The 115,343-nt window shown below is 63.6% G+C and carries 96 protein-coding genes, 5 tRNA genes, 1 pseudogene and 2 riboswitches (1 of these 104 running past the window's edge); of the genes and pseudogenes, 48 read left to right on the plus strand and 54 right to left on the minus strand.

Features of this window, described 5'->3' with window-relative positions:
• Positions 1-314 precede the first annotated feature (314 nt).
• The 3 genes from ABHM97_RS09950 to ABHM97_RS09960 are packed head-to-tail and all read right to left on the minus strand — an operon-like array spanning position 315 to position 7,859.
• Positions 315-3,977 (minus strand): 1,4-alpha-glucan branching enzyme, encoded by a 3,663-nt coding sequence (locus ABHM97_RS09950; RefSeq protein WP_349470543.1) that lies wholly within the window; start codon positions 3,975-3,977, stop codon positions 315-317.
• 1 nt (position 3,978) lies between these two features.
• Entirely contained in the window at positions 3,979-5,775 is a 1,797-nt protein-coding gene (treS, locus tag ABHM97_RS09955) for a maltose alpha-D-glucosyltransferase (protein WP_235520102.1), read from the minus strand.
• Complete coding sequence (locus ABHM97_RS09960; RefSeq protein ID WP_308194915.1) at positions 5,775-7,859, minus strand: alpha-1,4-glucan--maltose-1-phosphate maltosyltransferase; 2,085 nt, start codon at positions 7,857-7,859, stop codon at positions 5,775-5,777. Before ABHM97_RS09960 ends, treS begins: the two co-directional genes overlap by 1 nt.
• 125 nt (positions 7,860-7,984) lie before the next feature.
• On the opposite strand from ABHM97_RS09960, the gene glgP reads away from it, so the two are divergent.
• Positions 7,985-10,609: an alpha-glucan family phosphorylase gene (glgP, locus tag ABHM97_RS09965; protein ID WP_235520101.1), complete on the plus strand. Its 2,625-nt coding sequence runs from the start codon at positions 7,985-7,987 to the stop codon at positions 10,607-10,609.
• 95 nt (positions 10,610-10,704) lie between these two features.
• On the opposite strand, the gene ABHM97_RS09970 is transcribed toward glgP, so the two are convergent.
• The 7 genes from ABHM97_RS09970 to glgX all read right to left on the minus strand — a co-directional run bounded on the left by ABHM97_RS09970 (position 10,705) and on the right by glgX (position 18,608).
• Entirely contained in the window at positions 10,705-12,588 is a 1,884-nt protein-coding gene (locus ABHM97_RS09970) for an ABC transporter ATP-binding protein/permease (protein ID WP_349470544.1), read from the minus strand.
• A 131-nt stretch (positions 12,589-12,719) separates the two neighbouring features.
• The gene (locus tag ABHM97_RS09975) at positions 12,720-13,931 is read right to left on the minus strand and encodes an efflux RND transporter periplasmic adaptor subunit (protein ID WP_349470545.1); all 1,212 of its coding nucleotides are present in this window, start codon (positions 13,929-13,931) and stop codon (positions 12,720-12,722) included.
• The gene (locus ABHM97_RS09980) at positions 13,928-14,764 is read right to left on the minus strand and encodes a hypothetical protein (protein WP_349470546.1); all 837 of its coding nucleotides are present in this window, start codon (positions 14,762-14,764) and stop codon (positions 13,928-13,930) included. The genes ABHM97_RS09975 and ABHM97_RS09980 overlap by 4 nt, the downstream gene beginning before the upstream one ends.
• Before the next feature lie 207 nt (positions 14,765-14,971).
• Positions 14,972-15,298 (minus strand): hypothetical protein, encoded by a 327-nt coding sequence (locus ABHM97_RS09985; RefSeq protein WP_349470548.1) that lies wholly within the window; start codon positions 15,296-15,298, stop codon positions 14,972-14,974.
• Positions 15,299-15,623: 325 nt separating this feature from the next.
• Positions 15,624-15,983: a barstar family protein gene (locus ABHM97_RS09990; RefSeq protein WP_349470549.1), complete on the minus strand. Its 360-nt coding sequence runs from the start codon at positions 15,981-15,983 to the stop codon at positions 15,624-15,626.
• Positions 15,984-15,989: 6 nt separating this feature from the next.
• Positions 15,990-16,469, minus strand: a complete 480-nt coding sequence (locus ABHM97_RS09995; protein ID WP_349470551.1) for a guanyl-specific ribonuclease — start codon at positions 16,467-16,469, stop codon at positions 15,990-15,992.
• Between the two features lie 24 nt (positions 16,470-16,493).
• The gene (gene glgX, locus ABHM97_RS10000; protein ID WP_235520098.1) at positions 16,494-18,608 is read right to left on the minus strand and encodes a glycogen debranching protein GlgX; all 2,115 of its coding nucleotides are present in this window, start codon (positions 18,606-18,608) and stop codon (positions 16,494-16,496) included.
• A gap of 118 nt (positions 18,609-18,726) precedes the next feature.
• On the opposite strand from glgX, the gene ABHM97_RS10005 reads away from it, so the two are divergent.
• Positions 18,727-19,536, plus strand: coding sequence for a carbon-nitrogen hydrolase family protein (locus ABHM97_RS10005; protein ID WP_349470761.1), 810 nt, complete (start codon positions 18,727-18,729; stop codon positions 19,534-19,536).
• A gap of 295 nt (positions 19,537-19,831) precedes the next feature.
• On the opposite strand, the gene rlmB is transcribed toward ABHM97_RS10005, so the two are convergent.
• The 6 genes from rlmB to ABHM97_RS10035 form a co-directional block, all read right to left on the minus strand.
• The gene (rlmB, locus tag ABHM97_RS10010) at positions 19,832-20,818 is read right to left on the minus strand and encodes a 23S rRNA (guanosine(2251)-2'-O)-methyltransferase RlmB (protein WP_349470552.1); all 987 of its coding nucleotides are present in this window, start codon (positions 20,816-20,818) and stop codon (positions 19,832-19,834) included.
• 80 nt (positions 20,819-20,898) lie between these two features.
• Positions 20,899-22,353 (minus strand): cysteine--tRNA ligase, encoded by a 1,455-nt coding sequence (cysS, locus tag ABHM97_RS10015; protein WP_349470553.1) that lies wholly within the window; start codon positions 22,351-22,353, stop codon positions 20,899-20,901.
• A 35-nt stretch (positions 22,354-22,388) separates the two neighbouring features.
• On the minus strand, positions 22,389-22,745 hold the full coding sequence (locus tag ABHM97_RS10020) for a hypothetical protein (RefSeq protein WP_349470554.1): 357 nt from the start codon (positions 22,743-22,745) through the stop codon (positions 22,389-22,391).
• Entirely contained in the window at positions 22,738-23,262 is a 525-nt protein-coding gene (ispF, locus tag ABHM97_RS10025; protein WP_349470762.1) for a 2-C-methyl-D-erythritol 2,4-cyclodiphosphate synthase, read from the minus strand. Before ispF ends, ABHM97_RS10020 begins: the two co-directional genes overlap by 8 nt.
• A 14-nt stretch (positions 23,263-23,276) precedes the next feature.
• Complete coding sequence (ispD, locus tag ABHM97_RS10030) at positions 23,277-24,059, minus strand: 2-C-methyl-D-erythritol 4-phosphate cytidylyltransferase (RefSeq protein WP_349470555.1); 783 nt, start codon at positions 24,057-24,059, stop codon at positions 23,277-23,279.
• A gap of 124 nt (positions 24,060-24,183) precedes the next feature.
• Positions 24,184-24,666 (minus strand): CarD family transcriptional regulator, encoded by a 483-nt coding sequence (locus ABHM97_RS10035; RefSeq protein WP_011690592.1) that lies wholly within the window; start codon positions 24,664-24,666, stop codon positions 24,184-24,186.
• A gap of 293 nt (positions 24,667-24,959) precedes the next feature.
• On the opposite strand from ABHM97_RS10035, the gene ABHM97_RS10040 reads away from it, so the two are divergent.
• Positions 24,960-25,511, plus strand: coding sequence for a hypothetical protein (locus ABHM97_RS10040; protein WP_349470763.1), 552 nt, complete (start codon positions 24,960-24,962; stop codon positions 25,509-25,511).
• A 93-nt stretch (positions 25,512-25,604) separates the two neighbouring features.
• On the opposite strand, the gene ABHM97_RS10045 is transcribed toward ABHM97_RS10040, so the two are convergent.
• Together ABHM97_RS10045 and ABHM97_RS10050 are read right to left on the minus strand one after the other, a co-directional pair.
• A complete protein-coding gene (locus tag ABHM97_RS10045; protein WP_211711390.1) occupies positions 25,605-26,285 on the minus strand; it encodes a winged helix-turn-helix domain-containing protein in 681 nt (226 codons plus the stop codon).
• Positions 26,282-27,538: a sensor histidine kinase gene (locus tag ABHM97_RS10050; protein ID WP_235520116.1), complete on the minus strand. Its 1,257-nt coding sequence runs from the start codon at positions 27,536-27,538 to the stop codon at positions 26,282-26,284. The genes ABHM97_RS10045 and ABHM97_RS10050 overlap by 4 nt, the downstream gene beginning before the upstream one ends.
• A gap of 199 nt (positions 27,539-27,737) precedes the next feature.
• On the opposite strand from ABHM97_RS10050, the gene phoU reads away from it, so the two are divergent.
• On the plus strand, positions 27,738-28,391 hold the full coding sequence (phoU, locus tag ABHM97_RS10055; RefSeq protein ID WP_235520093.1) for a phosphate signaling complex protein PhoU: 654 nt from the start codon (positions 27,738-27,740) through the stop codon (positions 28,389-28,391).
• A gap of 94 nt (positions 28,392-28,485) precedes the next feature.
• Here phoU and ABHM97_RS10060 read toward each other — a convergent pair whose 3' ends face one another.
• Complete coding sequence (locus ABHM97_RS10060) at positions 28,486-29,232, minus strand: phosphoglyceromutase (RefSeq protein ID WP_235520092.1); 747 nt, start codon at positions 29,230-29,232, stop codon at positions 28,486-28,488.
• 102 nt (positions 29,233-29,334) lie between these two features.
• Here ABHM97_RS10060 and ABHM97_RS10065 point away from each other — a divergent pair, with 102 nt between their 5' ends.
• Positions 29,335-30,156, plus strand: coding sequence for a class I SAM-dependent methyltransferase (locus ABHM97_RS10065; RefSeq protein WP_349470557.1), 822 nt, complete (start codon positions 29,335-29,337; stop codon positions 30,154-30,156).
• 6 nt (positions 30,157-30,162) lie between these two features.
• Here ABHM97_RS10065 and ABHM97_RS10070 read toward each other — a convergent pair whose 3' ends face one another.
• Positions 30,163-30,504: a DUF2516 family protein gene (locus tag ABHM97_RS10070; RefSeq protein ID WP_235520090.1), complete on the minus strand. Its 342-nt coding sequence runs from the start codon at positions 30,502-30,504 to the stop codon at positions 30,163-30,165.
• Between the two features lie 10 nt (positions 30,505-30,514).
• On the minus strand, positions 30,515-31,699 hold the full coding sequence (locus tag ABHM97_RS10075; RefSeq protein WP_349470558.1) for a trans-sulfuration enzyme family protein: 1,185 nt from the start codon (positions 31,697-31,699) through the stop codon (positions 30,515-30,517).
• Positions 31,700-31,781: 82 nt separating this feature from the next.
• Between ABHM97_RS10075 and tmk the strand changes: the two genes are divergently transcribed.
• From tmk to ABHM97_RS10090, 3 genes are read left to right on the plus strand one after another with little or no spacing between them, the layout of a single operon-like run.
• On the plus strand, positions 31,782-32,471 hold the full coding sequence (tmk, locus tag ABHM97_RS10080; RefSeq protein ID WP_349470559.1) for a dTMP kinase: 690 nt from the start codon (positions 31,782-31,784) through the stop codon (positions 32,469-32,471).
• Positions 32,468-33,619, plus strand: a complete 1,152-nt coding sequence (locus ABHM97_RS10085; RefSeq protein WP_211711397.1) for a DNA polymerase III subunit delta' — start codon at positions 32,468-32,470, stop codon at positions 33,617-33,619. Before tmk ends, ABHM97_RS10085 begins: the two co-directional genes overlap by 4 nt.
• A gap of 8 nt (positions 33,620-33,627) precedes the next feature.
• Positions 33,628-35,169: an alpha/beta hydrolase gene (locus ABHM97_RS10090; protein WP_349470560.1), complete on the plus strand. Its 1,542-nt coding sequence runs from the start codon at positions 33,628-33,630 to the stop codon at positions 35,167-35,169.
• Here ABHM97_RS10090 and ABHM97_RS10095 read toward each other — a convergent pair.
• Entirely contained in the window at positions 35,166-35,897 is a 732-nt protein-coding gene (locus ABHM97_RS10095; RefSeq protein ID WP_349470561.1) for an HAD family hydrolase, read from the minus strand. The genes ABHM97_RS10090 and ABHM97_RS10095 overlap by 4 nt on opposite strands.
• 202 nt (positions 35,898-36,099) lie before the next feature.
• Between ABHM97_RS10095 and ABHM97_RS10100 the strand changes: the two genes are divergently transcribed.
• From ABHM97_RS10100 to ABHM97_RS10110, 3 genes are all read left to right on the plus strand, one after another.
• Positions 36,100-36,172: transfer RNA gene (locus ABHM97_RS10100), tRNA-Thr, on the plus strand.
• 191 nt (positions 36,173-36,363) lie between these two features.
• Complete coding sequence (locus ABHM97_RS10105; RefSeq protein ID WP_235520084.1) at positions 36,364-36,624, plus strand: helix-turn-helix transcriptional regulator; 261 nt, start codon at positions 36,364-36,366, stop codon at positions 36,622-36,624.
• Entirely contained in the window at positions 36,621-37,880 is a 1,260-nt protein-coding gene (locus ABHM97_RS10110; protein WP_235520083.1) for a type II toxin-antitoxin system HipA family toxin, read from the plus strand. Before ABHM97_RS10105 ends, ABHM97_RS10110 begins: the two co-directional genes overlap by 4 nt.
• Before the next feature lie 60 nt (positions 37,881-37,940).
• Here ABHM97_RS10110 and ABHM97_RS10115 read toward each other — a convergent pair whose 3' ends face one another.
• From ABHM97_RS10115 to ABHM97_RS10125, 3 genes are all read right to left on the minus strand, one after another.
• On the minus strand, positions 37,941-39,164 hold the full coding sequence (locus tag ABHM97_RS10115; protein ID WP_349470562.1) for an amidohydrolase: 1,224 nt from the start codon (positions 39,162-39,164) through the stop codon (positions 37,941-37,943).
• A 48-nt stretch (positions 39,165-39,212) separates the two neighbouring features.
• Positions 39,213-39,950: a hypothetical protein gene (locus tag ABHM97_RS10120; protein ID WP_349470564.1), complete on the minus strand. Its 738-nt coding sequence runs from the start codon at positions 39,948-39,950 to the stop codon at positions 39,213-39,215.
• 61 nt (positions 39,951-40,011) lie between these two features.
• Positions 40,012-40,761, minus strand: a complete 750-nt coding sequence (locus ABHM97_RS10125) for a DUF5058 family protein (protein WP_349470565.1) — start codon at positions 40,759-40,761, stop codon at positions 40,012-40,014.
• Positions 40,762-41,034: 273 nt separating this feature from the next.
• On the opposite strand from ABHM97_RS10125, the gene ABHM97_RS10130 reads away from it, so the two are divergent.
• Positions 41,035-42,477, plus strand: coding sequence for an amidase family protein (locus ABHM97_RS10130; RefSeq protein ID WP_349470566.1), 1,443 nt, complete (start codon positions 41,035-41,037; stop codon positions 42,475-42,477).
• Here ABHM97_RS10130 and ABHM97_RS10135 read toward each other — a convergent pair.
• Positions 42,458-43,414, minus strand: a complete 957-nt coding sequence (locus tag ABHM97_RS10135) for an Lrp/AsnC family transcriptional regulator (RefSeq protein WP_349470567.1) — start codon at positions 43,412-43,414, stop codon at positions 42,458-42,460. The two genes, ABHM97_RS10130 and ABHM97_RS10135, sit on opposite strands and share 20 nt — an antisense overlap.
• Before the next feature lie 247 nt (positions 43,415-43,661).
• On the opposite strand from ABHM97_RS10135, the gene ABHM97_RS10140 reads away from it, so the two are divergent.
• Entirely contained in the window at positions 43,662-44,231 is a 570-nt protein-coding gene (locus ABHM97_RS10140) for a hypothetical protein (protein WP_349470568.1), read from the plus strand.
• 22 nt (positions 44,232-44,253) lie between these two features.
• On the opposite strand, the gene ABHM97_RS10145 is transcribed toward ABHM97_RS10140, so the two are convergent.
• Complete coding sequence (locus ABHM97_RS10145) at positions 44,254-45,192, minus strand: LysR family transcriptional regulator (RefSeq protein WP_235520076.1); 939 nt, start codon at positions 45,190-45,192, stop codon at positions 44,254-44,256.
• A 241-nt stretch (positions 45,193-45,433) separates the two neighbouring features.
• On the opposite strand from ABHM97_RS10145, the gene ABHM97_RS10150 reads away from it, so the two are divergent.
• Both ABHM97_RS10150 and ABHM97_RS10155 read left to right on the plus strand, forming a co-directional pair.
• Positions 45,434-46,552, plus strand: a complete 1,119-nt coding sequence (locus tag ABHM97_RS10150) for a PrpF domain-containing protein (RefSeq protein ID WP_235520072.1) — start codon at positions 45,434-45,436, stop codon at positions 46,550-46,552.
• A gap of 33 nt (positions 46,553-46,585) precedes the next feature.
• Positions 46,586-48,016: an SLC13 family permease gene (locus ABHM97_RS10155; RefSeq protein WP_349470569.1), complete on the plus strand. Its 1,431-nt coding sequence runs from the start codon at positions 46,586-46,588 to the stop codon at positions 48,014-48,016.
• A gap of 155 nt (positions 48,017-48,171) precedes the next feature.
• Here the strand turns inward: ABHM97_RS10155 and ABHM97_RS10160 are convergent, their stop codons facing one another.
• From ABHM97_RS10160 to ABHM97_RS10190, 7 genes are all read right to left on the minus strand, one after another.
• Positions 48,172-49,011, minus strand: a complete 840-nt coding sequence (locus ABHM97_RS10160) for an aldo/keto reductase (RefSeq protein ID WP_349470570.1) — start codon at positions 49,009-49,011, stop codon at positions 48,172-48,174.
• A 121-nt stretch (positions 49,012-49,132) separates the two neighbouring features.
• Positions 49,133-49,579: a hypothetical protein gene (locus ABHM97_RS10165; RefSeq protein WP_349470571.1), complete on the minus strand. Its 447-nt coding sequence runs from the start codon at positions 49,577-49,579 to the stop codon at positions 49,133-49,135.
• An 8-nt stretch (positions 49,580-49,587) separates the two neighbouring features.
• A complete protein-coding gene (locus ABHM97_RS10170) occupies positions 49,588-50,229 on the minus strand; it encodes a bacterial proteasome activator family protein (protein WP_349470572.1) in 642 nt (213 codons plus the stop codon).
• 96 nt (positions 50,230-50,325) lie between these two features.
• Positions 50,326-50,517 (minus strand): YbdD/YjiX family protein, encoded by a 192-nt coding sequence (locus tag ABHM97_RS10175; RefSeq protein WP_349470573.1) that lies wholly within the window; start codon positions 50,515-50,517, stop codon positions 50,326-50,328.
• Positions 50,517-52,787 carry a carbon starvation CstA family protein gene (locus ABHM97_RS10180; protein ID WP_349470574.1) on the minus strand — a complete coding sequence of 757 codons (2,271 nt, stop codon included), beginning with the start codon at positions 52,785-52,787 and terminating at the stop codon, positions 50,517-50,519. The genes ABHM97_RS10175 and ABHM97_RS10180 overlap by 1 nt, the downstream gene beginning before the upstream one ends.
• 222 nt (positions 52,788-53,009) lie before the next feature.
• Positions 53,010-53,552 carry a PadR family transcriptional regulator gene (locus ABHM97_RS10185; RefSeq protein WP_235520052.1) on the minus strand — a complete coding sequence of 181 codons (543 nt, stop codon included), beginning with the start codon at positions 53,550-53,552 and terminating at the stop codon, positions 53,010-53,012.
• 29 nt (positions 53,553-53,581) lie between these two features.
• On the minus strand, positions 53,582-54,565 hold the full coding sequence (locus ABHM97_RS10190; RefSeq protein WP_349470575.1) for an NAD(P)H-quinone oxidoreductase: 984 nt from the start codon (positions 54,563-54,565) through the stop codon (positions 53,582-53,584).
• A 102-nt stretch (positions 54,566-54,667) separates the two neighbouring features.
• Between ABHM97_RS10190 and ABHM97_RS10195 the strand changes: the two genes are divergently transcribed.
• The 4 genes from ABHM97_RS10195 (at position 54,668) to ABHM97_RS10210 (ending at position 60,968) form a co-directional block, all read left to right on the plus strand.
• Positions 54,668-54,758 (plus strand) — tRNA-Ser (locus ABHM97_RS10195).
• A 187-nt stretch (positions 54,759-54,945) separates the two neighbouring features.
• Positions 54,946-55,731 (plus strand): VOC family protein, encoded by a 786-nt coding sequence (locus ABHM97_RS10200; RefSeq protein ID WP_257370372.1) that lies wholly within the window; start codon positions 54,946-54,948, stop codon positions 55,729-55,731.
• A gap of 323 nt (positions 55,732-56,054) precedes the next feature.
• Positions 56,055-56,255, plus strand: coding sequence for a hypothetical protein (locus ABHM97_RS10205; protein ID WP_349470576.1), 201 nt, complete (start codon positions 56,055-56,057; stop codon positions 56,253-56,255).
• Between the two features lie 180 nt (positions 56,256-56,435).
• Positions 56,436-60,968 carry an ExeM/NucH family extracellular endonuclease gene (locus ABHM97_RS10210; protein ID WP_349470577.1) on the plus strand — a complete coding sequence of 1,511 codons (4,533 nt, stop codon included), beginning with the start codon at positions 56,436-56,438 and terminating at the stop codon, positions 60,966-60,968.
• Positions 60,969-61,033: 65 nt separating this feature from the next.
• On the opposite strand, the gene cycA is transcribed toward ABHM97_RS10210, so the two are convergent.
• Both cycA and ABHM97_RS10220 read right to left on the minus strand, forming a co-directional pair.
• Entirely contained in the window at positions 61,034-62,500 is a 1,467-nt protein-coding gene (cycA, locus tag ABHM97_RS10215) for a D-serine/D-alanine/glycine transporter (RefSeq protein WP_235520042.1), read from the minus strand.
• Positions 62,501-62,643: 143 nt separating this feature from the next.
• A riboswitch (glycine riboswitch) is annotated at positions 62,644-62,742 on the minus strand.
• 74 nt (positions 62,743-62,816) lie between these two features.
• Positions 62,817-64,778 carry an FAD/NAD(P)-binding protein gene (locus ABHM97_RS10220; protein WP_349470579.1) on the minus strand — a complete coding sequence of 654 codons (1,962 nt, stop codon included), beginning with the start codon at positions 64,776-64,778 and terminating at the stop codon, positions 62,817-62,819.
• Positions 64,779-64,838: 60 nt separating this feature from the next.
• Here ABHM97_RS10220 and ABHM97_RS10225 point away from each other — a divergent pair, with 60 nt between their 5' ends.
• Both ABHM97_RS10225 and ABHM97_RS10230 read left to right on the plus strand, forming a co-directional pair.
• Positions 64,839-67,070 (plus strand): prolyl oligopeptidase family serine peptidase, encoded by a 2,232-nt coding sequence (locus tag ABHM97_RS10225; protein WP_349470580.1) that lies wholly within the window; start codon positions 64,839-64,841, stop codon positions 67,068-67,070.
• A 65-nt stretch (positions 67,071-67,135) separates the two neighbouring features.
• A tRNA-Ser gene (locus ABHM97_RS10230) sits at positions 67,136-67,223 on the plus strand.
• Positions 67,224-67,261: 38 nt separating this feature from the next.
• On the opposite strand, the gene ABHM97_RS10235 is transcribed toward ABHM97_RS10230, so the two are convergent.
• On the minus strand, positions 67,262-68,695 hold the full coding sequence (locus ABHM97_RS10235; protein ID WP_349470581.1) for an MFS transporter: 1,434 nt from the start codon (positions 68,693-68,695) through the stop codon (positions 67,262-67,264).
• A 113-nt stretch (positions 68,696-68,808) separates the two neighbouring features.
• On the minus strand, positions 68,809-70,974 hold the full coding sequence (locus ABHM97_RS10240) for a RecQ family ATP-dependent DNA helicase (protein ID WP_349470582.1): 2,166 nt from the start codon (positions 70,972-70,974) through the stop codon (positions 68,809-68,811).
• A 125-nt stretch (positions 70,975-71,099) separates the two neighbouring features.
• Between ABHM97_RS10240 and ABHM97_RS10245 the strand changes: the two genes are divergently transcribed.
• The 3 genes from ABHM97_RS10245 to ABHM97_RS10255 are packed head-to-tail and all read left to right on the plus strand — an operon-like array spanning position 71,100 to position 73,478.
• Entirely contained in the window at positions 71,100-72,518 is a 1,419-nt protein-coding gene (locus tag ABHM97_RS10245) for a phosphomannomutase/phosphoglucomutase (RefSeq protein ID WP_257370380.1), read from the plus strand.
• A gap of 9 nt (positions 72,519-72,527) precedes the next feature.
• Complete coding sequence (locus ABHM97_RS10250; RefSeq protein WP_349470583.1) at positions 72,528-72,983, plus strand: hypothetical protein; 456 nt, start codon at positions 72,528-72,530, stop codon at positions 72,981-72,983.
• A 24-nt stretch (positions 72,984-73,007) separates the two neighbouring features.
• Entirely contained in the window at positions 73,008-73,478 is a 471-nt protein-coding gene (locus ABHM97_RS10255; RefSeq protein ID WP_349470584.1) for an RrF2 family transcriptional regulator, read from the plus strand.
• Between the two features lie 123 nt (positions 73,479-73,601).
• Here the strand turns inward: ABHM97_RS10255 and ABHM97_RS10260 are convergent, their stop codons facing one another.
• Entirely contained in the window at positions 73,602-75,428 is a 1,827-nt protein-coding gene (locus ABHM97_RS10260) for a phosphoenolpyruvate carboxykinase (GTP) (protein ID WP_257370383.1), read from the minus strand.
• A gap of 284 nt (positions 75,429-75,712) precedes the next feature.
• Here ABHM97_RS10260 and ABHM97_RS10265 point away from each other — a divergent pair.
• Positions 75,713-75,786: transfer RNA gene (locus tag ABHM97_RS10265), tRNA-Arg, on the plus strand.
• Positions 75,787-75,942: 156 nt separating this feature from the next.
• Here ABHM97_RS10265 and ABHM97_RS10270 read toward each other — a convergent pair.
• On the minus strand, positions 75,943-76,671 hold the full coding sequence (locus tag ABHM97_RS10270) for a FadR/GntR family transcriptional regulator (protein WP_349470585.1): 729 nt from the start codon (positions 76,669-76,671) through the stop codon (positions 75,943-75,945).
• Positions 76,672-76,991: 320 nt separating this feature from the next.
• On the opposite strand from ABHM97_RS10270, the gene ABHM97_RS10275 reads away from it, so the two are divergent.
• The 12 genes from ABHM97_RS10275 to ABHM97_RS10330 all read left to right on the plus strand — a co-directional run bounded on the left by ABHM97_RS10275 (position 76,992) and on the right by ABHM97_RS10330 (position 91,105).
• A complete protein-coding gene (locus ABHM97_RS10275) occupies positions 76,992-78,614 on the plus strand; it encodes an ABC transporter substrate-binding protein (protein ID WP_349470586.1) in 1,623 nt (540 codons plus the stop codon).
• A gap of 93 nt (positions 78,615-78,707) precedes the next feature.
• Positions 78,708-79,664 carry an ABC transporter permease gene (locus tag ABHM97_RS10280; RefSeq protein WP_255774092.1) on the plus strand — a complete coding sequence of 319 codons (957 nt, stop codon included), beginning with the start codon at positions 78,708-78,710 and terminating at the stop codon, positions 79,662-79,664.
• Positions 79,665-79,667: 3 nt separating this feature from the next.
• Complete coding sequence (locus ABHM97_RS10285; protein ID WP_349470587.1) at positions 79,668-81,782, plus strand: dipeptide/oligopeptide/nickel ABC transporter permease/ATP-binding protein; 2,115 nt, start codon at positions 79,668-79,670, stop codon at positions 81,780-81,782.
• Positions 81,779-82,585, plus strand: a complete 807-nt coding sequence (locus ABHM97_RS10290; protein WP_349470589.1) for an ABC transporter ATP-binding protein — start codon at positions 81,779-81,781, stop codon at positions 82,583-82,585. The genes ABHM97_RS10285 and ABHM97_RS10290 overlap by 4 nt, the downstream gene beginning before the upstream one ends.
• Positions 82,586-82,621: 36 nt before the next feature.
• The gene (locus ABHM97_RS10295; RefSeq protein ID WP_349470590.1) at positions 82,622-83,539 is read left to right on the plus strand and encodes a dihydrodipicolinate synthase family protein; all 918 of its coding nucleotides are present in this window, start codon (positions 82,622-82,624) and stop codon (positions 83,537-83,539) included.
• Positions 83,540-83,544: 5 nt separating this feature from the next.
• Positions 83,545-84,510 (plus strand): ROK family protein, encoded by a 966-nt coding sequence (locus ABHM97_RS10300; protein ID WP_349470591.1) that lies wholly within the window; start codon positions 83,545-83,547, stop codon positions 84,508-84,510.
• Positions 84,511-84,521: 11 nt separating this feature from the next.
• A complete protein-coding gene (locus tag ABHM97_RS10305) occupies positions 84,522-85,208 on the plus strand; it encodes an N-acetylmannosamine-6-phosphate 2-epimerase (RefSeq protein WP_349470592.1) in 687 nt (228 codons plus the stop codon).
• A 167-nt stretch (positions 85,209-85,375) separates the two neighbouring features.
• On the plus strand, positions 85,376-86,833 hold the full coding sequence (locus tag ABHM97_RS10310; protein WP_349470593.1) for a dihydrolipoyl dehydrogenase family protein: 1,458 nt from the start codon (positions 85,376-85,378) through the stop codon (positions 86,831-86,833).
• Between the two features lie 70 nt (positions 86,834-86,903).
• The gene (locus tag ABHM97_RS10315) at positions 86,904-87,728 is read left to right on the plus strand and encodes a P-loop NTPase family protein (RefSeq protein ID WP_349470594.1); all 825 of its coding nucleotides are present in this window, start codon (positions 86,904-86,906) and stop codon (positions 87,726-87,728) included.
• A complete protein-coding gene (locus ABHM97_RS10320) occupies positions 87,725-89,761 on the plus strand; it encodes a YhgE/Pip family protein (protein ID WP_349470595.1) in 2,037 nt (678 codons plus the stop codon). Before ABHM97_RS10315 ends, ABHM97_RS10320 begins: the two co-directional genes overlap by 4 nt.
• Entirely contained in the window at positions 89,758-90,399 is a 642-nt protein-coding gene (locus ABHM97_RS10325) for a TetR/AcrR family transcriptional regulator (RefSeq protein ID WP_349470596.1), read from the plus strand. The genes ABHM97_RS10320 and ABHM97_RS10325 overlap by 4 nt, the downstream gene beginning before the upstream one ends.
• A 73-nt stretch (positions 90,400-90,472) precedes the next feature.
• Positions 90,473-91,105 carry a hypothetical protein gene (locus tag ABHM97_RS10330; protein WP_349470597.1) on the plus strand — a complete coding sequence of 211 codons (633 nt, stop codon included), beginning with the start codon at positions 90,473-90,475 and terminating at the stop codon, positions 91,103-91,105.
• Positions 91,106-91,254: 149 nt separating this feature from the next.
• Here the strand turns inward: ABHM97_RS10330 and ABHM97_RS10335 are convergent.
• A pseudogene (locus ABHM97_RS10335) lies at positions 91,255-91,608 on the minus strand (FAD-dependent oxidoreductase); the annotation flags it as partial.
• On the opposite strand from ABHM97_RS10335, the gene ABHM97_RS10340 reads away from it, so the two are divergent.
• Positions 91,565-91,690: a hypothetical protein gene (locus ABHM97_RS10340; protein ID WP_255774124.1), complete on the plus strand. Its 126-nt coding sequence runs from the start codon at positions 91,565-91,567 to the stop codon at positions 91,688-91,690. The pseudogene ABHM97_RS10335 and the gene ABHM97_RS10340 sit on opposite strands and share 44 nt — an antisense overlap.
• A 43-nt stretch (positions 91,691-91,733) precedes the next feature.
• On the opposite strand, the gene ABHM97_RS10345 is transcribed toward ABHM97_RS10340, so the two are convergent.
• Positions 91,734-92,645: an EamA family transporter gene (locus tag ABHM97_RS10345; protein ID WP_349470598.1), complete on the minus strand. Its 912-nt coding sequence runs from the start codon at positions 92,643-92,645 to the stop codon at positions 91,734-91,736.
• A 72-nt stretch (positions 92,646-92,717) separates the two neighbouring features.
• Between ABHM97_RS10345 and ABHM97_RS10350 the strand changes: the two genes are divergently transcribed.
• Positions 92,718-93,641, plus strand: coding sequence for a LysR family transcriptional regulator (locus tag ABHM97_RS10350; RefSeq protein WP_349470599.1), 924 nt, complete (start codon positions 92,718-92,720; stop codon positions 93,639-93,641).
• On the opposite strand, the gene ABHM97_RS10355 is transcribed toward ABHM97_RS10350, so the two are convergent.
• The 3 genes from ABHM97_RS10355 to ABHM97_RS10365 all read right to left on the minus strand — a co-directional run bounded on the left by ABHM97_RS10355 (position 93,622) and on the right by ABHM97_RS10365 (position 96,576).
• Entirely contained in the window at positions 93,622-94,146 is a 525-nt protein-coding gene (locus ABHM97_RS10355; RefSeq protein WP_235519994.1) for a SixA phosphatase family protein, read from the minus strand. The genes ABHM97_RS10350 and ABHM97_RS10355 overlap by 20 nt on opposite strands.
• Before the next feature lie 66 nt (positions 94,147-94,212).
• Entirely contained in the window at positions 94,213-95,079 is an 867-nt protein-coding gene (locus tag ABHM97_RS10360) for a winged helix-turn-helix domain-containing protein (protein ID WP_235519993.1), read from the minus strand.
• Positions 95,080-95,643: 564 nt separating this feature from the next.
• A complete protein-coding gene (locus tag ABHM97_RS10365) occupies positions 95,644-96,576 on the minus strand; it encodes a hypothetical protein (protein WP_349470600.1) in 933 nt (310 codons plus the stop codon).
• Between the two features lie 201 nt (positions 96,577-96,777).
• Between ABHM97_RS10365 and ABHM97_RS10370 the strand changes: the two genes are divergently transcribed.
• From ABHM97_RS10370 to ABHM97_RS10395, 6 genes are all read left to right on the plus strand, one after another.
• Positions 96,778-97,518, plus strand: coding sequence for a response regulator transcription factor (locus ABHM97_RS10370; protein WP_235519987.1), 741 nt, complete (start codon positions 96,778-96,780; stop codon positions 97,516-97,518).
• A gap of 3 nt (positions 97,519-97,521) precedes the next feature.
• Positions 97,522-99,021, plus strand: a complete 1,500-nt coding sequence (locus tag ABHM97_RS10375) for a sensor histidine kinase (RefSeq protein ID WP_349470601.1) — start codon at positions 97,522-97,524, stop codon at positions 99,019-99,021.
• 133 nt (positions 99,022-99,154) lie between these two features.
• Positions 99,155-99,314, plus strand: a riboswitch (cyclic di-AMP (ydaO/yuaA leader).
• A 5-nt stretch (positions 99,315-99,319) separates the two neighbouring features.
• Positions 99,320-100,174 carry an aggregation-promoting factor C-terminal-like domain-containing protein gene (locus tag ABHM97_RS10380; RefSeq protein WP_235519984.1) on the plus strand — a complete coding sequence of 285 codons (855 nt, stop codon included), beginning with the start codon at positions 99,320-99,322 and terminating at the stop codon, positions 100,172-100,174.
• A 131-nt stretch (positions 100,175-100,305) separates the two neighbouring features.
• Positions 100,306-101,661 carry a glycosyltransferase gene (locus ABHM97_RS10385; protein WP_349470602.1) on the plus strand — a complete coding sequence of 452 codons (1,356 nt, stop codon included), beginning with the start codon at positions 100,306-100,308 and terminating at the stop codon, positions 101,659-101,661.
• The gene (locus ABHM97_RS10390; RefSeq protein ID WP_349470603.1) at positions 101,658-103,685 is read left to right on the plus strand and encodes a glycosyltransferase family 39 protein; all 2,028 of its coding nucleotides are present in this window, start codon (positions 101,658-101,660) and stop codon (positions 103,683-103,685) included. The genes ABHM97_RS10385 and ABHM97_RS10390 overlap by 4 nt, the downstream gene beginning before the upstream one ends.
• A 2-nt stretch (positions 103,686-103,687) precedes the next feature.
• Complete coding sequence (locus tag ABHM97_RS10395; protein WP_349470604.1) at positions 103,688-105,715, plus strand: ArnT family glycosyltransferase; 2,028 nt, start codon at positions 103,688-103,690, stop codon at positions 105,713-105,715.
• 64 nt (positions 105,716-105,779) lie between these two features.
• On the opposite strand, the gene ABHM97_RS10400 is transcribed toward ABHM97_RS10395, so the two are convergent.
• The 4 genes from ABHM97_RS10400 to upp are packed head-to-tail and all read right to left on the minus strand — an operon-like array spanning position 105,780 to position 109,009.
• On the minus strand, positions 105,780-107,171 hold the full coding sequence (locus tag ABHM97_RS10400; protein ID WP_349470606.1) for a pyridoxal phosphate-dependent decarboxylase family protein: 1,392 nt from the start codon (positions 107,169-107,171) through the stop codon (positions 105,780-105,782).
• 38 nt (positions 107,172-107,209) lie between these two features.
• Positions 107,210-107,905, minus strand: coding sequence for an HAD-IA family hydrolase (locus tag ABHM97_RS10405; RefSeq protein WP_349470607.1), 696 nt, complete (start codon positions 107,903-107,905; stop codon positions 107,210-107,212).
• 30 nt (positions 107,906-107,935) lie between these two features.
• The gene (locus ABHM97_RS10410) at positions 107,936-108,313 is read right to left on the minus strand and encodes a VOC family protein (RefSeq protein ID WP_284985423.1); all 378 of its coding nucleotides are present in this window, start codon (positions 108,311-108,313) and stop codon (positions 107,936-107,938) included.
• 60 nt (positions 108,314-108,373) lie between these two features.
• On the minus strand, positions 108,374-109,009 hold the full coding sequence (gene upp / locus ABHM97_RS10415; RefSeq protein WP_144661546.1) for a uracil phosphoribosyltransferase: 636 nt from the start codon (positions 109,007-109,009) through the stop codon (positions 108,374-108,376).
• Positions 109,010-109,031: 22 nt separating this feature from the next.
• Here upp and ABHM97_RS10420 point away from each other — a divergent pair, with 22 nt between their 5' ends.
• Both ABHM97_RS10420 and ABHM97_RS10425 read left to right on the plus strand, forming a co-directional pair.
• A complete protein-coding gene (locus ABHM97_RS10420; RefSeq protein WP_349470608.1) occupies positions 109,032-109,565 on the plus strand; it encodes a nucleoside deaminase in 534 nt (177 codons plus the stop codon).
• Between the two features lie 23 nt (positions 109,566-109,588).
• Positions 109,589-109,969, plus strand: a complete 381-nt coding sequence (locus tag ABHM97_RS10425; protein ID WP_235519966.1) for a VOC family protein — start codon at positions 109,589-109,591, stop codon at positions 109,967-109,969.
• A gap of 18 nt (positions 109,970-109,987) precedes the next feature.
• Here ABHM97_RS10425 and ABHM97_RS10430 read toward each other — a convergent pair whose 3' ends face one another.
• From ABHM97_RS10430 to ABHM97_RS10445, 4 genes are read right to left on the minus strand one after another with little or no spacing between them, the layout of a single operon-like run.
• Positions 109,988-111,202, minus strand: a complete 1,215-nt coding sequence (locus ABHM97_RS10430; protein ID WP_349470609.1) for a DNA glycosylase AlkZ-like family protein — start codon at positions 111,200-111,202, stop codon at positions 109,988-109,990.
• Positions 111,203-111,228: 26 nt separating this feature from the next.
• A complete protein-coding gene (locus ABHM97_RS10435) occupies positions 111,229-112,218 on the minus strand; it encodes a glycosyltransferase family 4 protein (protein ID WP_349470610.1) in 990 nt (329 codons plus the stop codon).
• Positions 112,219-112,617, minus strand: coding sequence for a 6-pyruvoyl trahydropterin synthase family protein (locus ABHM97_RS10440; protein ID WP_211711465.1), 399 nt, complete (start codon positions 112,615-112,617; stop codon positions 112,219-112,221).
• Positions 112,618-112,620: 3 nt separating this feature from the next.
• Entirely contained in the window at positions 112,621-113,634 is a 1,014-nt protein-coding gene (locus ABHM97_RS10445; protein ID WP_349470611.1) for a zinc-dependent alcohol dehydrogenase, read from the minus strand.
• Between the two features lie 114 nt (positions 113,635-113,748).
• On the opposite strand from ABHM97_RS10445, the gene ABHM97_RS10450 reads away from it, so the two are divergent.
• Positions 113,749-113,838, plus strand: a tRNA-Ser gene (locus ABHM97_RS10450).
• A gap of 1,346 nt (positions 113,839-115,184) precedes the next feature.
• Here the strand turns inward: ABHM97_RS10450 and ABHM97_RS10455 are convergent.
• Positions 115,185-115,343, minus strand: partial view of a DUF805 domain-containing protein gene (locus tag ABHM97_RS10455; RefSeq protein WP_349470612.1) — the end only. The gene runs 402 nt beyond the window's last position; only the last 159 of its 561 coding nucleotides appear in the window; its start codon lies off the right edge, out of view; it ends in the stop codon at positions 115,185-115,187.

Raw genomic sequence — 115,343 nt, forward strand, 5'->3', positions numbered from 1 at the left:
AAGCAGTACCACCAGCCTTGACTGGATCGCTCCGGAGCAACTTTTCAAACTTACCTGCTGCCCGCCTCCGGGTCAAATCGGCGAAGTTGACTAGATTGTCCTTGAGGATTCATGTCGGTTTCGCCTTCCTCCACTGGGGAGCAGCGCGGGTATTAACTATACACACACTCTGCTGGCTTGGCAAAGCCCCCGTCTCGGGACGGACTTGCCTGACAACAACGCTCCCCCACCACAGTGGAGGAGCGTTGTCTGGAAGGGGTGATTACGTGAGAGAGCGTTGACTGGAAAGGGCGGTTACGTGAGAGAGCGTCGGGCTATTCGACCGGCGCGAACCACGAGGCCCCAAGCGGCGGAAGCGTGACCGTGAGCGCGGCCGGCTGTCCATCCGTTCCCGGCGCGCTGGCCTTCAAGGAGCCGGCGTTGACGACACCCGAGCCGCCGTACGTTTCGGCGTCGGTGTTCAGCACCTCCACCCACTCCCCTGCTCCAGGTACTCCCAGGATGTAGTCCTTGTGCGGGCCGCCGGAGAAGTTGATGGCACAGACCAGCGGCTTGCCTTCGTGGTCCCACCGGATGAAGGTGAGGACGTTGTGGTCCGCGTCCCCGCCGTTGATCCACTGGAAACCGCCGGCTTCGTTATCGCGTTGGTACAGGGCCGGCGTCGACGAATACAGCGCATTGAGGTCCTTGACCAGAAGCTGGAGTCCGCGGTGGGCCGGGATGTCGGCGAGGAACCAGTCCAAACCGTACTGTTCGGACCACTCCGCTTCCTGGCCGAACTCGGTACCCATGAAGATGAGCTGCTTGCCCGGGTGTGCCCACTGATACGCGAAGAAGGCGCGGAGGTTTGCCAGCTGCTGCCACCGGTCACCCGGCATCTTACGAAGCATGGAACCCTTGCCGTGAACTACCTCGTCATGGCTGATGGGCAGAAGGAAGTTTTCCGTGAACGCGTAGACGAGGGAGAACGTGATGGTGCCATGGTGCCATTTGCGGTTGATGGGATCCTCGGAGATGTACTTCAAAGAATCGTGCATCCAGCCCATGTTCCATTTGAGCCCGAAGCCGAGCCCGCCATGGTTGGTCGGAGCCGTCACACCGGGGAATGCCGTGGACTCTTCGGCGATGATGATGGCTCCCGGATGGGACTTGTAGACCGTGGCGTTGACCTCCTGCATGAAGGAGATGGCCTCGAGGTTTTCACGGCCACCGAACTTGTTGGGCCGCCACTGGCCTTCTTCGCGGGAGTAATCCAGGTAGATCATGGAGGCCACTGCGTCCACGCGCAGGCCGTCGATGTGGAACTCCTCCAACCAGTACAGCGCGTTGGCCACCAGGAAGTTCCGGACCTCGCTGCGCCCGAAGTCAAAGATCAGTGTTCCCCAGTCCGGGTGCTCACCGAGGGCGGGATCGGAGTGCTCATACAGGGGCTGGCCGTCAAACTTGGCCAAGGCCCAGGAGTCCTTGGGGAAGTGCGCCGGGACCCAGTCGAGGAGCACGCCGATGCCTGCCTGGTGCAGGGAGTCCACAAGGTACCGGAACTCGTCCGGGTGCCCGAACCGGGAAGTCGGCGCAAAGTAGGAAGTCACCTGGTAGCCCCACGAACCACCGAAGGGGTGCTCGGCGACGGGCATGAACTCCACGTGGGAGAAGCCAAGCCACTTCACATAGTCGACGAGTTCCTTGGCCAGCTCCTTGTAACCAAGGCCCAAACGCCAGGAGCCCAGGTGGACTTCGTAAACGCTCATCGGCGAATTGTGGGGGTCCCTTTGTGCACGGGCAGCCATCCACTCTTCGTCCTTGAAACGGTAGCTCGGATCAACCACGCGCGAGGCAGTCAGCGGCGGAACTTCGGTCCCGAACGCCAGGGGGTCCGCTTTCTCGATCCACTGCCCTTCTTTGGTCAGGATCTCGTATTTGTAGCACGCCCCTGCTACAACACCGGGAATGAAGAGTTCCCATACGCCCGAGGAGCCCAGGGAACGCATGCCGTGAGAGCGGCCGTCCCAGCCGTTGAAGTCACCCTTGACACGCACAGCCTGCGCGTTGGGAGCCCACACCGCGAAGGAGACCCCGTCCACTTCGCTCAGCGAGGACCGGTAGTGCTGGACATGGGCACCAAGGACGTCCCACAGCCGCTCGTGCCGGCCTTCGCCGATCAGGTGCAGGTCTACCTCACCCACCGTGGGCAAGTAGTGGTACGGGTCATCAACGGTGACCGTCTCGGCGTCGTACACCACTTCCAAGCGGTAGTCCGGCACGTGGCCGGCCTGCAGCGGTTCCAGGACGGCAGCCCAGACACCGTGTGCCTCGTGCGTCATGTCCGTGCGTCCGGCTTCGGTCACCACCGCAACGGACTTGGCCAAGTGCTTCACGGTCCGGATGGTGACGTGGCCGTGATCATCCAGATGGGCGCCGAGCACGGAGTGCGGTGCGTGGTAAGCCCCCGCTGCCACGCGTTCCAAGGTCTCGGAATCCACGTGCAGTGGGACTCGGGGCCGTTCGGTACGTGCAGAGCCAGTCATGTCATTACCTTCCGCTGTAGCTGCCGCATGCTTGCCGCGGCTTGTGTTGTCGAGGATTCGTCGCGATGCGTTGACCGGGATCGACAGCCAGCCGGGCCGGTTTCGCAGCTCGTAGACCACCTCGTATAAGGCCTTGTCCAGCCACAATGCCACAAAGAGCGGCGAGCGGCGGTCTATGGTTCCGGGGGTGACGTCGCTGTACCCCTCAAGGAAGGCGGCAGCGCAGTCATCCACCCAGGTTTCGGGCACCGAGGCGTCGGCATTCTCGCGCGTGGCGGCGCCTGCGGCGTAGTCGAAGGACCGCAGCATTCCCGACACGTCCCGCAGGGGAAGGTCGGGCATATTGCGTTCGTCAATGGTGCGCAGCGGTTCCCCTTCAAAGTCCAGGATGGCCCAACGGCCTGCGCGGTCTTCCGCGCCCGGGACCCAGAGGATCTGCCCAAGGTGAAGATCGCCATGCACGCGTTGCAACTGCCCGACGTCGCGCGGGTCCAAAGTGTCCAGCAGTTCCTGAACATTCGCGTCGTAAGGCCCGACGGCGGAGGCGGCCTCTGCCCAGGACTGACGGACCCGCCTGGCAACAGTGGCGATGATGTCCGGGCCCTGTGCTTGACCGTCCAGAACGCCGAACGTTTCAGCCAGCCGGGCATGGACCGTGGCTGTCGCCGCTCCCAAGCCGCGGGCTTCTGCGGTGAAGTCTTTCCCTGCCGCCGCGGCGTCGACGGCCAGGCGCCACGCATCCTGCCCACCCAGGAGGAACTCGTGGGCGACTGTCAGCTCACCGGTGGCGGTTGCGGAACCGTTCGACGCCGGTTGGTGCCACGAGCCGGTGATCCAACCAAGCGTCGCCGGAACCTCGCTGGTTCCGGCCGCCGTCAGTGCTGCGCCCAGCTCCACTTCCGGGTTCTTGCCGGCCGCCAGCACGCGGAAAACCTTGAGGATGGCGGCCGAGTCGCCGTCGTCGATGATGACCGAAGTATTCGATTGCTCACCGGAGAGGACCCGCGCAGAAACCGGATTCCTGGGGAGCGCGACCTTGCCGTGGGTGAGATGCCCCTGCGCCGGGCTGTCCTCCAAGGAGGCTTCGCTGCGCATGAAGTCCAGCCAAGCGGAAACGAACGCGGAGTCGTACACGGCGTCGTACACCAGTTGGAGCCCGCGTTCCGGATCAGTGAACTCGCCCAAGAGCGCTGTGGGCGCGTCCACAAGCGGCTGGCCGCGGAAGCTCAACGGCACCTGGACGACGTCAGTCCGGGGACCGCCGTCGGCCGTCCGGTAGGTGACTGCCAACAACACCACCTCGAACAGGGCCTCATTGCCGGCGGCCGGGAGTCTGAAACCGCCCACCTGCTCAACAGCAAAATCGGGGCTCTTCACCGGGAACCAGCGCTTGGTGGGGAGCCAGGTCCGGAGAAGACTTTCAATGGCGGGGTTGTTTGTTCCCTTGCTCATCTCATCCTTTGGTCGACACCACGGGGATCGCCTGGGTAAAAGGCGACGATGGATTGGAAGACGCCGAGCGAAGCCGCAGCCAATAGAAGCTGTGGCTGCCCAGCATCACGGTCAGGTTGCCGTTCTCGCCGACGGCCGGGAAAGGCTGGCCGCCGAAGATATCGCGCAGGCCGCGGCCCGCAAACTCGGGAAGGTCCAAGGTAGCTGCCACGGGGTGCTGCGAAAGGTTGAAGACACACAGTATGGTTTCGGCGTCCTCCCCCTCCGGATTACCGGGCGGCAACTCTCGCACGTATGCCAGCACTACCTCGTGATCGGCCTCAATGTGGCGGAAACCGCCCAAGCCGAACACCGGATGGTTCTTTCGAACGCTGAGAATCTGCCGCGTCCAGCGCAGCAGCGAACCGGAGTGCGCCGCCTCCGCCTCAACGTTGGCCATGCTGTAGTTGTAGACCAGCGACTGGATGACCGGCAGGTACAGCTTTCCCGGATCCGCCCCGGAGAAGCCCGCATTCCGATCGGGGTTCCACTGCATGGGCGTGCGGACGGCGTCGCGGTCGTCCAACCAGATGTTGTCTCCCATGCCGATCTCATCCCCGTAGTAAAGGAAGGGACTGCCAGGCAGGGACAGCAACAGCGCGTTGATCAGTTCGATCTCGGCGCGGGAATTATCCAGCAGCGGGGCCAGCCTGCGCCTGATACCGATGTTGGCCCGCATGCGCGGATCCGGGGCGTACCACCCCAGCATCGCGGCACGCTCCTCGGCCGGCACCATCTCCAGGGTGAGCTCGTCGTGGTTCCTGAGGAATGTGCCCCACTGGGCACCCTTGGGAATCTCCGGGGTCTCCCGCAACGTCTCGATGATCGGCGCGGCTTTCTGGTCCCGCAGGGCGTAATACAGCCGCGGCATGATCGGAAAGTGGAAGGCCATATGGCATTCAGGAGCTTCCTCCGTGCCGAAATACTCCACCACTTCATGCGGCGGCTGGTTGGCCTCCGCGATGATCACTCGGCCCGGGTAATTCGCGTCCACCATCCGGCGAAGGTCCTGCAGGAAGGCGTGCGTGGCCGGCAGGTTCTCGCAGTTGGTGCCCTCTTCTTCGAACAGGTAGGGGATGGCATCGGCACGGAAGCCGTCGATCCCCTGGTCCAGCCAGAACCGGACCACGTCGAAGAGGGCCTCGATGACCTTGGGGTTCTCGAAGTTCAGGTCGGGTTGGTGGCTGAAGAACCGGTGCCAGAAAAACTGGCGGCGGATAGGGTCGAAGGTCCAGTTCGACTCTTCCGTATCAACGAAAATGATGCGGGCGTCCTGGTACTTCTCGTCCGTGTCACTCCACACATAGAAATCCCCGTAGGGGCCCGTGGGGTCCTTGCGTGATTCCTGGAACCAAGGGTGCTGGTCCGAGGTGTGGTTCAGGGGAAGATCGATGATCACCCGGACGCCGCGGGCGTGCGCCTCAGCCACCAACCGCTTGAAATCGCTGATGGTCCCGAACTCGTCCAGCACCGAGGTGTAGTCCGCAATGTCGTAGCCGCCATCACGCAACGGGGAATGGAAGAACGGCGGCAGCCAGAGGCAATCCACGCCCAGCCACTGCAAGTAGTCCAACTTGTCGATCAGGCCATGGAAATCGCCCGAGCCGTCCCCGTTGGCATCCGCAAAGGCCCGCACCAGTACCTCATAGAAGACTGCCTTGCGGTACCAGTTCGGATCGTGCTGGAGACCTGGGGCGTTCAACTCGAAGGTGTTCTTCGGAGTGAAGTACTGGCTGGGGTTTTGCGGAGAGAAACTCACTAAGGCTGCCTCCTGATGCTCAGGATGTGTGCCGGTTCGACATGGGCGTCAAGGCGGACGTAGTTGTGCTCGCCCCACTCCCAGCTCTGCCCGCTGATCAGGTCATCCACTCGGAAACGGCCGTCCTCGTTGAAGTCCTCAGGGTCCAGCTGCAACGCTGCCAGGTCCAGGGAAACCGTGCTCTCCCGGGTGCTGTGGGGATCCACGTTGACCACAATGATCAACGTGTCCTTGGTGCCGTCCGGCAGGGTCTTGTGCTTGGAGTAGACAATAGTGGCGTCGTCGGTGCTGTGGTGCAACGTCAGGTTCTGCAGGTCTCCCAACGCCACGTGGTCCTTGCGGATGGCGTTGAGCCGCGTGATGTACGGGGCCAGGGTCCGCCCGGACTCGGCGGCACCCTCCCAGTCCCGGGCCTTGATCTCGAACTTTTCGTTGTCGATGTACTCCTCGGCACCAGGGCGGGCAACGTGCTCATACAGCTCGTAGCCGGCGTACACGCCCCACAACGGGCTGGCTGTGGAAGCCAGGGCCGCGCGGATCTTGAAGGCCGCCGGACCGCCGTACTGCAAGTACTCGGTCAGGATGTCAGGGGTGTTGACGAAGAAGTTGGGCCGGAAGTAGGCCGGGGTAACGTGGCTGACCTCGTAGAAGTACTCTTCCAGTTCCGTCTTGGTGTTGCGCCACGTGAAATACGTGTAGGACTGCTGGAAACCGGCGCGGCCCAAGGCATGCATCATGGGTGGCCGGGTAAAAGCTTCGGCGAGGAAAACGACGTCGGGGTGCTTCTTGTTGACCTTCCCGATCAGCCACTCCCAGAACCAGACCGGCTTGGTGTGCGGGTTGTCCACGCGGAAGACCTTCACACCGTGGCTGATCCACAAGAGCACGATCCGCAGGATTTCCTTCGACAGGCCCGCGGGATCATTGTCAAAGTTCAGCGGGTAGATGTCTTGGTACTTTTTGGGCGGATTCTCTGCATATGCAATGGACCCGTCCACGCGCGTCGTGAACCATTCGGGGTTCGACGTCACCCAGGGGTGGTCCGGGGCGGCCTGCAACGCGAGGTCCAGCGCTACCTCAAGCCCCAGCTCGTTGGCGCGGGCAACAAAAGCGTCAAAATCCTCAAACGTTCCCAGCTCCGGGTGGATGGCATCGTGGCCACCGTCCTTGGAACCAATTGCCCACGGCGAACCCGGATCGTTGGGCCCCGGAGTCAGGGTGTTGTTGCGTCCCTTACGGTGCTGGAAGCCGATCGGGTGGATGGGCGGCATGTAGATAACATCGAATCCCATCTCCGCCACGGCGTCGAGCCGCTTCGCCGCCGTACGGAAATTACCGGACGTCCACACCCCGGTGTTGTGGTCGAAAACCGCGCCCTCGGAACGGGGGAAGAACTCGTACCAGGCGGCCCGGCCGGCGAGGTCGCGCTCCACCTGCAGGGGAAAGCGTTCGGAAACGGTCACCAATTCGCGGATCGGAAGGCGCTCGACGGCGGCCAGCACCTGGGCGCTGAACCCGGCAGCAAGGCGCTCCTCGGCAGACTTGGAGGTGTCGGCCAGCACGACGGAAGCGGCACGCAAGGTGCGCTTGTCTGCCCCGCTGCGCCCGGCGTCGTCGGCTGCTTCAGCCAGGAGGGCTGCGCCCTCGGCGAGCATCAACTCGACGTCGATGCCGGCGGCGATCTTGACCTCTGCGTTGTGGTGCCAGGTTCCGTAGCGGTCGTGCCACGCCTCGATGACGAATGACCAAGCGCCAGTGCCACCGGGGGTGATGAGGCCCTCCCAGCGGTCAAGGCCCTTCCACTGTTCGCCCTGGGCGGGATTCAGGCGCACACGCTGGCGCTCCCGGCCCCTCGGGTCGAGCAGCACAGCGGACACACCAAGCTGGTCGTGGCCTTCACGGAAGACCGTGGCACCCACCACGAGGTCCTCCCCCGGCAGGGCCTTCGCCGGGAAACGGCCACCCTCCACCACCGGCTGAACAGCCGTGATGGGGAACCGGCCGAAACGAAGTCCGTCGGTGATGTCCGTTTTCGTCTTGGTTTTCAGGGCGGTGATGTTTCGCACGGTATTCGTCACAAGCACGACGTTAGCGACAAAAATCCGGAAATGCTAAGCAAACGACCTTTCTCCTCTGCGCAAGATGACTTTTACCTAAAAGAAACCCAATCCGGTTCCGACTGCCATGCCAGTCCGTTAGTGTGGCGCTCGTGAAGGCAATTCGAAGGTTTACAGTCCGCACCGTCCTCCCTGAGCCCATCAGGCCCCTGGCCCGCCTGGCGACCAACTTGCGCTGGTCCTGGCACAGGCCCACCAGGGAACTTTTTGCGAGCCTTAACCCGGCTCTCTGGGAGGCCTCGCAACACGACCCCATAGCCCTTCTGGGGTCGATCAGCCGTGAACAGCTTCAGGACCTCGCCAACAACGGCGACGTAGTGTCCCGTGTGCAGGACGCGGCAGCGGACCTGGACCGGTACCTCAGCGAACCGCGCTGGTACCAGGGCCTCGGAGAGGACGCTCCCGCCTGCATCGCCTACTTCTCCCCGGAGTTCGGCATCACCGAGGTCCTGCCGCAGTACTCCGGTGGCCTCGGCATCCTGGCAGGCGACCACCTCAAAGCCGCGTCCGACCTCGGCGTGCCGCTGATCGGCGTCGGCCTCCTCTACCAGGCCGGCTACTTCAAGCAGTCCCTGTCCCGCGACGCCTGGCAGCAGGAAACGTACCCCGTCCTGGACCCGGACGGCCTGCCGCTGACCCTGCTCCGTCACCCCGGCAAGGACGGCGTCCCGGGCAAGCCAGTCCACATTTCCCTGCCGCTGCCCAACGGCCGTGAACTCCACGCGCACGTGTGGCGTGCCGACGTCGGACGCGTTCCACTGCTGTTGCTGGACTCAAACGTTCCGTCCAACGACGAAGCTGCCCGTGGCATCACCGACCGCCTCTACGGCGGCGGCGGCGACCACCGCCTCCAGCAGGAACTGCTGCTGGGCATGGGCGGCGTCAAAGCCCTTCGCGTATACCAGGAGCTCACCGGCACGCCGGCGCCCGAGGTTTTCCACACCAACGAAGGCCACGCAGGTTTCCTGGGCATCGAACGCATCCAGGAAGCCATGTCCAACGCCACCGATCCCCTCAGCTGGGACGAAGCCCTGGCCGCGGGACGCGCCTCCACCGTTTTCACCACGCACACCCCCGTGCCCGCAGGCATCGACCGCTTCGAAACCGTGCAGATCAAGCACTTCTTCGACGCCGGACTTGCGCCTGCCGTTCCCACCGACCGGATCCTGGAACTCGGCCGGGAAAACTACGAAGGCGGCAACCCCTCTGTCTTCAACATGGCCGTCATGGGCCTGCGCCTCGCGCAGCGGGCCAACGGCGTGGCCAAACTGCACGGCGTGGTTTCGCGCGAAATGTTCGCCGGGCTGTGGCCGGGATTCGACCACTCTGAAATTCCCATCACGTCCGTCACCAACGGCGTCCACGTCCCCACCTGGGTGGACCCGCGCATCTCTTCCCTGGCCCGGCACCAGTTCGGCGCCGAAGCTGAAGCGCTGGGACGCTGGGACCTGGCCTACAACGTCAGCGACGAGGACGTGTGGGCGCTCCGCCGCGACCTGCGCGCCCAGCTCATCGACGACGTTCGACGCCGTCTCCGGGCGTCGTGGAAGAAGCGCGGCGCCGCTGACGCCGAACTCGGGTGGACCGATTCAGTGCTGGACCCCGACGTCCTCACCATCGGTTTCGCCCGGCGCGTCCCCACTTACAAGCGGCTCACCCTCATGCTGCGCGACCCCGCACGCCTGAAGGCCCTGCTCCTGGACCCCAAGCACCCCATCCAATTGGTCATCGCAGGAAAGTCCCACCCTGCGGACGACGCCGGCAAGAAAATGATCCAGGACCTGGTCCGCTTCACCGACGACCCCGCAGTCCGGCACAGGATCGTGTTCCTGCCCAACTACGACATCGCCATGGCGCGGACCCTCTTCCCTGGCTGCGACGTCTGGCTCAACAACCCGCTCCGCCCGCTCGAAGCCTGCGGTACCTCCGGCATGAAGGCCGCCATCAACGGCTCGCTCAACTTGTCCGTCCTCGACGGCTGGTGGGACGAAATGTACGACGGCGAAAACGGCTGGGCCATCCCCACGGCCAACAACAACGCCTCCGCCGACGAGCGCGACGACATCGAAGCATCCGCACTGTACGAGCTGCTGGAAACCCAGGTGGCGCCGCGCTTCTACGGCACCACCGTGGCCCAGGGTGCCGGTGCGGCAGGTCCGTCCGAGTCCAGCACCGAGACCGTGCCCACCCACTGGGTATCCATGATCAAGCACACCCTGGCCAACCTCGGCCCGGCGGTTTCGGCAGAACGCATGCTGCACGACTACGTGAACAACCTCTACTGCCCGGCCGCTGTTTCGGGGCGCCGCGCTGTAGCTGAATCGTTCAAGGAAGCGAAGGAACTCGCTGCCTGGATATCCAAGGTGCGGAGCGCGTGGCCCGAGGTCGTGGTGGAGCATGTGGACTCCGTCGGCGTGTCCGAGGAACCCCAGGTGGGCGACACCCTGCAGGTCAACGCCTACGTGGCCCTCAACAACCTGACACCTGACGATGTCTCCGTGGAGGTCGCCTTCGGTCGCGCCGAAGAGACCGATGAGCTGGAGGACGTGGTGGTGGCGGAACTGGCTTCCGTGGAAGACCTCGGGAACGGACGCCACCTCTTCAACGGCTCCCTGGTCATCAACCGCTCCGGCTCCTTCGGCTACACCGTCCGCGTGTTCCCGAAGCACTCGGCGTTGGCTTCCAAGGCTGAACTGGGGTTGATCGCGAACGCTTAGTCCTGATCCGTTGCTGGCCCGCTATTCCGTTGTTGCCCAACGACGAATTAGCGGGCCAGCGACGTCTGAGTCGGATCCCAAAGCCTTTGGGCTTGCTAGCCGCGAATGGCAATAGCGGGGTCCTTGCGGCTAGCGACCCAGGCCGGGTAGATGGCGCTCACAACACCGGTGGCCGTGCCCAGAAGGATTCCAACCAGCCATAGCCCTGAGGGCAATACAGGTGGCCAGTCCTGGATCCAAGACACACAAAGCGTTGTGATAGTTCCGATGACCCCGCCCAGGGAACCCGCTGCTATTCCAACAATGAAGCCCTCTAGGACGAAGGATCGGCAAATTAGCCATCGACTTGAGCCGATCGCTCGCCGCAGGGCTATCTCGGCTGACCGGTTTTGGACGGTCAGGTACATAGAGGAAGCGGCAGTGATAATGGCCAGGAGCATGAGGACGAGGGATAACAAAGCGATGAGTGACCCGAGATCACTTGAGACACCCTGCCTGATCGACTGTATATCGGCAGTGACGTCGGCCCTTGCCTTGCCAGGGTCGCTGGGCGAGTACGCCAGCGGTGCTACTTGCGCGATCGCACTCGAAAAGCCCTTTTCCGTTCGAACCTGAATTTTAAGGTCCGCCCTGGCGACTGCACGCATGATGCTGGCGTCTACGAATACGGAATTTGAGTACTCAGGAAAATTTGTACCGGGATCGAATACACCGACAACCGGAACAAGTCGGCCCTCGATCCATATGCTTGCACCGACCACAGGTCCAGTTTTCTGGCTGTACGGTATGTTGAGCGCCGTCGCTGCCTTCATCGAGACCACTGCGAGAGGTCCGGCTCGTACGTCGTCGAAGGCACTCCGGCTGTTCTGGGGAATCAGTTTGATGTCGAAGTCCCTGAAGTAATCCTTAGAGGAGGAATGAAGCGACAGGGGCGTTTCAGGTTCGGGGTCGGAAGGTCCAACTCTAGTAATACTTACGTCGGCCGGAACTGCTGAGAAGACAAAGGACGCGCCAACTACGTGAGGAACGCGGGTAATACGGTCTACCCCGGCACGAAGCTCATCGAAATGATCACGAAGCGCAGACGGTCCGTCTCCGACGGTGATGGCCAGCCTGTCCTGTGACGCGATCGCCAGCCGATTGTTGATTGCATTCGAAGTCGTCGAACTAATACCCAGGGCACCCGTCATGCCGCCGATAGCAACCGCAAATGCAAGGATGAGGAGCGTTGTTCGGAGGGGCCGAGCGGACAAAGCGGTAAGTGCATCACCCCAATCGTCCACGAGCGAACGGGCGAGGCGCGACACCCATGGCTGCCGCTTTCGCGCAAGTGAAGGCTCTGGGTGGGCCGAAGTCCTAGGCGGCTGCTTGGGACGACTATCGGTGCCGACGTCGCTCGTGATCAGACCATCTCGGATCTGAATCCGGCGGTCCGCTTGATTCGCTACCTCCGAATCATGGGTGATGACGATTACGGTGACACCCTCGGAGTTGAGCTTCCGAAGGTATTCAATGACCCGTCTGCTGTTGTTGGAATCAAGATTGCCTGTCGGTTCGTCAGCAAGGATGATCCGCGGTAGCGTCGCAATCGCGCGGGCTATAGCAAGCCGTTGCCTTTCGCCGCCCGACAGGAGCTTAGCTTGGATCCCGTGTTTATGGTCCAGCCCAACGAACTTCAGTGCGGCCAGGGCAGCCGCTGCGCGCGCGTCCATCGGCACGCCTTGGACACGCAACCCAATAGCAGCATTGCTGATTACGCTGTCGTCACCGAGGACGTTCGAAGACTGGAAAACGAACCCGATCAGATGTAGTCGCATCCTGTCGAGACTTTGCTCTGAAGCGGATTCGACAGCCTGACCACGAATAGTGAGACGGCCGGAGCTGGGCATATCCAACAAACCCATGATGTTCAAGAGTGTCGATTTTCCGGAGCCTGAAGGGCCAACAATGGACACAAACTCGCCCGCTTCAATGTGCAAAGAGACGTCAAGTAGTGCAGGAGACTCGGCACCCGGGTATGTGCGCGATATTCCTTCCAAGCTTATGGCCGACGCGTCATCAGAGTTCGTGACTTTCCCTCCAGGTCCGAGGGGCCCCTGTCCCGCGAACATCACGATATCTGGACCTCGTCTCCCTGGCTGAGATCACCGGAAACTGCGGCGAAACCTCCCCCTGACCGGAGAACGGTGACGGGAACACGTGTAGGGGGCGCCTTTGACGTTGCGTCCCCGCCCGCGGTTTTGAGGACATAAGTCCCTCCGGCGTCCTGTCGAATTCCAGATAATGGCACGGCGAGAGCCTGGGCCGCACTACCCTTACCCGCCACCGTGATGCTCAAATTGGGAGTTAACAAGGCAAGGTCCGCCTTGTTTGTCGGCTCTACCGTCACGGGATGGCCCGCACGTTGGCCATTCCCCGCATCCGTGAACGGACCTACTCCAGTTATCCGTCCGGCCAATTGCTTCTCCGATACCCTGACGGTGACCTCCTGCCCAGGCTCGAGTGTTTCAGCTTGCTGGATCTCAGCGACAAACTCAACATAGTTATCTTCAGCTTGGAACGTTGCGAGAGGGGTTTGGTCCGTAACCTTCTGCCCAATGCCCAGGGCGCTCGATACGGTCACGCTGGCTACGGGGAGGGTTAGTAGTTGCTTGAAAGGGATCGACGGTGCGGGGTGATCCGCATCGTCCAAAGCCGCCCTTTCCGGTGTAGCTCCTAGCTCGGGTTCCTGGCCTGTCTTAGCGGGCACTTGTCCGCTGCGCAAGGTGAATCCCTCGCTGGCAAAGAAAGAGGCTGCGGCATTCATGGTTGCGCTGTCCATGTGACCAGTTTCGTGGGTGATGTACCCCATCTGGATAAGCGCCCGCTGCAGAGCCAATACATCATCTCCTTCATCTCCTGGCGAGAGATCGCGGTACAAAGGGAGCGGACCCGGTAGTACGAAATAGGGCTTGCCAGAAACCACACCCACCAGATCGCCCCACTTCAACGTAGCTCCCGCCCTAATCGTTTGTCGCACGACAATCGGTTCTTGTCCCTCCAAATCAATGAGGATCGGAACAATGGGGGCGACCTTTACAACTCCGGCAAACGTAAGGCGGTCATCGACGATACGGTTTTCAACCGATGCATAGACTGGAACTTCAGCCATAGAGTTCTCGGGATGAATAATTTCTGATTGATCAAATATGCGGCCAGCTACCAAGCCCACCCCAGCGGAAATGATTGCGGTCACCGCCAGCAGGATGATCAGCCACCGCCGTGAGAGCCGGCTCAAGCCGGCGGTTGCGGCCGCTTTCTCCGAGGGCTGGAACTCATTCACTGCATCTCTTTCAACAGCTTCTCAGCGGCGTCTACGTACTTCTGGCTCTTCTTCTTGAGTTCCGTAAGTACCGCTTCATCCTGTTTGATGAGCGGCAATTGGTAACTTGCTTGAATATCACCGAGCGTTTGGGTCAGCCGAACTTTCTGGTTGCATTCGGCTTCAATCGTGGCGAGGCGGATACCCTCAGCAGCGTCCGACTTCGACGGGTTACGCTGGTCCATCCTCCCCTGCAGTTCAAATGACTGCTGGCTGGACCATTTCGCATTGGTGAGGTCCTTTCCCGGCGTCAAGCCGGCCGCCGAAATGCAATCGCCCCAATCGTCCTTTGCATCGTTCCACGCATCAATTTCTGATGCCATACTCAAACTTTTCAAGGCAATCGCAGCTGCAGCGCCACCGTTCATTAAATCGTCTGGCGGAGTGATTTCATCCAGCTTGCTCTTTTCGCTCGAAAGACACTTGTACCTGGCCTCACCCCAAGGGCCCGCCTCATCGTGCACCTGGCCCGATTGCGTCTCCTCGCCAACGAGCCGGAACCCGTACTGCCTCACACGATCGACATTCCATACGCCGAAGTTTCGATTCTCCGGCTCTGGGTATGCAGCATTCGGATCATCATTGAAGCCAAATCTTCTCATGCAAGTAGTCATAATGACTTCTCTTGCAAGGAGGATCCGAGAGCGATCACGGGCCGATATTCTGTAGGCATCGACTGGAAATATGATCAGGGAGCTTTCATAGTCCAGGTTCACTCTTCCGGACAGATCGGGGGTGATTGAATTATTTGGTGTCCCGGAACAGGCTGACACAACCAAAGCGACAACGCTCATGGCTATCAAACCGACCATACTTCGTGTCAAGCATAGCTTTCGTTCGGGAATTCTACTCATCGATATCCCACTTTCAATCTCACCTCTTGCGCCTAGACCGAGCAGCCGAGCCTCTCATCGGACAGCAACTTTGACCTGCCGATAATGTGCCCGACAGGTCAAAGCAGGGTGCTGCTCGCTTTAGGTCAAGCGAGCGGTGAATTAGGTTTAGCCCCGGTGAAAGCTGCTGATATTGTCATTCCACGTTCCCAGGAACGGCACATACCAACCCATGGCGCTATAGTCGTTCGCACTGCCGAAACCAGCGCCGCCGTAGTTGATGTCCTGCCACCAGGTTACGTAGTAGCCAAAGTTCTTTACCGAACTTGCCTTGTTGTCGAACGATCCCATCCACGTCGAATTGTCGGCTCCGTACGTAGCTCCGCCGTAGTTATTGTCTGCATAAAAGATACTGGCATTCGCGGACTGGCTGGCGGCAAAGAGCGCCCCTGCGGACAGCGCAGCGACAGCGGCCACCCGTGCAAGTTTTTTCATGTCTTGATCCTCATTTGGCTAGTCCGACATGAGGTCAGCAATCGACTCAGCGTGTTCCCCAATACGCAAGTTACGAGGCATACAATCGCCCCTCCGAGAGGGTATCGCTCAGCATCATTAAATTCAAGATTTTGAAATAGTCAAAAATCAATTCGAAATATTCGATTTTTCGCGTCACGAATAGCTTGCACCCACCACTAAAGCTTTTCGGGGGTCTTAACAACCCGCGGGGAACCAACGCTCGCTACGTCTCGGTTCGCTGCATGGTTATTCCAGACGGCTCCCGTGTCCGGCCGTCGGCGGGGACGAATCATAATTAGAGCTGTTAATTCTGGAAAACCGCGATGACTGCCAGGTCGCGGCCGGCGTAGCGCTCTGCATCCTGCAGGATCTCGCAGACCACGCCGAAGGAGCGGTCCGTTCGGTAGGCCGCCGGGACCTGCCAGATCATGGTGACCGGGCTGCCGTCGTCCTCTGACAAGGCGTCCGCGTAGTCGTGCAGGGAGTCGTTCAAGGCGTCCAGGTTCACGCCATAGAACTCGGGGAAGTCCAGGACCTGGCCGAAAACTTCCAGCACCGCCTGCTTGGTGTTGGCGGGAGGGACCAGAAGGGTGCGGCGACCGGCGTCGGAAACCTGTTCCTGGAGTTCTTCAAGGGTCCAGGTATCTGCTGAATAGATCTTCATGGGCTCCTACTTGCCTTCGACAATGAACTTGAACGACTCGTAATGGTCGGCGGTGTAGTACTTGGCGGTGTCCTTGCCCACGATGATCCGGCGTGCGCCGCGGTCCGATTCTCCCGGCGTGACAACGGTGTACTCCTTATAGAAGCCGCTGGTCTTCTTGGGGAGCAATCCTTCAAAGTTGCCGAAGTTCACGCCGTCACGGTCGTACGGGTATGGACCACCCTTCGCGATCAGGGCCAGTGTCTGCCGGGCTTCCTTGGGGAGCTGCGACGCGTTGATCGTGGGCAGGCTGGAAGGGTTCGCCACGCCGGCGGCCGCCGTGGAAACGGCGCCAGGTACCGGCGTCGTGGTTTGCGCGCTGGAAGGCGTCGGCGGCGCGGTGGAGGGAGCGGTCAGGGCGCCGCCGCCCACCATGGCGACGACAAGCACGACGACGGCGATCACCAGCCCCGCGAAAGCCACCAGTTTGCTGCGGCTGCGGTTCATGTGGGATTTCCTGTTCGGTTGGGGCTACGTGCGGTAGATGTTGATGGTGTTGGCTTGCAGGATATCCCGCTCGCCCGACGCCACCAACGCCCCCTTGCGACGCTCGTGCAGCACCGACGTGGTGAAGCGGAGTTCAAACATCCGCTTGCCGATGCCCGACTCGCTCAGGATCTCCGGCAAGATCATCTTCACGTCGTGGTTGCTGCCGTTTACGACGATCAGGCCCCTGATCTCGCTGTCTTCATGGCCCATCAGCAGTTGGACCGAGCGGACGTTGGGGTCGTTCCAGCGGGCCGGAGTCATCCGTTTGCCCTTGTCATCGAACCACTGCAGGCTCGTCTCATTCGCCTGGCCAGGGAAGCTGTCCGGCTGGTGCCGCAGGAACCACCTGCGAAGCCTGACCAGCTCCCGTGTGGTCCGGAACATGGCGTTGGCTTCCTGCGTGCGGCTCCAGTCCAGCCAGGCCGTGGGGTTGTCCTGGCAGTAAGCATTGTTGTTGCCCTGCTGTGTTCGGCCAAGCTCGTCACCGGCCGTGATCATGGGGACACCGAAGGACAGCAGCAACGTGGCCATCAGGTTGCGGATGGACAAGGAACGGGCGGCAACAATCGCCTCATTCTCGCTGCGGCCCTCCACGCCGTGGTTGTAGCTCCGGTTGTCGCCGTGCCCGTCGCGGTTCTGCTCACCGTTGGCCTCATTGTGCTTACGGTCGTAGCTGACCAGGTCCTTCAACGTGAAGCCATCGTGGGCCGTGATGAAGTTGACTGAGGCCAGGCGCGTCCGCCCGGACGAGGCAAAGAGATTGGCTGAACCGGCCATGAGCTCGGCTAACGACGCCACGGAACCACCCTGGCCACCGGCCTCAATGGCTGCGCGGTCGGACAGCCAGAAGCTGCGTACGCCGTCGCGGAAGTGGTCATTCCAGTCCGACCAGCCCTGCGGGAAGCGGCCTGTCTGCCAGCCGCCATAGCCTACATCCCACGGCTCGGCGATGAGCTTTACCTCAGACAACACCGGGTCCTCGGCAATGGCTTGCAGGAATGGGTGCTGCGGGTCGAATGTGTTCCCCGCGTCACGGCACAGGGTCACCGCAAGGTCGAAGCGGAAACCGTCCACGTGGAAGTCGTTCACCCAGTAACGCAAGGAATCCAAGGCAAGGTCCACTACCACCGGATCGCTGAAGTCCAACGTGTTTCCGCAGCCGGTGGTGTCCAGGTAGCGTCCGTGGGCGTCGTGCCGGTAGTAGCGCTTCTCAGCCAACCCCCGGAAGCTGATGGCGGGCCCGTCAGGTCCTGCCTCGGCTGTGTGGTTGTACACAACATCGAGGATCACCTCGATGCCGGCCGCATGCAGCAACTTGATCATGCCCTTGAGCTCATCCTGCACTGCGTGCGGGCCGGCGCTCCGGGCAGCCTCGGTGGCGTAGTCGGCATGCGGGGCAAAGAATGCCGCCGTGTTGTAGCCCCAGTAGTTGGTCATGCCAAGGTCCTGCAGGTGCGCCTCATCCAAGTGGAAGTGGATGGGCAACAACTGAACCGCGGTAATCCCCAGCTCCGTGAGGTGCTGGATCATGACAGGATGCGCCATTCCCGCGTACGTGCCGCGGAGGTGCTCCGGGATGTCCGGGTGAAGCATCGTCTGCCCGCGGACGTGGGCTTCATAAATCACGGACGTCCGCATGGGTGTCTTTGGCGGCTGGTCGTCGCCCCAATCAAAGCTGTTGTCCATGTAGACGCTCGTGAGGAACTCGCCCCGCTGGTCCACAGCGCGACCGTAGGGGTCGAGCAGCAGCCCGGTCCCGCCGTCGTCGTCCAGGTCCAAAGCAGGAACCGGCATGGGGAGGCCAGCCTCTGCGGGTGCCTCGCGGAAACCATAACGGGTGCCGGGCGGCATTCCGGCGATCAGCCCGAAATGCACGCCATCTTCCACATTGGGAAGAACCTGCGCGCGCCATGGGGCACCCGGGGACTGGAAGGCAACCTCCACCCGCTCCAAGTCAGGCGCGAAGACGGCCACATTCACTTCATGGTCCTGCGCATCCGTCGCACCGGAAAGGCCGGGCTGGGGCGTGCTCAGTCCGAGGGGCCGGGGCCGCGACGCATCGACGGCAGCTTCTGTATCAAAGATAGGCATAACCATTGATTGCAAGTTTAGTTCCACGCCCACTATGTGCCGCGTCCGGCGCTCATGTGACGACGTTCGGCCCAGTGAATTCATTACTTGGCATACTGGAACGGAGACAACTGGAGGTTCAATGGTGCGCGTTGCACTCGCCCAAGTCATCACCGGCCGGGATCTGACCGAAAATCTGCGGCTCCTGGAGGAGTACGCCCGCCGCGCCAAGGAGGGCGGAGCCGGGCTTGTGGTTTTCCCGGAGGCCATGATGCGCGCGTTCGGGAACTCGCTGTTGGACATCGCCGAACCCCTCGACGGACCGTGGGCCAGCCACGTGCGCGCCCTCGCTGAGGAGCTTGATGTGGTGATCGTCGCGGGTATGTTCACACCCGGCGCTCCCTCCGAGGCGGGTAATCCGCGGGTGCGGAACACGCTTCTGGTCACCGGGCCCGGCGTCGAGGCCAGTTACGACAAGATCCACCTCTTCGACGCGTTCGGCTTTGCGGAATCGGACACCGTTGAGGCCGGTACAGACCCGGTGACGTTCGACGCCGGCGGCGTCACCTTTGGTTTGGCCACCTGTTATGACATCCGTTTCCCTGCACTCTTCACGGCCAACGCCCAACGCGGCGCCGTGGTGAACATCGTGTCCGCGTCATGGGGATCAGGACCCGGCAAGGCCGAGCAATGGCAGCTTCTGGCCAGGGCCCGCGCCGTGGACACCACCACGTTCGTGCTCGCTTGTGGCCAGGGTGACCCCGCCACCCAAGGCACCGAAGCCAAAGGCACCGCGCCCACGGGAGTCGGGTACTCCGCCGTCGTATCCCCCTTCGGGCAGGTTCTGGAAGCTCTTGAAAGCGAACCCGGCCTCATCTTCGCCGACCTCGACCCCGCCGACGTCGAAGAAGCCCGCCAAAAACTCCCCGTCCTGGCCAACCGCCGCGACTTCTAGCCCTCCCTCACATCCCTACCCCTTGAGCCCAACGCTCCTCCACATCCCTGCCCCTTGAGCCCAACGCTCCTCCACATCGCGGCAAGAACTGGGAGAGCGTCCACCCCGAACAGGCGGGACGTGAGAGAGCGTCCACACCAAACTGGCGGGACGTGAGAGAGCGTCCACACCAAACAGGCGGAACGTGAGAGAGCGTCCACCCCAAACAGGCGGGACGTGAGAGAGCGTCGGGTCGAGGCACACGAAAGGCGCCACGAGAGCCATCACACGGATGGCGCTTGTGGCGCCTTGGGGCCTACTTGGCGGAACGCTGCCTCGATACTTCGTACAGCGAGATTCCCACGGCCATGGATGCGTTGAGCGACTCCATGGACGAGTCAATCGGGATGGACACGATCTGGTCGCAGTTTTCGCGGACCAAACGGCTCAGGCCCTTGCCTTCGGAGCCAACCACAATGCACACCGGTTCGGTGGCTACGGTGAGGTCGGGCAACGAAACATCGCCGTCGCCGTCCAGGCCCAGGACGTAGATGCCCATGTTCTTGAACTGCTTGAGCGCGTTGTTGAGGTTCGACGCGCGGGCCACGGGCACGCGGACAGCGGCACCGGCGCTGGTCTTCCAAGCGGACGCTGTGACGCCGACGGAGCGACGCTCGGGGACGATCACGCCGTGGCCGCTGAACGCGGAGACGGAGCGAATGATTGCGCCGAGGTTGCGGGGGTCGGTGATGCCGTCGAGGGCCACGAAGATGGGGGCGTTGGAGATGTGCCCCTTCTTCCATTTGGCGATGGTTTCCTCGGCGAGGTCGTACGCGTCCTGGTATTCGTAGGGCGGGATCTGCAGTACGAGGCCCTGGTGGACAGCCTCTTCAGTCATGCGGTCGAGCTCGGGCTTGCCGGTTTCGAGCAGCGGGATACCGCGCTCGGCTGCGAGCTTCAGGGATTCCTTGACGCGGTCGTCCATCTCAATGCGGATGGCTACGTGCAGCGCCTTGGCGGGGATTCCCGCGCGGAGGGCTTCGACCACGGAGTTACGTCCAGTGACCAGTTCTTCCGTCGCGCGGCCCTTGGGACCTGAGCGTGCGCCTGAGCCCGGACGTGCCGGGCCGCGCTTCGCGGCCGAGCGCTCCGCGAGCTGCTTGTTCTTGAATGCCTTGTGGTAAGTGCGATCCTCCGCCTTGGGCGTAGGACCCTTGCCCTCCAGGGCCTTGCGGCCGTGGCCACCGGTTCCGGTGGTGGGGCCCTTCTTCTGCTTGACCGACCGGCGACCATTATTGGCCATGAGATTCCATCCTTGATTTCGTGAGTAAGTCTGGAATCAAGTCTACTGACCCAATGCAATTCGGCCGTCGAGGCCCCTTGTCAGTCGCGCTTCAGGCTCCAGGTGGCACCGTCCGCACCATCTTCGACGACGACGCCGGCAGCGGCGAGCGTGTCACGGATGGCATCCGACGCAGCCCAGTCCTTGTTGGCCCTCGCTGCGGCGCGAGCCTGGAGCTGGGCTTCCACCAAAACCTCCAGCGCAGCGTGCTCCCGGCCCCGGGTAGCTTCGGGCTGGGTGACGGAATCCAGGCCAAGGACCTCTGTCATGGACATCACGGAATCAAGCGCAGCCTTGGTCGCCTCGAGGTCACCGGAGGCCAGCGCAGTGTTCCCAGCGCGGACGGTTTCGTGCAGCACACCGAGCGCCTGGGGCACGTTGAGATCGTCGTCCATGGCGGCAATGAAGGCAGCGGGCATGGCACATTGGGGTGCGATCTCGACGGCGTCCCGGCCCACCTTTGCCGTGGCCTTGGAGATGAACCCGTCAATGCGTTCCACCGCCGCGGCGGCTTCCTGGAGCGAAGTGGGCCGGTAGTCCAGGATGGAGCGGTAGTGTGCTTGGCCGAGGTAGTAGCGGACCACGCGTGGTGAGGCGAGCTCCAGCATTTCCGCGGGGCTTACTGTGTTGCCAATGGACTTAGACATCTTTTCGCCCTCGAAAGTGACCATGCCGTTGTGCATCCAGAAGTTGGCGAACTCGTCCCCTGCAGCTTGGGACTGCGCCATCTCGTTCTCGTGGTGCGGGAAGCGGAGGTCCAGTCCCCCACCGTGGATATCGAAACGCGTGCCCAGGTACTTGGTCACCATGGCGGAGCACTCGAGGTGCCAGCCAGGACGGCCCGCACCCCACGGCGAATCCCACTTCGCGGTGACAGGCTCGCCTTCCTTGTAACCCTTCCACAGCGCGAAGTCGCGGGCGTCGCGCTTGCCACGAGGATCGGCGTCGGGGGCGCCTTGCATGTCATCAATGTTTTGCCGCGTCAGGGAGCCGTACTTGCTCCAGGAGCGCACGTCGAAGTAGACGTCGCCGGAATCATCCAAGGCGGGGTATGCATGGCCGCGGTCGATGAGCCGCTGGATGAGTGCGTGCATCTCCGGGATGTGCCCGGTTGCACGGGGCTCGTAGGTGGGCCGCTGGACACCCAGGGATTCGTAGGCTTTCTCGAATTCCTGCTCGTACCGGTAGGCCAAAGCCCACCATTCCTCGGCATGCTTGGCCGTGGGTTCAGCGTCCCAGTCCGGGCCAAACGACTGCTGGGACTTGGCCAGGATCTTGTCGTCAATGTCGGTGACGTTGCGCACCACGGTGACGCGGAGGCCGCGGAATTCCAGCCAACGGGTCAGCTGGTCGAAAGCGATGGCGGACCGGACGTGACCCACGTGAGGCATTCCCTGGACGGTGGCTCCGCAGTAGTAGACGCTGGCCTTGCCGTCTTCGAGGGGAACGAAGTCGCGGACTTCGGCGGAGGCGGTGTCATAAAAGCGCAGGGTCACCGCTCCAGATTAGCCGATGACGCGGCATGACCTGCCTACTTGCAGTATTCGCCGATCTTGTTGAACTGCACCTTGAGCTTTTCCTGTTGCTCCTGCGTGGCCGCCCCCAGCGACGAGGCAGCAGCCTTGTCCATGATCGCGGCCATTTCCTTGATGGGATCGGCAATCTCCGGGGCCAGCCTGTCCCCCAGCTCGTGGTAGTGCTCAGCGAGCTGCTTTGACTGCTGTTGTTGGTTGCCGTCCGGTTTGAAGGCGTCCCCGTTCAGGAAGTCGCAACTCGCCTTTACATCCATTTTTGGTGTCCCCGCACAGCCGCCCAGCAGGAGCGCGGCGGCAAGCCCTGCGGACAGCAGCACTGCGGGGCGTACGACGCCGGTAGGTGACTTAGGCATGCGGCGAACCCTTCGCGGGTCCCGGGTGGGGGCTGGCAGCCGGGTAGACGAGGGCAGTGGCGACGGCGGAGATACCTTCGCCGCGTCCGGTGAAACCCAGACCATCGCTGGTGGTCGCAGTGACACTGACCGGAGCGTTGGCGGCCTGGCTCAGAACCCGTTGGGACTCTTCGCGCCGGGGGCCGAACTTTGGTCGGTTGGCGACGAACTGGACGGCTACGTTGCCGATTTCGAAGCCTGCCTCGCGCACGATCCGGGCGGCTTCTCCAAGAAGCTTGACCCCCGACGCGCCGGCGTACTCGGGGCGGTCCGTGCCGAAGTGCGTTCCGAGGTCGCCGATGCCACAGGCGGAGAAGAGCGCGTCGGCGGCCGCGTGGGCGACGCAATCGCCGTCGGAATGGCCTGACAGCCCTTGCTCACCTTCCCAAAGGAGCCCGCCCAACCAGAGAGGCTGGGGGTCGTCGTCGGGGGCAAAGGCGTGGACATCGATACCGATACCGGTCCGGGGCAGCAGCATGTTCTCGGCAGCCACTATCCCTCCACCCACCGGATGCCCAGGGGACCCTCGAGGAGACCTTCAGCGATGATGAGGTCCAGCGGCGTGGTGATTTTCAGTGATTGGCTGGCCCCGCGAACGGCGTGAACGGGGACGCCCAGGAGTTCGACGAGCATGGCGTCGTCGGTGACGGCCGCGGCCTGCTTCCCGTCGAAGAGCCCGGCAGCCTCGTGGGCGCGGAGCAACGTAGCCAGTTCAAAGCCCTGCGGGGTCTGTACGGCGCGGAGTTCTTCGCGGGGAGCCGTGCCGGTGACCAATTCAGGGGCGATCGAGGCATCCGCCCCGTCGGTCCCGGCGACAGTCTTGATTGTGTCGACCACGGGCATTGTGGGGATGACGGCTTTAGCGCCTGCGGCCAAGGCTTCGGACACCCGCTCGAAGACGCGCTCCGGGGCCAGGGCGCGCGCGGCGTCGTGCACGAGGACGAACTCGGTCCCGTCTTCCAAGGCAGCCAAAGCAGCGCGGACGGAGTCGGCGCGGGTCGATCCGCCGTCGACGACTGAAATTTCAGGGCCACCGTCAACGAGGTCAACGGTGAATTCGGCGATCAGCGCGCGGAGGGCAGTGTCGCCCTGGGGCACGGCGACGCAGACCTGGCGTGCGACGTCGGATGCCACCACGCCACGCAGTGCGTGCATCAGGATGGTTTCCCCGCCCAGCGGAACCTGGGCTTTGGGCATGCCGTATCCGAGGCGTTCGCCGGAACCGGCTGCCACCACGATCACGGCCGTAACGGCGCGCTTGGAAGGATGAGTCATGCGCCCAAGGTTATGCGCATTCTGCATGGAATACCCACATGGCGGGCAGGTTCCGTGGAACGGCGCCCACGTTTTTGGGCAAAAAGAAACCCGGCGGCGCTTTCGCACCACCGGGGCTCAACTCTTAGGAAGCCAAGACCTCGTCAAGAACGCTTGCAGCCTTCTCTTCATCCGTCTTCTCAGCCAGGGCCAGTTCTGAAATCAGAATCTGCCGCGCCTTGGCCAGCATGCGCTTCTCGCCTGCGGAAAGGCCGCGATCGTGATCACGACGCCAAAGATCGCGAACGACCTCTGCCACCTTGATGACATCGCCCGAAGCAAGCTTCTCCAGGTTCGCCTTGTAACGACGTGACCAGTTGGTAGGCTCTTCAGTGAACTCGGCGCGGAGAACGTCAAAAACGTGCTCCAAGCCTTCTTTGCCCACTACGTCCCGGACCCCAACAAGGTCAACGTTCTCTGCTGGAACTTCAATGGTCAGATCACCCTGAGCCACCTTGAGCTTGAGATACATCTTCTCTTCGCCCTTGATGGTGCGCATCTTGATTTCCTCAATTTTTGCTGCACCGTGGTGAGGGTAAACTACTGTCTCGCCGACCTCAAAAACCATGTGGACTTTCCCCTTTCCCGCAGATTAGTCTATCACGATTAAGGCATACGACTGGCATCGAATGGGCTCTTCAGCCGCGCCAATACTGGGAAAGAGGCCCAAAAGGGATTCGTCCAACCTCTTGACGTAATCAAGGAAAGATGCTTCGAACAGGGAAGCTGTCGGACAAATCGTTCCCGTTGACTGCGCCACATACGCTCCCCGAATCCTTATTTCGACGGGTTTGCCGATAGGCTATGGCTGAAAAGTGTTCCAATGACTCTTGAGGAGTAGGTGTCGTGCGCAATACTGCGATGAACCCTGTCCAGCGCGGCAAGCTGGCAATTGCGGCGGCTGCAATCGGCGTCGGTCTTCTGTCCGTCACCGGCTGCGGATTCGTCAACGCCCAGCAGACTACCCACCAGTACTCGGCATCGGACGGGATCAAAGCTGATCTCGGCAAGCTGCAGCTGCGCAACATGCTGATTGTTGCTTCGGGCGAGAAGGAATCCGGCCGCGTCATCGGTGCCGTATTCAACCAGTCCGACTCGGACGCAACGCTGACCATCAGCGGAGCGGACGGCGCCCAGACGGAAATCCCCGTCAAGGCAAAGTCGGAGACCTACCTGAACGAGCAAAGCGACGCTGCCGTACTCAGCACGGCCGGCGCTGCACCCGGCGGCCTGGCGAAGGTAACGGTCCGCAGCGGTTCCGATTCCGCCCAGATCAACATTCCTGTTGTCAACGGAACGCTGCCCGAATACAAGAAGTACCTTCCGTCCAGCTCGGCAACGCCTTCGCCGTCCGGATCGGCCATGCCGTCCACCACTGCTACCTCCACGGAGTCGGCAGCAGCCGGCCACTAGCAGGCGGCACACGAAAGCCATACAACAAAGGAAGGGTTCCGCCGCGGCGGAACCCTTCCTTTTGTTTTCTACCCGCCCGTGGGGAGCGAAGGCTTATGGCTCGAACTTGTAGCCCAGGCCCCGTACAGTCACCAGGTAGCGCGGCAGCGAGGGATCGGGCTCGATCTTGCTGCGGAGCCGCTTGACGTGGACGTCCAGGGTCTTGGTGTCCCCCACGTAGTCCGAACCCCAAACGCGGTCGATCAATTGGCCACGCGTCAGGACCCTGCCGGAGTTCCGGAGCAGCATTTCCAGCAGCTCAAACTCCTTCAGCGGCAGGGACACCTGCTCGCCGTTCACGCTCACCACGTGGCGCTCGATGTCCATGCGGACAGGACCGGCCTGCACGGTGGACGTGATCAGCTCCTCCGGTTCCCCTTGACGGCGAAGGACGGCGCGGACCCTGGCTACAAGCTCACGGGAGGAATAGGGCTTGGTGACGTAATCGTCGGCGCCGAGTTCCAGGCCCACTACCTTGTCGATCTCCGAGTCCTTGGCGGTCAGCATGATCACAGGAACGCTGGAGCGCTGACGCAGTTGGCGGCAGACTTCGGTGCCCGGAGTGCCCGGCAGCTGGAGGTCAAGGAGCACCAGGTCGGCGCCATTCCGATCGAACTCCACCAAAGCGTCGCTGCCGTTGTCCACGACCTCAACGTCGAAACCCTCCTTGCCCAGCAAATAGGAAAGGGGATCGCTAAAGGACTCCTCGTCCTCAACTATCAAAATCCGGCTCAAGCGCTGGCTCCTTGCTCTTGGGCACCGCTGGCGCCCGTTTTTTCACTCGCGTTTTGGCTCGCGTGATGGGGTTCGACGGCGGCCGCGGCCGCCGGAAGTTCGTGCGCCGTTGGCGGCAGGCCGGCGTCGTCGTCCTGGCCTTCCATCTCCGGCAGGCGGACAGTGAACGTGGAACCCTGGCCGGGCTGGGACCAAACGGTCACCTCGCCGCCATGGTTGGAGACCACGTGCTTGACGATGCTCAGGCCAAGGCCCGTACCGCCGGTGTGCCTGGAACGTGCGGCGTCCACGCGGTAGAAGCGCTCGAAGACGCGCTCCTGGTCCTCGGGAGTCAGGCCCTCGCCCTGGTCCGTGACGGAAATGGCCACGACGCCTTCGCGGGTCCTGACGCCGACGCCGACCCGCGTGTTCTCGGGCGAATAGCGGATCGCGTTGTCGATCAGGTTCCGCAGGGCCGTCACCAGGAGGTCGCGGTCACCGAAAACCAGGGACTCGGAATGGCCGCCCACCACGATCTGGATGTTCTTGCTTTCGGCTGGGAGCTGCGAGCGGTCCACGGCTTCGTTGATGACTGTGTTGATGTCCACGGCGTGCCCTTGCTGGGCCACATTGGCGCCCTGCAGGCGGGAAAGTTCAATGATGTCCTGGACCAGGGCCGCGAGCCTGCCGGATTCCTTGTGCATGCGCTTGGCAAAGCGCCGCACCGCTTCTTCGTCGTCGGGCGAGGCTTCAAGCGCCTCGGCAAGCAACGAAATGGCGCCCACGGGCGTCTTGAGTTCGTGGGAGACGTTGGCCACGAAGTCGTTCCGGATCTCCTCCGTGCGGGTGATCTCGGTGCGGTCGTCGGCCAGGAGCACGATGTATTCCCAGCCGAGCATGGCAGCGCGGACCTGGACCACGATGGTGCCCTTGCCCAACGGTCCACGCGGAAGCTCGTACTGTTCCTCCAGAATCACGCCATCACGGCGGACCTTCGCGGTCATGTCCAGAAGTTGCTTGTGCACCACGGTGTGACCGCGGACCAGGCCGTAGGCGTAGGCGGCGGGGCTTGCGCGGACCACGCCATCAATGGCGTCCACCACCACGAAGGCACGCCCGACGACGGCAAGGACTTCCGCTGCGCCTTCAGGAAGCAGGGGTTCAGTGACGTCGAGATCGACAATGCTCCGCTGGCGTTCGCTGAGCTTGAATGCGAGCATGCCAAAGACGCCCAATGACAGGCCAACGAGGCCTGCGACGACACCTATGAGCAATGGATCCACGGGTCCAGCTTATGCTGTTGAAACACGGCCGAGCATGGATCCGGGGCCAAACGCGGACGGTTCAACTAACGTTCATCTAAAGGTGCCGAACAGTTCACTGACCCCTGACACAGTTACTGGTTGGACTGTCAATGGTTTTGAGATCCGGCCCCCATCATGGGAACGGGATTTCCAAGGAAAGGACGCCTTAGTGCGCAAGGTTTTTCAGGCGGAACTTACCCAGGTAGGTGACGACCTCATCGAGATCTCCAAGCTGGTTCACGAAGCAATCACGAAGGCCACAACGTCCTTCGAAGGCGCTGACGTGGACCTGGCCCAGGACGTCATCGCAGCGGACGCCCGCATCGACTTCCTGCAGAACAGCCTCGACGAGCGCGCCATCGACATCCTGGCGTTGCAGGGTCCCGTGGCCAGCGACCTCCGCATGATCGTCGGTTCGCTTCGCATGAGTGCTTCACTGGAGCGCATGGGCGACCTCGCCCGCCACGTAGCCCAGCTGGCACGCCTCCGTTACCCGGCAACGGTCATCCCCGCGTCGATGACCCAGACCTTCAAGGCCATGGCGCAGCACGACATTGAGATCACCGCGAAGGTCATCGAGCTTCTCGAAACCCGCGATCTTGAGGTTGCCCGCGACATCCTGAAGATCAACATCGCCGTGGACGACCTCCACCTCAGCGTCTTCAAGGCGATCGCTTCCCCGGACTGGACTGAAAGCCCGTCCACCACCGTGGACGTTGCCTTGGCCAGCCGCTACTTCGAGCGCTTCGCTGATCACGGCGTTTCCGTCGCCCGGAAGGTCACCTACCTGGTGACGGGCGAATGGCAGCCCGAGGGCTTCTAGCCTTACAACTGAAAATACGACGGCGGCCGGTCACCTTTCTCGGAAAGGTAACCGGCCGCCGTCGTTTTGCGGCGCGGCGAAGAACCGCGAAGCCTTATTTTTTGCCCTGGTTGGCCACCGCGAGGATGGCCTGGGCTGCTGCTTCGGGGTCGAGGTAGGTTCCGCCCGGGGTGATGGGCTGGAAGTCCTCGTCCAGTTCGTACACCAGCGGGATGCCCGTGGGGATGTTCAGCCCGGCAATGGCTTCGTCGCTGATGCCGTCCAGGTGCTTGACCAGTGCGCGCAGGGAGTTGCCGTGGGCGGTGACCAGGACGGTCTTGCCGGCCTTGAGGTCTTCCTTGATGTCCGATTCCCAGTACGGGAGGAGGCGCACAAGGACGTCCTTGAGGCATTCGGTGCGCGGCAGGGCGTCGCCGAGGTCCGCGTAGCGGGGGTCGTGGGCCTGGGAGAATTCGCTGTCGTCGGACAGGGGCGGCGGCGGAGTGTCGTAGCTGCGGCGCCATTCCATGAACTGCTCTTCACCGAACTCGGCCAGCGTCTGGGCCTTGTCCTTACCCTGGAGGGCACCGTAGTGGCGTTCGTTGAGGCGCCAGTCGCGCTTGACGGGGATCCAACCGCGGTCGGCCTTGTCCAGTGCCATGTTGGCGGTGTTGATGGCGCGCTTCAGGAGCGAGGTGTAGAGGATATCCGGGAGGATGTTGTTCTCAACCAGGAGTTCCCCACCGCGTACTGCTTCTTTGCGGCCTTGGTCGTTCAGGTCAACGTCCACCCAACCGGTGAACAGGTTCTTGGCGTTCCAGTCGCTGTGGCCGTGGCGCAGCAGAATCAGCTTGTAAGTCATGGTTTTTATCCTAGCCGAGGGGTCCGGTGCCGTGCCGGGCGTTACGGCGTGCGCACCCGTTACACGCTTGGGGCGCGCATCGGACCCGATAAAGTGTTGGCCGTGGTGCAAAAAGCGGAACGGGTGGGCTCTCCCCGGAGTCGGGGCGGGAAACCCGTTGGCAACATCACCCGTGGCACCACCAACCCCAACCGGATGCGCCGCCTGGATCGTTGGCTGGCCGGGCCGCAGGCGTGGCGGCTCCGCGCCGCCGTCGAGCCCTTGGTAGTGGACCTGGGCTACGGCGCTTCGCCAACCACCGCCGTCGAGCTTTTTGAACGGCTCCAGGCCGTCCGCCCGGATGTGCGGGTCTGCGGGATCGAGATCGAACCGGAGCGGGTGCGGACCGCGAAGGCCCTCGAACGGCCAGGGCTGAGCTTCCACGTGGGCGGCTTCGAGCTCCCCGTGCCCGGCAATCCAGTGTTGGTCCGGGCCTTCAACGTGCTGCGGCAATACGAGGAGGCCGATGTCCAGGGCATCTGGGCCTTGGTGCAGTCCCGGTTGGCCCCCGGGGGCCTGTTCATTGATGGAACCTGCGATGAAATCGGCAGGCGCGTCACGTGGGTGGCGCTCGATCCGGAGCGACCGTTGAGCTTGAGCTTTTCGGTGCGGTTCGGGAGTTTCGAACTGCCCTCGGAGGTAGCCGAACGGCTGCCCAAGGCGCTCATTCACCGCAACGTTCCCGGCGAACCGGTCCATGCTTTCCTGCAGGCCATGGACAAGGCGTGGCTGGAGGCGGCTCCCCTGGCGTCGTTCGGGAACCGGCAGCGCTGGACGGCTATGTGCCGTTCACTGCACGACGCCGGGTGGCCGCTTCAGGACGGACCAGCCCGGTGGCGCCTTGGCGAACTTACCGTCGCTTGGGACGCGGTGGCGCCAAAATAACGCTGTTTACCAGGGGCCGTATGGTCCGACGTTGCGATTGCCGCCGCTGCCGGCTTCCTTGAGCGCAGGACGGACGTCGGCGAGGTAGACGCACGCTGCCGTGACAGCTGCGATGCCGAACAGGCCAAGCCCGTTGCCTCCAGTGAAGACCGTCAACGCGCCGATGGCGAAAGCGACACCTGTAAGGGCCAGCCAGAACGTCTTGGTGCGCTTGGACGCGGCCACGAACAGCGTGGGCCGGTGCCGCAGGCAGTCCGCGAAAGCCCACACTTCAAGGGCGAGGGCCACCAATCCCAAAATGAAGTAGACCGCGTTGGTGACAATGGCGATCAAGAATTTTCCGTCCACGCCCTTTAGCCTAGCTGTCCAAAGACTTCAGCGCTTGGTCCAGGTCCGACCAGAGGTCTTCGACATTTTCGATCCCGACGCTCAACCGGACCAGGTTCTCCGGAACGCTGACGGGCTCAGCCGCGTGCCGGCGTCGACGTTCTATAAGGGACTCCACCCCACCCAACGAGGTGGCGGGGAGCCAAAGCTGCAGGGCACGGACCAGTTCGTCCGCGGCCTCCGCGCCGCTTCGGTGGTGGTCGCCGGCGATCTGGATACACAGAATGGAACCGAAGCCCTTCATCTGATCCTTGGCACGCTGGTGGCCTGGATCCGTGGGCAGGCCGGGGAAACGGATGGTTTCCACGCGCGGGTGGGTGCTGAGGCGTTCGGCGAGCGTAGCCGCCGAGGCTTGCGAACGCTCGATCCGCAGCGCCAGCGTGCGCAGGCCGCGCAGGGCCAGCCATGCTTCAAAGGGCCCGGCGATGCCGCCGTGGATGATCCGGTGGTGCAGGAGCGTGGCCCGCAGATCAGGGTTGGACGTCACCAACGCACCGAGGACGACGTCGGAATGCCCGGCGAGGTACTTGGTTACCGAGTGGAGGACGACGTCGGAGCCAAGGCTCAGCGGCTGCTGCACCAAGGGCGTCGAAAAAGTATTGTCCGTGACGACGAGGGCGCCCACGGCGTGTGCAGCGTCAGTGAGGGCGCGGATGTCGGCGATGCCGAGCATGGGGTTGGTGGGGCTCTCAAGCCAGAGGAGGTTGGCCTTCTTGCCCTCCTCGGGGCTGATCAGGGCCTTGACCGCGTCCGTGTCCGTGATGTCAACGGTCCGCAGCTCCAGGAAGCCTTTCTCCGCCAACTCGGTGGCCATCACCAGTGAGCCCGAGTAGCTGTGTGAAGGCATGACAACTACGCCGCCCGCCGGAACCAGCGAAAGCGCCGAACTGACGGCTGCCAGGCCGGACGCGTAGAGCAGGCCAGGAAGGGATGCGCCCTCGAGTTTGGCCAAGGCATCCTCGAAAGGGTCCCACGTGGGGTTGGCGTAGCGTCCGTAGCCGCGGTCACCGTCGTTGAGCGGGCCGGTACCGAAGTATGTGGAGGAAAGGACGATGGGCGGATTCACGGGCTCATCATGGGCGCGCTCCGGGCGGCCGGCAGCCACCACAACGGTTTCCGGAGACAATTCGGCGGCGCGCTGATCGGAGAGGCTCATGGTTTTAGCGTAGCCGCGGCCAAGGCTGTGGATGAAAGGCGTTACGCGCCTTGATGTCGGTGAAGCTCGGTAGGCTAGACGCGTGAGTATTCCGAGAGCAGGTCTTTTTATCGCCTTCGAAGGCGGGGACGGAGCGGGCAAGTCCACGCAGGCGGCCCGGCTCTCTGACGCCCTTGAGTCACGCGGACTTTCCGTGCTTCGCACCCGCGAACCCGGCGGCACTCCCATTGGCGAGAAACTTCGCTCCCTTGTCCTGGACCACGGGCACGGCACTATCGATGCGCGCACCGAAGCCCTCATGTTTGCCGCAGCCCGCGCCGCGCACGCCAGCCAGGTCATCCGGCCGGCCCTTGCCGAGGGGACGGTGGTCATCACGGACCGCTACGTCGATTCGTCGGTTGCTTATCAGGGCGCTGGCCGCGGCTTGGGCGCCGAAGGCGTTTTGACCCTTAATGAATGGGCCACCGAAGGGCTGCATCCGGACCTGACAGTACTGCTCGACGTCGATCCCGCCGACGGCCGCCAGCGCCGTACCGCAGGGGACGCCGCCGAGGACCGGCTTGAATCGGAACCTGACCAGTTCCACTCCACTATCCGCCACGCCTTCCTGGACCGGGCAGCGGCGGACCCGTCAAGCTACCTGGTACTGCCGGCGAACGCGGACATCGAGTCGCTGGCCGCCAGGATCCTGGACCGGGTGGAGTCGCTGTTGACTGGCCACGTTCCGGACGTGCCTGTTTCGGACGTGCCTGTTTCGGACGTGCTTCCGTGAGTGTCTGGGACGACCTCCAGGGGCAGGCGCCCGTCGTGGCGCAGCTGAAGCAGGCGGCGCAGGGCGAAACCGGCCTCACCCATGCCTGGCTGTTCACCGGTCCCCCGGGGTCCGGCCGTTCCAATGCAGCCAAAGCGTTCGCTGCTGCCCTGAACTGCGAGCAGGACGACGTCACCCGTCGCGGCTGCGGCGAATGCGCAGCCTGCCACACGATCCTGGGCGAGACACACTCGGATGTGACGTTCGTGCGGACCGAAAAAGTCACCATCACCATCGACGAAGCCCGCGAACTCGTGTCCAAGGCCGGAGACCGGCCAGCCACGGGCCGTTGGCGGATCATTGTGGTGGAGGATGCGGACCGCATGGCGGAGCGCACCACCAACGTGTTGCTCAAGGCCATCGAGGAACCCACGCCACGCACCATCTGGATGCTGTGCGCTCCTTCGCCGGCCGATGTCCTGGTCACTATCCGGTCGCGATGCCGTCCGGTGAGCCTGCGGCTGCCCCCGGCCTCCGATGTCGCGGACCTCCTGGTAAGACGCGACGGTGTCGATCGCCAACTCGCCGACCGTGCCGCGCGTGCTGCGCAAAGCCACATCGGTATCGCCAGGCGTCTGGCCCGTGACGCCGACGCCAGGGAGCGTCGTTTGGAAACCGTCCGGATTCCCTTGGGGCTCCGGGGCGTCACAGCTGCCGTGATGATGGCCGAGAAGCTTGTGAAGATCGCCACCGACGAAGCGAACAGCTCCAATGACGAACGCGACGCGGCAGAGAAGATTGCCCTGCTCGCGAGCCTTGGTGCCCCGGAATCCGGAACGCTGCCGCCCTCCATGCGCAGCCAGGTGAAACAGCTTGAGGATGACCAGAAGCGGCGCGCCAAGCGCTCCATCACGGACTCGCTGGACCGCACTTTGACGGATTTGCTGTCTTTCTACCGGGACGTGCTGATCATCCAGTTGGGGAACGCCGTGGAGCTGGTCAACGTTGAGCTCAAGGGCGAGCTGGAAGAGTACGCCGGCCGTTCAACCCCGGAAACCACCCTTGCCCGAATGGACGCCATCAACAAGGCACGTGTCCGCATCACCACCACCAACGTGGCCCCGCTGTTGGCCGTCGAGTCCATGGCTACCAGCCTCATCCAGCAATAGGAGAATCCATGAAGTCCGCACCACGCCGGTTCGCAGCGCTGTGCGTCGCTCTCGCTTCCTTGCTGGTACTGAGCGCCTGCACCCTTCCGTTCATGCCCACCCCCACAGCGAAACCGTCCACCAGCACGGTTGACCCGTCCATTGCCGCTTCGGCTCCCAAGGGTTTGGAGAAGTTCTACTCCCAGTCCGTGGAGTGGAGTTCATGTGAGGACGGATTCCACTGCGGCAAAGTCCAGGTGCCCTTGGACTACGCAAACCCCGACGCCGGCGATATCTCGCTGTCCATCATCAAGCTGCCCAGCACCAGCAACAAGCAAGGCACCGTCCTGGTCAATCCAGGTGGACCGGGCGGCTCCGGTGTGGACTTCGTGAAGGACGCAGGCAAGACCCTCCTGACGGAAAAGCTCCGCGCCAACTTTGACGTGGTGGGCTTCGACCCGAGGGGCGTGGGCCGTTCAGCCCCCGTGACCTGCATGACCGATGCCGAACGGGATGCTGCCCGCGCGAAGGTCTTCAGGAAAGACACCGACCAAGGACTTGAAGCCGCTTTTGCCTTCAACAAGACGTTGGCACAGCAGTGTGCCCAGCAGACCGGCGCGGTCCTGGGCCACATAGACACCGTGAGCGCTGCCAAGGACCTGGACGTCCTGCGCGCTGTCATGAACGATGCCAAGCTGAACTACCTGGGCTTCTCCTACGGAACGTTCCTTGGGTCCACCTACGCGTCGCTCTTCCCGGACAACGTGGGTCGCCTGGTCCTGGACGGGGCCGTGGATCCCTCCATCAGCAATGAAGCCTTGACTGCGGGACAGGCAAAGGCCTTCGAACGGGCCATCCACACCTACGTGGCCAACTGCCAGCAGCAAAATTCGTGCCCGCTCAGCGGATCCGTGGACAACGGCGTCCAGGAGATCAGGGACCTCATCAACGCCGTGGACCAAAACCCACAAACGGCGAAGGACGGCCGCCTGGTGACCAGCAACGACTTCGTCAACGGCCTGATCCTGCCGTTGTACAACGACCAAAGCTGGCCGGCCCTCACCCAGGCACTTGACGCTGCGTTTTCCGGCGACGCTTCCCCCATGATGCGGCTCGCAGATCTGGGGGCGGACCGCGAAGCCAACGGCACCTACAGTTCCAACTCCGCCCTCGCGTTCCAAGCCATCAACTGCCTGGACTACCCCATGGTCAGTGATCCCGCCGCGATGCGGGCGGAGGAAGCCCAGCTCAAGCTGGACTCCCCTACGTTCGGTTCCTTCTTCGCCTATGGCGGTGTGAACTGCAGGGACTGGCCGTACCCGCACACACGGACACCGGCACCTGTGGAGTACAAGGGATCCGCACCAATCGTGGTGGTAGGCACAACCGGCGACCCCGCCACTCCCCTGGAATGGTCCGAGTCGTTGCGCAAACAGCTGGGGACCGCATCCCTGGTCACATGGGATGGTGAGGGGCACACCGCCTACGGCCGCAGCAACACCTGCGTCAGCAACGCCGTCGACGACTACTTCGTCGACGGGAAGCTGCCGCAGGATGGCCTGAAATGCTAGAGGTGCCTGGCTTCGCGCTTTTCCACCAGGAGCGGGAGCTGCTTGATGGAGTCCACCACGGCGGTAGCGCCGGCAGCGCGCAGGGTGGCCTCCGAATGCGAGCCGGTCAGAACGCCGGCGATGAGCGACGCCCCTGAACGTACTCCCGACACCATGTCAGAGCTGGTGTCGCCAACTACGGCCACCTCCCGGACATCGTCAAGATCCAACGCGAGCACGGCCGTCAGGATCATGTCCGGGTAGGGCCGGCCCCGTCCGGCGTCCGCGGGGCACAGGCTAAGGTCCGCGAGCCCCATCCAGCCGAGTGATTCGAGCACAGTATTCTGCGTGTGGCGGCCAAAGCCGGTGGCAAGGCAGATCTGCATGCCGGATTCCCGCATCCACAGGATGGCGTCCTCTGCCCCTGGAATGGCGCGGACGCCGCCGTCGTCGATCATCTCGTCGTAGGCCTTCTCGAAGACCTTGTTGGCGCTCTCTGCGGTGGCTGCATCCTCGAAAAGGTGGCTGAATACGGTCATTTTCGAGAATCCCATAGTGTCGCGGGCGTAACCAAGCATGCTCTCGTACCGGCTGCTGCCGGGTTCTATGCCATGTTCCACCAGTGCCCGGGACGTGGCCCGCTCCGTACGGCCGTCGTCGGTGATGGTGGTGCCCACCATGTCCACCACCGCGAGCCGCAGCCTGTTGGGTGTGTGGCTGGCGTCCGTGATCAATGCGTCCCCGGTCATTGGGCGGCTCCTTCGGCTTGTGTGCGTGGCACGGTTGGTTCCCCAGCTTCCGACCGCCGGGAGACCGCAGCCTGAACCCGGCCCGACATGCGGGTGAACATCCCCGCAACGGCCGCCGCCGCCCTCGTTTTGACCCGGGCGCGCTGCCTCTATTACAGTTATGTCTTGCGTGATCGCCCGGGAAACCGGTGATGAACGCGGTGCTTCCTTAGCTCAGTCGGTAGAGCGTTTCACTCGTAATGAAAAGGTCATCAGTTCGATTCTGATAGGAAGCTCTGAGCAAGCCCCGGCGGCCCTTGTCACAGGGCTGCCGGGGTTTTCGCTTTTTAAGTCCTGTGTTCCAAAGAAAAGTGGGATGGCGCGAACCCACGCAACTGCGGCATGATCGAAATATCGAACTTCTGGCAAGACATCTGAAATGTTCAAAATAAAAGACATTTTGAGGTTTTGATCGTATGATCGATATATGGAACACTCTGACGAGCTGACCCCGTTTTACCGGGCTGTCGATGCTGCTTCTCTTGGGCGGTCCATCGCCCAAGCACGCAAGGAGGCAGCACTCACCCAACACGACCTTGCCGTGAAACTGGGCGTCACCCGCGGCACCATCGTTCGCCTTGAAGCCGGCGATGCTGTCTCCATGGTCGTGGCCATGCGGGCCATCAGGGCGGTGGGCCGCGATGTGGCCCTTGTGCCGCGCTTTTCGAAACTGCACGTGCAACCATGAGCCCCCGCCGCAGCCTGGACGTGTACCTGCGTGGAGACCGCATCGGTGAACTGCGCGGTAACGGCCTCAAGCTGTCCTTCCAGTACGACCCGCAGGCGCTGGCCGCCTACGGTGCCGGTTCAATCCTGTTGTCCTTATCCCTACCGTTGGCCAGAAAGCGTTTGGACGGAGCGGAGGTCTACAACTTCTTTGACGGCCTGCTCCCCGAAGGGCAGGTCCGTTCCAATCTGGCCAAAGAGCACGGCGTCACAGTCCCGGACGCCTTCGGACTACTCCGCGTCTTGGGAGCTGACTGCGCCGGAGCTGTCCAGGTCCTGCCGCCGGGGGAAGCCCCCGCGCGGGAGGGTGCCGCAACGCCCATGACCACGGCGGAGGTCACCAGCGTGGTCGAATCGCTGCCCACGTGGGACCTGCCCGATGACTTCCTGGTCACTGCTTCCTTGGGCGGCGTCCAGTCCAAGGTGTTGCTGTCCCGCCACGACGGCGGCTGGGCATGGCCCGGACGGGGGGCGGTATCGACCCACATCATCAAACCCGAACCGCTTGAATCCACAATTCCGGAACTGCTCCCCGCTGAGGACTGGGCTTTGCGGACCGCAGCCACTGCAGGGCTTCCTGCGGCTAATGCCCATCTGGAAAACTTCGGATCCCGTCGGGCCATCGTCGTGGAGCGCTTCGACCGCACTGCGGAGGGTAGTCGGCTGCACCAGGAAGACTTCACCCAGGCGCTGGCCCTCGCCAGTGCAGCGAAGTACGAAGGCACCACCGCGCCGCCCTCGCGCCTGACCCGGCTTGTCGACGCCGCGGCCCCGCACACCCGTGATGAGGCGGAATTTCGCCGCGATCTGTTGCGCGCCGTGACCTTTAACCTGCTGATTGGAAACGGCGATGCCCATTCCAAGAATTACTCCCTCACCCTGCGCGATGGTGGAGAAGTGCTCTTGGCACCGCTTTACGACGTGGCACCGACACTGCTGTTGTACCAGCCCAGTGGCCTTGCCGGCCACACGGTCAACGGCCAAATCCGCTTGAGCTACATCACCGTGGAGCATCTCGTGGCCGAAGGGGTCGCATGGGGCATGGACGACGACGACGCCCGGCGGACCGCGGTTTCAACACTGGAGAGGGTAGCGACCGCAGCACTCCAAACAAGCCCGCCAGAATCCCTCGGCTTTTTGCCGGAGCTCATCGCTGTCCGTGCGCAGGACCTGCTGAACGGCGGCACAGCCAGGCGGGCCCTGGCGCGGGAAGACTGACACCCTCCCGGGTCGCCAGTGCCGGGCCGCCTCACACTGACAACCCGGCGCCCGCGCCCCTCAGTTCCCGAGCCGGGACAACAAAACCGCGACGGCGGCAGAGACTCCCCCGGCCAGCGAACCTTCCAGCTCAGGAGCGAAGAACGGCGAGTGGTTGACCGGAACAGGCCCTTCAAGCCCGGCAACCGGCGTCCCACCGAACATCCAAAACACCGACGGAACACCGATCGCAGTGCCGAGGTGCCCGAAGTCTTCGCTGCCCATCATCGGCGGGGTGACTTCGACTGACTCAGCCCCCAACGCCAGCCGCAGCGCCTCCAGCACGGGAGGAACGGCGTCGGGGTCGTTGAAGCACTGCGGGAAACGGTACATTTCCTCGATGTCCGGCCCGGGTGCACCTGACGCGGCGGCCTCGGCCGTAACGATGCGACGGACCGCGGCAAGGACCTGGCGACGGACGTCCTCATCGAACGTGCGAATGTTGAGCGTGAACTCGGCCGACGCCGGGATGATGTTCTCCTTAAGGCCGGCATGGAAGGTCCCAACGGTTACGACGGCGGACTTCCGTGGGTCCAGCTCGCGGGACACGATCCCCTGCAACCGGGTGACCATGTGCGCGGCCATGACGATCGGATCAATGGAATCCTGCGGCTGCGAGCCATGTGATTGCTGCCCATGTACGGTGACCCTGAGTGAATCGGCCATGGCAGCGACCGGGCCGCTGGAGATCGCGACAGTGCCCACCGGCCGGGGCATGACGTGCTGCCCGAAGACCACTTCCGGCTTAGGCGCCCTGTCCCACAGTCCGTCGTCGAGCATGGCAAGCGCGCCAGCTGCAGTCTCCTCGCCGGGTTGGAAGATCAGCACCAGCGTTCCTGACCAGGCGTCCAGGTTGCCCGAAAGCACTTCGGCGGCACCCAACAGGCTGGCTACGTGCGTGTCGTGGCCGCAACCGTGCATGACGGGAACCACCGTGCCATCCGGGAGCGTGCCCGTGTCCGTGCTTGCATAGTCCAGGCCGGTTGCTTCTTCGATGGGAAGGCCATCGGAGTCGGCGCGGAAGGCCACCACCGGTCCGTCGCCGTTCCGCAGGACGCCCACAACACCGGTTCCTCCGCAGCGGAAGTGCTCGATGCCGAGCCCGTCCAGCTGCTCCTCGATCACGGTGGCGGTGGCGAACTCCTGCATGGACAGTTCCGGGTGTGCGTGGAGGTGCCGGTACAACTCGTGGAGCTTGGCGGTCTGGCTGGCATCGAGGGCGGGGGCGATAGCTGTGGTTGTCATTTGTCCTGTCTTCCTTCGCGGGTGATGGCTCTGTTCTGTGGGCTGCTGCTACTCGATGTGGATGGGCTTCGCCTCAGCGATGGGGGCCTTGCTGCGGAAGAACCAGGCCAGGAGGATGGTCCCCAGCACGGCGATGGCGGTGGAAACCATGGCGAGTGACGGCACCAGCGGCAACACCACGAACACGACGACGGCCGAGACAAGCAGGGCGAACACAGTGGTGCGGGGCTGCTTCATGGACACGACGGCCTGGACCAGCACGGCTCCGAGGACGGTGGGCAGCACATACAAACGGGTGACTACCAGGACGGAAGGCGGGATGACGCTGATCAACCACGTGCCCAGGAGCCCAACAAAGATCGCCAGCGAGGTCAGGTGGACTACCGCGGCGCCACAGATGGCGACGACGGCGGCCAGCTCGGCCCGCTTGGTGCCCGGCTTTGCGCCAATGTTGGTTTGGGCGATCAGCGCGGCCGGCAGGAGCTTGTTGGAGATGTTGCCGATCATGAAGGCCTGGTACATCGCGGCTGGCCCCAATATCGGATAGTACGTGAGCGGCTCGACGATCCAGATGATGCCAAAGGTTGCAGCGACGGCCGCAAATGCTATCCAAAGCTGCCCCGGTCCAATATCGAGGCCGGTGGCGAAGACAAGGTACAGCGGACCGGCGACGGAAATCAGCAGGCCGGCGATCATGGTGATTTGGCCCCAGCGGGACGTGGTGCGGTTGAAGTCCGCCATGGAGGCTGTGCTGGTGGTGGTGGGATCAGAGGTGATGGAAGACATGGGGTGTTCCTTTCGTGCCCGGGTCAGGTGCCGGTGTTGAGGACGACGGCGGCGGGCCGGCTCAGGCGCCGGCGGCCAGATAAGCGGCGGCCAGGCCGATGACGATGGAAATCCCGAGCCCCCATTCCCGCAGCCAGCTCTTGCCCAGCTTCTTGGCCAGCAGGAGGCATGTCCCCATAACGGCCGCGGAGACGATGAAGGACAGCACATGGATGCCGGACTTGGGCAGCTCGGTGAGCCCCAGGCAGGAGAAAGCTCCGATCAGTGCCGCCGCCGGGACGATGGCCATGGCCGCGGGGTTGATGGAGCGGATCTTGGCGTCGCCTTTGCGCAGCACCGGCGTCAGGATCAAGCTGGCGAGCATCCACATGGCGCCGCCGATGCTCATGGCGAAGAACGCGACGGCGAACACACTTTGCGTATAAGTGGCATCCCCGAGCTTGGCGCCCATGGACCCTGCTGCGATGCCGGCGGCCGAAACGTCGTAGGCCGCGGAGCCGATCAGGCCGATACGGGACAGGACCGCCGGGGCTCCGAAAAGGCCCAGGAGAGCAATGGCTACAAGGGAGACAGCCAGGGAAGGGCCAATCGCCGATACGGCGCCCGAACGGAATGAGGTTTTGATGTCCTGCGTACTCATTTCCACCGAAGGGGCAGCGCGTCGGGCCGCTTTCATGAAGATCACGGATTGGATGATGATGACGCCGAAGACACCGGCCACGCAGATCCACAGCACGGGGTTGTTGGCGATGGCCATGATGTCGGTTGGTCCAATGGGGGCGAGCGGTTGAAGTGCCAGGGGTTGGAACAAAGGAACCTCCGGGTGTTGGCCCCGCGGCAACTCCGCGACCGGACCACGCTGTGCGGTATGCGGCGCCGTAGGGCTAATCCTTACCCTCCGACCAGATCGGCCAGCGGGTTACCAACACCTTCTGCTATGAGCCGGATCACACACAATAGCTGACGGAATCAGCCAAATGAATGGCCGAATCGGTCAAAGCTTGCCATCACTGGGGTCGCCACTTCCCCGATTCGATGTGACCCGGCACACTTTCAGGCAGTAGACATCCAGCAAAGGAGCACCATGTCCGACACCATTGGCGAGCTGTCCGCCGTCGAACTTTCCGCAGCAATCCGGGGAAAGAAGATCTCGGCGCGGGAAGCGTTGGCCGATCACCTGGACCGCATTGCCGAAGTGAACCCCGTGATCAACGCCGTGGTGACCCTGGACGCCGACGGCGCCCAGGCGCTGGCCCATCGCGCCGACCAGCTGACGGCGTCGGGGGCGGACCTGCCGCCCCTCCACGGCCTGCCCATGACGCACAAGGACACGAACAACACCGCCGGGATGCGCACCACCCAGGGCTCCCTCGCCTTGCGCGACTTCGTACCCGACGCCGACGACCTCATCATCGCGCGGCTCAAGGCAGCCGGCGTGGTCAGCACGGGAAAGACGAATGTTCCCGAGTTTGGCGCGGGCTCGCACACGTTCAACGCCCTCTTCGGCACCACTACCAATCCCTACGCACCAACCTTGAGTGCCGGTGGCAGCAGCGGCGGGGTGGCCGCCGTCGTAGCCTCCCGCATCCAAAGCATCGGCGACGGCAGCGACATGGGCGGTTCGCTCCGCATCCCGGCATCCTTCTGCAACGTGGTGGGTTTCAGGCCGTCGACGGCGGTCATCCCCATGCCGTCCGACGTCAACGCCTTCGCATGGCTGGGAAGGACCGGACCGATGGCCCGGAGCGTGGAGGACATTGCGTTGTTCATGTCCGTCACGGCAGGCAAGGATCCGCGGGTTCCGCACCCTGAGGGCCTGGATCCTGAGGTTTTCCGCTCCAGCACGGAGACGGACATGCGCGGCGTGCGGATCGGCTGGTCCCGCGACTTTGGCATCGGCGTGCCTGTGGAGCCCGAAATCGTGGAACATCTGGAACGGCAGCTTTCCGTTTTCGAGGAACTCGGGGCGATCGTGGAAGAAGCGACTCCCGATTTCAGCGAAGCGGACCTGGTGTTTGGCAACACGCGCGCCATGGACTTCGCTGCTGGCCTGGGGCCCCTCCTGGCTCGCGCGGGGGACGTGATCAAGCCTGAAGTGCACTGGAATGTGGAAAAGGGGTTCGCGTTGACGGCCCGGGACCTCATTGAAACCGCGGCAGCCCGGACCCGGTTGGAACGTGGCATCCAGGACTTCTTTGGCCGATACGATCTGTTCGCCAGCCCGTGCGCCCAGGTGCTCCCCTTCGACGCCGCCCTCCGCTACCCCTTGGACGTTGCCGGCGTACCCTCCGAGACCTATCTGGATTGGATGCGATCGGCCTGCCTCCTCTCGGCCACCGGCCTTCCTGTGCTCAGCGTGCCGGCGGGATTCAGTTCCTCCGGGCTGCCCATCGGCCTCCAGCTGGCCAGCAACCACTACACGGATATGCAACTGCTCCGCTACGGCCATGCCTTCGAGCAGCGGACCCGGTACGCCGCCGTCGCGCCTGTTGTGAAAGCCGAGCCCGTCACCACGGCGAGCGCATGACCCGTCCCCCGCGCTTTCGCGCGTCCAGCAGGATCGACACGTCCACGCCGGTGGCCTCCTGGGCCCACTCAGAGTCCGTGATGAAACGGTAAAGGGAGGACATGTCCTCCACAGTGACGTCGGCCATGATCTGGTAATTGCCGGCGATCGCGGCGGCATACCGGACCGTGGGAAGTTCAGCGAGGCTCTTTCCTACACGCTCAACGTGCTGCGGCGAAGCCCTGATCCAGAGCAGCGCCTCAACAGCCAGGCCAAAGGACGCAGGCTCAACAATCGCCCGCACATGGACCTGGTTGTTGGTCAGCAGCCATTCGCTTCGCCGCCGCGCGGTGGCCTCCGACACCCCTACCCGACGCCCCAGCGCTTCGAAGCTCATCCTGCCATCAGCGCACAGTGCGTCGATGAGTTCGTTATCCTGGCGGCTCATGTGCTGCTGCCTGACCAGGATGCCGGAGTCCTGCGCGAGGTTCGAACGCAACGCCTCGGCCTTATCTGCCGGAAGGACTTCCGGCCGCCAGCCGCGAATCGTGCGGAAGTATCGGAGCACCGGATAGCTGGTCGAATCCCTGAGCCCAATGGTGGATGGGAGTTCATCTGACAGGACGTCCCCCATCCGGCCCGTTTCGGTGAGGACTTCGGCCACGCAGTCGCCCGTGCCCGTTGTGGTGTAGACGAACGTGGTGTCACCGCGCTGGGAAAGTGCATTCGCGGCTGCGCGCACTGTCCCGGGCAGGCACCGCATCTCCACCAACACCACCGCGGGCCTCGGCCTGATCCCCACTACCGCTACGGCACCGGACTCCAGCAACTGCGATCCGCGTCGGGCGACGGTCCGCTCGGCCTCCCCCAGCACGGCGGCCATCTTGCGCCAGGGACATCTGGGATCCAGTTGCAGGGCAGCCACGATATGCCGCTCCAATGCGTCAAACACCGCCATGCAGGCTCCGTCCGGTCTGTGCTGGTGACTTTGGGCGTATGTGCCCGGGGGCTCCTCCGGGCAACCGCCGAGAGGGGTTCCTGCCACAGTTTAGGGACAACTGCGGGCAGAAACACGTCGAGACCGACGGCGGGAGACATGACAGCGCGCATGAACCCTTACGCTGTCTTGGAGGACGGGCAAGGCGCCATTGTCATCAGCCTCGACAACTACTGTCCTTGACGACGACCCAGGAGACATTCACTGCATGGAACCGTACGGACATCCGCCACCTCAACCGTTTCCCGGCCAGCATCACCAGCAGCGCCCGCAGTACGACCCGCCACAGCAGTACGGCCCACCACAGCAGTACGGCCCGCTACAGCCCAAAAAGAAGAGCAAACTCGGGTGGATTCTCGGTGGCATCGGCATTTTCGTGCTGATCCTCCTGTTCGCGGGGTGCTCCGCCCTGGTCAACTCCATCAACGGCGGTGGGAGCCACGCCGAGAAGGCCAAAGCTGTCATCGCCGCGGCCGACAATGCACCGGAGGGCGACTGGGTTCTCACGCACCGGAGCGATCCGAAGGTAGAGGCCGGCTGTCTCTCCATCGACACCGCCTGCATTAAACTCCGGGCCGAGTGGAGGGTTGATCATCCCGTCAGCCTCAACGACGTTGCCACCCGCATAGGGATGGACGTCAGCAAATCGAAGCTGTCAGAGGACGGCTGCATCAAAGAAAACGACCCCGACGGAGGCGGCACGGACGAAGTATGCATAGTGGAAGAAGAATGGCCCGCGGACGGCTATCGGGTCATCCTTAACATGTCCCGGCGGTAGGCCGACGCAGCAAGCCCCTCGGCTACAGGTAATCCCCCGCGCGCTCACGCGCTATCTCCAGCAGGGTGGAGTGGAAGGCCACTTCCGCCGGTGCGTAAACCTTGTCCTGGCGTTGGGCCAGCAGTACCCGACGCAAAGGTGCGGCGGAACCCAAGCTGATAACCCTTACGTCAGGGTGTTGGAGTGCGACGGCGGTTTTGGGCACCATGGCCACGCCCATCCCCACGCTCACCATGGCCTGGGCTTCCTGGTAGTCGTTGGCCAGGAAGCCGATGGTTGGTTCGAACCCGGCTTCGTGGGCTGAACGTTGCAGCACTTCCACCACGGGGTGGGCCTCCGCCCGAACGATCCAGGATTCCTTGCGTAGCTCCTCCATCCGGATCTCTTCGCGCCCCGCCAAGGGGTGTCCCCGGGACACCAGGATCACCGTGCTCTCCTGGAAGACTTCAGTGACCCGAATCGAGTCATCCTGGAATCTGTTCCACGGGTAGTCCCAGAGGAGGCACAGGCCAGTGACGCCGGACTGCAGGTCCGATACCAGGTCATCGAAACGCGCACTGCGCACGGACAGGCCAATTGCCGGGTAGCGCTTTTTGAACGCCCTGATGACTACCGGGAGGAAGGATCCGGCAAGGGTAGGGAAGGTTCCGACTGTCAGCGACCCGCGCTTGAGTCCAGCGATTTGGTCCAGGTCCGATTGGGCCGCACGCATCTGGCCAACGATCTTGCGGGCGTGGCCAGCCAGCACTTGGCCCGCTTCTGTAGGGACCACCCCACGTGAGCGGCGGTTGAGGAGCGGTTGCCCCACTTCCTGTTCCAGTTTCCTCAGCTGCTGGGAAACCGCCGAGGGAGAGTAAAGCATGAGATCCGCGGCCGCGGTGATGGAACCTTGCTCAACAACCTCGACCAGCAGCGCGAGCCGTCGAATATCAAAAAGATCCTGGCCCTCATCGTTAAGCAACAGTTCACCCTTCCTAGGAATTCGTTCATTCTATACAGGCTGCCGTAGATACCACAGGATAAAAGGGTTTCCAGCGGGCGTAAATGCCTCCTCCATCGTCCATTCAGGACTGATCCGCTGGTGAATGAAGTATTGCTTCATCCCACCCAAGATATCCAACATTGTCTTCAAATGTGATGTGCCTCAATCTCGAAGTATGCCCTTGAACGAGCCTGGGCGACAGAGAAGCAAGGAACTGACCATGAACATCGAAGCGGAATGGATGCGCGGAGGCACCAGCAAATGCTGGGTCTTCGAGAGCGGGCAATTCGGTGAGACTGAAACCAGTCCGGATGCGCTGCTCCCGCGGCTGTTCGGCAGCCCCGACCACCGGCAAATCGACGGTGTGGGCGGCGCGACGTCGACAACCAGCAAAGCGATGATCGTTCGCCGCCCAGCGGACGACGACGTGGATGTCGAGTTCACCTTCGCCCAGGTGGGAATTGAGGAAGCCACCGTGGACTGGGGCAGCAACTGCGGCAACTGCTCGGCCGTGGTGGGCTTGTATGCCATCGAGAAGGGCTGGGTCACACCCACCGGGGAGATCACCCGGATCGTCACGCGGAATACCAACACAGGCCAGATCATCATCCAGCGGATATCCACCCCGGCCGGGGCCCTCCCGATCGTCCCGCAGGCGGAGATGCCCGGCGTTCCGTTCCCCGGGTACCGGGTGGGCCTTGGTTTCCAGGACCCTGCCGGTAAAACCACGGGCCAGCTTCTTCCCACCGGCTCCCCGACGGAGACGATCACTGCAGGCGGCACACGCTGGACTGCTTCGCTTGTCGACGCCGGAGCGCCGGTAGTAATCGTCCGGGCCGAAGAGCTCGGCCTGGACCCTGAGCGCTACGACAGCTGGTTGGCCGGCGTCGAACTGCAATTGGAGACACTCGAGACGATTCGACGCCAAGCAGCAGTACGCATGGGGCTCGCGGCGTCCACCAGCGAAGCGGCACGGGCCATCCCGAAAGTCGCCATCGTCGCCCCGCCCGCCCAGTCCGACGCCGGCAGCGACGTCAGCGTCATGATGCTCTCCATGGGCAAGCCGCACCCCGCCCTCGCCATCACGGGAAGCATCGCACTGACGCTCGCAGCCGGCACACCAGGCACCGTTTTGTACGACATCACCGAACATGACCTTCGGCCAACCCTGAAGCTGCGGACGCCGGCCGGCGTGATCGAGACATGGAGCGAGGAAAAGGACGGTTCCCTGATCATTGGCGTGGATCGGACAGCCCGCACCATCGCAACCACCACCATCCACCTCCCCGAGACGCTCGACAACACCGTCGACGCCTCACTTGCCGGCGCTACCCGCTGAACAGCCAGCGCTACTCGATGAAGAGAGAGCACCATGACTAACACCGCAGAAAAGACTGCACCAAGCCCCACAGTTGAAGCGCGGCCCAAGCGCCGCCGTCGTATCCTGCTGGTGACGGCTGTCGCCATCACCGTCTTGGGTCTTGCCGCCCTCCTGTTCGGAGGTGTCCTTGGCAGCCCTGCGGCGGCCTCGGGATCGGAGCCGACCTTGACCGCAACGCAGATCATCCCGCTCATCATCCTGGTGGTGATGTTCGTGGTGGCAACCAAGTGGCCGCTCAACATCGGTGTGATGGGGCTGGTTGCTTCCTTCGGCGTCGGCTATTTCGTTCTTGGCATGTCCGACAAGGAAATCCTGGAAGAGTTCCCGGCCAGCATCGTGCTGACGATCATCGGCGTCACGTACTTCTTCAGCATGGCGCAGCGCAATGGCTCCATCGACATCATTGTGCAGACATGCGTCCGCCTGGTTCGCGGCAAGACCATGCTGCTGCCGTGGGTTTTCTTCCTCATGGCCGCAGCCCTGACTTCACTGGGCACGTTCTCCCCCGCAGCTGTGGCGCTGCTGGCGCCGGCCGCGCTGGGGCTGGCCTATGAGTCGCGCATCCATCCGGTCCTCATGGGGGCCTTCGTCATCAATGGCGCCCATGCCGGCGGCTTCTCGCCCCTGTCCGTGGCTGGCGTCTTGGTTCACGACATCTCCATGAAGAACGGCTTCCCCATCGACCAGGGGTCACTGTTCCTGGCAAGCTTCGCCCTGAACTTCATTCTTTCGGCACTGACGATCGTACTGTTTGGGCTCCTGGGCAAACTCCGGGACAAGCACGCCAACGAGTACTCCGCGCTGGACACCCCGCGGATCGGACGCCCCAGTGGACAGCAGTTCCTGACCCTGGCCCTGATCCTGGCAATCCTCGTGTGCACTTTGGGCTTCCACATGCCCATTGGCTTCGTTGCCCTGTCCGCCGGCCTACTCCTGGCACTGGTAAACATCAAGGAGCACCAGACGTTCATCGGCGGCATTTCCTGGTCCACCGTCCTGCTGGTGGCCGGCATGATCACCTACGTCTCCCTGCTCCAGCATGTCGGCGTCATCGACACCCTCGCCGAGCAAGCACTCGCCTTGGGCGCTCCCCTGCTGATCGCGCTGGTCCTCTGCTACGTCATTGGCGTCGGATCGGCCTTCGCCTCGTCCACAGCCCTGCTGACCGCCTTCATCCCGCTGGCCGGGCCCCTGCTGGCCACCAGCTCACTCAGCGCTTCCGGAACGGTCGCGGCCCTGGCGATTGCAGCCACGGTGGTAGACGTTTCGCCGTTCTCCACTGACGGCGCACTGGTAGTGGCCAACGCACGGGAGCACGACCGCCAGCGCGTCTACAAGCAGCTGATGATGTACGCCGGTGGAGTGGTCCTGGTGGCCCCGGCACTGGCCTGGGCCCTGCTGGTACCCACCGGCATCATGTAGGCCTGCCGGAGCAATATCCGGCAAGCGCGGGAAGGCCCTGTACTCCATCGCAACAGGAAACCCGACGGACGGGCGCAGGGACTTCATGCGCTAAGGACAAAGGCAGGACGCTCAGAGAGCGTCCTGCCTTTGGCTTACCCGGGAACGGGCGGATGTCAGGCGAAGTCGGAGACTGCCGGGTCCGGACCGATGCGGCCCTCAGCGCCGCGGTCCAGGCCGTTGATGGCCTCGACGTCGGTAGCGTCCAGCGTGACGTCCAGGGCAGCGAAGTTCTCCCGGATACGGGACTCGGTGACCGACTTGGGGATGACGACGTTGCCGATGGCCAGGTGCCATGCGATGACCACCTGTGCCGGCGTGGCGTCGTGCTTGGCAGCGATCTCAGCAATGGTGGCGCTCTCCAGCAGCTCGCCACCCTGGCCCAGCGGGGACCAGGCCTGGGTCAGAATGCCCTTGGACGCGTTGAACTCGCGCAGCTCGGACTGGTTGAAGAACGGGTGCAGCTCCACTTGGTTGATGGCCGGCACTACACCGGTCTCATCAATGATGTGCTGCAGGCCTTCCTTGGTGAAGTTGGAAACACCGATGGACTTGACCCGGCCGCGCTTCTGGAGCTCGATGAGGGCCTTCCAGGTGTCAACGTACTTTTCCTGCTTGGGCTGCTGCCAGTGGATGAGGTAGAGGTCCAGGGTCTCCAGGCCGAGGCGATCCATGGATTCCTCGAAAGCCTGCAGCGTGGACTCGTAGCCCTGGTCGGCATTCCACAGCTTGGTGGTGATGAAGATTTCTTCGGCGGAAAGGCCGGAGGAAGCAATGGCACGGCCGACGCCGGCCTCGTTGCCGTAGATCTTGGCGGTATCGATGTGGCGGAACCCGGCCTCGAATGCCTGGCGCACCACCTTTTCGGCTACATCGTCTTCAACTTGCCACACCCCGTAGCCGAGCTGGGGGATGGTGTTGCCGTCGTTGAAAGTAAGTGTTGGTGACGAAGTCATGTTTGCCATACTGCCAGCACGGAGTCTTGAAAAGCGCCAATTATTACGCAGATCAGCTATGCGCTTAACTTATTGCGTCCGAGGAATAAAGGCGCACGCCTGTAGTTGCGCACGCTGCACACTATGCGTCTTGGGAGAGTTCCCGCTCGGCGTCAGCGACCTGCTCGAAGACGGCCTCCGCGCGACGATGGACCGAAAGCGCCCCCACCGGCACCGGCCCAACCGCCAGCCTCAACATTGCCGCAGCTTCCGCCGTCGTGGCAAGGGAGTTCCCAGCCTTGGACAGCGCACGGTGCACGCCCGCCAGCGCCCCGGGAACATCCAGTCCGTCGCTCGGCGAACGTCGTTGCGCCTCAACGCAAACGGCCCTCACCCGGGGCGACAAACCGGCCAGTTCATTGGCGATCACTACCAGTTCGTTGTACAACTGCTCGTCATCCACGCCCTCCAGTACCTGGTGGTACCGGTCCAATCCCCGATGGAAGCGGTCGTGGGCGCGGCGCCACAGGCCCTTGCCGAGCTCCACATCGTCCTTCCGCCCTTGCCGGACGGCCCCAAAGAAACCCACCCCCAGGCTCAGAGGTACTGGCCCGGGCCGTGGTCGGGATCTTCGGGGCGTCCTTGCGCTGCTCCGGGCGCGGTGGCCCGCTGCGGTTGCCCATTTTCCCCGATGACAATTCCGGGAGCGATAACAGTTCCCGGTGGGAGCTGCCGAAGCTGCATCTGCGCGGCCGCGTGATCCTTGGCGGCTTGTTGGGCCGCAATGGCAGCCTGGATCCCGTGGAACAGTCCCTCAAGCCAACCCACCAGCTGGGCCTGGGCAATGCGGAGTTCGGCGTCGGAGGGCGCCTTATCCTCCGGGAACGGAAGGCTGATGCGCTCCAGTTCCTCAATGAGCTCCGGCGCGAGCCCATCTTCGAGTTCCTTGATGGAGCGTTCGTGGATTTCTGCCAGGCGACCGCGGGCAGCGTCGTCCAACGGCGCTGCCTTCACTTCTTCCAGGAGCTGACGGATCATGGTGCCGATCCGCATCACCTTGGCAGGCTCATCCACCAGTTCGTGGAGCCCACCGCTCCTGGGCTTGGCGTCGTCCGGGGATTGCCCCTGGGACTGTGGCTGGGCAGGTGCTTGGGCCCCGCCGTCGTCCAGCATGGTCCCCTCCACAGGGGTGTCGTCCGAAGCCTCATCCTTGGGCTGAATGTCGTTCAGATCGCTCATTGGTTCATACTCTCATGGGCTTCGGGCGAACCCGGGCCCGAGTCATCTTTTTTGGACTTCGTTCGTAGCGAAACAGGGAAACACCACCGCCGGGTGTCAGCAGCATCTTCCTTGGGGGTTGCTGTCCTGCCGGTCCATCCGGTCCCGCCAGAACTCGCGTTCGGTCATGGCGGGACCGGCATGACCGGTAGCGGCGAAGTGCTCAAGGTACTTCGCGTAGGCATCAGCACCCATGAGCGAACCCATGTAGGCGGCGAAGCCCCGGAAGCCCTTGGCGATGACGTTCATCAGTGGTGTCCGGCCTTCTCAGTGCGTTTCTCCACGGGTAGTGCGTTCCATTCAGCGAGCAAGGCCTTCTCCGCGGGAGTGGGGATCAGCCCTGCAGGGGCGAAGACCTTGGAAGGCACTGCTGGATCCTCGTGCCCCTGTCCCCCACCTGCGCGGATGGCCTTGAAGGTGGCCAGGAGGGCGGTGAGGATGACGATGATGCTCAGCACCACGAAGATCACGGACAGCCACCCTTGGATAGCGGTATTCCGGATCACTGCTTCCATGGCTGCGACAGACTTGGCTGTTCCGAATTCCGTCTTGCCGTCAGCCAGGGCCTTGGAGAAGGCCTGGTTGTTGGCGAAGTATCCGACGGCCGGGACGGGCGAGAAGATCTTGTGGAAGCTTGCCGTGATGGTGACGACGGCGGCAAACGCCAACGGGACGGCGACGATCCACAGCCACTTGAAGGTGCCGCGCTTGGCCACAATGGCCAGGCATACCGCCAACGCGATCGCTGCGAGGAGCTGGTTGGCGATACCGAACAGCGGGAAGAGGGTGTTGATGCCACCCAATGGATCTGTGACACCCATGATCAGCACCGCTCCCCAGGCTGCAACCATGATGGCCGTGCACAGCCAAGCACCGGGCCGCCACGAGGCTTCCTTGAACTTGGGAACAAAGTTTCCGATGGAGTCCTGCAGCATGAACCGGGCCACCCGCGTACCGGCGTCCACTGCGGTCAGGATGAAGAGGGCCTCGAACATGATGGCGAAGTGGTACCAGAAGGCCATCAGGCCGGGTCCGCCGATGAACTGCTGCATGATGTGCGCCAAGCCAACAGCAAGCGTCGGGGCACCACCGGAGCGCGAGATGATGCTTTCCTCGCCCACGTCCTTTGCTGTCTGGGCAAGGACGTCCGGGGTGATGTTCACGTTGGCCAGGCCCAGGCTGTTCACCCAGGTCGCCGCGGTCTCCACGGTCCCGCCGGTCAGGGCCAAAGGAGCGTTCATGGCGAAGTAGATGCCGCGGTCGATCGAGATCGCTGCTACGAGGGCCATGATGGCCACGAAGGACTCCATCAGCATGCCGCCGTAAGCGATGAAGCGGGTCTGCCGCTCCTTCTCGATCAGTTTGGGAGTGGTGCCCGAAGAAATGAGCGCGTGGAACCCTGAAAGCGCACCACAGGCGATGGTCACGAACAGGAACGGGAACAGTGCGCCGGAGAAGACCGGCCCATTCTCGCGGCTGGCGAACTCGCTGAATGCCGGGACCGTGATTTCCGGACGGACCACAATGATGGCAAGCGCGAGCATCACGATCACGCCGATCTTCATGAACGTCGAGAGATAGTCACGAGGCGCCAGGAGCAGCCAAACGGGCAGGATCGCGGCGATGAACCCGTAGATGATGAGGCCCCAGGCGATGGTTACCTTGTCCAGGTGGAAGAAGGCCGCACCCCACTCGGTGCCGGCCACCGCACCGCCGCCAATAATGGCGGCCATGAGGAGCACGAAGCCGATGATGGACACTTCCATGACCTTGCCGGGCCTGATAAAGCGCAGGTAAACGCCCATGAACAACGCGATGGGGATGGTCATGCCTACGGAGAACACGCCCCACGGGCTCTCGCCGAGGGCGTTGACCACCACGAGCGCGAGGATGGCCACAATGATGATCATGATCAGGAGCGTGGCGATCAGCGCAGCGGTCCCGCCCATGAGGCCAAGTTCTTCGCGGGCCATCTGGCCCAGCGAACGGCCACCGCGGCGCATCGAGAAGAACATCACCAGGTAGTCCTGCACAGCACCGGCAAGGACGACGCCGACGATGATCCAGATGGTGCCCGGCAGGTATCCCATCTGGGCCGCGATGACAGGTCCCACCAGCGGGCCGGCGCCTGCAATGGCGGCGAAGTGGTGGCCGAAGAGCACGTTACGGTCAGTCCGGACATAGTCCTTGCCATCCGCCTTGTATTCAGCGGGCGTGGCCCGGCGATCGTCCGGTTTGAGCAAGTACCGCTCGATGACCTTCGAGTAAAACCGGTAGCCGATAAGGTAGGTGCACACCGCGGCGAAAACGAACCAGATGGCGTTCACTGTTTCGCCACGAACCAGCGCAACCATGAACCATGCCACTGCTCCGAGGAGCGAAATTGCCACCCAGAGCCCGATCTTGGCCGGCGTCCAGCGTCGTTCTTCAGCCTCGCGAACGGAATCATCCACGGCCGGGGATGGCAGTGTGGGATCCAGTCCTTCCGCGAGTCCGGCCTGGTCAGGAATCTTGCCCATATCTCCTCCTTGAGAACTGCTGCGGTGATGGGAAATGCAGTGTGGCGAATCCCGCGGTGGGGACCGCTTCGCCACGTGTCTTCCAGCACAGTAACAACTGCTACCGACAAGGGAAGGCCATACACGCCTTCGGCAGCCCACCCAGCGGTGAGCGGTCACACCCGTGCGACGGACGCCTGTACATGGACACCCTGAAGAGACACCCATGCACGCCCGGAACCGCTAGATAGCTCCCCCGTTGCCCTGCGCCTGGACCATCCGTGCTTCACAAAGATCCAGCCAGCGCACCTCCGCTTCGGCCTGGAAAATCAAGGAGTCCAGGACCAACAGCCAGGCTGTGTCGGACAGTCGCTGGTTGGCGGAGACTGCCTTGCGGGCCTGCGTGTGTTCCTGCAGGGCACGGAGTGAGACTTCGCGCTGTGACTGGATCACTTCAGAGGCGTCAACGCCGGGCAGGGTTACGGCGAGCGCCAGTTTGATGGCGATCTCGTTCCGCGGCGGACTGCCCCGGTCAACCGCCCCCGCGAACCAGGCCGCGACTTCCCCGACCCCGGCGGCAGTGATGCTGTAGACGACGTGGCCACCGCCGTCGTCGCCGTCTTTGCTGACCAGGCCATCACGTTCCAGCCGGTCCAGGGTGGTGTAGACCTGCCCGATATTAAGGGGCCAGGCGGCACCGGTCCGGTCCTCGAATTCGACCCGCAGCTCATAGCCGTACCGCGGCCGGTCCTGGAGCAGGGCCAGCAGACTGTGCCGGATGGACATTGGACTCCTCGCTGCGGTGGATTGACTGGTCAGAGCAGAAGCAGGACCTTGCCCACGTGGTCGCCAGAGTCAAAGTACCGATGTGCCTCCTGCACCTGGTCCAGCGGGAAGGACTTGGCCACCAGGGGACGGATCCTGCCGTCGGTGATCATGGGCCATACGGACTCGCGCACGGCTGACATGATGATGCCTTTTTCGGCCACGGACCGGGGCCGGAGGGCTGTTCCGATGACGGCCGCCCGTTTGCTGAGGAGCTGGCCAAGGTTGATGTCCGCCGTGGTGCCGCCCTGCAGCCCGATGACGATGAGCCTGCCGTAGTCGGCGAGGGCGTCAATGTTTTGCTGCAGGTATTTGGCGCCGACGACGTCGAGGATCACGTCAGCGCCTTTGCCACCGTTTTGTGCCCGCAGGCTTTCAGCGAAGTCCTCTTCGGTGTAGTTGATGGCGATGTCGGCACCCAGGAAGGCCTTGGCGGTGCCAACCTTCTCGTCCGTGCCGGCTGTGGCCGCAACTTTTGCGCCGTAGGCCTTGGCCAACTGGATGGCCATGGTGCCGATGCCGCCCGTTGCCCCGTGGATGAGGACCGTTTCGCCGGGTTGCAGTTGGGCGGTCATGATCAGGTTGGAGTACACGGTGGCAGCAACCTCGGGCAAGGCGGCTGCGGTGATGAGGTCCACGCCGTCGGGAACCCGGAGCACCTGCTCGGCGGACACCGCGACCTGCTGGGCGTAGCCGCCGCCTGAAAGAAGGGCAACAACTTTGTCTCCCACGGAGAATGCCTTGGTGACGCCCGGGCCGAAGGCTGCGATGCGGCCGGACACTTCAAGCCCGGGGATCTCTGAAGCCCCCGGGGGTGGCGGATAGAAACCGCGTCGCTGCTGCACATCTGCCCTGTTCAGGCCCGCGGCCACGACGTCGATCAGGACTTCGCCCTCGCCCGGCACCGGAGCAGGGACCTCCCGGACCTCGAGGACTTCGGGCCCGCCTGGCTCTGAGATGTAGACGGCTTTCATGACGAACTCCCGGTTTCTTGCTTGTCCGCCGGCCCCGGGGCGGGGACCGGACAGACGTGATGTTTTGGAACAGCCAACTCCCTATGAAACACTACTAGGCGAGGAAGGTTGTCCGAGCGGCCTAAGGAGCTGGTCTTGAAAACCAGTGTGCGGTAACCCCGTACCAAGGGTTCAAATCCCTTACCTTCCGCCAATGAATGCCCCGGGTTCCAAACCCGGGGCATTTTTGTGCCCGTGATCCCAGTGCGTCCGGGCTAACTGAGAACCTGCAACCGGAACATCATTGAAACTGTCAGACCCCCCGCATAGTGTTCTACCTGTCTCCACACCTCTGACCTAAACCGCAGCTTTACCGCGGAACTACAACAGGAGCCTGACCTATGCCTACGCCTGACATCACCCCCGGCGCACCGTGCTGGATCGATCTGATGACGTCCGATACAGAGAAAGCCAAGGAGTTTTATAACGCCCTCTTCGGCTGGACGTACGAAGCCGGCGATGAGGAGACGTACGGCGGCTACATCACCGCATCCAAGGACGGAAAGCTGGTTGCCGGCATCATGCAGAAGCGAGCTGACATGGGTGCCATGCCGGACCTCTGGTCCACCTACCTGCGCACGGATGACATCAAGGCCACCACGGAATCCGCAGCGGCCAACGGCGGCCAGGTCTACATGGAGCCAATGGATGTTCCGGAGCAAGGCAGCATGGCCATGTACGGCGATTCCTCGGGCGCATCCATCGGTGCCTGGCAATTCGGTCAGATGAAGGGTTTCGAAGTAGCTGCAGAACCGGGCTCACCGGCGTGGCACGAACTCCTTGCCAAGGACTACGACTCAGCCGTGTCTTTCTACCAGAAAGTCTTCGGCTGGGACACGAATGTCATGAGTGATACCCCGGAGTTCCGCTACACCACCCTGGGCGCAGGAGACAACGCGAAGGCGGGCATCATGGATGCCGCCGGCGTACTCTCTGACGAAGTACCGTCCATGTGGAGCGTCTACTTCGCGGTTGAGAACACCGACGCCACAGTAGAGCAAGCCCTCGCCCTGGGAGCAACGGTCATGCATGCCGCGGAAGAAACACCGTTCGGCCGCCTGGCGACGCTCATTGATCCCACCGGCGCAGTATTCAAGGTCATCCAGGACCTGGGCCAGTCCGCTTAGACTTTTGATTTCCGGGTGGTGCCCGGCGCCTCCTACCCAGGGGCGCCCGGCTCCACCCGCCCACCGCCGATCCTGGGGGATCGTTCGGCGTTGGTGCCCTGACCGGTCCCTCATTGTTTGGCCGCAGAGTGGGCATCCACGATCTCCTCCTGCGGTCCTTGGGGAACGAGGACCTGAGTTGCAGCACCTTTCGCAAACCATCAAAGCCACCGCCGTGTTGGGCCTGGCGACCCTGGCCCTGACGGGTTGTTCGCTGATCAGCAGCGGGGACGCCAAGCGGGACGAGTCCGGAAAACCCACCGAAACATCTGTTGCAGTCCGAGGTGGAGAAGCAATCCGAAGACTTTTGCGGTTCCGAGTTCGCAGGCTTCGTGGGCGTGCCCTATGATTCATCAACCCTGGAACTGACCTACTTCTACCCCACTACCGATACGTGGAAGGCCGATGACCGCGAGATCGTCTGCCTGATCGGCGGCGCGTCCGGCGCAGCTACGTCCGGGACCCTTAAGGGCGCCGCCAAGTAAAGAAGGCCAGTGGGGGCACTCTCCGGCCACCACTGGTCCACTTCCCATTCATCCGTTCGTGTTCTGCTACGTCTGAGGCAGCTTTACCCCGGAGTAACTTCCGGGAACAGCGCCCACTTCACAAGAAGGTGGGCGTCGTCCACAGGGCCATACAGGGCTCCCTAATGAAAGTTAGAGCGGATGCACCAACACCATTGGAAATTACTGGCAGGAACGGCCTTGTCGGCAGGGTTGCTTGCAGCCCCGTTGACGGCTGTCCCGGCCATGGCGGCGGACGATCCCGCCACGCCGGCGGGCACATCGCCGGTGGTCATCAACGAGGCCTATCTCAGCGGCGGAAGCAGCGGCGCGGCCTTCAAGAACAAATTCGTGGAGCTCTACAACTCCTCCGACGCGCCCGTCAGCTTGGCTGGCTGGTCCTTGCAATACCGGTCGGGCACCGCCACCGCAGCACCGACGGGAATCACTCCGTTGACAGGGAGCATCCCGGCCAAGGGCTACTTCCTGGTCCAAGGGGCCAGCAACAGCGCCTCCTCTACGGCGCCGGCCCTCCCCACGCCGGATGTTCAGGCTTCCGGAACCCTGAACCCGAGCGGAACCACCGGGACACTGGTCCTGGCGAAGCAGAGCACCGCCGTGTCCCCAATTCCCGCGGGTTCAGTGACGGCCAACGCCGCCATCGCCGATCTCTTGGGTTACGGAACGTCCAACACTTTTGAGACTGCGCCTGCAACGGCTCCCGCCAGCAATTCAGACGTCAAGAGCCTCAACCGGACCAACGGCGTTGACACCGATTCCAATGCCGCTGATTTCACCCTCAGCGCCACCATCACCCCCACGCCTTCGGCTGGCACCACGCCGCCCACCGATCCTGGGCCGCAACCGGGTATCAAGACCATCGCGGAAATACAAGGCACCGGCACGGCCAGCCCGTTAGTCGGCAGCACGGTAACCACCCGCGGCAAGGTCACCGCCGTTTACGCCACCGGCGGGTTCAACGGCTACTACGTCCAGACCCCCGGCACCGGCGGCGACGCCGCAGGGGCGGCCAGGACGGCGTCGGACGCTTTGTTCGTCTATTCACCCACGACGGCGGCCACGGTCCAGCCGGGCGACTACCTGGAACTCACCGGCGCGGTCAGCGAATTTGCCAACCAAACACAGATCACAGTGGAAGCCGCGGGGCTGAAGAAGCTCGCCGAAGCGGCACCCGAGGTCAAGGCCACGCCGTTCGCGTTGCCGGCGAACGAGGCCGCCCGCGAAAGCCTCGAAGGCATGCTTGTCTCACCCCAGGGTGACTTCACGGTGACTGACAACTACTCCCTGAACCAGTACGGCGAGATCGGCCTCGCGGCCGGCAAGTCCCCGTTGGTCCAGCCGACGGCGGTGGCTGCTTATGGCTCCCCCGAGTATGCCGCCGTGGTGGCAGATAACGCCCTGCGCGGCATCAAGCTCGACGACGGCGCGTCCACCAACTTCCTCAAGGACGCCGCCACTAAGGCCCAGCAATTGCCCTACCTGACCCCTTCGGACCCCGTACGTGTCGGTTCGCCCGCCACGTTCAAGACCGATGTCATCCTGGGGTACGGGAACAATTCGTGGAAGTTCCAGCCGCTGACGGCGCTGAGCCCCGCAAACGCCGCGTCCGTCCAGCCTGCAACCTTCACCTCCACCCGCCCCGAAGGTCCTGCAGACGTGGGTGGCAGTCTAAAGCTGGCCTCCTTCAATGTGCTGAACTACTTCCCCACCACGGGTGACCAACTCACTGGCTGTGTTTTCTACACCGACCGCGACGGCAACCCGATCACCGTCAAGGAGGGCTGCAACGCCCGCGGCGCTGCCAACGCAGAGAACTTCGAGCGCCAGCAGGCCAAGATCGTTGCCGCGATCACCAAATCGGGCGCCGACGTCGTGTCCCTCGAGGAGATCGAGAACTCGGCCCAGTTCGGCAAGAACCGCGACGACGCCCTGTCCAAGCTCGTGGAGTCCCTTAACGTCAAGACTCCCGGCGTGTGGGATTACGTGCGCACACCAGCGAACGCTCCCCCGCTCAGCGATGAAGACATGATCCGCACCGCTTTCATCTACAAAAAAGCCACGGCCGAACCTGTCGGCGAGTCAATCATCCACAACGACACCGTGGCTTTTGCCAGCGCCCGTAAGCCGCTGGCGCAGGTGTTCAAGCCGGTTGGCGGCAGCGATGACAAGAAATTCATCGCGATCGTGAACCACTTCAAGTCCAAGGGCTCCGCAGCGACCCCGGACGACACCGACAAGGGCCAGGGCGCCTCCAACGTTGCCCGCACCAAGCAAGCCGAATCCCTGCTCGCTTTTTCCAAGGACCTCCAGGCTTCCAAGGGCACTGACAGGGTTTTCCTGATCGGCGACTTCAACGCCTACTCCAAGGAGGACCCCATCAACGTCCTCACCGACGCAGGGTACACCGACCTTGAGGTCGGCACCGGCAAGCACTCCTACCTGTTCGGCGGCATGGTGGGCTCCCTCGACCACATCCTGGCGTCCCCGGCAGCCCACAAGGTGGTCACGGGAACCGACATCTGGAACATCAACTCCGTGGAGTCAGTGGCGCTGGAATACAGCCGGTATAACAACAATCTGACCAACTATTATGCCCCGGACGAGTTCCGGGCCAGCGACCACGATCCCGTGGTGGTGGGCCTGAACCTGACTCCGGACGCACCGGCCACCGTTGACCTGCAATTCCTGGGCATCAACGACTTCCACGGCCGGATCGACGCCAACACGGTGCTCTTTGCCGGAACGGTTGAGAAGCTCCGTGCAGCAGCAGCGCCCGGCGCGACTGCCTTCATTTCCGCAGGCGACAACATCGGCGCTTCCCTCTTCGCATCCTCGGTTGCGAAGGACCAGCCCACCATCGACGTCCTGAACGCACTTGAGCTGCAGGCCTCCGCTGTGGGCAACCACGAGTTCGACGGCGGCTGGTCAGACCTGCGCGACCGCGTCATCGCCGGAGGCAACAACGCAAAGTTCGCCTACCTGGGCGCCAACGTTTACCAGAAGGGCACCACCACCCCGGTCCTGCCGGAGTACAAGGTCCTGGACATGAACGGCATGAAGGTAGCGGTCATCGGTACGGTCACCCAGGAAGTTCCTTCCCTGGTAACCCCCGCGGGGATCACCGATCTTGAGTTCGGCGACCCCGTGGACGCCATCAACCGGGTGGCTGCGAAGATCAAGGCCGAAAAGCTGGCGGACCTTATCATCGTCGAAAACCATGACGGCGCCGCTTCCGGTACCCCCGAGGGCGCCACGTTGGAACAGGAAGTTGCCGCGGGCGGCCCGTTCGCCAAGCTCGTCAACGAAACCACCCCTGACGTAGCTGCCATCTACACCGGGCACACCCACAAGGAGTACGCCTGGGACGCGCCCGTACTTGACGCCAACCGCCAACCCACCGGCAAGACCCGCCCGATCGTGCAGACCGGCAACTACGGCGAGAACGTGGGCAGCGTAACGCTCACCGTCGACACGGCAACCAAGTCCGTCACCGCCTACAAGGCAGCAGTCGTGGACAGGACCACCGAAACCGCTGAAAGCCTCGTCGCGGCCTACCCGCGGGCGGCCGCAGTGAAAACCATCGTGGATAAGGCCCTGGCCCAGGCTGCTGAAATCGGCAACCAGGCCGTGGGTGCCGTGACCGCCGATATCACCACAGCATTCACCCCGGACCCTGCCGGAGGCGCCCCCAAGCGGGACGACCGCGCCAGCGAATCCACGCTGGGCAACCTGGTAGCGGACTCCCTGGTGGACACGCTCAAGGCGCCCGAACTCGGCGCGGCGGAAATCGGCGTCGTCAACCCCGGCGGCCTGCGCAACGAGCTGTACTACGCGCCGGATGGCACCATCACCTACGCCGAGGCCAACGCGGTCCTGCCGTTCGTGAACAACCTGTGGACCACGTCCCTGACGGGTGCACAGTTCAAAACGCTCCTGGAGCAGCAGTGGCAGACCAACCCGGACGGTACCGTACCAAGCCGCCCGTACCAGCAGCTGGGGGTGTCCAAGAACGTCAACTACACCTACGATGCTGCCCGTCCTGCGGGTGACCGGATTACCGGCATCTGGGTCAATGGCGCTGTGATCGGCCCCGCAAAGCAGTACAGGATCGGTACCTTCAGCTTCCTGGCAACAGGCGGTGACAACTTCCGGGTCTTCAAGGAGGGCAGCAACACGAAGGACACGGGCCTGGTGGACCGTGACGCCTGGATCAAGTACCTCCAGACGCACAACCCGGTCTCGCCGGACTTCGCACGCCGCTCAGTTGCTGTGGCAAACTCCACCGCTGCCGAGGTCAAGGGCGGCGAGTCCGTGACGTTGACGGTTTCCAAGCTGAACCTGACCTCCATTGGCAGCCCGGCGAACACCTCATTGAAGGCTGTCTTCGTTGATGCCAAGGGCGCCTCCGTGGCTCTTGGAGATGTTCCGGTGACCGCCGGTGCGGCGTCCGTCAACGTGAAGGTTCCCGCCACGGCGGCCGCAGGTACCGGTACCTTGGTGCTCACCGCCGTCGAGTCCGGAACGGTAGTGAAGGCCCTGGTTAAGGTGGCCGCGAGCGGCCCCAACCCGCCGCAGTGCACCCCGCCCACCAAGCCGTCCAAGTGGTACGACATTGTTGGCTGGCTGCGGTACGGCATCGAATGGTTGCAGTACCAAAAGTGCCTGAGGGGCTAAGCACCTCATAGCATGACCCAAAGACAGGCCCCCCACGAGTTAATCGTTGGGGGCCTGTCGTGTGGTTACTTGTTTGCCGGCTCCGGATCCTGGACCTTGGCAGCATCGCTGCGCAGCTCAGCCTGGAAAGCCGCGTACCGCGCCAGGTGCGTTGGGCGGCGCCGGAGTACCGCCCACGCAATCCCAAGGATCACGAACCACAGCGGCGTTGCGAGCAGGGCTGCGAGCGTGTCCGGCTGGGTGGTCAGCGTCCACAGCACGAAGGCAAAGAATGCGAACACCACCCACACCATGGCCACTCCGCCGGGCATTTTGAACGCCGAAGACTCGTGAAGGTGTGGGCGGCGCTTCCGGAAAGCCAAGTAGCTGGCCAGGATGATCGACCAAACGAAGACGAAGCAGACAGCTGACACGGTGGTCACCATGTCGAACGCCTTGCCGACATCCTGGCCGGCGTACATGAGCACGACGCCGGACAGCAACAGGACGCAGGACAGGAACAGTGCGTTGCGGGGTACTTTGCGTCCGGAGAGCGCGCCAAAGACCTTGGGGGCATCGCCTTCCTGGGCCAGGCCGAACACCATGCGGGACGTGGAGTAGATCCCGGAGTTGGCTGAGGACATGGCTGACGTGAGGACCACCAGGTTGACGATGGTGGCTGCTGCACCCAGGCCGGCCAGCGAAAACATGGCAATGAAGGGGCTGTGACCGGCAGCGAACTGGGTCCATGGCGTGACGGACATGAGGATGATCAGCGCGCCCACGTAGAAGAGGAGCACGCGGATGGGAATCGAGTTGATGGCCTTGGGCAGGTTCTTTTCCGGGTCCTTGGCCTCGGCCGCAGTAGTGCCCACCAGTTCGATGCCTACGAAAGCGAAGACCGCGATCTGGAATCCGGCGACGAAGCCCATGAATTCGTTCGGGAAGAAACCTCCATGGCTCCAGAGGTTGGTGAAGCTGGCGGGTCCGGCGTCGGACTGGAAGCCGCTGAAAATCATGAACAGGCCAACAATGATCAAGGCCGCGATGGCGACGATCTTGATGAGGGCGAACCAGAACTCGGTTTCGCCGAATGCCTTCACCGTTGCCAGGTTCAGTAGCAGGAGGATGCCGATGGTAATGAGACCCGGCACCCAGAGCGGAAGGGAAGGCCACAGCTCCTGCGAGTAACCCGCGATCGCGATGACGTCCGCGATTCCCGTGATGACCCAGCAGAACCAGTACGTCCAACCGGTGAAGAAGCCGGCCCAAGGACCCAGGAGGTCAGCTGCGAAGTCGCTGAAGGATTTGTAGTTCAGGTTGCTGAGCAGCAATTCGCCCATGGCACGCATGACGAAGAACAGCATGAAGCCGATGATCATGTACACGAAGATGACGGACGGGCCGGCGGCTGAGATGGTTTTGCCGGAGCCCATGAAAAGGCCTGTTCCAATGGCTCCGCCGATGGCGATGAGCTGGATGTGGCGGTTGCTGAGTTGCCGCTCAAGATGCGGGGAATCGGTACCGGTTGAAGGTGGGCGCTGAATCGTCAAAGGAACTCCATCGTTCAGGCGGCACTGGGTGCCACAAGATTCGGTTCCTCCCCGCTCTGTAGATGGACCTGAGAGTTTCCGCAGGCGTGGGCCTGCTTGCACCTTCGGTGAGCCCGGCGTTCCGGACTGCTTTCCAGAGTTGCCTCGCCGCGGCGGTACATGGGCCTGAGAGATTCCTGGGGAGGGTTTGCTCCTACGGCGCCTGTGGTGATGTACCGGCAGGGCTCTCCCGCCGCGGATCAAAAGCGCGCACCACCAGTTCGGTGATGCAGCTCACACACTAACGAAGGCCGGGCGGCACTGCAAACCTGAGTCCTCAGCGGGCCAGAATGCTACGCGCAATCTCGTCGGCGTCCCGCAGGGTCCGCTGTCCGCTGGCATAGGCCTGCCCGGTTCGGGGCCGGGCCTCCGCCGCGATGGCCGTGCCCCACTGTGAGGCGGACAACTGCAGGCCCAGCACGTAAAGGTTCTCGGTGACCGCCCCGTTCGCCGCCAAGGGCCGGTACGGATGTGGCACGACGTCCAAACCCGTGGTCTGCATCGGGGTACCTTCGACGCTCATCATGATCTTGGTTCGGACCAACCCGTCAGCCATGAGCTGCTCCAGCAGCGGAGAGAGGTTGATGCCAACCCTGTTGGCAGGCGACATCGCCTCGATCAGGGTCCGGGCTTCCACCGGCGCGTCGCGCACCCACGGCGAAACCGCACGGAACAGTTTCGCACTCCGGTCCACACTGAACTTCGGGTCCGGGCCAACAAAACTTACGACGCCGGCCCGCGCCAGGGCGGCCAGCTGCTCCGAACGCAGCGCGGGCGCCCCACTGGCCAGCCCCTCTACGAAGGACTCAAACCAGCCGCGAAGCCCTGCCAACCAGGATTCGTCGGTGATGCCGCCATCGGCCACCACCGATTTCAGGATTGCCCGACCGGTGTGGAGTGCACCGATGGCCATCTTCACAGGGTCCGATTCGCCCAGAGCCGATCGGCGCGCATCATCATCGAGGTATGCCGTGATGGCCGCGTCCAGCTCCCGCCTGGACGCAAAAGTACGCCCTGCCAGCGGCGCGGCAAGCCCGCGAAGATTCAGCCGACGGGACGCGACGACGTGCTTTTCCACGAGATCGCCCACATCGTTCTCCCACTTCGCCGTGGTGTGCGCGTGCGGTTGGAGTGCGTCCTCGAGGTCCGCCAGGAACTGCGCGGGGTCCTTGATCGCAGTGGGTTGTGAGCGGGCCAGCGTTGAGTAATACGCCCACAGCGCATCACGGTGCAGCAGCGGCCAAAGATCGTGGTCGAAACCGGGCTGGATTCCGGCCGCATGAAACCGGTCCACGGCGTCTTCGGTCAGGTAGCGCATCGTGATGCTGCTGGGGTAGTAACCCGCCAGCCCCGCCTTGGCCCGGTAAGGGGTGCCCCGCCGGGAGGCAGCAATAATCCTGGGTTCCCGGCCAGATGCCCGATACTCCAACACGCCTGCCCCCGGAGAACCGGCCTCGACGAACTTCCCGCCGCGGCCCTCCGTCAGCTGTCCCATGACGTCGAAGAAGTTCAATCCCATTCCGCGGATCAGCACCGGCTCGTTATCCGGCACCGCCTCCCAGTCAACGTCGGCGGGTGGCGCCGGCGGAAAATAGAGCAGTCCTTGCTCCTCCGCCGCGCTCTTGAAAGACCTCTGCTCGGGATTCAGCCGGGACTCGACATGACCCAGCGCGAGGACCACGGAACCGACGGTGAGGATCGCACCGTTGGCGAGTTCGACGTCGAACGCGTCTTTGGTTCCGTCCTTCACCGGTCGCGCCGCGACGGCGGAGGTCTCATGGAACGTGACCTCGACGCCGTCGGGCAGCCGTTCGAGCAAGCCATCCAGGGTCTGGCGCAAGTACCGCCCATACAGGGCACGGCTGGGGAAGTCGTGTGATTCGAGCGTGGCAAGCTCCGCCTTTTCGGCGTCGTCCAGTCCCAAGCCATCATGACGCCGGGCCTCGCGCCATTTGTCGAACGAACCACCGGCCAGCGGAGGAGCGAGCTCAGGGTCCTCCGGGATGAGCGTCGGATAAAACGACTGGGTGTTCATCAGGTAGAGCCGGGACTGCCCCGGCTGCCACACGTGGCCCGAACCCGCGGGGAAAGGATCCACCACGTCGATGTGCAGGGTGGCCCCCGACGCGCGCACAGCATGACCCCCGGCAGCCCAATTCGCGAGCAACCGCTCAAGGACGCTGGTGCCCCGGGGGCCAGCCCCCAGCAGGGCAACACGGTTGGTTTCGGATTTAGCCACGCTCAAGCCTAACTTCTGCGTGACTTGCTTACTGTTGAAAAGTGTTGCTTGGATGGGGCAATGACCACCACAGAAGCTGATCAGACGCCACTTCCCGGGAATATGGCCGCGCCCGGCCGTCCCCGCCACGCCGCTGAGGTTGCGCCTGAACCCACGGATGAAAACATCTGGCTCGAAGACATCCATGGCGAAGAGCAGCTTGCATGGGTCCGGGAACAGAACGCGCGAACCGAAGAATTGCTTGAGGACGCTGAATACTCCGCCGTCGAAGCCGGAATCCTTGAGGTCCTGGACTCAACGGACCGCATTGCCATGGTCTCCAAGCGCGGCGGGTTCTACTACAACTTCTGGAAAGACCAGGAACACCCCAAGGGACTCTGGCGCCGCACCACATGGGAAAGCTACCTCACCGACGATCCTGAATGGGACGTCCTCCTGGACGTTGATGCGCTGGCTGCAGCGGAGGGCGTCGAATGGGTCTTCCATGGGGCCGGTTTTCTCCGCCCTGCGGACGGAAACGAGTACCGGCTGGCCATGGTGTCGCTGTCCCCCGACGGCGGTGACGCGGACCGCCACCGCGAGTTCGACGTCGAATCGCGCACCTTCGTTGAGGGTGGCTTCGACCTCCCCACTGCCAAGGGCAACGTCAGCTGGCTCGATGCCGACACCCTGCTGGTCTCCAGCACCGCGGACGGGCTCCCGGCCACGACCTCCTCGTACGCCCGGACCGGCGTCAAACTCCGCCGCGGGGAGGCCTTGGCCGATGCTGAACGGCTTTTCGAAATCCCGGAAGACCACATGCTGGCCATGGTGGCCCACGATTCCACGCCCGGCTTTGAGCGGACTTTTGCAGTTGACTACATCGACTTCTACAACCGCAGCACGTGGGTGCTGCGGGACGGATCCTGGGTGGCCATCGATGTACCAACCGACGTCAACATCAGCGCCCACCGCGACTGGCTGCTTTTCCGCCCCCAGAAGGACTGGGACGTTGATGGCACTGTTTACCCGGCAGGGTCCTTGCTCGGGGCTGCCTTCCAGGACTACCTGGCGGGTACACGTTCCTTGACGGTGCTGTTTTCGCCGGACGAGCACACATCCCTGCAATCCTGGAGCTGGACGCAGGACTACCTCCTGCTGAACCTCCTCCGCGATGTCTCCTCGGAGATCCGGGTGTTGAATCCGTCAGTCCTCGACTCCCATGGAGCGTGGGCTTCAACGCCGCTGGACGCCTGCCCTCCGCTGCACGACGTGAACGCCTACGCCGTGGACGACGAAGACCCAGGCTCCGCCGGCAACGACTTCTGGCTCGTGGCCACCGGTTTCACCACGCCCACCACCCTGACCCGTGGAACGCTCTCCCCTGCCTCGTCCCAAGGCGAGGACGGCGGCGTGGTGAGCGAGCACTCGGTAGTGAAGCGGTCGCCGTCGTTCTTCAACGAAGCGGACTATGAAGTCCAGCAACACTTCGCCGTCTCGGCGGACGGAACCAAGGTCCCCTACTTCCAGGTCGCCTCCAAGGACCTGGTCCTGGACGGCCAGAACCCCACCCAGCTCTCCGGCTACGGCGGGTTCGAGATTTCCCGTACACCCGCATACAGCGGCACGATTGGGCGCGCCTGGCTGGAACGGCGGACATTTGGAGCCCCCTCCGACGACGGCACGGAATCCCACTCCCGTGGCGGCGTCTACGTAGTGGCCAACATCCGTGGTGGCGGCGAATACGGACCCTCCTGGCACCGCGCCGCGCTCCAGGAGAACCGGCACCGCGCCTATGAGGACTTCGCCGCGGTCGCGAAAGACCTCATCTCCCGCGGCGTCACCAGTCGACGCCGGTTGGGCTGCGTAGGCGGTTCCAACGGCGGGCTGCTGGTGGGAAACATGCTCACCCAGTATCCGGAATTGTTCGGCGCTGTCTCCTGCGGGGTGCCGCTCCTGGACATGCGCCGCTACACCAAGCTGTCCGCCGGCTACTCCTGGATTGCCGAGTATGGCGACCCCGACGTGCCTGGACAGTGGGAGTTCATCCGCACGTTCTCGCCGTACCACCTCCTGCACGACGGCGTGGAATATCCCGAAACCTTCATCTGGACTGCCACGTCCGACGATCGGGTGGGACCCGTCCAAGCCCGCAAGATGGCCGCCCGCATGCAGGCCATGGGTATCCCGAACGTCTGGTTCCACGAGGCCTTGGAGGGCGGCCACGCGGGAGCATCGGACAACCGGCAGGCTGCCGCGCTGCAGGCACGGAGCAACCATTTCCTGTGGCGTTCGCTGGCCGGGAGCAACTGACCAACAACTGGTTTTGCGCTGGAGTGCAGGTTCTGCGTATCCTTGGTGGGCTAGCAATAGCAAAGGGAGACGTGCCAGAGCGGCCGAATGGGCTTCACTGCTAATGAAGTGTGGGGCACAACTCCACCGGGGGTTCAAATCCCCCCGTCTCCGCGAACAGGTCCCGGTTTTCGAACCGGGACCTTTTGCGTTTAACCGCGCTTCGCTCCGCCGCTCACTTCGGCTCCCGCGTGCCGGTGCAAGGCCAGGCTGTCCACCGTGCTGATCAGCATCAGGACGGCCATCGCAATGAACGCCCCCTTATATGCCGCTACCTGGTCACCGCCCAGGAGATGCGTCGCTTCGAACAGCCGCAGGAACAAAGCTCCCACCGCGATCCCGGCCGCGGCAGCCAACTGAACCAGCGTCGCGGAGATCGCGTTGGCCGAGGGCAGCTGTTCCGGGACGATGTCCGCGTACTGCACCGAGGCGTACGCGGAGAAGCCGATGGAACGGAAAGCTCCGCTGAAAAGCAGCAAAGCGAGAATCACGGGCTCAGGAGTTTGGGCATCCAGGAACGCGCACAGGGCAAACGTCACGGCGGAGGCGAACGACGCGAAAACGAGCACCGGCTTGAAACCGAAGCGCCGGATCAGAGGCGTCGTGGCCGGCTTGATCCCAATATTGCCGACGAATACTGCGGCGACCATGACACCGGCTTTGAGGGGATCCCAGCCAAAGCCGTCCTGGAACATCAGCGGCAACAGGAAAGGCACCGAACTGATGGTCAGCCGGTAAATGAAACCGCCCGTGGAGGTCGCCCTGAACGTCCTGGTCCGGAACACTCCGAGGTTGAACAGGGGAACGTCGGCTTTCCGCATCCACCAGACAGCGCCCGCGAGCGAGAGCACCCCTGCAGCGACCACCACAACGGCAATCGCGTTGGACGCGTGGCCGCCCAACGTTTCCAAACCCACCACCAAGGCACCCACGCCCAGGGTGGTCAGCAGGAGCCCAAACCAGTCAAGGCGGCGCTTGGAGTCGAACTGGGTCCGGGGCACCAGCCTGAGCGCGGCAATGAACGCCGCCAAGCCAAGGGGCACATTGATGATGAAGATCCAGTGCCAGGACAGGAAGGTAGTGAGCGCGCCACCGACCATCGGAGCCAGGACCGGGGCGAGCAGTCCGGGCCACACCAAATAGGCGGTGGCCCGGAGGAGCTCGGATTTGGGAGTCCCGCGCAACACCACCAGGGTGCCAACGGGCACCATCATGGCCCCGCCCATGCCCTGGGCCACCCTGCTGAGGGTAAGCATGGACAGGTCTGTGCTCACGGCGCAGAGCAGGGAGGCGACGGTGAACACCGAGATGGCGAGGCAGAAGATCCGGCGGGCACCGAACCGTTCAGCCAGCCAACTGCTGAGCGGAATTCCCATTGCAACCGTCACCAGGTATGCGGTCATGGTGATGTTGATATCTGCCGGCGCTACGCGGAAATCCGCGGCAATGCTGGGAATCGCGGTGGTGAGGATGGTGCCGTCGAGGAACTCCATGAAGAACGTTGCAGCCACCAACAGGGCCAGGCGCGGCCGCCAGCTGGTTCCGTTGGGGGTGTCGACTTCTGTGTTGCTGGGGTTTGTGCTCATGGCTCCGGTCCAGGATCTGGCTGTGGGCCCGTGACAGGCCGCTGGCGTGTTGGCTCGATCCTATAGAGGCACAGTGGGAGCGATCACAACATGACGTTCTTTACCCCGCCTTCCTATCCCGCTTGCGCCAAGGCCAGGGGTAGAACGGCTCCCACACCGGCTTGGCGCAACGCCAAGGCCGAAACCGTCATGGTCCAGCGGCTGTCGATAAGGTCGTCCACCAGCAGCACTGGCTGGCCTCCGGTACCAGCCAGGGCCTGGGCAAGGTCCGGGCCCACAACAAGCCGGTCCCAGACGCCGGCAAGCCGGTAGGCGCTGTTGCCCCCTCGGGCTCCGGTGGGCCCACCGTGCTGGGGCTGCAGCTGGCCCAGGTAGGGCATCCGCCCGATGCCGGCTATTCCCTGTGCCAGGGACTCCACCAGCTGCGGCTTACTCCTGGACGGGATGCTGACCACGGCTGCGGGTCGACCCACTCCGCTCCAAGGAGTTCCGCCTTCAGCTCCTGACCACTCACGAAGCACCTGGACACAGGCTTGCAGCATGGCCGGATCCACGGCGCGGTCCGGGGAACCAGCAGCGAACAATTCTCGCAGCGCCCCACCCCAGCCCAGGTCCGTCAGCCTGGCCAGGACCCGGCCTTCTGAGACGCATTGGTCAGGTTTGATCTTGCCCTTGACGGCCACCCCCAGCCGATCCATGCCGCTGGGCCATTGGAGTCGCGGCTCCACGGCGATACCGGCGCGTCGTAGGGTCTGGCCAGCGGCATCGGCTGCCGAGGCTGCCACGTCCACGGGGAACCATCGGCCGGCACAGTTGTCGCAGCGACCACACGCTGCTGCGGTCTCGTCGTCGAGGACGGACGTGATGTACTCCATGCGGCATCCAGCCGTGTCCTGGTAGATCACCATGGAGTCCTGCTCGTCCACCCGCGCCTCTGCGATGCGTGCGTACCGCTCGGCGTCGTAATGCCAGGGGCTCCCGGTTGCTCTCCAGCCGCCGCCTACGCGTTCTACCGCCCCGTCCACGGCCAGGACCTTCAACAGGAGCTCCAAGGGCGTGCGGCGGAGGTCCACGCGGGCCTCCAGAGCGACGGTGGACAAAGCCGAACCCGCGTCCCCGAGGGCACGCAGCACGGCGTCGGCCTTTTCAGCGGACGGCATGGAAGCCGTTGCGAAATACTGCCAGATCTCGCGGTCCTCTGAGCCTGGAAGCAGCAGCACGTCTGCATTGGCCGCTCCACGGCCTGCGCGGCCAACCTGTTGGTAGTAGGCAACGGGCGATGATGGCGCACCAAGGTGGAGGACAAAACCCAGGTCCGGCTTGTCGAATCCCATGCCCAGCGCTGATGTGGCCACGAGCGCCTTTACCTGGTTGTCCTTGAGCAGTTGTTCTGCGCGCTCCCGGTCTGCAGGGTCCGTCCGGCCTGTATAGGACAAGACGTTGTGCCCGGCCTCAGCGAGGAGCCTGGCTGTGTCCTCAGCAGCTGAAACGGTGAGCGTGTAAATGATGCCGCTGCCGGGCATGTCCTTTAGATGGGTCAGCAGCCATCCCAGGCGGTCCCTGGAATCAGGCAAGGACAGGACGCCCAGGCGCAGGGACTCCCGCCCCAGGGCCCCACGGATGGTCAGTACTCCGGCGCCGAGCTGTTCCTCGATGTCGTGGACCACCCGGGAGTTGGCCGTAGCCGTGGTGGCCAGCACCGGAACCGACTCCGGCAATTGGGCAATGAGGTCGGCGATGCGCCGGTAGTCGGGCCGGAAGTCGTGACCCCAGTCCGAAATACAGTGGGCCTCGTCAATAACCAGGAGGCCGGTACGGCGAATGAGCTCCGGAAGCTGGTTTTCCCGGAAAGATGGGTTGGTAAGGCGCTCCGGTGAAACCAGAAGGACATCAACTTCGTCGGCGGCCAGCTGCGCCAGGACGGTATCCCATTCGAGGGCGTTTGCAGAGTTGATGGCCACGGCACGCACTCCTGCCCTGGCGGCTGCAGCCACCTGGTCCCGCATGAGTGCCAGCAGCGGGGAAACAATCAGCGTTGGTCCCGCGCCCCGGCGCCGTAGAAGCAGGGATGCCACGAAGTAGACGGCGGACTTCCCCCAACCTGTCCTCTGGACCACCAGTGCCCTGCGGCCGGCATCGACCAGCGCTTCAATAGCTTCGTACTGGCCGTCGTGGAACCGGGCTTCCGGGTGTCCCACCAACTCCCGCAGGCACGCCAGGGCCTGCTGTTCGGTAGGTGATTGCACGGAAACGGCAGCATTCGGGGAGTTGTTGGCCATGAACCCAGTATTCCAGCCACCCCCGACGCCCATCACCCGCGGACCTGGCTATGTGGATAGTGATTATCCACATAGCCCCCCGCCCGGTTCATGCCCCATTGCGTAGCCACAGTAGGATTGAGCGCGTGACTAGCGAGCAGAACAAGACATTCGACCTCTCGGCATCCTTCAAGGCGTACGACGTCCGGGGAATCGTGGGTGAATCCATCACGGCTGAAATTGTCGAGGCCGTAGGCGCTGCGTTCATCGACGTCCTGGGCCTTGAAGGCGGCACCGTTCTGGTGGGCGGCGACATGCGCCCTTCGTCCCCTGAGTTCAGCCAGGCTTTTGCCAACGGGGCAGCCACCCGGGGCGCCAACGTCCGGTTGCTGGACCTGATCTCCACCGACGAGCTCTACTACGCCTGCGGGGCCCTGAACGCAGCCGGAGCCACGTTCACAGCCAGTCACAACCCAGCCGAATACAACGGCATCAAGATGGCCAAGGCCGGCGCGCAGCCCATCTCATCGGAATCGGGCCTGAAGGAAATCCAGGCCCTGGCCGAGGAATACCTCAACACCGGCATCATTCCCGCAGCCGAAACCCGCGGAGAGATCAGTGTCCATGACGTCCTGAAGGACTACTCCGAGTACCTGCGCCAGCTCGTGGACCTCTCCGGCTCGCGTCCCCTGAAGATCGTGGTGGACGCAGGCAACGGCATGGCCGGACTGACGACCCCCGCAGTTCTCGGCGATAAATTGCTCCCTGCCCTGCCTTTCGAGATCGTGCCGCTCTATTTCGAACTCGACGGCTCGTTCCCGAACCACCCCGCCAATCCCCTCGAACCGGAAAACCTCCGCGACCTGCAGGCCGCCGTGGTCAAGCACGGTGCCGACATCGGCCTGGCATTCGATGGTGACGCTGACCGCTGCTTCGTGATCGACGAGAAGGGCGAGCCCGTCTCCCCGTCCGCCATCACCGGCATGGTGGCCAGGCGTGAAATCGCCCGTGCCCGGGCAGCAGGCGAGGAAACCCCCGTGATCATCCACAACCTCCTCACCTCCAAGGCCGTACCGGAACTGGTGGCCAAGGACGGCGGCCGTGCCGTACGCACCCGTGTGGGCCACTCCTTCATCAAGGCTGTCATGGCGGAGGAAGGCGCTGTCTTCGGCGGCGAGCACTCCGCGCACTTCTACTTCCGGGACTTCTGGAACGCTGACACAGGCATGCTCGCAGCCATGCACGTCCTCGCTGCCCTCGGCGAGCAGGACGGCCCGCTCTCCGAGCTCGGCCGCCAATACGAGCCCTACGTTTCATCCGGAGAAATCAACTCCGAGATCGAAGACAAGGCCGGGGCCGTGGAGCGGGTCCGCGTGGACTTCGAAAGCGAAGACATCGACATCGACCACATGGACGGCTCCACGTTCACTGCAAAGGACGGCAGCTGGTGGTTCAACCTGCGGCCTTCCAACACTGAACCGTTCTTGCGCCTCAATGCCGAGGCCAAGGACCAGCCCACCATGGAGAAGATCCGCGACCGCGTCCTGGCTCTGGTTCGGGCCTAAGGCCAAGCCATGACCGACCAGTCCACCGGCGAGACGTTGCCGGAAGAATCCGACCAGGACCGCGAGCTCCGGGAGACACTGGGCACTGCGCTGGGGACCGCGCAGGAGCACATCCAGCAGAACGGTGGTTTCTTTCCGTTCGGCGTGACGCTCTCGAACGATGGTGAGTTCCGAATCGTCATGATCGCGCCCGGCGAACCGGACGCAAATGGTGACGTCGATGCCGGGCAGATGCTGACCGATATCCACCACCTCCTGCGCCAAGGCCGCGACGATTTCAAAGCGGTGGCCCTTGTCAGTGACGTCACGTTGCCGGACCATGGTTCGGACGGCATCCATGGTGCCGCCGAACACAGGAATGGCGAAGTCCGGGCAGCAATCATCCCGTACTCCCCCACCGCGGAGGGTTTTGCCTTCCGTCCTATGGAGCCCGATACCCACGAGCCATCCATCTGGGTGGACTAGACCCTACTCACATGAGCTGATCCCATGAAAATCAACGCGTTCGCAGACGTTAGCCTCCGCGCCATCATGGTGTTGGCCTCGGCCCCCGAAGGCATGTTGTTGACCACGCAGGCGGTGGCCGACGCCGTGGGGACGCCGTACAACCACGTCAGCAAAGCCATGGTCCGGCTCCGTGCTTTAGGTTTCATTGACGTCGAGCGTGGCCGGCTTGGTGGTTCACGGCTCAGCGAACACGGCCGGCGAGCCACAGTCGGCGAGGTCCTGCGCCACTTGGACAGCCGGCAGGATCCAGCCGAGTGCCAATCCCCCACCAAGAATTGCCCCCTCATCAACGAGTGCGAACTGCGCCGGGCCATGACCCGGGCCAGGGAGGCCTTTTACCGCGAACTCGACTCCGTGGTCATTTCCACCCTTCCGCATGCGCGCCAAATGAACCCGGTGTTCCAATCCATCGGGCTCCGTCCGGAGTTCCGAACACCCGCCCCACTTACATAACCGCCGCGCGGAACGATACCGTTCCTAACCTGCGCGCGAAGAACGACGGCGGCCCGCCACCTTTCCAACGAAAGGTGACGGGCCGTCGTCGTTCACTTAAGAACGCCGTTGTTCCTAAGAGGTCTAGCCCAGACGGGACTTGAGCCCATCCAGCTCGGACTGGAGTGCCGCCGGGAGCGATTCGCCGAAGTTGGCGAACCATTCCTCGATGGACGCCAGCTCGGTTGCCCATTCTTCAGGATCGACGCGCACGGCTGCCTCGACCTCTGCCGGGGTCATGTCCAGCCCTTCGAGGTCGATGGATTCGCCGGTCGGTACGAAACCGATCGGAGTCTCCACAGCGTCAGCCTTGCCTTCGAGGCGCTCGATGGCCCACTTCAGCACGCGGGCGTTGTCACCAAAGCCCGGCCAGGCGAAGCCACCCTCAGCCGTGCGACGGAACCAGTTGACCAGGAAGATCTTGGGCAGTCGCTCCGGGTTGGCCTTCGCGGACAGGTTGACCCAGTGGTTCAGGTAGTCGCCCGCGTCGTATCCGATGAACGGCAGCATGGCCATGGGGTCGCGGCGGACAACGCCAACGGCACCGGCTGCAGCAGCCGTGGTTTCCGAGGACAGCGTGGATCCCATGAAGATACCGTTGGACCAGTTGCGGGCCTCGGTAACCAGCGGAATGGTGGTCTTGCGGCGGCCACCGAACAGGATGGCGGAGAGCTCAACGCCTTCGGGGCTGAAGTACTCTTCGGCCAGCATGTCGATCTGGTCGATCGGCGTGCAGAAGCGGGAGTTCGGATGCGCGGCGGGGGCGTCGGAGTCCGGTGTCCAGGACTCGCCGCGCCAGTCGGTCAGGTGCGCCGGAGTCTCCTCCGTCATGCCCTCCCACCAGACGCCACCGTCATCAGTCAGTGCGACGTTGGTGAAGATGCTGTTGCCCTTGGCGATGGCACGCATGGCGTTGGGGTTGGTGCCCCAGCCGGTGCCGGGAGCGACGCCGAACAGGCCGGCTTCGGGGTTGACGGCGCGGAGCTCGCCTTCCTTGCCGAAGCGCATCCAGGTGATGTCGTCGCCCAGGGTCTCCACCTTCCAGCCCTTGATGGTGGGGTCGAGCAACGCGAGGTTGGTCTTGCCGCACGCGGACGGGAAGGCAGCAGAGATGTAGTAGGTCTTCTGCTCGGGAGAGGTCAGCTTGAGGATGAGCATGTGCTCAGCCAGCCACCCCTCGTCGCGTGCCATCACGGAGGCGATGCGCAGGGCGTAGCACTTCTTGCCGAGAAGTGCGTTGCCGCCGTAGCCGGAGCCGAAGGACCAGATGGAGCGCTCTTCGGGGAAGTGGACAATCCACTTGTCCGGGTTGCAGGGCCAGGCGACGTCGGCCTGGCCGGCTTCCAGCGGGGCACCAAGCGAGTGCAGGGCCGGGACGAAGAAGGCATCGGTTTCGGTGATGCGGTCAAGGACGTCAGTGCCGATGCGGGCCATGATGCGCATGGAGGCAACAACGTAGGCGGAGTCGGTGATCTCGACGCCAAACTTGGGGTCTTCAGCATCCAGGTGGCCCATGACGAACGGAATGACGTACATGGTGCGGCCGCGCATGGAGCCGGCGAACAGACCGCGCAGCTTCTGCTTCATCTCGGCCGGGGCCATCCAGTTGTTGGTGAAGCCTGCGTCGCGCTCGTTTTCGGAGCAGATGAAGGTCTGCTCTTCCACACGTGCAACGTCAGCCGGGTCAGAGAATGCCGCGAAGGAATTCGGGAACGTCTCCGGGTTCAGCCGCTTGAGCGTGCCGGCCTCGACAAGCTCGTCGGTGAGTTTCTTGTTTTCTGCTTCGCTGCCATCGACCCAGTGGATGCGGTCCGGCTGGGTCAGCTCGGCAACTTCCTCAACCCAAGCCAGCAGGCGTGCATGCGTAGTAGGTGCCTTCTCAAGCAGCGGCAGTCGCGCCAGATCGCCCATTGTGGTTCCCTTCCTCGGGTTCAGTGGTGTGTCCTAAACGATAGGGGCCGCGGACCAGACCAATGGGCTGTCAGACATCGGACAACCGTGGGACCGAAAAGTAAAAACGCCTAGAAATCAGGGGCAATGGCTCGCCAGAGGCAGATTTAAGTGACTAAGGTCACGTAGACCGGTCTAGTTGCGCAGATTACAGCTTTTCGATTTGGAACTTCACATGAACTTCTGTAAAGTTTATTGAGGTTCGAGGGGGTCAGAGAAACAGACCGCCGAGAATCACACGAAATGCGCCCATAGCTCAGCTGGATAGAGCGTCTGTCTACGGAACAGAAGGTCAGGGGTTCGAATCCCTTTGGGCGCACAAATAAAGACCCGCACCGGTTCGCCGGTGCGGGTCTTTTGTTTTGCCCAGCATTAGTTCGCACAGCGCGCGGTGACCCGCGCGCAGAACGGAAAGAGCCGCCGTCGTACTTCAGGTGAAAGTACGACGGCGGCCCGTCACGTTGGGAGTGGAGGGTCAGTCGCCCACGGCCTCGCCGATACGGCGGCGGATTCCGTCGAAGTGCCGATTGAGCAGCTCGGAGGCTGATCCCTTGTCCCCGGCGGCAACAGCGGCGTAGATGTTGCGGTGCATGGCGGCGGTCTTCATGAGGTCCTCGTTGCCGGGTCCGATTTCGACGTGGATCTTCCGGTAGACCTTCCAAAAAACACCCATCAGGTTGATCAGGAGCTCGTTGTTGAGCGGCTCGAAGAGCCTGCGGTGGAATTCGGCATCGGCGGCCACGAAGTTTTCGCCGGCAGCGGCGAGTTCCTCCATCTGCTTCACGGCTTCCTCAATGGAGGCAAGCTGTTCGGGCGTCATGACGTCCATCGAAGAGCCAATCAGGCCCGACTCCAACGCCTGGCGCACATCGACGAGCTGCAACGCCTCAAGTCCCTGATGACGCAGCGACAACCGGCCCCTGAAGGTGAGCCCGTCGGCGAGGGCGTCAAAATTGCTGGGAGCCACGAACATGCCGAAGCCGTGACGGATCTCGATGACGCCCAGGGCCTGCAGGACCTTGAGGGATTCGCGCAGCGTATTGCGCCCGACTCCGAGAGCCACCGACAGCTCGCTCTCTGTCGGCAGTGGATCGCCCGCCTCCAGCTCACGCTCGAGGATCAATTCCATAATGTCCGACTGCAAGGCACGCAGCCGGGCCTGTGCACTGAACCGCGCTTGCGGAACTACACCGGAAGTTGTCATGGCTTTCTCCTTGCCGCTGCATCACCCGGGAAGCCGAGGTGGTGCGGTGTTAATATTGAGGCGAGCTTAGTGCCCACCGCAGATTGAGTGACTCGCAACATACAATATCGGATGTCCCACCTCCTTGATAAGTATGTTCAGGGATTTCGCTGGGATTTCCCCTTCGGACCGGCCGCAGCCGGAAAACCGCCGGGCGCGCGGACGAGGCCAGGCCGCCCACTCTCACTTGACGTTCTCTTGTGACCGCCCTTACAGTTTCCATACGAGCATCGGACGTCCTACATCCGATAACCCACGAAACGCGATTGGTGAGGCACCCTATGAGCAAGACGATCAACAGCCTGCCGCTGGTCAATGACGCCAGCCGCCGGAACTTCCTGAAGCTAAGCGGCGCAGTTGGTGCAGCAGCCGCCTTCACGGCAACACTCTCTGCGTGCGGCGGCGCTGCCAGCACGAGCACCGGCACCAGCACCAACACGGCAGCCGTCAACAAGGACCTCACTATCGAGGCAGGCATTTCCTACGCGCTCTCCACGGGTTTCGACCCCCTGAGCTCTTCGGGTGCGACGCCGATGGCCGCCAACCTGCATATCTTCGAAGGCCTCATCGAACTGCACCCGGCCACCCGCGAGCCCTACAACGCCCTGGCCGCAGCGGATCCCAAGAAGATCAACGACACCACCTACCAGGTGACCATCCGCGATGGCGCGAAGTTCCACGACGGCTCCCCCGTCACCACCGAGGACGTCGCTTTCTCCTTCACCCGCGTGATGGACCCGGCCAATAAGTCGCTGTTCTCCCAGTTCATCCCCTTCATCCAGGACGTCAAGCCCGTCGATGCCAAGACGGTGGAATTCACCCTTAAGTACGCCTTCCCTGGCTTCGGACCCCGCATCTCCGTGGTCAAGATCGTCCCCAAGGCACTCGCTACCGACCTGAAGGCATTCGACGCCAAGCCCATCGGCTCCGGTCCGTACAAACTCGTTTCCGCAGTCAAGGACGACAAGATCGTCTTCGAGGCATTCGCCGACTACAACGGCCCCAAGCCGGCACTGGCCAAGGGCATGACCTGGCTGCTGCTCTCGGATGCCGCGGCCCGCGTCACCGCCGTCCAGTCCGGCCGCGTCCAGGCCATCGAAGACGTTCCCTACCTGGACGTCGATGGGCTGAAGTCCAAGGTGAAGGTCGAATCCGTCCAGTCCTTCGGCCTGCTGTTCCTCATGTTCAACTGTGCCAAGGCACCGTTCGACAACAAGCTGGTCCGCCAGGCACTGCACTACGGCCTGGACAAGGAAGCCATCATCAAGAAGGCCCTGTTCGGCAACGCCAAAGCCGCTACCTCCTACTTCCAGGAAGGCCACCCGGACTACGTCAAGGCCAAGAACGTTTATGGCTTCGACACGTCCAAGGCCGAGGAACTCCTGAAGCAGGCCGGCGTCACCACCCTCGAATTCGAACTCCTCACCACGGACACCGCCTGGGTGAAGGATGTTGCGCCACTGATCCTCGAGTCCTGGAACAAGATTCCCGGTGTGAAGGTCACGGTCAAGAGCCTCCAGTCCGGCGCCTTGTACAGCGACCGCGTTGGCAAGGGCGACTACAGCGTGGTCGCTGCCCCCGGCGATCCCTCCGTCTTCGGCAACGATGCAGACCTCCTCCTGAGCTGGTTCTACTCGGGTGCCACCTGGATGGACAAGCGCGCTTTCTGGACCACCCCGGAGCGCACCAAACTGCAGGGCCTCATGGACAAGGGCTCGCAGGCCTCGGGCGATGACGCCAAGAAGATCGTCGGCGAAATCGTGGACATGGTCTCCGAAGAGGTCCCCCTGTACCCGGTCTTCCACCGCCAGCTTCCCAGCGCCTGGGACGAAAAGAAGCTCAACGGCTTCCAGCCCCTGCCCACCACCGGCCTGTCGTTCGTCGGCGTCGGACGCACAGCCTAAGCAATCCTTCGCGTTGTGAGGCCTGCTCTGCAGGGTTAAACCCCCAAAAACCCTGCAGAGCGGGCCCCACAACCAGATCAACCGGAGAACAAATTGGTCACGATATTGCGTCTGCTTGGCCGCAGGCTTGCAGCATTGCCATTGATGATCCTGGGCATCACGTTGCTCGTCTTCCTCGTCCTTCAGGCCGCTCCCGGCGACCAAGCCAGTTCAGCCCTCGGCGACGGCGCCAGCGAAGAAGCGAAGCAGCAATACCGCCAGGACAATGGCCTGAACGACCCCTTGGTACTGCAGTACTTCCGTTTCCTCGGCAAGCTCCTGCAGTTCGACCTCGGCGTCACCACCCCACCGGCAAAGTCGGTGGCGTCCATGATCGGCTCGGCCTTCCCGCTGACCCTGCAACTGACTTTCCTGGGCGTCCTCATCGCGATCGTCCTTTCCCTGGCCTTTGGCATCATGGGCGCCCTGTACCGCGACAAGTGGCAGGACCAGTTGGTCCGCGTCTTCTCAATCGCCGCAATTGCCACGCCGTCGTTTTGGCTGGGCATCCTGCTGATCCAGTGGTTCGCCCTCGGTGAGAACCCCATGTTCCCCTCGGGCGGAATTGCGACGCCGGAATCCGGCTTTGGCGGTTGGCTCAACTCGATGGCGCTCCCGGCTTTGGCCCTCGGCATTCCCGTGTCCGCGTCCCTGATCCGTGTGGTCCGTACCTCCATGGTGGAAGAACTGGACCGCGACTACGTCCGGACCGCCATCGGCAACGGTGTCCCCTACCGCGAGGTCGTCTCCAAGAACGTCCTCCGCAACGCCCTCGTCACCCCGGTGACCGTGCTGGGACTGCGCGTTGGCTACCTGCTGGGTGGCGCCGTCGTGATTGAAATGATCTTCGCGCTGCCCGGCATGGGCCAGCTGATCCTCAACGGCATCACCAACCTGGACGTCAACCTGGTCCAGGGCGTGGTGCTCACCATCTCGGTCACCTTTGTCCTGGTGAACATCGTGGTGGACCTTCTCTACCTGCTCATCAACCCCCGAATCAGGACGGTATAGCTCATGCGCAGCAAGCTCGCAGAACGGCTAAGTGCCCCGGGCATTCGTTTCAAGGCCCTGCCCTGGGGCTCCCGCATCGCCCTGCTTTTCCTCGTACTGATTGTGCTGGCGGCCATCTTCGCGCCCGTCATCGCCCCGCATGATCCGCTGGAAACGTTCATTCCCGCCACGCCTCCGGGCGCCGAGCACTTCTTCGGCACCGACCGCCTGGGTCGGGACATTTTCTCCCGCCTGCTTTTCGGCGCACAGTCGTCGCTGATGATCGGCCTCGGCGCCGTGGGCCTGGCCATCCTGGCCGGCGCGCTCCTTGGCTCCTTTGCCGCCACGTCCAGCAAGTCCGTCAATGAAATCATCATGCGGCTCATGGACATCCTCATGGCGTTCCCGGGCATCGCCCTGGCCGCTGTGCTGCTGGCAGCGTTCGGCAACTCGGTGCCCACCATCATCGTCGCGATCGCCATCATCTACACCCCGCAACTTGCCCGGGTGGTCCGCGCCAACGTGCTGGCCCAGTATGGCGAGGACTATGTCCGTGCCGAGCGGGTCATCGGAGCCGGCCGCTTCTACATTCTGGTCAAGCACATTGTCCGCAACACTGCCGCTCCCGTGCTGGTGTTCGCCACGGTCATGGTTGCCGACGCCATCATCCTCGAAGCCTCGCTGTCCTTCCTGGGCGCAGGCGTCCAGGATCCCGCACCGTCATGGGGCAACGTGATCTCCTACGGCCGCAACCTGGTCCTGTCCGGCGGCTGGTGGGCCACTACTTTCGCCGGCCTCACCATCCTTTTGACCGTTCTTTCTTTGAACATCCTGGCCGAGGGCCTCACCGATGCCATGGTGAACCCGAAGCTTCGCCGCGCCCCCGTGGTGAAGGACGACGACGGTTCGGCTGCAGTTATTGCCGTGGACACCGAAGTTGGTACATCCGTTGCCCAGCCTTCAGTGGTTGAGGAACACGAGCTCGACGGCGTCCTGGCGGCTTCGAGCGCCGGCGCCACTTCAGAGGTGGGCTCCTCAGCCGTCCTCACCGATGTGAAGCTCGCCGCCGCCAACCCGCACCTCCTCCTGGACCGCGAACTGGAACTCCTGGCAGCAATCGAAGCGAAGCGCACCGACCGCCTCCCGCAGGTACCGGCAGGCGCACGCAACGTGCTGGAAGTGAAGAACCTGTCCATCCGGTTCCCGGGCCGCTTCGGCGATATCGCGATCGTGGACAACGTGTCCTTCACTGTCCGCGAGGGCGAAACCATGGGCCTTGTGGGCGAGTCCGGTTGCGGTAAGTCCATCACTTCGCTGGCCGTCATGGGCCTGTTGCCCAAAACAGCGCAGGTCACCGGTTCCATCACTTTTGATGGCAAGGAACTCCTGGATCCGAGCACCAAGCACAGCGACCCCAAGGCCTACGTTGGCCTGCGCGGTGAACAGATCGCCATGGTCTACCAGGATGCCCTGAGCTCCCTGAACCCGTCCATGAAGATCAAGGACCAGATGGAGCAACTCACCAAGCGTGGTGGCCGCAAGTCACCCGCGGAGCTGCTGGAGATGGTGAAACTGGACCCGGTCCGGACACTTGCCAGCTACCCTCATGAGCTCTCCGGCGGCCAGCGTCAACGGGTGCTGATTGCCATGGCGTTGTCCCGTTCCCCCAAGATCGTGGTGGCCGACGAGCCGACTACCGCCCTGGACGTCACTGTCCAGAAACAAGTTGTGGATCTGCTGAACGAGCTGCGGGAACAACTCGGGTTTGCCATGGTGTTCGTCAGCCACGACCTCGCGTTGGTGGCCTCCCTGGCCCACCGCATCACGGTGATGTACGCCGGCCAGGTGGTGGAATCCGCACAGGCTTCCGAACTTCTGCGGAACCCCAAGCACGAGTACACCCGTGGCCTGCTGGGTGCCGTCCTGTCCATTGAAGCCGACGCCGCCAGGCTCCACCAGATCCCCGGCACCGTGCCATCCCCGCGGGACTTTGCCACGGGAGACCGCTTTGCCGCCCGGTCCCTGCGCCCCGACGCCGATCCCCACCAGAAGCTGGTGCTCACTTCGGTGGCCTCGGCCAATGGCGATGATGACGCCGACCACTACTGGGCAAGCCACCTGAAGGAGGACGCACGATGAGTGAATCAACCGGCAAACCGGTCATCGAGCTCAAGGACGTCAAGGTCTACCACCACGCACGGACCGGTGGCCTGTTCCGCCCGAACATCGTCAAAGCGGTGGACGGCGTCGACTTCACCATCAGCCGCGGCGAAACCGTCGGCATCGTCGGTGAGTCCGGCTGCGGTAAGTCCACGCTTGCTTCGGTGCTCGTGGGACTGCAGCCGCCGACGTCGGGCAAGGTTTTGTTCCACGGAAAGCCGGCCATCAAGCGGAACGCAGCCATGCGCAAGGAGTTTGGCCGCTCCGTTTCCGTGGTCTTCCAGGACCCGGCCACGGCGCTGAACCCGCGCATGACCATCCAGGACATCCTTACCGACCCCCTGCAGATCCACGGCATCGGCAACGCTTCCTCCCGTGCCGCCAAGGTCAAGGAACTGTTGGCGCTGGTAGGCCTGCCGCAATCGGCAGCCGAAGTAACGCCGTCGCAGGTTTCCGGCGGACAGCGCCAGCGCGTGGCGATCGCCCGTGCACTGGCGTTGGAGCCGGACATCATCGTCGCGGACGAGCCGACGTCGGCCCTGGACGTTTCGGTGCGCGCGCAGGTGCTGAACCTTCTGTCCGATCTGAAGACGCAGCTGAACCTGGGAATGGTGTTTATTTCCCACGACATCCAGACTGTCCGCTACGTTTCGGACCGGATCTGCGTCATGTATTTCGGCAAGATCGTCGAGCAAGGCTCCGCTGCGCAGGTCTTCGACAACCCGAGCAACGAGTACACCAAGAAGCTGCTGGGCGCCGCGCCGAGCCTCCTTCACATCTAGTTTTCCTTTCACACGCAACAAACAACGGAGATTTCTGTGTCCACTCAATTCCAGGGCGTCATTCCCCCGGTCATCACCCCCCGCCACGCTGACGGCAGCATCGACACCGCGTCGCTGAAGAACGTCACCAAGCACCTGATCGACGGCGGCGTCTCCGGACTTTTCGTCCTGGGCTCCTCCGGCGAAGTTCCGTACCTGACCAACGACGAGCGCGAGCTGGTGGTCTCCACCATCGCTGACGCCAACGCCGGTGCGGTCCCGCTGATCGTGGGCGCCAACGAGCAGACCACCACCCGCGTGATCGAGGAAGCCCGCAAGGTGGTTGACCTTGGTGCCGACGCGATCGTGGTGACCTCCATGTACTACGCCATTGGCAACGCAGCAGAGACCGAGACCCACTTCCGCGACATCCACGCCGCCATCGAGAAGCCGATCTTCGCCTACGACGTTCCCGTCCGCACCCACTTCAAGCTGCCCACGGATCTTTTGGTCCGCCTCGGCCGCGACGGCGTGATCGCCGGCGTCAAGGACTCCTCCGGCGACGACGTCTCCTTCCGCCAGCTGCTCCTGGCTGCCAAGGACATCCCCAACTTCGACATCTTCACCGGTCACGAAGTAGTGGTGGACGGCGCCCTCCTGGGTGGGGCCCAGGGCGTCGTCCCTGGGCTCGGCAACGTTGATCCCGCGGGTTACCGCCGTCTCTTCGATGCCGCACAGTCCGGTGACTGGGCCCGCGCCGCACGCGAGCAGGATCGTCTGGCCGACGTCTTCGAGATCGTCTACACCCCCAACGGACGCGTCTCCGGAGGCGCAGCCGGCCTGGGTGCGTTCAAGACCGCGCTGCAGGTGATGGGCGTGATCGAGTCCAACACCATGAGCTCGCCCATGCTCAGCCTGAACGATTCCGAGACCGCTGCGATCCGGGAAATCCTGGAACGCAACGGGCTGGTCTAACCTTCATGACCCACGTGATCGGCGTTGACCTCGGCGGCACCAAGACCGCCGCCGGGGTTGTCTCCCCCTCTGGCGAAGTTTTAATGACGGAGACCATTCCGACGTTGAACCGGGACGGTGGCGAAGCGATCCTGGACGCCACCGCTGCGCTGATCGCGGGCTTGGCGGAGCGCGCTGCCGACGCCGGACATCAAGTGTCCGGTGTCGGCGTCGGCTCCGCCGGGGTCATTGACGCTACGTCCGGGATGGTGGTGTCCGCGACCGACGCAATTTCGGGCTGGGCGGGCACTGCGCTGGTTTCCGGACTTTCTTCACGCCTCGGCCTTGCTGTTCGGGCCGTCAACGATGTCCACGCACACGCCCTGGGCGAGGCATGGCTGGGAGCCTCGGCAGGTTCGGCCAGCTCACTGATGGTCGCGTTCGGCACAGGGGTTGGCGGCAGTTTTGTGCTGGGTGGCTCCCCGGTCCTGGGGCACCGTTTTGTTGGCGGGCATGTGGGTCATTTCGCTTCACCTTTCGCGGTTTCCGACGGCGTTCCGTTGCCTTGTGTTTGTGGTTCGGCCGGTCACGTTGAGGCAATAGCTTCCGGGCCTGCGATCCATGAGGCTTATCTGCGCTGTGGCGGCTCTACTGCGTCAGCGACCGACACGCGCGGCGTGTTCGCGCTGGCCGCTGCTGAAGCCCACGACGGCGGCGCCTCCTTTGGGGCCAGCCGCGACGCCGCTGTGCGCGCCATCCACGTCGGCGCCACCGCAGCCGGCCAGGCCGTGGGCGGCCTCATTAACATCCTGGATCCCGAAACCGTGGTGATCTCCGGAGGACTGGCCGATGCCGGCGAGCTCTGGTGGAAACCCATGGAAGCTGCCCTCCGCCAGGAACTCTTGGCACCCTTGGCTGCAGTCCCCGTGCTCAGGGCGTCCCTGGGCAACTCCGCTGCCATTATTGGCGCCGCGAAACTCGTCCTTCTTTAAAGGGAGACATCATGATCCTCACCCCTGAAAACCTTGAAGCCCTGCGCTCCCAGCTGATCGTCTCTTGCCAGGCCTACCCGGGTGAGCCCATGCGTGATCCCCGGACAACGGGTCAGGTGGCGGCATCCGCTGTGATCGGCGGGGCTGCGGCGATCCGCGTCCAAGGGTTGGCCGACGTGCAGTTCACGCGTGCCGCCGTCGAGGTCCCTGTCATCGGACTGTGGAAGGACGGGCACGACGGCGTCTTTATCACCCCTACACTCCGGCACGCCCTTGCAGTGGCGAACGCAGGGGCGCATGTTGTGGCGATCGATGGAACGCGCCGGGCCCGCCCGGATGGGCTGTCCCTTTCCGCCACCATCAGCGGCATCCATGCTGAGTCGCATGCGCTGGTCATGGCTGACTGTGGCTCGTTCGATGACGCTGTTGCTGCCGTGGAGGCCGGGGCGGACCTGATCGGCACCACGCTTGCCGGCTACACCGGCGAACGCCCCAAGACGGGTGGCCCGGACTTGGAGTTGCTGTCCTCGATAGCAGCCGCTGACCTCGGCAAACCCCTGATCGCCGAGGGCCGCATCCACACCCCGGCCCATGCCCGCCAGGCCCTCGACGCCGGCGCGTTCGCCGTGGTTGTGGGCACGGCAATCACCCACCCGGCCAGCATCACGGGCTGGTTCAAGGGCGCGATGCACACCTAAGCCTGCGTTGTGAGGCCCGCTCTGCGCCCCAAAACCCCCACACACCCAGCACACCAGGCCCCACAACGCACCACCCACACATGCCAGGCCCACTCTGCGCCCCAAAACCCACACCAACCCCGCACACCAGGCCCCACAACGCAGGGCTCCCGGCGTAGGCTTTCCCCATGACTGCCGAGAGCTCCCGCGAGTACGACGTAATAGTGATCGGCGCAGGCGCCGTTGGGGAAAACGTGGCGGACCGGGTGGTCCGGGGCGGCCTGTCGGTGGTGATCGTGGAGAACGAGTTGGTGGGCGGCGAGTGTTCCTACTGGGCGTGCATTCCTTCGAAGGCGCTCCTTCGCCCGGGCAGTGTGCTGCACGCGGCCCAGGTCATCCCGGGCGCGTCCGAGGCCGTAACCGGGGTGGTGGACGCGAAGGCCGCACTGGAGCATCGCGACTGGTTCACCAACAACTGGGAAGACGGCAGCCAGGTCGAATGGCTGGAGAGCGCCGGCATCGACCTCATCCGTGGCCGCGGCCGGATCACTGGAGCCCGCGAGGTCCAGGTGGACGGCCTGGACGGAAACAGTTACGCCTTGAAGGCGCATCATGCCGTGGTGGTGGCAACGGGTTCCACACCCACCATCCCGGGGATCGCGGGCTTGGAAGACGTACCCTTTTGGACGACGCGCGGCGCCACGGCAGCCAAGGAGATCCCCAAACGCCTCGTCGTCCTGGGCGGTGGAGTGGCTGGCGTTGAAATGGCGCAGGCGTTCGCGCGGCTTGGATGCGATGTGGCGGTTGTCGCCCGCGGACGCCTCCTGAGCAGCTATCCGGAGGAAGCGGCCAATCTTGTCCTGGCGGGCCTCCGCGCCGACGGGATCGATGTCCGCCTCCACACTGACGTGGACAAGGTGGAAAAGAACGACGACGGCTCGGTAACAGTCACGCTCGACGGCGCAACGCTCCAAGCCGATCAACTCCTGGTCGCTTCCGGGAGGCACCCTTCTTTGGCCAACCTTGGCCTGGACAGTGTGGGCATTGAAGCGCCTGACGGCAAACCCCTCAAGCTCACCACGGACGCCAGCGGGCTCGTCGACGGTCCCGCCAGCGATGGCACCAGTGGGCTGTGGCTCTACGCTGCCGGGGATGCCGCAGGCAAGGTGCTGCTGACCCACCAGGGCAAGTACGAGGCCCGCGCTACGGGGGATGCAATCGTCGCCCGGGCCAACGGCAAACTCAAGGGCAGCCCGCAGCCGTGGAGTCCATGGGCCCACACTGCCAACGACCACGCTGTACCAAGTGTCGTGTTCACTGATCCCGAAGTTGCTTCCGTGGGACTGAGCCTGGAGCAGGCCCTCCTGCAGGGAAAGAATGTCACGGGCGTCGAGTTGCCCATCAACGTATCGGGTTCCCAGCTGCACTCCCCCGATTACAAAGGGTGGGCGCAGATGGTGGTGGACGAGGACCGGAAGGTGATCCTCGGGGCAACGTTCGCCGGTCCGGGCGTGGCTGAGCTGCTCCACTCCGCCACCATCGCGATCGTGGGAGAAGTTCCCCTCAACAGGCTGTGGCATGCGGTTCCGTCTTACCCGACCATCAGCGAGATCTGGTTGCGCCTGCTGGAAAAGTACGGACTCTAGGATCTATTTGAACTGACCGGTCAGTTCAGTTAGACTTTTCGCAGACACCATTTCTGCGAAAGGCTTCATTGTGCTGTCCGTACAGCAACTCCAGATCAACGGCCGCCGGGGCGATCTCCTTCCGGCAACGTCCCTCACCGTGAGCCGCGGGGAACTCCTGCTGGTGGCCGGCGAAGGCCAAGACCAGCGGACGGCTTTGGCATTGGCCCTTAGCGGCCGCATGAAGCCCAGCAATGGCGTCCTCAGCTGGGACAACACCACCAAGACCAAGAAGATCCGCCTTGCGAGCGCTCTGGTTGACTCCCCCGGCGTCAACGAGCCCGAGCAGCACCTCAGCGTCCGGGACCTCGTCACCGAGGACCTCTCGCTCATCCCGCGCCGCTACCGTGGAGCGCTGCTGAGCAAGCCCTGGCTGAAGGTCAACAGCTTTGAAGACATCGCCGACCTGTGGATCGAACAGCTGCCTGCGGGACGGCGCCTGGAACTCCTGTCCGCGCTCGCCCTGGCTGACCCTGCCACCGACCTCCTGGTGGTGGACTCCCCCGACCGCCACAGCGCCGATCCGTCAACGTGGTTGCCCCGCCTGCAGGCCTTGGCGTCCGACGCCGGGCGGCCGCTTGCGGTGGTAGCCGTGGTCGGTGCCCTGCCGGACAACTGGACCGGTGCAGCCGCGGTGATCGGCAACTCAGTTTCGCACCCGCCCGAACCGGAATCGGAACCCACCCCCTCGGCGCCTGAGCCGGCTGCCGCCGTCGAGCCCCAGCCCAGCGCGGAGCCCCAGCCGCACGCAAAGCATGCCGCCGAAGCGGCCGAACCCGCCGCCGAACCCGACGTCGAGACGGCCGAACCCGTCGACGAACCCGAAAACCAAAACCTCCAAAGGACTGCAAAGTGACTGTTCTGCGGCTCGCCCGCTCCGAACTCAAGCGCATGACCGGCGGGCTCCTGCCCAAGCTGACCATCCTCGCCCTGACCATGGTTCCGTTGTTGTACGGTGCCGTGTACCTTTACGCGAACTGGGATCCGTACGGCAACCTGAACCAGATCGACGCCGCCCTGGTGGTCGAGGACACCGGCGCCACCACCAAGGACGGCAGCGAACTGCAGGCGGGCAAGAAGGTGGCGGACAGCCTGGTGGAAGGCCATGTCTTCAACTGGAAGCAGGTCGCCAGCGCCGAGGATGCGGACGCCGGCGTCAAGACCGGTGAATACGCCTTCGCACTTCGGATCCCCAAGGACTTCTCCGCAAACCTTGCATCCCCGGGCAGCTTCGACGCCGCCAACCAGGCCATGCTGCACGTCACCACCAATGACGCCAACAACTACCTGTTGAGTACTATCGTGGACAAACTCACCACCGCTGTGCACTCCACGGTCGCCAAAGAGGTGGGCGAAGAGACAGCCAACCAGCTCCTCACCGGTTTCGGCACCATCCACGCTTCAATCGTCAAAGCAGCGGACGGCGCAGGACAGCTCGCCGATGGTGTCGGTAAGCTCAGTGACGGCGCCGCGACCCTCCATGACGGCACCACGCAACTGGTTGCCGGCGCGGACCAGTTGGTGGCCGGCCAAACGAAATTGCGCGACGGAGCGGTCCAGCTGAACGGCGGCGCGAGCCAGCTGAGTTCCGGCCTGACAGAGCTCAAGAACAAGACCTCCACGCTGCCCGCAGACTCCCAGAAGCTGGCAGACGGTGCGGCACAGGTCGCCGCCGGAAACGCCCAGTTGAACGCGAAAGTCCAGGACGTCGTGGGTCAGCTCGAAGCAGCGGACAAGGGTCTGCGCACCAGGGTTGTGGAGTCCAACGCCCGGCTGGTGACGTCCGGTGTGCTCACACAGGAGCAGGCTGACAAGGTCCTGGCCGACTTCGATGCCGCCGCTGCATCCAACCCGGTCCAGGACGCCAAGGCGAAGATCTCCGGCGACGCCGCAAAGATCCAGCAGCTCTCTGACGGCTCGGCCGCGGTGAGCGCCGGGGCCTCAAAGCTTGCAGCCGCCACCCCCACGCTCACGGACGCCATCTCCAAGGCAGCCGCCGGCGCAGGCCAGCTCCAAACCGGCGCGTCCACCCTCGCCGCCGGCCAACAGTCGGCGCTCGATGGGGCGGTAAAGCTCGACGACGGCGCCCACCAACTGGACGACGGCGCCGGCCAACTCGCCAGCGGCGCAGTGACCGCCTCCGATGGCTCGCACACCCTGGCATCAGAACTCGCGAAGGGCGCCGGAGACATCCCCAACCCGAACGACGAGCAAAAGAGCAGCGTCTCCAAGGTGATCGCTGATCCCGTCGCAGTGGAGAACGTCTCGCAGGCCAAAGCCAACTCCTATGGCGCCGGCCTTGCACCGTTCTTCCTGACTCTTGCCCTGTGGATCGGCGTGTTCATGTTGGTCCAGGCCATGCGGCCCATCACCCAGCGCGCCCTTGCCTCGAACGCACCTTCGTGGAAGATTGCCGTGGGCGGCTGGTTGCCTTTCTTCGTGGTCTCCGTTTTCCAGGCCACGATCCTCACGCTCGTGGTGAACCTGGGCCTGGGTCTCAACGCCTCGCACCCGATCGGCATGTGGCTGTTCATGCTGGCAGCCGTCATGGCGTTCACCGCGATCATCCAAGGCATCGTGGCCCTCCTCGGGACGCCCGGCAAGTTCGTGGTGTTGATCCTCCTGGTCCTCCAGCTCGTTTCCTCCGGCGGCACCTTCCCTTGGCAGACCACGCCGATGCCGTTGCATGTGGTCCACGAGATCATGCCCATGGGCTACGTTGTCACGGGTATGCGGCACCTGATCTACGGCGGTGAGCTCAGCATGATCTGGCCTACCGTACTGGGCCTGCTTGGGTACACTTTGCTGGGAGCGGCGCTGTCCACTCTCGCCGTCCGCAAGCACAAGATGTGGACTTTGAAGACCCTGAAGCCGGAGATCGCAGTATGAGCACCACCGAGCCGCTCTCCTCGGATTCCGCGGTGGGCGGGAGCAAGAAGCTTCGCCCCGAACGAACCAACGCCACCAAGCAACGCTTGTTCGAGGCCTCCATGGAGCTGATCGGCGAACGCGGCGCTGCCGGAGTGACAGTTGACGAAATCGCCGCCGCGGCCGGGGTTTCCAAGGGATCCGTCTACTACAACTTCGGCAGCAAGTCCGACCTCATCGCCCAGCTGCTGCGGCATGGCGTGGACATCATGCTGGTCCGGCTCCAAGATGTCCAGGGCCAGAGCAGCGACCCGCTCGAATCCATGAAGAACATGGTGGGGCAGGCGATGGACTTCATGGACGACTACCCGTCGTTCGCCCGCCTGTGGGTCAGTGAAAACTGGCGCACGCCGGGCGAATGGAGCGCAGTGTTCACGGAACTCCGCGCCGAACTGCTGGCTGTCATCGGCTCCGCGGTGGAACGGGTGGCAGAGGGCTACAGAGTGGACGAGTCGATCGCCCGCGGGAGCCTGGAAGCAGCCATCTTCGGTGCGATCTTCGTCGTAGGACTCGACCAGCAGACCTACAACCCGGAACGAACCCGCGACCAGAGCGTCGCGGCTGTGATGACCATCATGCACGGGTACGTCATCAAGTAAGACGGTATCCAACTGCAATCTACGACGGCGTGGCGTGGCCACTTGGTCGGCGATGATTAACCTCATGCGTCACATGGGGAACAGCGGAAAACTAGCGGTCATTGCCGCCTTCGTATCCCTGGGGCTGTTGGTGCTCGCCGCCGTCGTCCTTGAGGAACTGGTGCTGTACCTCTTCCTGGGCGCCGTGCTGCTCTGCTACCTGTCCTGCATCGTCCAGCTCTTCAACCGTCGCAGGTACCTGGTGGTTCTCCTCGGCGCAGCCGGCACCAGCCTGTTCATCGGATTCAGCATCGCCTTCCTGCGTATGTGGGGCCTGGCGTTCAACCAGGACACCAACGCCATGGGAAGCGCCGTCAGCACCGAAGACTCGGACATCTACTTCTACCTCGCAGCGGTGGCCGGTGTTGGCACCTTGGCGGTGATGTTCCTCGGAGCCGTGGTGCCGTCCTTCGGATCGCGGGCACCTGCTCCCGCCAAGCGGCCGACAGCCGGAGCCAAGCGAATTCCGGCTGCACGCAAGCCAACCCCGCGGCCTGCTTCCCCACGCCCAACCACTCCGGCCAAGCGTCCCACGGCTCCCCGCACTTCTTCCGGCGCCTCCAAGACCACCACGGTGAAGCGCGCCGCTCCACGAACGCCGGCGACGCCAGCCAAGCGACCGGCGTCGAGCTCTTCTTCCCAACGCAGGCCGGCACCTAAACGCTAAGCCCTGCGTTGTGAGGCCCGCTCTGCGTGCTGACGCGAGAGCTAAACACGCACAGCAGGCCCCACAACCGAACCACGCCACGTTGCGGGGCCCGCTCTGCGCGCTTACGCGGGAGCTAAACACGCAAAGCGGGCCCCACAACGGGCGGGTCAGGAGTCGAAACCCAACCCCACGGCGTCGAGCGCTTTGAGGATGAGGTTCCGTTTGCCCTGGTTGTGGTCCGCCCTGTCCATGGACCAGCGGGTCAGGTTGATGCCCAAGGACGCCAGCGGTTCCGGCGGGAAGGGCAAGGGCCGTTTCCTGACCATTTCCACACGCGTGCGTTCAGTGTCCAGGCCAGCCAACAGGTCCAGGAGCACATCGGCCGCGAACGCCGTGGCACCAACTCCGAGTCCCGTGAAGCCAGCAGCGTAAGCCACCCTGTTCCTGCGCGCGGTGCCGAAGAAGGCACAGAACTGCGTGCTCGAATCGATGGGCCCTGCCCACTTGTGCGTGAACTTCAGCACCCAGGTGAAGCACGTGATGTTCGAGCTGGAGGGCCTGGCTGAGAAGGACTGGCACCGAACCATCTTTACTTTGCGCTGATCCCCTCCCGTTGCGGGGCCTGCTCTGCGCGCTAAGGCGAGAGCTAAACGCGCAAAGCAGGCCCCGCAACGGGGATGTCCGGGCGTTTCCGCGAGGCACCCAGTACTGCGGTGGCAACGCCCAGGAGCAGGATCAGCCCGCCCAGGATTTCGGCTGGTGTGGGAACCTCGTTCAGGACCAGCCAAGCCGCCGTCATGCCCACCACCGGGACGAGCAGCGTGAAGGGCACGACGTCGGAACTTGGGTAGAGCGACAACAGACGGTTCCAGATGCCGTAGCCCACAAGCGAGGCGAACACTGCGGTGTAGATCGCACTCAGGATCGTGGCCGCCTGGAGGTCCAAAAGCGTCGCCCACACCGTGTCCGGACCGTCCACAACGAGCGACAATCCTGCCAACGGGACAGGCACCACCGCACCGGACCACACCACCAGGCCAAGCCCGGACTTGGCCTTCGAGTGCCGCGCCACCACGTTCCCCACCGCCCATGACAACGCCGCTGCCAGCACGATCATGAGCGGGAGCACCGGGGCTACTGCGCTGCGCCCCAACGCCACCACCGCCAAGCCTGCGATGCCAAGCACTACCCCGGCCAGTTGGCGGCGGCTGGGCCTCTCACCGAGGAACCTGGAGGCCAGCAGAATGGTGAACAATACCTGCGCCTGAAGGACCAGGGACGCCAGGCCAGCCGGCATCCCCAGTGCCATGCCGAGATAGAGGAGCCCGAACTGGCCGGCACTCATGAAGAGTCCGACGCCGACAATCGCCTTCCAGCCGACGTCGGGTTTGCGGATGAACAAGATGAAGGGGAACACGACCAGGAGGAAGCGCATGGCGACGAAGAGCAACGGCGGCACATCCCGGCCGTTCGCGTGCAGGCCGAGGTCGATAGCGACGAAGTTGATGCCCCAGAGGACGGCTACCAGGACGGCGAGAGCAGAGTGGCGAAAGTTCACAAGTCCACTCTGGACCCCTTGTCCTTGAAGCACCAGCATTGATTTCCGCATGGAACCACGTAGATTTGCTTCATGATCGACATCTCGGCTTTGAGGGCGCTGGTCGCCGTGGAACAGCACGGTTCGGTGGTGGCCGCCTCCGACGTGATGGGCTATAGCCCCTCGGCAGTCTCGCAGCAGATCAAGAAGTTGGAAAAACAGACAGGCGTTGCTGTATTGGAGCGCAATGGCCGCGGCGTGCTGCTGACGGAGCGGGGGCTGGCGCTGGCAGGCTATGGTCGTCGCATCATGGGCGAGCTCGAGGAACTGCAGGCCACTCTGCTGGCCGATCCCGCCAAACCCACGGGGCTGCTGAGGATGGCGGCATTCTCGACCGCCTGCCGCGGACTGGTGGGACCCATGTTCGGGCGACTCGCCGCATCCCACCCCACCCTGGACATCACTGTGCTGGCAGAGGATCCCCGCGAAGCCGTGCAAAGGGTGGCCTCCGGAGAAGCTGAGCTCGCAGTGGTCCACAACTGGAACTCGGTGCCTTTGGTCATCCCCGAGAACCTGGTACACGAGGACCTGTGCGTGGACCAGGCCGATGTGCTCGTCAACAGCACCCACGCACTCGCGGCGAGGGCCGCCGTCGAGCGCGAAGATTTGCTGGACGAGACCTGGATCAGCACCCCGGCGGGGGCAATCTGCAACGAGGCCCTGCTGCAGATTTTCGCCGGACTGGGGCGTGTGCCTGATATCCGCGTGTACGACCCCGACTTTTCCACGCACATCGCCATGGTGGAGCAGGGGGTGGCCGTGGCACTGGTTCCGCGACTGGGCCGCCCACCACTGCCATCGGGCGTGGTGGCCATTCCGGTGATGAATCCTGCCCAGCAGCGCTCCGTCGGAGTGGTGTACCGCAAGACCATGACAGCCAGCCCCAACATCCGCCTGGCCGTACGCATGCTGCGCGAAGTCGCGGCGGAACAGCTTCCTAGTGGCGGGGCACCTTAAACTGCGTCAGCCGGGCATCCTGGCCATCCAGCTCCGCCCACGGTTTTTCCGTCTCCAACACCGTCAACGCACTGGTTGGGTAGCGAGTGGCGGCGTCCATGTAGGCATCGTGATCGGAATCGCGGGACGCCAAGTGCATGGCGAGGTCCTGCACTCCGGGCATATGCGAAATGACCATCAGCGTGGTTACGGTGTCCGGAACGTGGTTGATCACCGTCAGCATCCGGTTCGCTGAGGCAGCATACAGGCCGTCCTCCAGCTTCGGAGTGGGAGCCTTCTCCCCCAACTCATTGCACACCCAGGTGCATGTCTGGCGCGTCCTGAGCGCGGACGAGCACAGGATGAAATCCGGGACCACCCCGTGCTTGAGCAACCACTGTCCGGCCAACGGGGCTTCCCGGTGGCCGCGTTCCTCCAAGGGACGCTCATGATCGGGCACGCCCACCGGCCAGTCCGCCTTGGCATGCCGCATGATCACAAGGCGCTTTAGGTGATGGTCGCTCATGCAACAACCCTATCGAAAGCAAAAGCGCCCGCCCCAAAGGGACGGACGCTTTCGGCAGTCAAAAGATCAGATCGAGTATTCCGGAGCGGCCCAGACAATGACTTCGGGGTGCTCGTAGAAGCGGTAGCCCTGGCCGCGGACCGTGCGGACAGTGTTGGCGAGGCGGCCCAGCTTGGAGCGCAGTCGGCGGATGTGAACGTCGATGGTGCGTTCGTTGGGCACTTCCTCGGCGTTACGCCACAGGCCTTCGAGCAGTTCGTCGCGACCCACGGTACGGGTGCCGTTCTCAACGAGGTAGTTGAGGAGCTCGAATTCCTTGAACGTCAGGTTCAGCGATTCGCCGTCCAGGTGAACTTCACGCCGGGCGAGGTCGATCAGCACGCCGGACGGGCGGGACTCCTGCTGCGGCGCCGGACGGGCAGCTTCGGTGCGCTGCCGTGAGGCAACCGTGGGGTCACCGAAGGTGGAACGCACGACGTCGAGGGCGGACCCGGGCGCGCCGGCGGGGGCCACTGCGACGGCAGCGTAGCTCTCCGCGCCGGTCACCAAAGACTGCGCGTAGGCGCGGATTTCCTGGGCAAGCTTGGCGATGGACGTTCCTGCGGCGGCTGCGGTTTCTTCGTCAATACCCATGTAGAGCACGAAGCCGCGGGCTACGTTGTCGTTGGCAACGGGACGCAGCCGGTCGGACTGGGCAATGACCGGCGTGGGAGCGGTCATGGGTGCCGGCTCTGCGGCGGGCACGGCGCGCAACTGGCCGTAGGAGTTGGGGTTGTAACCCTGCGGGACGTAGCCCGGAGCCTGCTGGCCGGCGCCTTGCGGGGCCGCAGAGTAGCCGGGACGGTTACCGAACCCGGGGCGGAGTCCTGCGTTTGACGCGGCCTTGTTGGCGTTACGGACGGAGATGTGGACGTATCCAGATGCAACTGACATGGAGTGCTTACCTCAAAAGTGAATAGCCGTCATCGCGGCTTCGAATGCTGGTTGTCCCCGCAATGAGTTTGGGGAGGGGCGCCCAACGCTGGGCTAGGGGGCGAATGCCTGAAACTTCTTGGGGTGGAAAGTTAGGCTTGCATTCGACAACAGCGGTCATCGTGGCCAGCGGGTGTGCTGGGCCAGGTTGCTGCGGCTGCAGGTGCTGTTGAGTTCTTGTTCACATTGGAAGTGTGCAACGTAACAATGGCAACACGCAAGTAACAAAGCGCCGAACCGTCCACATTTTGAGACGTCCGGGTCTATTGTGCTGCAAATCACAATTCATAATGGCCCGGAAATGAACGGCATTTCATTCGGTTCGGGTAGGCACCAGCGGCTATTTACTGAATTATCTTCGGAGGATGAGGCAGAATGCGGCCTCCGCTTCCCATCAACCACGTCCACGCGGAATCTCACGATCTGAAACACTTGTTGTCCAATCGGCGCCAGTTCCGATCTCGAATCTTTTTGCCTTCAGTCTGTTGGAAGCGGTGAAAACGGGCGCGGCAAACGCCCGTTTTCTCAGGACGTCGTCCCTGAACCGGACGTGGAGCCCTGCCCCGTGGAAGCCGTCGCGGCGGTCAGCCTCACCGACGACGCGTTGTATGCATCCCCGCTCTTGGTAGCCGTGACCCGGACCGTCGCACCTGACGTGATGTCAGCTATCGTCAAGCTGCTGGAGGTGCCGCCACGCTGCCTGGTTCCTTGCGCCACGGCAGTGTCCGAGCCGAGGACATAGGTTCGCGTAAACCCGTCAGTGCTCTTGACGGTCAGCGAGTTGGAAGAAACCTCGCTGACAACTCCCACCTGATCGGCCATGGACACGTACTCGTTGTCGCGGAGGATGACGTACTCCGAATGGATGGCGGCATTCAGGCCCCCTCCGAATCCATCGGGCGCCAACCCGCCCATCGGGCCTGGCATTCCCTGGCCGGTTCCGTTTTGACCGCTTCCGTTTTGCCCCGTTCCGCCCGGACCCAGCCCCTGTCCCGGTAGTGCTTGTCCCGGTAGTGCCTGGCCCTGTTGCCCGCCCAGGCCGCCGGCCTGGCCCGGGGAAACGTTGGCAGCATCCGCAGAGCCTGCATTGCCCAGGGAGTAGAAGCCGACGGCGGTACCTGCCGCTACCGCCACGGCAACACCAGCCACTATCAGCGTCTTCTTGACGGTCCACCGGTTCTGCACTCCTGCCTTGTCGTTCGCCCCGTCGTTCGCATTGTCGTTGCCCAAGAGCGGCAAGCCCCAGCCGGAACCGTTGCTGCCGGGTTGGCTGCTTGGGGGCTGAGCAGGCGGGGCCTCGCCCCACGCCCAGGATGACCCGGGGTTGTGGTCGATGGGTTGTGCAGGCGGCGTCCGGACGGCTTCAGGCTGCTGGCCGGCAGGGGTCGGCTGCTGGGGTAGCCGCGGCGCTGGGTCTTGGGGGAATTGCTGGTTCTCGGGGAATTTCTGCTCGCTCATGATGCTCTTTCTTGTCTGTTGTTGTCCGATTACGCCCCAGCGTCAGTCCGTCGGCTGTGCGGAAGCTGTGTTGAGGAGTAGTTGATCCTGTGACCTGTGGATTCCCGTGCTCCGGGGCTCCCACCTCGCTAGTGTTGACTTCACAGGGTCCTCACAGGAGCGGCTCAGCCCGGGCAAACCAGCAGAATGGAGAGTTGTCACATGGCATCCCCGCACTCCATGACCAACAACCTCCCCCAGCTCACCCACCCCGACGGCTCTCCCATCCGTGCGCTGGTGGTGGATGACGAGCCAAGCCTTGCCGAGCTCATGAGCATGGGCCTCCGCATGGCCGGCTGGTCGGTGGGCGTGGCCGCTGATGGACCCCAAGCCGTAAAGCTCGCCAAGGAATTCCGCCCCGACGTCCTGGTGCTTGACGTGATGCTCCCCGGTTTTGACGGCGTGGAAGTCCTTAACCGGATACGGGCTTTCGCCCCGGAGGTTCCTGCCCTGTTCCTGACAGCAAAGGATGCCGTGCAGGATCGCATCGTGGGCCTGGCGGCCGGAGGAGACGACTACGTCACCAAACCCTTCAGCATGGAAGAAGTGCTGCTTCGCCTGCACCGGCTGGTCCAGCGCTCAGGTGTCGCCGCGATGGACACCGCTGAGCTCGTTGTGGGTGATCTGATCCTGAACGTGGATACCCGGGAGGTCACCCGTGCCGGGGAGGACATTGCCTTGACGGCAACCCAGTTCGAACTCCTGCGCTATCTCATGGAGAACCCGAAACGGGTGGTCAGCAAGGCCCAAATCCTGGACCGGGTGTGGGACTACGACTTCGGCGGCCAAGCCAACATCGTGGAGCTGTACATTTCCTATCTCCGCAAGAAGATCGAGGCGAAACACCCGCCAATGATCCATACCGTTCGCGGAGCCGGCTACGTCATCAAACCTGCGGACTAAGCCTTGAGCGCACTCTCCGGGGTTGCCAGAAGCCAGCAGCGCAATTGGCTCAATCCCTCCACCTGGCATTTGCGCACCCGCCTGGTCCTGGTGGCGATGGCTTTGCTGGTGGCCATTTGCGGCGCGGTCGGGGTGGTCAGCTACGCCTCGATGGATATGGTCTTCAACAAGCAGCTCGACAGGCAGCTGGAGCAGGCCTCGCTCCGCGCAGACGTATTCGGCAGACCGCCGTCGAGCTTTCCAAACTCCCCGACAGGACGCCCGGACCCGCTGGAGGCCCGCGGCCAGGCGGCCGGCACGCTGAGCGCCCGTATCGACGGCTCAACGGTGCGCAGCTCCGGGTTGATCGACGCGCGGGGCAATCGCGTCTCCTTGTCCGCAGACGATGAGCAGGTCCTGCTCGCGCTGCCGACAGGTAACGGCCCGGTTGACCGTTCGCTGTCCAACGGCGACTACCGGCTCATGGCCGTGAAGACCAATTACGGCGACGTGATCGTCACTGGCCTGCCGCTCGCGGACAAGCAGACCGCCGAGGCTTCGCTGGTCTGGACCATGGTTCTGGTGTCACTGGGCGGCCTGGTGGTGATCGGCCTTGTGGGGACCGTGATCATCCGTCGCACCATGCGGCCCCTGGAGCAGCTTTCCGATGTCGCCACCAAGGTTTCGCGGCTGCCTCTCGACGCCGGTGAAGTGGCACTTGCGGTGCGTGTCCCGCCGTCGGCCTCCCATCCCGGGACCGAAGTGGGGAGCGTGGGCCACGCCCTGAACCAGATGCTGAACAACGTCTCCAGTGCGTTGGAGGCCCGTCAGGAGAGCGAGACCAAAGTGAGGCAGTTCGTTGCCGATGCCTCGCACGAACTGCGGACGCCGCTGACCGCCATCCGTGGCTACACCGAGCTGCTTCGGATGACCGAGACCTTTACGGACGACGGCAGGAAGTCCTTGGCACGGGTTCAAAGCCAGTCCGAACGCATGACTACGCTGGTGGAGGACCTGCTGTTGCTGGCGAGGTTGGACGAGGGCCAGCCGGTGAAGGTCACGGACGTGGACCTGACCCAGTTGGTGATCGAGACCGTGAGTGACGAAAAAGTCATGGCACCGGACCACATCTGGCAACTGCAGCTCCCCGGGGAGCCCGTCACCGTACGCGGCGATGCCACGCAATTGCACCAAGTGCTGGCGAACCTGCTCTCGAATGCCCGCAAACACACCGACCCGGGAACAACCGTGGTCACTGGAGTCATGCTCTCCGCGGATGGCAGCGCAGTGGTGACCGTGACCGACAACGGTCCTGGCATCCCGCAGGAATTCCAGAGCCGCATCTTCTCCCGTTTTGCCCGTGCCGACGCGGCGAGATCGGGCTCCGAAGGGACCTCGGGGTTGGGCTTGTCGATAGTGGAATCCATCGTTGCAGCGCACGGCGGAAGCGTCGAAGTGACGTCCAAGCCGGGGCGCACCGAGTTCGCCCTGCGGCTGCCTACAGCCACCACCGAACGCCTGTAAAGAATCCGGCAAGACGACTCACCGACTTCGTGATCTCTGTTACCTAAATGTGACTTCTGCGGAAACCTCCTGTACCGTCGAAAGGGTGGGTTGCCCCTAACCGGCCCACATCCGGGATGCGCCGAGCTCTGCCACTTCCCGGAGTCCGATCTTTCACCGAGGCAGAGACGGGGGACCCAGAGTCTCCGGGCCCAGGCATTTTGCCGGCCCTTGGGGTGAAGCCGCAGCGTGATGCGCGGCCGGATGACCTCATCCGAACCCGACAGCTAACTCCGCAGGCGCTGAGAGGTAATCACAAATGTCTGAATTTAACGATCAGACGCGCCCTTCCGCGCGTCACCGCGACCAGAACGACACCCAGTTGACCAAGTCGCAGACCGTCCTCAAAAAGGCCGCCCGTGAGGGCAAGTCCGGCAAGCGCATGCCTGTTGTAGCGGGCGTCATCGCCGCTGCACTGGGCGTTGCATCGCTCGGTACCGCCGCCAACGCAGCCTTGAACCTCCCCGAGGCAAGCCGTGTAGCCGGCACCCAGGCCGCTGCACAGGTCAGCACCAACAAGTCCGCTGAAGTTTCCGCTTCGATGGACGCCGCAGCTGCCAAGGGTGCAGCCGACCGGGCTGCTGCAGACAAGGCCGCAGCCGACAAGGCCGCAGCCGACAAGCTCGCCGCTGATCAGGCCGCTGCCGCGCAGGCTGCCGCCGACAAGGCAGCTGCCGATCAAGCCGCTGCCGAGAAGGCTGCCGCCGACAAGGCAGCTGCTGACGCTGCCGCCAAGCAGGCCGCCGACGCTGCTGCTGCCGCCGCTGCCCAGGCTGCAGCCGCTGCTGCCGCCCCGAAGGCAGTGGACGATCCCGCCGGTGCGAAGGCCTACGCCGCCAGCATCCTTGGCAGCTACGGCTGGGGCGCGGGCGAAATGACCGCCCTGAACACGCTGTGGGAGAAGGAATCAGGATGGCGGACCACTGCCACCAACGCTTCCAGCGGTGCGTACGGTATTGTCCAGTCGCTTCCGGCCGGCAAGATGGCTTCTGCCGGTGCGGACTGGCAGACCAACTACCAGACCCAGATCAAGTGGGGCCTGAACTACATCAAGGAACGCTACGGATCCCCGTCGGCTGCTCTGGCCTTCCACTTGGCCAACAACTGGTACTAAGCCAAGAGCTTTCCCGAAAAGCCGCTCCCGTTCCGGGGGCGGCTTTTCGCGTTCCCGGAACGGGAGACTTACACAGTCGCGTCACAGCTTCCGCCTAAAGCACTCACAATCGGCGGCCTCACTGTGAATGCATGACGCTCATAGATCCCGCCACCAGTGCGCTGCCGAACCCCGCCCATGCGGGGACCTTCGCCGCTCCTGCCTTGCCTTACCGGCAGCCGCGGCGCTTTCCCGTGGACACGCGGACCACGGTCCCTGTCCTGGACGTCACCATTCCCGTCCACAACGAAGAGACCGACCTCGAGGAATGCCTGCGCCGCTTGCACGGGCACTTGGTGGAGACGTTCCCGCATACGTTCCGCATCACGGTCGCGGACAATGCGAGCACGGACAACACCTTGAAGATCGCCGAGCGCCTGGCCCGTGAACTCCCCGAAATCGGCGTCATGCGCTTCGAGGAGAAAGGCCGGGGCAACGCCCTCCGCCAGGTCTGGCTCGCCTCGCCGTCCCCGGTGCTCGCCTACATGGACGTGGACCTCTCCACTGATCTTGCCGCCCTGGCACCCCTGCTGGCTCCCCTGATTTCCGGCCATTCGGACCTTGCCATCGGGACGCGGCTCTCCCGCAACTCCCGTGTTGTCCGCGGGCCCAAGCGCGAGTTCGTCTCCCGCAGCTACAACGTCCTCCTGCATACGCTCATGGGCGCCCGGTTCTCTGATGCCCAATGCGGTTTCAAGGCCATCCGGGCAGACGTCGCCCACAGGATCCTCCCCCACACCCTGGACAACGCCTGGTTCTTCGACACCGAACTCCTGGTCCTGGCCGAGCGCTGCGGCCTCCGCGTCCATGAAGTCCCCGTCGACTGGACGGACGATCCCAACTCAAGTGTCGACGTCGTACGAACCGCCCTGGCCGACCTCCGCGGAATGGCGCGCCTGACGCGCGACCTCGTCACCGGGCGCATCCCTGTCCCCGAACTGCGCGCGGCCTTGGCCCGCGGCCCATTGCCGGCCTCGTCGCGAACATCGGAATCGACCCCACGCGCCAGCCTGTTCGGGCAACTGGTGCGCTTTGCGGCGATCGGCGCGGCGTCCACAGTGGCCTACCTGCTGATCTTCCTGCTGTGCCGGGGATTCATGGACCCGCAGCTCGCCAACTTCCTGGCCCTGATCGTGACAGCCGTCGCCAACACAGCCGCCAACCGGCGCTTCACGTTCGGCATCCAGGGCGGCAGCCACGCCCGCCACCACTTTGAAGGCTTGATTGTTTTCAGCATCGGCCTGGCACTCACCTCGGGCGCGCTGGCCCTGGTGCACGGAACCACGACGCCGGACCGCTGGCTTGAGGTGGCAACGGTAGTTGGCGCGAACCTCGCCGCGACCGTGGCCCGCTTCCTGTTGTTCCGCCTGTGGGTGTTCCGCCGACCCGCCACACCAGCCCCTCAAACCGAGGGTTCCGACAAGACCACAGAGGTGCCAGCGAAATGATCACCGCCCTTCAGCCAAGCCATGCCGTTGACGAACCTGTGAAGTCCCCGGAAACACCAACCCGCCTGCAGCGCCTCGTTTTCGGACAGCAACCACGCTGGGTACGACCGTCCGCCGCCGGGCTTCTGGTGGGGACCGCGTTCCTCTATCTCTGGAACCTCGCCGCCACCGGATACGCCAACTCTTTCTATGCCGCAGCTATCCAAGCAGGCACCAAGGACTGGACGGCACTCTTCTTCGGCTCCCTCGATGCCGGCAATGCGATCACGGTGGACAAGCCGGCGGCATCTCTCTGGATTCCGGCCTTGGTTGGCAGGATCTTCGGCTTCTCCCCTACCAGCATGCTGGTTCCGGAGGCCCTCATGGGGGTCGCCGCCGTCGGGCTTCTGTACCTGACGGTCAAGCGCGTGTCCGGTCCCGCGGCAGGGCTCCTCGCCGGTGGCGCTTTGGCACTGACCCCCGTTGCTGCCCTGATGTTCCGCTTCAACAACCCCGACGCCATGCTGACGTTGTGCCTGGTGTTGGCCGCATACCTGACAACCCGCGCCATCGAGAAGGCCGGCTGGAAATGGCTGGCCGCGGCAGGCGCAGTGGTGGGGCTGGCTTTCCTGAGCAAGATGCTCCAAGGGTTCCTGATCGTGCCCGGTTTGGCACTGGCCTATCTATGGGCCGCTCCTACAACTCTGGGCAAGCGGATCCTGCACCTCCTTGCTGCGGGCGCGGGCATCGTTGCCGTGGCGGGTACCTATATTGCGATCTTCCAGCTGACTCCGGCGTCGGCCAGGCCCTATATGGCCGGCTCGGCGGGAAACAGCTTCCTGGAACTCACCTTCGGCTACAACGGGCTGGGGCGCATCACCGGTTCGGGTGAGGGCGGCGCCGGCGGCGGCATGCCCGGCGGTTCCGGTGCGGACGGCGGTCTGCCGGGCGGTGGCTTCGGTGGCGGTGGCTTTGGTGGCGCCGGTGGCGGTGGCTTTGGTGGCGCTGCGGGACTGGGGCGTATGTTCGGGACCAGCTTTGGCGGTGAAGTCTCATGGCTCCTGCCCGCGGCGTTGATCCTGCTGGTGGCCGGGCTGTGGTTCACCCGCCGCGAAGCCCGCACGTCGCGAAGCCGCGCTGCCCTGCTGATGTGGGGCGGCTGGCTGGTTGTCACGGCCGGCATCTTCAGCTTCATGAGCGGCATCGTCCACCCGTACTATGCAGTGGCCTTGGCACCGGCTATTGCCGCACTTGTCGGCATCGGATGCGTCGAACTCTGGCGCGGCCGGGCGTCGTGGATGCCCCGGATCGTGCTGGCAGTGGTGGTGCTGGGAAGTGCGCTGTGGTCCGCGGTACTCCTCGGCCGGGATGCCTCGTGGCTGCCGTGGCTGCGTATCGTGGTGGTGGTTCTTGGTGTCCTTGCTGCAGCCGCTCTCCTGCTTCGTGTGGATCAACTGGGTGGCACCAGGCTCAAGGGTGGCCTCCGGCGGCTGCCTGCTGCCGCCGTCGTCGTGGTGTCGTTGCTCGCCGGCAGCCTGGGGACCGGGGCATGGACAGTGGCTACTGCGGCGACTCCGCACTCGGGCTCCATTCCGACGTCGGGACCTGCCGGTGTGGCCAGCGGCGGCTTTGGCGCCCGGGCAGGACTGGACACCCGGGCAGGACTGGACACTGGAAGCCGCGACTTTGGTGGTGCAGGAGGCGGTCCGGGCGGGGGCACCGCGAACGCCGAACTGACGGCACTGCTGAAATCCACCACCACCAAGTGGTCTGCCATTGTCTCCGGAGCCACCCAGGCCGCCGACCTGGAACTCGCCACAAACACCAGCGTCATCGCCCTTGGTGGCTGGAACGGCGGCGACCCCTACCCCACACTCGCCCAGTTCCAGGACATGGTGGACAAAGGCCAGATCAGCTACTTCATCGCAGGCGGCGGCATGGGTGGCGGCGGCCGCGGTGGGAACTCCGAGGTCGCGGCCTGGGTAGCTGCAAACTACCAGGCCCAAACCGTTGGCAGCACTACCGTCTACAAGCTGGTGGGCTGACCATGACCACGTACTTCAAACCGCTGACTGAAACCGCAGGCCAGGCGAGCACGGCACAAAGCAGCCGCCTGGCGCCAGGAAGCCGGGCCGGACAACGCAGCGACCGGGGCCCCGTCCGGCAGCGCCTCGAACTCACGGCAGTCCTTCTGGGAACCGCAGTCCTTTACATCTGGGGCCTTGGAGCCTCGGGCTGGGCCAACGCGTTCTACTCCGCTGCAGCCCAGGCAGGCTCGCAGGACTGGACAGCGTGGTTCTTCGGCTCCTCCGACGCCGCCAACTCCATCACCGTGGACAAGCCTCCGGCGGCACTCTGGATCACTGGGCTGTCCGTCCGGATGTTCGGCCTGAGCTCCTGGAGCATCCTGGTTCCGCAGGCGTTGATGGGGGTGGCGACCGCGTGGATCATGTACCTGGCCGTCCGCCGGGCAGCGTTCCCTGCCACGGACAACCTCCGCTTGGCGCACCGCGCTGGCCTCCTGGCCGCCGCGGTCCTGGCCCTGACGCCGGTAGCCACGCTCATGTTCCGCTTCAACAACCCGGATGCGTTGTTGGTCCTGCTCATGACAGCCGCCGGCTATGCCGTACTCCGCTCCATCCAGGACCGGAAACTGCGGTGGCTCATCCTTGCCGGGGTATTCCTGGGCTTCGGATTCCTGGCCAAGCAGCTTCAGGTCCTCCTGGTGGTTCCGGGCTTCGGGCTCGCCTACCTGGTCTCAGCCCATCCCAAGCCGGGCCGTCGGGTACTCCACCTCCTGGCCGCAGGGGGCGCGATGGTGGCGTCGGCTGGTTGGTGGATTGCCGCCGTCGAGCTTGTTCCCGCGAACCTGCGCCCCTACATCGGCGGCTCGCAGAACAACTCGATCCTGGAATTGACGTTTGGCTACAACGGCTTGGGGCGCCTCAACGGCGACGAGACCGGCAGTGTGGGCGGTGGCGGCAACGGGTGGGGCACTACGGGCTTGCTGCGCATGTTCGGCACGGAGTTCGGCGGCCAGATCGCGTGGCTCATTCCGAGCGCGCTCATTCTTGGCGGCGCACTCCTGTGGCTGGGCCGCCGAGCGCCGCGAACAGATGTGGTCCGTGCGTCGGTCATTGTGTGGGGTTCATGGCTGCTGGTGACCGGCCTGGTGTTCAGCTACATGCAGGGCATCATCCACCCCTACTACTCCGTGGCGCTGGCTCCGGGAATTGCCGGGCTGGTGGGCCTGGGCGGCGTGCTGTTGTGGCAGCGGCGCTCGCGGCTCCCTGTCGCCCTGCTGCTTGGGGCGTCACTGGTGGCCGCGGGGTTCACGGCCTTCGCCCTCCTGGGCCAGGCTCCGGCGTTCCTTCCGTGGCTGCGGTGGGTGGTGGTTCTTGGCGCCGTGGTCCTGGCCGCCGCCGTCGTCGTGACCGGCCGCTGGCGCCAGGTTTGGGTGACGCGTACGACGGCGGGCCTCGCCGTCGCTGTTGCACTCGCCGCGCCGCTGGCCTACTCAGTGGCAACCGCCGCCACGCCCCACACGGGTGCGATCGTGAGCGCAGGGCCGGCCACGGCTGTATTCGGACCCGGTTTCGGCCGCAACGCATCAGCGCAAGGGATCAGGAGGCCCGGCACGCAGCAGGGCACGGGCCAGACGCTCGGCGGGCAGGGCTTTGGTGGCGGTTTTGCCGGTGGCGGGCAAGGCGGCGCCATGGGTGGGCTGCTCGGGGCCAGCACGCCGTCCTCCGAATTGGTGAGCGCGCTCAAGGCCGACGCCGACAACTACACCTGGGCGGCCGCCGTCGTGGGTTCCAACAACGCAGCCGGCTACCAACTGGCTGCCGGACTGCCGGTCATGGCGGTTGGCGGGTTCAACGGAACGGACCCTTCGCCGACGTTGGCGCAGTTCCAGCAGCTCGTGGCCGACGGGAAGATCCACTACTTCATCGGAGGCCGCCTCATGCAGGGCAACGGCGGTTCGGACGCTTCCAGCGAGATCGCTGCCTGGGTGGCCGCGAACTACCAAGCCACCACCATCGGCGGAACCACCGTGTACGACCTGGGCGGCTGAGGGCTCCTCGTCCGCCGCGCGGCAAAAGGTGCGAAAATCCCGCCGGACAACACCTGGAGTAGGGCTATGCTTCCGGTTCTGCCTCCAGTGCGCGGCGGACGGCGGCGATCGAGGCTGCGACGTCCCCGGCGTCCGTGGTCCAGTTGCTCACCGAGATCCTGAGGATTTCCCGGCCCCGCCACGACGATCCGGACATCCACACTGCGCCCTCGGCCATGAGCCGTTGCGTAACACGGTGGGTGCGGTCATCGCTGCCGAAGCCCACGGAGACCTGCGTGAAGACAACATCGTTGAGCACCTCCACGCCGGGAATGGCCGCGAGTCCCTCTGCCAGCGCCCGGGCATTTGCCGCCAAGCGCTCCACCATGGAGATCACGCCATCCCTGCCCAACTGCCTGAGCGCCGCCCACACCGGGATGCCGCGGGCACGCCGGGACATCTCCGGTACCTTCTCCAGAGGGTCCCCCAACCCCGCTTCGGTGGCGATCAGGTAACTGGTGTGGACGCTGAAAGCACTCCTCAAGGACTCGGGCCGGGAAACTATGGCAAGCCCGCAGTCGTACGGGACGTTCAACGTCTTGTGGGCATCCGTGGCCCAGGAGTCGGCCTCCTCCACACCGGCAAGCCGTTCCCGCAAGGTCGGGCTGATGGCCGCCCATAAGCCGAACGCGCCGTCCACATGGACCCACGCTCCACGGTCGTGTGCCACGGCGATGGCTTCCGTCATGGGGTCAAAGGCGCCGGAATGCAGGTTGCCCGCTTGCAGGCACACCAGTGTTGGCCCCGGTTGCTCATCCATGGCTTCGGCCAATGCGTCCGGGATAATCCGCCCTTCCCGGTCAGCGTCCACCGGGACACAGGCTCCCAATCCCAGGTACCGCAATGCGAGATCCACAGCGGCGTGGCGTTCCCGTCCCGCGAACGTGGTGATCCGGGGGCCGCCGTTGAGTCCCAGCGACTCGAGGTCCCAGCCGGCCTCGTCCATCAGATACTGACGACCGGCCGCCAGCCCAACAAAGTTCGCGGTGGTGGCACCCGTGGTGAATCCGACGTCGGCCGTTGCCGGGAGGTGCAAAAGGTCCAGGAGCCAGGAGGCCGCCGATTCCTCGATTGCTGCGGCAGCGGGGGTGGCGAAACGGAGACCTGTGTTTTGATCCCAGGCCGAGACAAGCCAATCAGCGGCCATCGCAGCCGGCAGGGTTCCGCCCATGACCCATCCAAAAAAGCGGCCTGACTGGATTGCCATGAGGCCTGGCTCAGCCAGTGCGGCGAGCTCATCCACCACTTCTGCCGCATCAGTGGGCCCATCCGGGAGTCGCGGCAAGATGCTGCCGGCAACCTGATCGGCGTCGGATGAAGGGCGGACGGGACGGGTAGGCACCGACGCGAGCCAATCACCGGCGTGGACCATGGCCCGCCCCAATGCAGCACCGTACGCCTCCGGCATCGCAGACATGGGCACAGCCTACTCCCGGCAAGCCGGGCCGAACAGGGCTAGAGAGTGAGCGTCAGGAGGTGACCGCCGTCGTCGTCCTTTACAGCGGTGACCGTCACCGCGGAGTAGTCCGGGATCCGCCACATGCCGTCCTCAAGTTCCGCATTGTGCCTGGCAGCGGCCTTGCCCACCACCACGGTGCGCATCCCTGCGGCACGCGCAGCTGCGATCCCGGCGGGCGCGTCTTCGAAGACCACGACGTCGGCCGGGTCGGCTCCCAGCAGCGCGGCGGCTTTGAGGTAACCCTCCGGATGGGGCTTGCCGCGGGTGACAGACTCGGCAGTCACGGCGGTGGAAGGCATGGTCAGGCCGGCTGCCCGCATACGGATTTCGGCCAGGATGCTGTCAGCTGAGGTAACCAACGCGATTGCGTCGTCCGGTAGTGATTTCAGAAGGGCTTCAGCACCGGGAAGGGCAATCACGCCATCTGTCCGGGACCGTTCCATCTCGCCAAGTTCTGCCGTCAACGCTGCGAAGTCGGACCCGGCCGGTGCATACCGCCGCACCGTGTCGCCGGCCTGGACGCCGTGGGAGGTGCGGAGGATTTCGTCAAAGTCCAGACCGTAGCGCTCGGCGAACTCCAGCCACACCTGCTCGACGATCGCTGTCGAGTCAACCAACGTCCCGTCCATGTCGAAGAGGACGGCGCGGACAGTCAAGACGGGTGGCTGGGCGGCTTCGGCAGGATGGCTCATGGTTCCATCCTGCCGCACGCTGAGCGGATGTCAGCCGTTGGGCCGCTGCGGGAGGTACTGAAGTGCCCACTTGTTGCCGTCCGGATCCGCGAAGTACACGAAGTGGCCCCAGGCCTGGATGTCGATGTCGCTGACGTCCACTCCGTTGTCCTTGAGCTGCTGGTGGGCCTTGTTGATGTCGCTGACCACGATTTGCAGGCTTGGAGCTGTACCCGGAGGGGCATCGTTCAGGCCCTCTCCAATGCAGATGGAGCATGCCGAGCCCGGCGGTGTCAGTTGCACGAAACGGATGTCCTCCGAGGGACGCTCGTCGTAGTCGGCGTTGAAACCAACCTTGTTGACGTAGAAATCCTTCGCGCGATCGACGTCGGAGACAGGGACAAATACCAGTTCAAGTTTCCAGTCCATGCGCCACAGGCTAGCGGCGCGGACCGTAAACCGGTAGGGGTCAATCGTTCCCTGTGGAGATCAGCCGGCCACGCCGTAGAGGCGGTCGCCGGCGTCGCCCAGGCCGGGCACGATGTACGACTTCTCATTGAGCTTCTCGTCAATGGAGGCCAGGACAATGTTGACGTTGGCGTCGGAAAGCTCTTCTTCCAGCTTCGCCAGTCCCTCAGGAGCAGCAAGCAGGCAGATGCAGGTGACGTCCGACGCTCCACGCTTGAAGAGGAACTTGATGGCCTCGCGCAGGGTGCCGCCGGTAGCAAGCATGGGGTCCAGGACGAAGATCTGGCGGCCGGTGAGGTCCTCGGGAAGGCGCTCGGCGTAGGTGATGATATCCAGGGTTTCTTCGTCACGGGCCATGCCCAGGAAGCCAACCTCGGCGGTGGGGACCAGCTTGGTCATACCCTCCAGCATGCCAAGGCCTGCGCGAAGGATGGGGACCACCAGCGGCGTCGGCTTGGTGAAAGCGGTACCGATGGTCTTGGTGACGGGGGTCTCTATCTCGACCGGCTGCGTCTTGACCTCGCGGGTGGCTTCATAGGCCAGGAGGGTGACGAGTTCTTCAGTGAGTTGCCGGAAGACCGGTGAAGGGGTGTTCTTATCCCGCAGTACGGTGAGCTTGTGAGCGACCAGCGGGTGGTCCACGACGAATGTGCGCATCCCCCAAAACTATCATTGAGACATGAGCGCCACCGAGCCGTATCACGCAGACCACATGGCCTGGATGGGCCTTGCCCTGGACGAGGCCCGGTTGGCGCTGCTTACCAATGACGTACCGATCGGCGCCGTCGTCTTGGGGCCCGACGGCGGCGTGCTGGGTTCCGGACGCAACGAACGGGAAGCGCACGGGGACCCGACCGCCCACGCGGAGGTGGTCGCCATCCGCGAGGCGGCTGCTTCTTTGCGTCGCCGGGCAGCCGAGACCGGTGCCTCAGGTGATGGTTGGCGACTTGAGGACTGCACCTTGGTAGTCACCCTTGAACCGTGTGCAATGTGTGCCGGCGCCATCGTCCTGGCACGTATTCCGCGTGTGGTCTTTGGCGCATGGGACGAGAAGGCGGGCGCTGTGGGATCCGTGTTCGATATTCTCCGCGAGCGTCGTCTCAATCATTGGGTGGAGGTTTACGCCGGTGTGCGGGAGGAAGAATGCGCGGCCCTGCTGAAGGAGTTCTTCGCCTCTCATCGCGTGCCCGGCGGGAATAACTACCCGGCCTGATCCTCTTCTTTGCGGGAGTAGAAATGCCAGTCTCTTTCAACCACACCATCGTCTACGCAACGGACAAGCACGCCTCAGCCGAATTTCTGGCGCGCATCTTCGGCCTTCCGAAGCCGCAACCCATGTGGTCCTTCGTCACGGTGTTGTTGGACAACGGTGTCACGTTGGACTTCCTGGAGGCCTCCGGGGAGATAGCGCCGCAGCACTACGCCTTCCTGGTCAGCGAAGAGGAGTTCGACCAGATCTTCCTGCGAATCACGGCGGAGCACATCCCCTATTGGGCCGACCCCGCCCGATCCCGTGCGAACCAGATCAACCACAACGACGGCGGCCGCGGAATCTACTTTTCCGATCCGGACGGCCATTTCCTCGAGGCGATCACCCGCCCGTACGGTTCGGGCTGAGCTGGTTCCTTGAAGGCGTCAGCGTCCGGCGGCCTCATCCAGGGCGTCGATCCGCACTTGCCGTGATGCCGGCGAGTCAAGGCTGAACGAGCGGAAATCGCCGAGTTCTTCCCGGATCCACGTTTCCACTTGCGTGATCCTCGCGCGGACCGCCTCCGTCGGCTGATCGAAGGTCCAGGCGGCGATCCGTTCCTTGCCGGGATCGTACTGCCACATCCCCATGATCCTCCCCCGGTCCAGGATGGGGTGATCCGGGAGGTCGGCTTGAAGCGCAAGCGTGGTGTCCAGGACTTTCTTGCCCTTGTCCTCGTCGGCGAACATGTCCACGGAGTTCCTTCTGTGGAGGACCAGTGAGTCTGTGCCTGCCAGCAGCTGGATTTGTTCGTCGCCCGGCACTTCGAAGTCCGCCAAACGATCGACGTCGGCGGGCAGCATCCACAGTACGTCCCCGTTCGCTGTTGGCACCTCCACAGCCCCCATGCCAGCGAGCGCCGCTTTGCTCTGCGCCACGGTAAACGCGGTGAACCACTGGGTCTGCTTAAAGGTCGCTCCCCCAGTCCAGCGCAGGTACCGTTCGAGCAGGAGGCGGCGGGCGCCGTCGTCGTCCATCCCGCTGGGCTGCAGGCCCCAACCGGTGTAGGCGTAGCGCTGCTGATCGAGGCGGCCGTTGACGGGGACGCGGCGGATACGGCCGTCCGCCTGCAGCAGCCCGAGAGCAGTTGGCAGTGTGGTGGAGGCACCCTTCTTCTTGCCTTCCTCTCCCAGGCTGCGGACCGAATCGCCCAGTACGTCCCTGAGCTGTTTGGGGTCCATGGGGCTGCTGGATTCCTTGAGGGCATGCTCCACTTCGTCCTCAAGGAGGGTGATTTCGCCGCGCTCTACGCCCAGCCTCGCCAACACTTTGAACGGGGCAATCGCGGCGTCGCGGCCGATCTGGAGGGCCCACGCGTAGTCGGCCTGCCCCAGGACGTAGGTGCATCCGCGGGCTGTAGGGAGTTCATGGATTTTCAGGGCTTTGACGTCCTGGTCTGCCTGATCGCGGCTGATCCCCGCCCGCGCGAAGAGCGTGAGGTACGGGTTGGCGCCACCCACCGAACGCGCCCATCCGGCGTGGTCAAGAACTTCCTCGGAAGTCCTGCCGATCAGTGAGCCGTCGAGGCCTTGTTTGTGCCAGGCCCACGCCCGAAGGCGCTCGGGAGTGAGGGTGGCTGCGGCGGGAGCGGTGGCGGTCATGGCCCCATTCTGCCCCTAAGCCGCTGCTACGTGATGGCTTTTAGGACCGTCGCGGCAGTGGCGTCCCAGCTCTGCAGGCTGTCACGGGCTGAGATGGCTGCTCCGCGCCAGCGCTGCTGAAGGGCGGGGTCGGTCAGCCAGTTCCGGAGAGTCATTGTCAGGTTGTGGGGGTCGCTGAGGTCCAGCGCCGCGCCCGCTCCTGTGTCACCGAGCGCTTCAACTGCCCCGGTCCCCCGCCGGACAATCACCGGGACGCCGTGGGCCAACGATTCGGTCACCACCATGCCGAACGACTCGGACTCCGACAGGAGGACGCTGAGGTCGGCTTCGTGCCACTGGTCCTCAAGTTCCTGTCCCGTCAGCTCGCCGGTCAAGGTGACGCGGTGCTGCAGCTCGTGATGTTCGACGGCGTCCCTCACCTTTGCCGCGTACGCCGGGTCGGCGTCGTGGGAGCCGATCAGGGACGCGGTCCATTCCAGGTCTTGTAACTGGCTGAGGGCCTCGACCAAGAGCGTTTGGCTCTTGTTGGGAAGCAATGCGGCCACCGAGACGATGTGCTTCGGTACGGATCCAGCACTGGCACCGGCCGATGCTGCTCCCGGCGTCGCCACCACCGCATCCAGTGCCCCGTGCTTGGCCACCAATTCCGCGACTGAATGGGCGCTCGGGCAGATGATCCCCGTGGCGGCAGCCAGCGCCTTGGCCTCAAGGTAATCGTGGTCCGCCAACGCCATGTGGGACAGGATCCAGACCCTGGTTCCATCACCCACTGCGCGTGCAACCTCATCCGGGGCCCCACTCGCCAGCAGGCCGTCGGCAATCACTGTTGTACCGCCGTCGAGCGCTTCCGCGAACCGCTGCCTGTCCGCTGGGCTGCCAACCGGCCAATCGCCGTCGACCGTTACAGTCTCAACGTCCGCGCCCAAGGCGGTCAGGTGCTCCGCCAGTTTGGCGTTGTAATTGTTGCCACCGGAGCCGTGGCGGACGTTCCCCGGGACCAGGAAGCGGACGTGCATCTACTTGGCCGGGAGCTCCAGCGAATAGCCGGCCCAAGCGTCCGGGTTTTCGCGGAGGACGACGTCGATACCGCTGAGCGCGGGGCCGTCTTCAGTGTCCTGGATGCGGGCGGCCATGGCGTCGGCGATGTGCTTGGCGAGTGCCTCGGTGGTGGAGAGCTTGCCCTTGAAAGCCGGGTGCTCGTCGAGGTTCTTGTAGTTCAGGTCCGCCAGGATTTCTTCCAGGATGCCGCCGGCGGCACCGATGTCCAGAACGATCGCGTCGTCGTTGAGGTCCGGGCGGCGGAAGCTGACTTCGGCAACGAACGTGGCCCCGTGGAGACCTTGCGCGGGGCCGAAGGCTTCGCGGGGAAGGCTGTGGGCGACCATGAAGTGGCGTCGGACGGTCAGGCTGAACATGTATTAATCCTCCGGGTTGGGGTATGCGACCACATGGCAGAAGCCGCCGGGCTGATCGAATAGTTTGGCGAGAGTGGCGGGCAGGTTCCGGAACTGGCATTCGCTGGTCAGGAACGTGTCGAACAGCGGATCTTTCAACTGGTTCGCCGCTTCCTGCAGGCGCTGTGCGTTGCTTCGCCGGTGCCTTCTTGGGAGGGCGACGGCGCCGACCTGGCTGGAGCGGATGTTGAGCCTGCGGGCGTGGAAGTCCTCACCGAGCGGGAGGGTGACTTCCTTGTCCGCGAACCAGGAGAGTTCGATGACGTCCGAGTCGTCGCCGGCCAGTTGGAGGCTCAGTTTGAGGCCTTCGTTGGACGCGGAGCAGTGGAAGACGATGTCGTTGTCGTCTTTCGCGTTGGCGGGGAGGGCAAAATCGATGCCGAGTGTTTGCGCGAGTTTTTGCTTCTCCGGGTCCGCGTCAACCATTTGCAGGCGACCGAGCGGGTACTTCCGCAGGAGTGTCGCCAGGGCGCCGCCCACCAAACCACCACCGACGACGGCGACCCGGTCACCCAGGCGCGGCCCCGCTTCCCAAAGGGCGTTGATGGCGACTTCGACGATGCCTGTGAGAACGGCACGCTTGGCCGGGACATCCTCAGGAATGACGGTGAGGTTGCTGGTGGGCACAACGTAGAGGTCTTGGTGCGGGTGGAGGCTGAATACTGTTTTGCCGATCCATTCCTCCGGGCCTTGCTCTACCGTGCCGACGCTCAGGTAGCCGTACTTCACGGGGCCAGGGAAGTCGCCTTCCTGATGCGGTGCCTGCATCAGGTCAGCCACCCGTTCCGGGACGCGGCCTTCGTGGACCACACGCTCGGTGCCCCGGCTTACGCCTGTGTAGAGGGTCCTGACCAGGGCTTCGCCTTCCTGGGGAGCTGCGATCATTTCGGTGCGCATTTCACCGTCGCCCGTCTTGGTGACCCAATAGGCGTGGGCTTGGAGTCCTGGTTCGTGTTCCTGTTCACGCGAGATAGTCATGATGCTTAGGAATCTATCGGTGTGGGGCTGCGGACGGAAGTTGGCGCGTGTTCCCGGGCCCGCGTCCGGGCCGTTTTGGGGAACCGGGCCCAACTCCGGTACCCTATTTCAGTTGGTGACGTGTCCGAGCGGCCGAAGGTGCAACACTCGAAATGTTGTTTGGTGTAAAAGCCAACGTGGGTTCAAATCCCACCGTCACCGCCAATGAGAAAGGCCCTGCTTCCCTTTGATTATGAGGGAGACGGGGCCTTTCGCTTTGTCACAGCGAACAGGGCTTCCACCATCCGAGTGCGCTCATGTGTGCGACTGAAGCGAACATGACGACGGGTGCCGGCGCTGGAGCGGGACACCGGACGGCAAAGCCGCCAGGGGCGAATCCAGACGGACCACGTCCCAGACAAGTACCTCCTTCGAGAGATCACGCTCGCCTGATCATCAGTCAAGGACCCAGAAGGACCCCGCGACTCATGGTCACGGGGTCCTTCTGTTGGCTGTCGCACGCGCTTTGCGCTTGCCATCGTCAGGTTTGATCACCTCCGGACAAGTCGGGCAGGCATTATCGTACTAATCTGTACTCCCGTGCAGTAGGGATACCCTTTCTGAGGTCTTTGGTCACAACCCGCGAAAACCAACCGAGATCGAAGTCGTATTCACTACCCACGCTGAACGATGACGCGACCGCAACCTGTGAATCGAAAGTCACGCCACGGGATATATAAATCTTTCCGCAGTTTGATGTCTCGATGAGAACGCCCGCTGTGGAGGCCGATCCTCGGGTCCCTCCTGAACTGGATTTAGCGTCTGCGGAGACTACCTTGCATCGCAAACTCTCCACAGCGATGGAATCAAGTGCTGGCATCATTAAGTAGAATGCGGTAATTGCCAGAAGTGCAATACCGGGCCACTTCCAAAACCACTTCAATTTTGCTCGGCCGGAAGGATGATCCGGACTGTTGCCTCTGGCCATCGCTTTTTTCCCTATTCTGTGCTGCGGCAGTGAACCCGAAGTTATCCCGCCAGGCGGTAGTCTCGCGCTGACGGAATCCCGTTCCCCAAATCCTTCATCACGACACGCGAGAACCAACCCAGATCGAACTCGAACACGCTGCCTTTCGTGAACGACGACGCGATCTTCTCTTCGTTTTCGAAAGTTACTCCTTGGGACACCGAGATGCTTCCGCAACTAGAAGTCTGCACTAAAACACCGGCAGTAGATGCTGACCCCCTCGATCCGGCTGAACTCGTGCGCGGCTCAGCCGAAACCACCTCGCATCGGATACTTTCCACGGCAATGGAGTCACATGCTGGAATGAGGAGAACGAAGATACCCGCGAGGAGTATGAGGACTCCTGTTACCTGCCAGAGCCTCTGAAACTTCCGCCTGGGAGCCTTGCCTTCAGAAGGCCTATTTCTCTTGGACATCGTCTTCCTGTCACACCGGTGCCTGTAACTGGATGGCGCTGGATTAAATGCATCTGACTGTTCCGCAATTGCACCGGAACGCATCGGTCTGGCGCCGTTCAAGCAGTGATGAGTATTGCCGTCGCCCGTCAGCGGGGGTCGAAGCGCCGGCCTGCCGCCTTGGACGGCATAAGCGCCAGAATCAAAACAGCCAGTCCGCCGACCATCGGAACAAGCCCAACGAACGCAAGCGGACCCGCAAGATTTGCATCATGCAAACGCCGCCAAAGCAACGACAGCTGAGGCAC

Source organism: Paenarthrobacter sp. CAP02, assembly GCF_040137855.1.
Taxonomy (GTDB): Bacteria; Actinomycetota; Actinomycetes; order Actinomycetales; family Micrococcaceae; genus Arthrobacter.

Bases quoted from the DNA above. Each gene is read 5' to 3' on its own strand.
- ABHM97_RS09950 (WP_349470543.1), bottom strand. From the start codon at position 3,977: ATGAGCAAGGGAACAAACAACCCCGCCATTGAAAGTCTTCTCCGGACC.
- ABHM97_RS09980 (WP_349470546.1), bottom strand. From the start codon at position 14,764: ATGAGCGTTGTCGCTTTGGTTGTGTCAGCCTGTTCCGGGACACCAAAT.
- ABHM97_RS09985 (WP_349470548.1), bottom strand. From the start codon at position 15,298: ATGAAAAAACTTGCACGGGTGGCCGCTGTCGCTGCGCTGTCCGCAGGG.
- ABHM97_RS09990 (WP_349470549.1), bottom strand. From the start codon at position 15,983: ATGAAGATCTATTCAGCAGATACCTGGACCCTTGAAGAACTCCAGGAA.
- ABHM97_RS09995 (WP_349470551.1), bottom strand. From the start codon at position 16,469: ATGAACCGCAGCCGCAGCAAACTGGTGGCTTTCGCGGGGCTGGTGATC.
- glgX (WP_235520098.1), bottom strand. From the start codon at position 18,608: ATGGTTATGCCTATCTTTGATACAGAAGCTGCCGTCGATGCGTCGCGG.
- rlmB (WP_349470552.1), bottom strand. From the start codon at position 20,818: ATGGCCAATAATGGTCGCCGGTCGGTCAAGCAGAAGAAGGGCCCCACC.
- ABHM97_RS10020 (WP_349470554.1), bottom strand. From the start codon at position 22,745: ATGCCTAAGTCACCTACCGGCGTCGTACGCCCCGCAGTGCTGCTGTCC.
- ispF (WP_349470762.1), bottom strand. From the start codon at position 23,262: ATGCTGCTGCCCCGGACCGGTATCGGTATCGATGTCCACGCCTTTGCC.
- ispD (WP_349470555.1), bottom strand. From the start codon at position 24,059: ATGACTCATCCTTCCAAGCGCGCCGTTACGGCCGTGATCGTGGTGGCA.
- ABHM97_RS10035 (WP_011690592.1), bottom strand. From the start codon at position 24,666: ATGGTTTTTGAGGTCGGCGAGACAGTAGTTTACCCTCACCACGGTGCA.
- ABHM97_RS10040 (WP_349470763.1), top strand. From the start codon at position 24,960: ATGAACCCTGTCCAGCGCGGCAAGCTGGCAATTGCGGCGGCTGCAATC.
- ABHM97_RS10060 (WP_235520092.1), bottom strand. From the start codon at position 29,232: ATGACTTACAAGCTGATTCTGCTGCGCCACGGCCACAGCGACTGGAAC.
- ABHM97_RS10075 (WP_349470558.1), bottom strand. From the start codon at position 31,699: ATGAGCCTCTCCGATCAGCGCGCCGCCGAATTGTCTCCGGAAACCGTT.
- ABHM97_RS10090 (WP_349470560.1), top strand. From the start codon at position 33,628: ATGAAGTCCGCACCACGCCGGTTCGCAGCGCTGTGCGTCGCTCTCGCT.
- ABHM97_RS10095 (WP_349470561.1), bottom strand. From the start codon at position 35,897: ATGACCGGGGACGCATTGATCACGGACGCCAGCCACACACCCAACAGG.
- ABHM97_RS10105 (WP_235520084.1), top strand. From the start codon at position 36,364: ATGGAACACTCTGACGAGCTGACCCCGTTTTACCGGGCTGTCGATGCT.
- ABHM97_RS10110 (WP_235520083.1), top strand. From the start codon at position 36,621: ATGAGCCCCCGCCGCAGCCTGGACGTGTACCTGCGTGGAGACCGCATC.
- ABHM97_RS10115 (WP_349470562.1), bottom strand. From the start codon at position 39,164: ATGACAACCACAGCTATCGCCCCCGCCCTCGATGCCAGCCAGACCGCC.
- ABHM97_RS10120 (WP_349470564.1), bottom strand. From the start codon at position 39,950: ATGTCTTCCATCACCTCTGATCCCACCACCACCAGCACAGCCTCCATG.
- ABHM97_RS10130 (WP_349470566.1), top strand. From the start codon at position 41,035: ATGTCCGACACCATTGGCGAGCTGTCCGCCGTCGAACTTTCCGCAGCA.
- ABHM97_RS10135 (WP_349470567.1), bottom strand. From the start codon at position 43,414: ATGGCGGTGTTTGACGCATTGGAGCGGCATATCGTGGCTGCCCTGCAA.
- ABHM97_RS10140 (WP_349470568.1), top strand. From the start codon at position 43,662: ATGGAACCGTACGGACATCCGCCACCTCAACCGTTTCCCGGCCAGCAT.
- ABHM97_RS10150 (WP_235520072.1), top strand. From the start codon at position 45,434: ATGAACATCGAAGCGGAATGGATGCGCGGAGGCACCAGCAAATGCTGG.
- ABHM97_RS10155 (WP_349470569.1), top strand. From the start codon at position 46,586: ATGACTAACACCGCAGAAAAGACTGCACCAAGCCCCACAGTTGAAGCG.
- ABHM97_RS10160 (WP_349470570.1), bottom strand. From the start codon at position 49,011: ATGACTTCGTCACCAACACTTACTTTCAACGACGGCAACACCATCCCC.
- ABHM97_RS10170 (WP_349470572.1), bottom strand. From the start codon at position 50,229: ATGAGCGATCTGAACGACATTCAGCCCAAGGATGAGGCTTCGGACGAC.
- ABHM97_RS10175 (WP_349470573.1), bottom strand. From the start codon at position 50,517: ATGAACGTCATCGCCAAGGGCTTCCGGGGCTTCGCCGCCTACATGGGT.
- ABHM97_RS10180 (WP_349470574.1), bottom strand. From the start codon at position 52,787: ATGGGCAAGATTCCTGACCAGGCCGGACTCGCGGAAGGACTGGATCCC.
- ABHM97_RS10185 (WP_235520052.1), bottom strand. From the start codon at position 53,552: ATGTCCATCCGGCACAGTCTGCTGGCCCTGCTCCAGGACCGGCCGCGG.
- ABHM97_RS10190 (WP_349470575.1), bottom strand. From the start codon at position 54,565: ATGAAAGCCGTCTACATCTCAGAGCCAGGCGGGCCCGAAGTCCTCGAG.
- ABHM97_RS10200 (WP_257370372.1), top strand. From the start codon at position 54,946: ATGCCTACGCCTGACATCACCCCCGGCGCACCGTGCTGGATCGATCTG.
- ABHM97_RS10210 (WP_349470577.1), top strand. From the start codon at position 56,436: ATGCACCAACACCATTGGAAATTACTGGCAGGAACGGCCTTGTCGGCA.
- ABHM97_RS10225 (WP_349470580.1), top strand. From the start codon at position 64,839: ATGACCACCACAGAAGCTGATCAGACGCCACTTCCCGGGAATATGGCC.
- ABHM97_RS10235 (WP_349470581.1), bottom strand. From the start codon at position 68,695: ATGAGCACAAACCCCAGCAACACAGAAGTCGACACCCCCAACGGAACC.
- ABHM97_RS10240 (WP_349470582.1), bottom strand. From the start codon at position 70,974: ATGGCCAACAACTCCCCGAATGCTGCCGTTTCCGTGCAATCACCTACC.
- ABHM97_RS10250 (WP_349470583.1), top strand. From the start codon at position 72,528: ATGACCGACCAGTCCACCGGCGAGACGTTGCCGGAAGAATCCGACCAG.
- ABHM97_RS10255 (WP_349470584.1), top strand. From the start codon at position 73,008: ATGAAAATCAACGCGTTCGCAGACGTTAGCCTCCGCGCCATCATGGTG.
- ABHM97_RS10260 (WP_257370383.1), bottom strand. From the start codon at position 75,428: ATGGGCGATCTGGCGCGACTGCCGCTGCTTGAGAAGGCACCTACTACG.
- ABHM97_RS10270 (WP_349470585.1), bottom strand. From the start codon at position 76,671: ATGACAACTTCCGGTGTAGTTCCGCAAGCGCGGTTCAGTGCACAGGCC.
- ABHM97_RS10275 (WP_349470586.1), top strand. From the start codon at position 76,992: ATGAGCAAGACGATCAACAGCCTGCCGCTGGTCAATGACGCCAGCCGC.
- ABHM97_RS10285 (WP_349470587.1), top strand. From the start codon at position 79,668: ATGCGCAGCAAGCTCGCAGAACGGCTAAGTGCCCCGGGCATTCGTTTC.
- ABHM97_RS10290 (WP_349470589.1), top strand. From the start codon at position 81,779: ATGAGTGAATCAACCGGCAAACCGGTCATCGAGCTCAAGGACGTCAAG.
- ABHM97_RS10300 (WP_349470591.1), top strand. From the start codon at position 83,545: ATGACCCACGTGATCGGCGTTGACCTCGGCGGCACCAAGACCGCCGCC.
- ABHM97_RS10305 (WP_349470592.1), top strand. From the start codon at position 84,522: ATGATCCTCACCCCTGAAAACCTTGAAGCCCTGCGCTCCCAGCTGATC.
- ABHM97_RS10310 (WP_349470593.1), top strand. From the start codon at position 85,376: ATGACTGCCGAGAGCTCCCGCGAGTACGACGTAATAGTGATCGGCGCA.
- ABHM97_RS10325 (WP_349470596.1), top strand. From the start codon at position 89,758: ATGAGCACCACCGAGCCGCTCTCCTCGGATTCCGCGGTGGGCGGGAGC.
- ABHM97_RS10330 (WP_349470597.1), top strand. From the start codon at position 90,473: ATGGGGAACAGCGGAAAACTAGCGGTCATTGCCGCCTTCGTATCCCTG.
- ABHM97_RS10350 (WP_349470599.1), top strand. From the start codon at position 92,718: ATGATCGACATCTCGGCTTTGAGGGCGCTGGTCGCCGTGGAACAGCAC.
- ABHM97_RS10355 (WP_235519994.1), bottom strand. From the start codon at position 94,146: ATGAGCGACCATCACCTAAAGCGCCTTGTGATCATGCGGCATGCCAAG.
- ABHM97_RS10360 (WP_235519993.1), bottom strand. From the start codon at position 95,079: ATGTCAGTTGCATCTGGATACGTCCACATCTCCGTCCGTAACGCCAAC.
- ABHM97_RS10365 (WP_349470600.1), bottom strand. From the start codon at position 96,576: ATGAGCGAGCAGAAATTCCCCGAGAACCAGCAATTCCCCCAAGACCCA.
- ABHM97_RS10370 (WP_235519987.1), top strand. From the start codon at position 96,778: ATGGCATCCCCGCACTCCATGACCAACAACCTCCCCCAGCTCACCCAC.
- ABHM97_RS10380 (WP_235519984.1), top strand. From the start codon at position 99,320: ATGTCTGAATTTAACGATCAGACGCGCCCTTCCGCGCGTCACCGCGAC.
- ABHM97_RS10385 (WP_349470602.1), top strand. From the start codon at position 100,306: ATGACGCTCATAGATCCCGCCACCAGTGCGCTGCCGAACCCCGCCCAT.
- ABHM97_RS10390 (WP_349470603.1), top strand. From the start codon at position 101,658: ATGATCACCGCCCTTCAGCCAAGCCATGCCGTTGACGAACCTGTGAAG.
- ABHM97_RS10395 (WP_349470604.1), top strand. From the start codon at position 103,688: ATGACCACGTACTTCAAACCGCTGACTGAAACCGCAGGCCAGGCGAGC.
- ABHM97_RS10400 (WP_349470606.1), bottom strand. From the start codon at position 107,171: ATGTCTGCGATGCCGGAGGCGTACGGTGCTGCATTGGGGCGGGCCATG.
- ABHM97_RS10405 (WP_349470607.1), bottom strand. From the start codon at position 107,905: ATGAGCCATCCTGCCGAAGCCGCCCAGCCACCCGTCTTGACTGTCCGC.
- ABHM97_RS10410 (WP_284985423.1), bottom strand. From the start codon at position 108,313: ATGGACTGGAAACTTGAACTGGTATTTGTCCCTGTCTCCGACGTCGAT.
- upp (WP_144661546.1), bottom strand. From the start codon at position 109,009: ATGCGCACATTCGTCGTGGACCACCCGCTGGTCGCTCACAAGCTCACC.
- ABHM97_RS10420 (WP_349470608.1), top strand. From the start codon at position 109,032: ATGAGCGCCACCGAGCCGTATCACGCAGACCACATGGCCTGGATGGGC.
- ABHM97_RS10425 (WP_235519966.1), top strand. From the start codon at position 109,589: ATGCCAGTCTCTTTCAACCACACCATCGTCTACGCAACGGACAAGCAC.
- ABHM97_RS10430 (WP_349470609.1), bottom strand. From the start codon at position 111,202: ATGACCGCCACCGCTCCCGCCGCAGCCACCCTCACTCCCGAGCGCCTT.
- ABHM97_RS10435 (WP_349470610.1), bottom strand. From the start codon at position 112,218: ATGCACGTCCGCTTCCTGGTCCCGGGGAACGTCCGCCACGGCTCCGGT.
- ABHM97_RS10440 (WP_211711465.1), bottom strand. From the start codon at position 112,617: ATGTTCAGCCTGACCGTCCGACGCCACTTCATGGTCGCCCACAGCCTT.
- ABHM97_RS10445 (WP_349470611.1), bottom strand. From the start codon at position 113,634: ATGACTATCTCGCGTGAACAGGAACACGAACCAGGACTCCAAGCCCAC.